This window comes from Cellulomonas sp. P4_A2 (assembly GCF_056402515.1).
In genome coordinates, this window is the sequence record NZ_JBFUHG010000007.1 from 233,734 (window position 1) to 347,419 (window position 113,686).

Here is a 113,686-nt window from a genome sequence, read left to right on the forward strand (position 1 = left end):
GCCGCGTCCGGCCCTCCGGCGTGCGGGACCGCTCACGCGCCCGCGCGCCGCAGCCGCGAGGCCACCTGGACGGCGCGCACCGCGGCGGCGGCCTTGTTCCGGGACTCCTCGTACTCCAGCGCCGGGACCGAGTCGGCCACGATCCCGCCGCCGGCCTGCACGCTCGCGCGCCCCTCGCGGATGAGGGCCGTGCGGATGGCGATGGCCATGTCCATGTCGCCCGCGAAGTCGAAGTAGCCGACCGTGCCCCCGTAGATGCCGCGGCGAGCCGGCTCGATCTGGTCGATCAGCGCGATCGCCCGCGGCTTGGGCGCACCCGAGAGCGTGCCCGCCGGGAACGTCGCGACCAGGGTCTGCAGCGCGGTGGCGCCCTCGCGCAGGCGGCCCACCACGGTCGAGCAGATGTGCATGATGTGGGAGTAGCGCTTCACCGCCATGAACTCGACGACCTCGACGCTCGTCGGCTCGCAGACCTTGACGAGGTCGTTGCGGGAGAGGTCGACGAGCATGATGTGCTCGGCGCGCTCCTTGGGGTCGGCGAGCACCTCGTCCTGCAGGCGCAGGTCCTCCTCGGGCGTCGCACCGCGCGGACGCGACCCGGCGATCGGGAACGTCACGACGCGGCCGGACGTCACCTTGACCAGCGTCTCCGGGCTCGAGCCGACGACCGCGAAGTCCCGGCCGTCCGCGTCCTGCAGCTGCAGGTAGTACATGTACGGGCTCGGGTTGATGGTGCGCAGCACGCGGTAGACGTCCAGCGGGTCGGCCGGGCAGTCGAGGTCGAGCCGCTGCGACAGGACGACCTGGAACACCTCGCCGTCGCGGATGGCCTCCTGACCCGTGCGCACGGAGCTCTCGAACTCCTCGCGGGTCGACCGGAAGGTCAGCTCGGGCTCCTCGACGTCGGTGAGTACGGCGAGACCAGGCTCCACCGGGTGCAGCAGGGCGGCCTGCATCGCGTCGAGGCGGGCCACCGCGTCCGCGTGCGCGTCGTCGACGCGCTCGTCGGTGTCGTCGAAGTTGATCGCGTTGGCCACCAGCCAGACCGAGCCGTCGTGGTGGTCGACGACCGCGAGGTCGGTGGCCAGCAGCAGGGTCAGCTCGGGGACGCCGAGCTCGTCGGGCGCGTTGGCGGGCAGCGTCGGCTCCCAGTGCCGCACGATGTCCCAGCCGAGCGCGCCGACCAGGCCGCTGGTCAACGGCGGGAGGCCGCCGATCGCGGGCGTGCGCAGAGCGTCGAGCGTCCCGGCCAGGACGTCGAGGGCGTCACCCTCGGTGGGCACCCCCACGGGCACGTCCCCGACCCAGACGGGAGCCCCGTCGCGCACGGTGAGCGTCGCGCGCGAGTGCACGCCGACGAACGAGTAGCGGTCCCACGTCCCGTCGGCCTCGGCGGACTCGAGGATGAACGTCCCCGGCCGGCCGGCGGCGAGGGTGCGGTACAGGCCGACAGGCGTCACGTCGTCGGCCAGCAGGCGGCGGACCACCGGGATCACGCGCCGCTCGGTGGCGAGCACCCGGAAGGTCTCCAGCGACGGCCACGTGCCACCCCAGGGGACCTCGGCGGCGGCGACGTGGGTCGGGAGCGTCGGCGCGCTCATGCACGGCCTCCGGTCTCGGTGGGGCGGTCGCCGACGACGGCGGGCAGCGGGCCGCCCGCGTCGAAGCACGTGCGGGCGCCGGTGTGGCAGGCGGCGCCGACCTGGTCGACCTCGACGAGGAGCGCGTCGCCGTCGCAGTCGAGGCTCACCGCCTTGACGTACTGGGCGTTCCCCGACGTGTCGCCCTTGCGCCAGTACTCCTGGCGCGACCGGCTCCAGAACACGACGCGACCCGTGGTCAGCGTGCGGTGCAGCGCCTCGTCGTCCATCCAGCCGAGCATCAGCACCTCGCGGGTGTCGTGCTGCTGCACGATCGCGGCCACGAGCCCCTGCGGGTCGTGGCGGAGGCGTTCGGCGACGGCGGGATCGAGCGTGGGGACGGGTGCGGACGACACGCCCCGAATCCTGCCACGTATGACGACGGGCGTCGGCGGGCGTCCGGCCTACCGCGTCTGCGACACCCAGGCGGCGTGCAGCGCGGCGTAGTGCCCCTCACGCGCGACGAGGTCGTCGTGGTGCCCGACCTCCACCACGCGCCCGGCGTCGACGACGACGACGGCGTCGGCGGCCTCGGCGGTGGACAGCCGGTGCGCGATCGTGACGGTGCTCCGGCCACGCGTGAGCGACTCGAGGGCGCGCGCGATGCGCACCTCGGTCGCGGGGTCGACCGCGGACGTCGCCTCGTCGAGGAGCAGCAGGTCGGCGTCGGCCAGGTACGCACGGGTGAGGGCGACGAGCTGGCGCTCCCCCGCCGACAGGGACTCGCCGCGCTGGCCGACCGGCGTGCCGAGCCCGGCGGCGAGGTCGTCGACCCAGTCCGCCAGCCCGAGCGCGTCGACGGCCGCGCGGACGCGCTCGTCGTCGGCCGAGGCCGTGCTCGCGTCGTCGTCCGAACGCAGGCCGTACGCGATGTTCTCCGCGAGCGTGCCGTCGAACAGGAACCCCTCCTGCGGCACGAGCACGATCCGGCGACGCAGGTCGTCCACTGGGATGTCGCGCAGGTCCACGCCGTCGAGCAGCACCGCGCCCGCGGTCGGGTCCATGAACCGGGCGACGAGCTTGGCGATCGTCGTCTTGCCCGAGCCCGTCGCGCCGACGACCGCCACCGAGGTCCCGGCCGGGACCGCGAGGTCGATGTCGAGGAGCACGGCGGGGCCGTCCGGGTAGTGGTAGGCCACGTCGCGCAGCTCGAGCGTCGCCGGGCCGCGAGGGCTCGGGACGCCGTCGGAGCCTGCGTCGACCACCTCGACGGGGGTCTCGAGCACGCCGAGGACCCGGCGCCAGCCCGCGACGGCGTTCTGCAGCTCGTTGAGCACCTCGGTGGCCATCTGGACCGGACCGGTGAACAGCTGGACGAGGAACAGGAAAGCGAGCAGCTTGCCGACCGACATCTGCCCCGCGATCCCGAGGTAGGTGCCCGCGACCACCACGACGGCGAGGACGAGGTTCGCCACCAGGACGCCGCTGGAGAACACGACGCCGACGAGGTTCTGCGCCCGGACCATGGCCGAACGCGTGGCACCCACCGCGGCGTCGATCCGGCGCTGCGTGCGCTCGCCGACGCCGTACGCCCGGATGGTCTCGGCACCGACGACGGCCTCGGAGATGGCACCGAGCATGGCGCCGACGCGTTCGCGCACCACCGTGTAGCGCCCGTTGACCCGCTTCTGCAGCGGTCGCAGCGCGAGGAAGAGCGGCACGAAGCCCGCCCAGACGATCAGGGTCAGCTGCCAGGAGTAGACCGCCATGAGGATCGTCGCGACGCCGATCTGCAGCACCGAGACGAGGAGCATGATCCCGCCCCACTGCACGAACAGGGAGATCGTGTCGACGTCGGACGTCACGCGGGAGACCAGCGACCCGCGGCGCTCGGTGTTCTGCGTGAGCACCGACAGGTCGTGCACGTGCCGGAACGCCTTCGTCCGCAGCGACAGCAGGCCGCTCTCGCTCGACCGGAAGAGGCGGACGTTCACGTACCCCGAGCACACCGCCCCGATCAGCAGGCCGACCGCCGCGATACTCGTCAGGACCACCACGCGGTGCACGTCCGGACCGCCGGGCGCGAGGATCCCGGTGTCCACGGTCTGCTGGACGGCGATCGGCACGAGGATCCGCCCGAGCGACGCGACGACGGCCAGCACGAGCGTGAGCTTCCAGCCGACCACGAGCTGCGGGGACACCGCCAGACCGCGCCGGAGCGTCGCGACGACGCCGAGCGAGCTCGCGGGTGCCATGGCGCTCATGCCGGGTCCTGCGCGAACGACTCGATGACCTCGTCGAGCGCCAGCTCGTCGTCCGCCTCGGCGGCGCGACGGGCGGTCTCCTGCTCGTAGGCGGTGGCGAGCTCCCGGTACCCGGTGTCGCGGGCCAGCAGCTCGTCGTGCGTCCCGCGGTCCACCACGCGACCACCTTCGACGTGCACCACCTCGTCGGCGAGGAGCACGGACGACATCCGGTAGGCGACGAGCAGCACCGTCGGACCGCCGGTCCCGCGCAGACCCCGCAGGATCGCCTGCTCGATGCGCGGATCGACCGCGGAGGTCGCGTCGTCGAGGATCAGGACGGCCGGCCGCCGGACCAGCGCGCGGGCGAGCGCGAGCCGCTGCCGCTGCCCGCCGGACAGGTTCGCGCCGCGCTCCCCCAGCTTGGAGTCCAGGCCGCCGGGCAGCGCGCGGACCACGTCGTCGACGCGCGCGACGTGCAGCGCGTCCCAGACGGCGTCGTCGTCGGGCGCCCCGGGCTCGCCCTCGTCGGCCAGCGTCACGTTGCCGCGCACGGTGTCCTCGAACACGAACGTCGACTGCGACACCAGCGCGACGTGCCGGGCGAGGTCGGCCGGGTCGAGGTCCCGCAGGTCGACGCCGTCGAGCAGGACCGTGCCGGTCGTCGGGTCACTCAGGCGGCTGACGAGCGAGACAAGCGTGGTCTTGCCGGCCCCGGTCGGCCCGACGACGGCCACGGTCCGGCCCGGTGCGACGTCCACCGACACCTCGCGCAGCAGCGCCAGGTCCCCGCCGCCCGGCAGGTCGACAGAGAGTCCGACGTCGCGCAGCTCGACCCGGGCGCCGCCCCCGGTGGGCACCCACGACCGGTCGCCCGCCGGCAGGGAGCTGCGCGCGTCGAGCACCCGGGAGATCCGGTCGTACCCGACCAGCGCCCTCGGGACCTCGCCGAGCACCCAGCCGAACGCCCGCACGGGGATCGCGAGCAGGGTCAGCAGGTAGGCAGCGGCGACGACGTCGCCGGTCTCGATGTGCCCGGCGCTGACCTGCACGGTGCCGACGACGAGGACCAGGAGCGTGCCCAGGCCGGGCAGGACGTCGATCACGGGGTCGAACAGCGCACGCACGATGCCGACGCGGACGTTGGCGTCGCGCAGCTCCTGCGCCCGCCGGGCGAACCGGGCCTCCTCGCGCGCCGCCGTGCCCAGCGACGTCACCAGCACCGCTGCCTCGAAGCTCTCGTGCGCGATGTCGGCGACGTCGGCGCGCAGCTGCTGGGCGCGGATCGCCGCCGGGGACATCCGGCGCTGGAACACCAGGTTCGCGACGACGGCCAGCGGCAGCACGACGAGCGCCGCCAGCGCCAGCCAGACGTCGGTCCGGAACAGCGCGACCGTGGCCACGACCAGCATGACCGCCACGCCCAGCGCGAACGGCAGCGGGTTGAAGATGTTGGTGGCCGCCTCGACGTCCGCGCTCGCGTTGGACAGCAGCTGGCCGGTCGGGTGCCTGCGGTGCCAGCTCATCGGCAGGTGCAGGTACTGGCGCGTGACGCTCGTGCGGTGGTCCTCCTGGATCAGGGCGAACCCGCGACCGGCGAAGATCCGGCGCAGCGCGACCGTCACCGCGAGCGAGACCGCCACGAGCGCGATCGCCGCGCCCGCCAGCCAGATCCGGTCCTGCGCCTCCTGCGAGCCCGAGATCGCCGGCACGACGACCTCGTCCGTGATCGTGCCGAGCACCCGGCTGACGCCGACCGTCAGCACGCCGAAGACGGCCGACGTGCCGACCGCGACGACGTAGGTGCCCGGGTGTGCCCGCATGCCCCGCCAGATCAGCTGCGTCGCGCGGCTCGGCACCGAACCGGTGAGCGCCGTCGATCGCAGTGGGGGCACGACAAGGACCTTCCAGGGAGCCGATGGGGGTTGCCAGCAAGTTTCTCACGGGTCGGACAGCAGGTCTCCTCGGCGGGACCGCACCCGGGGCACCGTGCGAGCATGCGGCATGCCCTGGCACACGATCGAGCGCGAGCAGCTGGCCGAAGCCCTCAGCGCCGTCGCGCCCGACGCCCCCACCCTGTGCGAGGGCTGGCAGGCACGTCACCTCGCCGCGCACGTCGTGCTGCGCGAGCACTCGCCCGTCGTCGGCCTCGCGCTCGCCGTCCCACCGCTGTCCGGGCAGGCCGAGTCGGCCATCGACCGGCTCGCCGACGAGTCCCGCGCGCCCGGCGACTACGCGCAGCTCGTCGACCGGGTCGCCGCCGGCCCGTCCCGGCTGCACCCGATCGCCTGGGCCCCGGAGCTCATGAACCTGCTCGAGCTCTTCGTGCACACCGAGGACGTGCGACGCGGCGCCGGACCCGTCGGTCCGCGGACGCTCGACCCCGAGCAGACGGAGGCGCTGTGGGTGGCCCTGGTCCGACAGGGCGGCGGACGCCTGCGCCACGTGCCCGTGGGGGTGGTCCTGGTCCGCCCCGACGGCGTCCGCCACGTCCAGCACCGGGCCCGCGACGGGTGCGGCTCGGTCGTGGTCCGCGGCGCGGTGAGCGAGCTGGCCCTGTACCTGTTCGGACGCGGCGCCGCGGCGCACGTCGACCTGCAGGGTGCCGCGGACGACCTCAGCGAGCTGGAGCGCGTCCTGCCCGCCTGATCAGCCCGCGGCCGCGGTCGGGTGCCCGGTGTCGAGGATGTCCACGACGAAGACGACCGTCTGGCCGGCAAGCTCCTCGCTCTCCGTGACGCCGAGCGCGTACGTCGGCGGGACGACGAGCATCACCTGGCTGCCGACCGGTTGGTCGATGAGACCCTCCGCCCAGGCCTGCACGTCCTGCAACGAGAACGAGACCGGCAGCCCGTCGTGCGACCACGTCGAGTCGAACGACTCGCCGGACGTCCACGCGAACCCCGTGTACTGCACCGTCACGACGTCGTCGGCCTGGACCTGCTCGCCGGAACCTCGGACCAGCGGCTGCGCGACGAGCCCGGCCGGCGGTTCGGTCCCGGTGGGCGTCAGCGACGGCGCCCCCGACGGGTCGAGCGTGACGGCGGGCAGGTCGGCACGCGGGGGGACGGCCTCGCCCGACGCCCGCGTCGGGAGGACGTCGATGACGGTCACCGTGGGGTAGTCCGAGGCGCCGTTGCCGGTGCCCGGGCTGATCTGGAGCAGACGCGCCCCGACCTTCTGGCCCTGCAACGTGTCGAACAGGTCCTTGCCCAGGTCCACCTCGGTGAGCAGCAGCGCCGTCGGCTTGGTGGAGTAGCTCTCCTTGATCAGGGACGCGTCGGCGGCGTCCTCGAGCCAGAAGTCGATGAGGACCGCGGAGCCGTTGACCAGGTCCGGACCCGTGCCCGGCCAGATCTGCTCGGTGTGCGTCGTCGTGACGTCGAGGGGCGTCAGGTACGTGATCGTCGGCGCCTCACCCGGCTCACCGGTGACCGTCACGTCCGGGACCGACGTCTCGGGCGTGCTGCACCCGGCGAGGCCGACGAAGGTGAGCGCGAGCGCGGCCGCAGCCGCCAGGGCGCGCAGTCGTCGCACGGTCGGTCCTCCTCGTCACGGGCAGATGGGACGCCGCCCGGACGACCGGCCGACGCACCGGGACACTGTACGGTCCCGACCTGGTGCTCAGGGACTCGCGGGCGAGCCTCTCACCAGGTCCTCACATCGACTCGATCAGCCGGTCCACCCGCTCGTCGACGCTGCGGAACGGGTCCTTGCACAGCACCGTGCGCTGGGCCTGGTCGTTCAGCTTGAGGTGCACCCAGTCGACCGTGTAGTCGCGTCGGGCGTCCTGGGCGGCCCGCACGAAGTCACCGCGCAGCTTCGCCCGCGTCGTCTGCGGCGGCACCGCGGTCGCCTCGAAGATCTCGAGGTCCGTGGTGACGCGCTCGACCATGCCGCGCGCCGCGAGCAGGTTGTACAGACCCTCGGTGCGCGAGATGTCGTGGTACGCCAGGTCGAGGCGCTGCACGCGCACGTCCGACAGCTCGAGGTTGTGCTTGGCCTGGTAGCGCTCGATGAGCTTGTACTTGATCACCCAGTCGAGCTCGCGCTCCACGAGCGACAGGTCGCCGGTGCGCAGGGCGCGCAGCCCGCGCTCCCACAGGTCCAGCACCTGCTTGTTCTCCGGCGTCGGCCCGCCCTCGGACGCGAGGAAGTCGGTGACGCGGGTCAGGTACTCCTCCTGGAGGTCGACCGCCGTGACGGTCCGCCCGTTCGCCATCGTGATCGGGTGCATGCCCGTCATGTCGTGGCTGATCTCGCGGATCGCCCGGATCGGGTTCTCCAGGGCCATCTCCCGCATGGGGACGCCCGCCTCGATCATGCGCAGCAGCAGGTCGGTCGTGCCGACCTTGAGCATCGTCGTCGTCTCGGACATCGACGAGTCCCCGACGATCACGTGCAGGCGCCGGTAGTGCTCCGCGTCCGCGTGCGGTTCGTCGCGCGTGTTGATGATCGGCCGGCTGCGGGTGGTCGCGCTGCTGACGGCCTCCCAGATGTGGTCGGCGCGCTGCGAGAGGCAGTAGACGGCACCGCGGGGCGTCGCCAGCACCTTGCCGGCGCCCGTGAGGATCTGGCGCGTGATGAGGAACGGCACCAGGACGTCGGACAGCCGCGAGAAGTCGCCCTGCCGACGCACCAGGTAGTTCTCGTGGCAGCCGTAGGAGTTGCCCGCCGAGTCGGTGTTGTTCTTGAACAGGTGGATCGTGCCCGGCAGGCCCTCGTGCTCGAGCCGCTGCTGGGCGTCCGCCACGAGCCCCTCGAGGATGCGCTCGCCGGCCCGGTCGTGCGTGACCAGCTGGCGGACGTCGTCGCACTCCGCCGTGGCGTACTCGGGGTGCGACCCGACGTCCAGGTAGAGCCGCGAGCCGTTGCGCAGGAACACGTTGGACGAGCGCCCCCACGCGACGACCTTGCGGAACAGGTACCGCGCGACCTCGTCGGCCGACAGCCCACGCCCGTCCTGGGCGGCGCACGTCACGCCGTACTCGGTCTCCAGGCCGAAGATCCGCCTGTCCATCGCCGTACCTCCCTCGGTCGTGCCTTGCCTCGGCCCTCGCTGCGGAGGGCGCGTGCTCTCAGTCGAGCAGGTCCTCGAGCAGTGCGCCCGCCAGGCGACGGAACGTCCGACGCGGACGCGTGCGGTCCAGCACCGCGACCTCCAGCTGCGCGGCCGGGATCACCCGCTGCTCGCCGCTCTCCTCCGCGGGTGCACCGAGCGCCTTGACCGCGAGCGCCAGCACCTCGGGCAGCGTCATCCCGGCGTGCCAGCCCTCGGCGACGATCGTGCCGAGCCGTTCCGCCTGGCCACCCATGACGACGTAGCCGTGCTCGTCGGTGACCGAGCCGTCGTACGCGAGCCGGTAGATCTGGTCGCCGGACACCTCGTGGCCGACCTCGGCGACGACGATCTCCACCTCGAGGGGCTTGGACTCCGTGGTGAACACGGTGCCGAGCGTCTGGGCGTAGGCGTTCGCGAGGCCGCGGGCCGTCACGTCGACCCGGTCGTAGGAGTAGCCCCGCAGGTCGGCGTAGCGCACGCCGGCGACCCGGAGGTTCTCGAACTCGTTGTACTTGCCGACGGCCGCGAAGCCGATGCGGTCGTAGATCTCCGAGATCTTGTGCAGCGCCCGCGACGCGTTCTCCGTGGCGAACGCGATCCCGTCGTCGTACTGCAGGACGACGACCGACCGGCCGCGGGCGATGCCCTTGCGCGCGTAGTCGGCCCGGTCCTTCATGAGCTGCTCGGGCGACACGTAGAACGGCATGCTCATCGCTGGCCACCTCCCCGCGCCCGGTGGGCCCCTCGTCGTTGCTCCTCGACCTGCTCGACGATCGCCGAGAGCTGCTCGTCGGGAGCGCGCAGGTAGCCGGCCTCGGTCACCGTCGCGACGACGGGCCAGATCCCCCGCGTCCGGTCCGGCCCGCCCGTGGCGGAGTCGTCGTCGGCCGCGTCCCACAGCGCCTCGACGGCGACGCGGACGGCGCCCTCGGCGTCGAGCCCGTGCTTCCACAGCTTCTTGAGCGAGCCGCGCGCGAACACCGACCCCGACCCGACCGCGTGGTGGTCGTGCTCCTCGTACTGACCGCCCGTGACGTCGTAGGAGAAGATGCGCCCCGTCCGCCTGTCCAGGTCGTAGCCGCCGAACAGCGGCACCACGGCCAGGCCCTGCATGGCGAGGCCGAGGTTGCCCCGGATCATCGTCGCGAGGCGGTTGGCCTTGCCGTCGAGCGAGAGCAGCGAGCCCTCGATCTTCTCGTAGTGCTCGAGCTCGAGCTGGAACAGGCGGACCAGCTCGATCGCCAGCCCGGCGGTGCCCGCGATGCCGACGGCGGAGTACTCGTCGGCCGGGAACACCTTCTCGATGTCCCGGCTCGCGATCATCGACCCCATCGTGGCGCGGCGGTCGCCGGCCATGACGATGCCGCCGTCGAACGCGAGCGCGACGATCGTGGTGCCGTGGGGCGCCTGCAGCTCACCGGCCGGGCGGCTGCCCGGCAGGAGGTGCGGTGCATGGCTGGAGAGGAACTCGACGAACGACGACGAGCCGGGCGTCGTGAACGCGTGCGGCAGCCGCCCGGAGGACGACGTGTCGTACTGGTTCACTGGCCGCCCTTCTGGACGAACCCGCGCACGAACTGCTCCGCGTTGGACTCCAGGACGTCGTCGATCTCGTCGAGCAGGGCGTCGACGTCCGCGTCCCGGGACTGCGCGCTGGGCGTCGCCGGCGTGGGGGTGTCCGGACCGCCTTCCGGCTCCTCGTCCTCGCGACGTGGGCGTACGTGTTCCTGACCAGCCATCGTGAACCCTCCCGGTGTGCCAGCTGACGTGCTCAGCTCCACCCTAGGCCCATCCTCGGACGTGCCCGGCTCAGGCGCCCGCCGTTCGGACGAACCGACGGGCGAACCTCGTCCACAGATCGACGGATGTCCCGTCACCGGGAAGCGCGCGCTGCCATCATCACCCGATGACGGACCCCGCGATCCACCTCACGTCCGAGATGGCCCGCGCCCGGGCGATCCTCCTGGACACCCGGGCGTGCCCCGTCTGCGCGGGACCGATCGGGACGACCACGTGCGGTACGTGCGGGATCGACCTGTCGGGCGACGCGGGGCTGCGGATCTGGCGCTCGTCGCTCGAGGCCGTCGCCGCGATCGAGGCGCGCGCCGTGCTGGCCGCCGAGGTGCGCGGTGAGCAGCTGGCCGCCTGGCCGCGGTACTCCTCCCCCACCGCGGGCTCGCCGGCCGTGCCTCCTCCCGTCGCCCCGGCCCCGCGCGCGATGCCGGTACCGGTGCCGCGGCCTGCGCCTGCACCGCGACCCGTCGCCGAGCCGCGTGCGCCGTGGCGTGTGCAGACGGTGCTCCAGATCCTCGGCGTCGCGCTGCTCGCGATGGCCAGCCTCGTGTTCCTCGTCTTCAGCTGGGACGTCCTGACGGTCGCCCAACGTGGCGGCGTCATCGCGCTGGGCACGGTCGTCGTGCTCGTCCTGGCCGCCTGGCTCAAGCGCCGGGACCTCGAGGGCTCGGCCCAGGCGGTCGGCGTGCTCGGCTCGGTCCTGGTCGTCCTCGACGCCTGGGCCGTGCACGCGATCGGCATCTTCCCGAAGGCCGACCCCGCCGCCTACGCGGCGGTGGCCTGCGTCGTCTGCGCAGCCGCCCTCGGTGCGTACGGCCGGCAGACGGGCGTGCGCGCCGGCACCGTGACCGCGAGCCTGCTCCTGCCTGCCGCCCCGCTCATGCTGCTCGGGCACGGCGGGAGCGCGGCCGGGGTCGCGGCGCTGCTGCTCGGCGTCTCGGTCGTCGGGACCCTCCGCTTCCTGCTGCCGTGGGGCATGCGCGGCGAGCGGGCCGTCCTGGCGGGCGCCGCGGCCGTCGGGCTGGTCGCGGCCTGGGCGACGGCCCTGGTCGGGGTCGCGGTCGAGTGGGACGACGGTGAGGTCTGGCCGCCGGTCACCGTCCTGGCCGCCGCGACCGTCGTCGCCCTGGCGCAGGGTGCGCTCGCCGCGCGAGAGGCTCGCGCCGCCGGCCGCCGGGCGGGCGCCGGACGCGTCTGGGCCTACGGCGCGGGGGTCCTCGCCATCACCACCGCGACCGCCGTCTCCGTCGTCCTCGGGCTCGCGGCTGCCGTGCTCCCGGCGGCTGTCGCCGTCGCCCTCGTCGCGACGACGTCCCGCTGGCCGGCGACCCGGCCCGGACGCGGACTCGTGCGCGCGTGCGCGGACAGCGCCGGCCTGGCGGCCCTCGCCGTCGGTGTCCCCGCGGCGGTGCTGCTGTACGGCGACGGGATCGACGCGATCACCGGTGTCGACGGTGCGCCCACGTCCGAGGTGCTCCGCCGGCTCTCCGGCGTCGTGGCCGTCGCCCTCCTGCTCGTCGCGATCGCGGTGTGGCGGGGTGCCGGTCGGGCGGCCCGTGCCGCCCGGCMCGCCGCCGCCGCGGTGACGGCCGAGATCGTGCTCGTGGGAGCCGCCGTCGCCGGCGGCGACCAGGTGACCGCCGCGCTGCTCGCCGTCGGCGTCGTGGGCGCGGTCGTCGGGCTGCTGCGCACGGGCTGGCTGCGCTGGTACCTGCGGGTCGGCACGCTCCTGTCGCTGGGCGCGGCGTTCGTGGCCGCGCAGCTCACCACCGGCGGTGGGGCATGGTGGTCCGGCAGCGTCCTGGCCGCCGGCGCCGCGGTCGCGTACACGGCACGCTGGTGGGGCGGCGCCCCGGTCGCCCGGGCCGTCTCGACCGGCACGACCGCCCTGGTCGGCTTCGCGGCGCTCGCGCAGCTCCTTGCCGCCGGGGACGTCGCCGCACCCGTGACGGTCGCCGCCTCGGTCACCGTCGCGGTCCTGACCGTGGTCACTCTGTGGGTCGCCAGGAGCACTGCGGAGCGCCACGTCTCCCTCGGCGTAGCCGCGCTCGTCGGTCTCGGGTGCTGGATGACGGGCGTCTCCCCCGTACCGGCCGTCGTCGCGCCGAGCATCGTGCTCGGCGCCGTCGTCGCGGTCTCGGTCCTCGCCGTGGCGCTCTTCGGCGGGTCCCGCCTCGTCGCGCCGCTGGTCGTCTGGGCGACGGCTGCCGTCGCCCCCGTGGCGATGCTCGAGCTCGTCACGGCCCAGGCGCTCACCGGCTGGCCGGACGCCGTGGCCGTCTGCTTCGCGGCCGTCGTCCTCGGGGGCGCCGCGGCCGTGGTCGCGGGGACGCTGCCGGCGTCGCTCGCCGACCGGCGGCTCCCGCTCGAGGGCGTGGGCTGGGTCGTGGTCGGCGCCGGCATCGCGGCGTCGTTCGGCCAGAGCGTCTCCGCGGCCGCGCTGAGCCTCGTCCTCGCGTCGCTGGTCGCCGCCGCGTGCGCGAGCCGACGCGACCGTCGCGCCGAGCTGTGGGCGGCGCTCGGCCTGCTCGTCGCAGCGTCCTGGTGCGCGCTCGCGATCCGGGACGTCGGTGTCCCGGAGGCGTACCTGGCCCCGCTCGGGGCCGTGCTCACGGCCGTCGGCGTCGTGCGGTGGCGGTCCGGCGGACGATCCGCCGCCGAGCTCCTCGGTTGCGGGCTCGCCCTCGCGACGGTCCCCACCGCAGTGATCGTGGACCCGATCACGATCGGGCGCGCGACGCTGGACCGGACGATGCTCGCGACCGTCGCGTCCGCCGTCCTCGTCCTCGCCGCGCTCCTCCTCGTCCGGCGGCGCTCGGCGCCGTACACGGCGGGCAACGACCCCGTGCTCTGCGTGGCCGCGGTCGGCGCCCTGCTCGCCGTGCTCGGTCCGGCACGTCGCGCCGTCGTCCTGGCGGGCCTGAGCTGGACCGAGCCCCAGCCGCCGACGGAGCTGTGGGCCCTGCCCGCAGCCGCCCTGCTCGCCGGCGCGGGCGCGGCCTGGCTGCTCGCCCGGCCGGGTCAGGACGCGGGGCTTCGCCGGGTGGTCCCGTGGGGCGTGCTGCTCGTCGCCACGGTCCCGGCCCTGCTCACGCACGACGACGGGCCCGCCGGGCTCGCCCGGATCGGCGTGGGTGCCGCGCTCGGCAGCTACCTCGCCGCCCGGGGAGCCGCGGGCCTCGGCGCGCTCCCCGGTGCCCGCTGGTCGCCGCCGGCGCCGGACCTGGTCGGGATGGGCGCGTCGCTCCTCGTCGCCAGCACGGTCGCCGCCCTGGCCCGGACCTGGGCGGTGCCGCAGGACGCGGTCCTCGTCGCCCTCGGCGTGCTCGTCCTGCTCGTGGGTGCGGTGCGGATGCGGACGGAGCCCACGACGCCGACGTGGAGCGCGCTGGGACCGGGACTGGCCCTGGCGCTCGGTGTCCCCACGCTCACCGCGCTGGCCACCGGCACCGGCTGGCGCATCGGCGTGGCGATCGCGGGCGGGCTGCTCGCCGTGGTCGTGGGCGCGGTGCGGCGGTGGCAGGCGCCGTTCGTCGTCGGGGCGCTGGCGCTCCTGCTGGAGCTGGTCGTCCAGCTGGCACCCGTCGCCCGTCAGGCCGTCGGCGGGCTCGGCTGGTGGCCTGTCCTCGCGCTCGGCGGCGCCGCCCTGCTGGGCCTCGGCCTGACCTACGAGCGACGGCTGCGGGACGCCCGGGAGGCCGCCCGATACGTCGCGCAGATGAGCTAGGCGCCGAGCGCCTCGAGCAGCGACGCCGCGTCGGGGCTCCGGTCGAGCAGCTCGCCGACGTGCGCCGCGGTCCCGCGCAGCGGGTCGCGCATCGGCACCCGCTGCAGCGTCGCGGCACCGGGGACGTCGAACACGACCGAGTCCCAGCTCGCGGCGGAGATCTCGGTCCCGTACCGAGCCACCGCCTCGCCCCGGAAGTACGCGCGCGTGTCCCTCGGCGGGTGCAGGACGGCCTCGGCCACCTGCTCGGCCGTGACGAGGAGCTCGACGGCTCCCGCGCTCACCAGGCGGTGGTACAGGCCGCGCTCCGGCCGCACGTCGGACCACTGCAGGTCCATCGCGGCCAGGCGGGGGTGGTCCCACGCGAGGTGGTCGCGCCGGCGCATGCCCTCGAGGAGCCGCAGCTTGGCCAGCCACTCCACCTCGCGGGCACAGCTCGCCGGGTCGGTCGCCAGGCGGTCGAGCACGGACGCCCATCGGTCCAGCACGTCTTCGCTCTGCGCGTCGAGGTCGCCGCCGGTGTGGGCGAGCGCGGTCCGCACGGCCGTCAGGTACTCGCGCTGGATCTCCAGGGCGGTCAGGTGCCGACCGTCGGCCAGCTCGACGCGGGTGGTCAGGGTCAGGTCGTGGCTGATCAGGTGGACAGCCTGCACCGGGTCGCGCAGCGTCAGCCGGTCGACGATCGCGAGCGCTCCCCCGGCGCCGCCCTCGGCGACGGCGCGCTCGATGAGCCACAGGACCAGCGACGTCGTGCCCAGGCGCAGGTACGTGGAGACCTCGAGCATCGTCGCGTCGCCGATGATGACGTGCAGGCGGCGCCACCGGTCCGGGTCGGCGTGGGGCTCGTCGCGGGTGTTGATGATCGGGCGGCGCAGGGTCGTCTCGAGGCCGATCTCGGCCTCCATGTAGTCCGCGCGCTGGGACAGCTGGAAGCCGGGCGTCTCGCCGCGCTGGCCGATGCCCACGCGGCCGGCGCCGGTGAACACCTGGCGGGTCGCGAAGAACGGGATCAGGCGGGCCGCGAGGTCGTTGAACGGCACGGCCCGGTCGACGAGGTAGTTCTCGTGCATGCCGTAGGTGGCGCCCTTGCCGTCCACGTTGTTCTTGTAGAGGGCGACGTCCGGCAGGGCCTGCGTCGAGGCCAGGGCGCGCACCGACGCGAGCATCACCCGCTCGCCCGCGCGGTCCCAGCGCACCGCGTCGAGGGGGTTGGTCACCTCCGGCGACGAGTACTCCGGGTGGGCGTGGTCGACGTACAGCCGGGCGCCGTTGGTGAGGATGACGTTCGCGGCACCCGGGTCCTCGTACTCGTCGCTGGACGCGCGCGGGAGGGCCTGCGGGCCGTCACCCGACGGTGCCGGCACGTCCGGGTCGTCGGTGAGCAGCGACGGATGGGCCGACGCGCGCTGCAGGTGGAACCCGCGGGCGTCGTGCAGCGGGTCCTCGTCGTCGTAGTCCCAGCGCGCACGGGTCCGTGCCCCCTCGCGCGCGGCGGCGTGCACGGCGACCACGTGCGAGGAGAGCAGCATCGGGTTGGCCAGCGGGCGTCCGGGCTGGAGGATCCCGTACTCGGTCTCGATCCCCATCACTCGGCGCACGGTCACGGGACCACCCTAGGGTCGTCCCGCAACCGGGCGCGCCGACTGTCCGCCGCTACAGGTACTGCCCGGTGCTCGTGACGGTCTCGATGGTGCGCGAGCCCTCCGCACCCTTCTTGCCCTGCACGATCGTCCGGATGAAGACGATGCGCTCGCCCTTCTTCCCGGAGATGCGCGCCCAGTCGTCGGGGTTGGTCGTGTTGGGCAGGTCCTCGTTCTCGCGGAACTCGTCGACGCAGGCCGTGAGCAGGTGGTCCACCCGGATGCCCCGCTGCCCGCTGGCCAGGAAGTCCTTGATGGCCGACTTCTTGGCGCGGTCGACGACGTTCTGGATCATGGCGCCCGAGTTGAAGTCCTTGAAGTACAGGACCTCCTTGTCGCCGCTCGCGTAGGTGACCTCGAGGAAACGGTTCTCGTCGCTCTCGGTGTACATCCGCTCGACGACGCGGCTGATCATCGCCTCGACGGCCTCCGTCGCGGACCCGCCGTGCTCGGACAGGTCGTCCGGGTGGATCGGCAGGCTGGGCACCAGGTACTTGGCGAAGATCTCGCGCGCGCCCTCGGCGTCCGGGCGCTCGATCTTGATCTTCACGTCCAGGCGGCCGGGCCGCAGGATCGCCGGGTCGATCATGTCCTCACGGTTCGAGGCGCCGATGACGATGACGTTCTCCAGCCGCTCCACGCCGTCGATCTCGCTGAGCAGCTGCGGCACGATCGTCGTCTCGACGTCGCTCGAGACGCCGGTGCCGCGGGTACGGAAGAGCGACTCCATCTCGTCGAAGAACACGACGACCGGGTGCCCCTGCGACGCCTTCTCGCGGGCACGGGCGAAGATCAGGCGGATGTGCCGCTCGGTCTCGCCGACGTACTTGTTCAGCAGCTCGGGGCCTTTGACGTTCAGGAAGAAGCTCTTGGTGTCGGCGGTGTCCTCGCCCCGCGCGGCGGCCGCGGTGGCCGCGAGCGAGTGCGCGACGGCCTTGGCGATGAGCGTCTTGCCGCATCCGGGCGGGCCGTACAGCAGCACACCCTTCGGCGGCTTCAGGCCGTGCTCGCGGAACAGCTCCGGGTGCAGGAACGGCAGCTCGACCGCGTCGCGGATCGCCTCGATCTGCGGGCCCAGGCCGCCGATGTCCTTGTAGTCGATGTCCGGCACCTCTTCGAGGACCAGGTCCTCGACCTCGGCGCGCGGGATGACCTCGAACACGAACCCGCTGCGCGAGTCGATCGTCAGGGCGTCGCCGATCCGCACGTGCGCGTCACGGACCTGCCCGGCGAAGCGCACGACGCGCTCCTCGTCGCCACGCCCGACCACGAGCGCACGGTCGGTGCCCAGCAGCTCCTTGACGGTGACGAGCTCGCCGACCTCCTCGTACCCGCCGGCCTCGACGACCGTGAGGGCCTCGTTGAGCATGACCTCCTGGCCGGGGCGCAGCGTGGAGACGTCGAGCGACGGGCTGGCGCCCACGTGCATCTTGCGGCCGGCGGAGATGATGTCGACGCTGCCGTCGTCGCGGGAGCCGAGGTAGGTGGCGTACGTGCCCGGCGGCTTGGCCAGGTCGTCCACCTGCCGCTTGAGGTCGATGATCTGCTCGCGAGCGGCGACGAGCGCGTCGCTGAGACGCTCGTTCTTGGCCGCCAGCACACTGAGCTCTCGGTGGATGTCCCGTCCAGGGGCGCCCGGATCAGTCATGTCGTCGGCCTCCGTCCCGCTTGCGCGAAGTGTGTCTCCGTCTCCATCGTGCACCGCGTTGTGCCTGCTGGTCCGACGACCCTAACCACAGATGTCAACAGTCGGGGGCCCGACGCACCCGACTCGACCGGTTCATCCCGATCTGTGGACGGCGGGTCGCGCGGTGGTTTCTTGTCGGATACCGCGCGCTCCCCCATGGCCTCCGGCGACCAGAGCTCGGCGTCGTCGACGGCCGGTGCTCCGTCGGCGGCCACGGGGTACGCCCCCTTGGCGGGACGCCGACGACGCTGCGGCGCGTCCACCCCGTCGGCGAGCCGTCGCGTGGTGAGCAGGAAGCCCGTGTGGCCGATCATCCGGTGCTGCGGCCGGACGGCCAGGCCCTCGAGGTGCCAGCCGCGCACCATGGACTCCCAGGCCTCGGGCTCGGTGTAGCGGCCGTCGCTGCGGATGTCCTCGGCGAGCCGCGACAGCTGGGTCGTCGTCGCGACGTAGGAGATGAACACCCCACCGGGCGCGAGCGCCTCCGCGACGGCGTCGAGGTTCTCCCACGGCGCGAGCATGTCGAGCACGACGCGGTCGACGCTGCCGGGCTCGGCGACGGTCGGCAGCACGTCGGACAGGTCGCCGACCGACAGCTCCCACGCGGGGTGCGGGCCGCCGAAGAAGCCCTCGACGTTCCCGCGGGCGATGGCCGCGAAGTCCTCTCGGCGCTCGATGGAGTGCAGCGACCCGCCGTCGCCGACGGCACGCAGGAGCGACATCGTCAGCGCCCCGGACCCGACGCCGGCCTCGATCACGCGCGCGCCCGGGTAGATGTCGGCCATCGCGACGATCTGCCCCGAGTCCTTCGGGTAGACCACCGCGGCGCCGCGCGGCATGGACAGCACGTAGTCGGCCAGCAGCGGCCGCACCGCGAGGTACTCGATCCCCGACGTATTCCGCACGACCGTGCCCTCGGGCGCCCCGAGCAGCGCGTCGTGCGTCAGGTAGCCGCGATGCGTGTGGAACGACCCGCCCTCGGCGAGCGTGATCGTGTGCAGCCGGCCGCGCGGGTCGGTCAGCTGCACGCGGTCGCCCGCTCGGAAGGGACCGCGGCGTTGCGCGGCACCGGTGGACGTCTGGTCGGGGTTCACGGTCCCCGAGTCTAGGAGCGGATGGCCGCCACGACGTCCATCGCGCGGATCAGGCCGACCACCTTGCCGTCGACGAGCGCAGCGACGACGGGCGAGTTCCGGGTGGCCTCCCCGATCGCGCCCACGAGCGCCGGGCCGCTGAGCAGGCCGTCGACGGTGGCCCCGACGGGCAGTGGGATGGAGACGGCGGTCACCGGCGTCGTGCCCGCTGCCTCGGCCGGGACCGAGGCGGCAGCGGCGCGGTCGACGTAGGCGGCGGGCCGGCCGTCCGGGGACAGGATGACGACCTCCTCGGCGCCGGCCGCGGCGGCGACGGCCCCGGCGTGCGCGAGGGAGTCGGTGTGGCCGACCCCGACCGCGCGGCGCCCGACGCTCGCCAGGGTGATCTGCTGGACGGCCTTCTGCGTCCGGCCCCCGCGGACCGCGGACGAGGCCCCGGACCACAGGAACGCCCCGATCAGGGCGGACCACACCACGCTGCTGATCTCCGGCTGCCGACCGCTCAGGAGCGGCACGACGAGGGCCCAGGCGAGCACGCCCACGGCGACGACGCGACCCGCCCAGCCGGCGACGACCGTGCCGGTGTGCCGGTTCTTGGTGATGCCCCAGACCGCGGCCTCGAGCACCCAGCCGCCGTCGAGCGGGAGGCCCGGGATGAGGTTGAACACCCCGAGGAACCCGTTGGAGACGGCGCCGGACCAGAGCAGGAGCCCCCCGATGCTGTCGGTGCCGACGCGCGCGGCCAGGAAGGCGAAGATGCCGGCACACACGAGGTTCGAGATCGGCCCGACGATCGCGACGAGGATGCTCGTCAGAGGCGTCGGGGACACCCCGCCGAAGCTCGTGTGGCCGCCCCAGAGGGTGAGCACGAACTCGCGTGGCTGCTGACCGCGTGCCCGCGCCATGAGGCCGTGGGCGAGCTCGTGGACGAGCACCGAGGCGAACAGCAGGACGACGAACCCGAGCGCGACGACGTAGATCTTCACGCCGACGTCCCCGCCGAGCCAGCGGCGCACGCTGGGCGCGATGAACAGCGTCAGCACGACGGCGGCGAGCAGCCAGCTGGGGGCCAGGATGATCGGGGCGCCGACGACGCGGCCGATCACCCAGCCCGACGTCCGGCGTTCGGTGGGTCTGTTGCTGCTCACGTCCCCAGAGTAGGTGTGCGTCGATCCGCCCCGGTGTCGGTGGTGGCGCCTAGGGTCGGAGGCGTGCACAGCTCCGACGGAAGACCCGCCGCATGACCAGCGACGCGCTCGAGCTCGAGGTGGTCGACGAGGCCGTCGAGGACGCCGTCGAGCAGCTCGTCACGGGCGACCGGCCGCCGTCGCGGCCCGGTCTGTCCCCGTCGCGGGCCAACGACTTCCTGCAGTGCCCTCAGCTGTTCCGGTTCCGGGTGATCGACCGGCTCCCCGAGCCGCCCAGCCCGGCCGCGGCACGCGGCACCCTGGTGCACGCCGTGCTGGAGCACCTGTTCGACCTGCCCGCCCCCGAGCGCACGGTCGAGGCCGCGCAGGCGCTGCTGCCGGTGCAGTGGGAGATGCTGCTGGAGCGCGACCCGTCGATCGGTGAGCTGTTCGCGGAGCCGACGGACCTCGCCGAGTGGCTGACGAGCGCCGAGGCGCTGCTGGCGACGTACTTCACGCTGGAGGACCCCACCCGCCTCGAGCCGCGCGAGCGCGAGCTCATGGTGTCCACCGAGCTGTCCGAGGGCGGTCCCCAGCTGCGCGGGATCATCGACCGGGTCGACGTCGCACCGAACGGGTGGGTGCGCGTCGTGGACTACAAGACCGGCAAGTCGCCGCGTCCGGGGTTCGAGAGCTCGGCCCTCTTCCAGATGCGGTTCTACGCCTACGTCATCTGGCGCACGCGCGGGATCCTGCCCAAGCGGCTGCAGCTCGAGTACCTCGGCGACGGGGTCGTGCTCACGCACGAGCCGTCCGAGTCGGAGATGGCGACCATCGAGGCGCGCGTGCGGTCGATCTGGGGCGGCATCGAGGACGCCGCACGATCGGGCGACTGGCGGCCGCGGCCGTCCAGGCTGTGCGACTGGTGCTCGTTCAAGGCACTGTGCCCCGCGTTCGGGGGGACGCCGCCCGAGGTGCCCGAGGGAGCGGTCGAGCGGTCGATCGGCGTGCAGCCGACGGCGCTCAGCTAGCGGCGCGCAGGTCCAGCACGTCGCCCTCGGCCACCCGCAGCAGGTCCGCCACCGACACGTCCTCGAGGGAGCCGACCCGGCTGAGGCCCGGTCGGGACGCGACCGCGTGGTGCACCTCGACCGCGATCGTGCGGGCACCCGACGCGACCGCCGAGGCGATGCCCGACCGCGAGTCCTCGACCGCGATGCACGACGCGACGTCGACCCCGAGGCGCTCGGCGGCCAGGAGGTAGGGCTCCGGGTCGGGCTTCGCGCGGCTGACCTCGTCGCCGCTGACGACGACGTCGAACAGGCCCACGGCCGCGGCGAACGGGTCGGCCAGCACCGCGAACGACGAGGTCACCAGCGCCATCGGGACCCCGGCCGCGTGCACGGCGCGGAGCAGCTCCTGGGCGCCCGGCTGCCACGGGATCCCGGCCGCGACGCCGGACGCGACGCGCTGGTTCAGGAAGTCGACGATCTCGTCGTACGGGAGGTCGACGCCGCGCTCGGCGAGGGCCTTCGCGCTCACCATCATCGGGTTGCCGACCATGGCGAGGCCGTCCTCGTGCGTCCAGACACCGCCGTGCGCCTCGACCAGCTCGGTCTCGGCCGCGATCCAGAACGGCTCGGTGTCGATGAGGGTGCCGTCCATGTCCCAGAGGACTGCAGCGAGGTGGGGGTTCACCGAGCCATCCTACGAGGGGCTGCCGACGCGCTCAGGCACGTCCCGTCCGGCGTCACCGCAGCCACGCGCCCTAGGCTGGACCGATGAGCACGCCAGCCGCGGACCTGCCCGCCAACGAGACGGTCCTGCTCGCGGCGTTCGAGGGGTGGAACGACGCGGGGTCGGCGGCCACGCAGGCCCTGGAGCACCTGCACGAGGTCTGGGACGCCGAGCACGTCGACGAGCTCGACCCCGAGGAGTACCACGACTTCCAGGTGAACCGGCCGATCGTGGGGCACGGTCCCGACGGTCGTCGCGAGATCACCTGGCCGACGACGGCGGTGGCCGTCACGAACGCGCCGGTCAGCGGTCGCCGGGTCGTGCTCGTGCACGGCATCGAGCCGTCGATGCGCTGGCGCCGGTACTGCACCGAGCTGCTGGACATCGCCGCCGGCCTCGGGGTGAACACCGTGGTGACCCTCGGCGCGCTGCTCGCGGACGTCCCGCACACCCGGCCGATCCCGGTGAACGCCACGAGCGAGGACGCCGAGGTCCGCGACATCTTCGGGCTCGAGCCCAACACCTACGAGGGCCCGACGGGCATCGTCGGCGTCCTGCAGCACGAGGCCGCGGCGCGCGGGATGCGGTCGCTGTCGCTGTGGGCCGCGGTGCCGCACTACGTCGCGCACCCGCCGTCGCCCAAGGCCACGCTCGCGCTGCTGCACCGGATCGAGCAGCTGCTGGGCGAGCCCGTCCCGCTGGGCGAGCTGCCCGACGACGCCGCGGCGTGGCAGCACGGCGTCGACGAGCTCGCCGCCGAGGACTCGGAGATCGGCGAGTACGTGCAGCAGCTCGAGGAGGCCAAGGACACCGCCGACCTCCCGGAGGCCAGCGGCGAGGCGATCGCGCAGGAGTTCGAGCGCTACCTGCGTCGCCGCGACAAGGGCACCGGCGGCTGACGCTCACCCGCGGTGGGCGTCGGCCCACCCGCGCGGACGATGCGCAGAGGTCAGAGTCGGATGCCCAGCAGGGCGTCGACCATGCGGGCGATGACGCCCGGCGCGCCCTCGACCGGGTCGGCGGTGCCGGCGAGCGAGAGGTCCGCCCAGGCGTCGACGACGGCCAGCGCGGTGGGGGTGTCGAGGTCGTCGGCGACGGCCGCGCGCACGGCGGCGAGGGTCGCGTCAGGGTCAGGGCCTCCGTTGCCCGAGACGGCCGCACGCCAGTGCTCCACCCGGGCCTGCGCCTCGACCAGGCCCGCGTCGGTCCAGTCCCAGTCGTCGCGGTAGCGGTGCGCCAGGATCGCGAGCCGGATCGCCATCGGGTCGACCCCCTGTTCGCGCAGCCGTGAGACGAGCACGAGGTTGCCGAGCGACTTGCTCATCTTGTGCCCGTCGAGACCGACCATGCCTGTGTGCACGTGCACCCGGGCACCGTGGCCGGCGTCGAGCAGGCGCGCGTGCGAGGTGCTCATCTCGTGGTGCGGGAACAACAGGTCGGAGCCGCCGCCCTCGACGTCGAACGGCAGGCCCAGGGCGTCGCGCGCGATGACCGCGCACTCGATGTGCCACCCGGGGCGGCCGTCGCCGAGGCTGCCGCCGTCCCACGCGGGTTCGCCGTCGCGCGAGCGCCGCCAGAGCAGGGGGTCGAGCGGGTCACGCTTGCCGGGACGGTCGGGGTCACCGCCGCGCTCGGCGGCCAGCGTCCGCATGAGGTCGTCCTCGAGACCGGCGACGGACCCGAACGAGACGTCCGCCGACAGGTCCGCGTAGATGTCGCCGCGCTCGTGGCCCTCGGTGGGCACCCGGTAGGCGGCGCCGGCGGCGAGCAGCTTCTCGACGGCCTCGACGACGGCGGGGATGGCCTCGACCACCCCGGAGTAGACGTCCGGCGGGATGACGGCCAGCGCGGCCATGTCCTCGGCGTACAGGGCGGTCTGCGACTGGGCGAGGTCGCGCCAGTCGACGCCCGTCGCGGTGGCGCGCTCCAGCAACGGGTCGTCGACGTCGGTGACGTTGGAGGCGTACCGCACGGTGTGCCCGGCGTCGCGCCAGGCGCGGCCCAGCACGTCGAAGGCGACGTAGGTGGCAGCGTGGCCCATGTGGGTGGCGTCGTACGGCGTGATGCCGCACACGTAGAGCGTGGCGTCTCCCCGCGAGGCGGCCAGCACGACCTGCCCGGTCGACGAGTCGAGGACCCGGACCGGGTCACCGTGCCCGGGGAGCGCAGGGACATGCGGCGGCGGCCAGGTGAGCACGGCGGAAGCCTAACCGCGTCCCGGCGGCACACGGGTCCGAGGTCCACAATGCCCACGTGACCGATGAACCGATCCGCCTGCAGGACCTCGAACCGAACGACGACGGCGAACGCGTCGTGGCCCGGACCGCCACCGGGTGGGGCGAGCCGACGCTCGGGCTCAAGCGAGGCGGCACGCTCTGGGTGATCGTCGCGGAACGCCGGGACCTGGCCGAGGCGTGTCGCCGGCACGGCATCGGCGAGACCGCGCTGAACATGCTCGAGCACCGCGGGCCGGGCTCGCACCCGTCGTCGGCGGACCACCCGCTGCGCGCGCGCCTGGACCGCTCCCCCGACGGCGAGATCGTGCTGACCGTGCCGACGCTGTCCTACGTCGAGCGGACGAGGGACGTGCACACGGGCGCGCTGGTCAGCGTCGTGGGCAACGGCGTCGTGCTCATGTGCGAGCTGGGCGACGCGGACGTGGTCGGCCGTGCGCTGGAGAAGCTCACCGGAGGCTTCCCGGTCCCCGACGAGGGCGTCCACCAGGTCCTGGCGGCGGTCCTGATGTCGCTCGTCGCGGAGGCCTCGGACGTCGAGGTCGGGCTCGGGGACGCGGTCGCCGAGGTCGAGCGCGCGGTGTTCTCGAGCAGCCGACGGAGCCCCGTCGAGGAGATCTACGACCTCAAGCGCGAGATCGCGGAGGCCCGGCGCGCGCTGAGTCCGGTCACCACGGTCCTCCCCGAGCTCGTCGCCGAGGCCGAGGAGGCCGACCACCGCAGGCACTCGCAGCCGTGGCTGCAACGGCTGACGGCATGGGTCGAGCGGCTCGACAAGCACCTGGACGGGTACGACGACCTGCTGACCGACATGCTCTCGGCACACCTGTCGCAGGTCTCGGTCCGGCAGAACGAGGACGTCCGCAAGATCTCGTCGTGGGCGGCCATCGCGGCGGCCCCGACGCTGGTGGCCAGCATCTACGGCATGAACTTCGAGCACATGCCCGAGCTCGACTGGACGTACGGCTACCCGCTGGCGCTCGGCGCGATGGCCCTCATCTGCGGCTCGCTGTACGCGCTGTTCCGACGGTCGGGCTGGCTGTAGCCGCCCAGGACGTGTCTCCCAGACCTGCGTCGCTCTGGTGCTGCGGCAGGCAGCGCTGCGCGCTCGCACGACCGGCCTGTCGATTCCGGCGAGGCTCGTCCGTCACAGTGGGGACAGGCCACAGGGGCCGCCGAACAGGAGGAGCGACATGACGCAGTACGCCATCTACTTCAACCAGCAGTGGGTCGGAGACCACCCGGCCGAGTGGTTCCAGACCCGCGTCGAGCCCAGCACGGCGGTCGTCCGTGACATGGAGGCGGCCGGGGTCCTGGTCTTCGCCGGCGGTCTCGAGGAGAACATGGCCGACGCGTTCAGCGCCGACGCGACGAGCGGGACCGTGTCGATCACCGACGGTCCCTACACCGAGACCACCGAGTACCTGGGCGGGATCACCGTCATCGACGTGCCCGACCTGGAGACGGCCAAGATGTGGGCGGGCAGGGTCGCCGAGGGATGCGGCTGGCCGCAGGAGGTCCGCGTCGTCATGTAGTCCCCACGGCGGTGCGGCACGACGACCACGGGACCTACCCGGCGACGGTCGAGTTGGGCTCCAGCACGCCCGTGAGCAGCAGCAGGACGACGAGGGCCGCCAGGCCGAGCCGGTAGTACACGAAGGGCTTGTAGCTGAAGGTCGAGACGATCTTCAGGAACACGATGATGACGAGATAGCCGACGACGAAGGCCACGAGCGTCGCGACGAGGGTCGCGAAGAACCCGGGGGCGCCGTCCTTCCCGAAGCCGTCGAGGCTCTTGGCCAGCTGGAACAGGCCCGACCCGAAGACCGCCGGGATGGCCAGCAGGAACGAGTACCGCGCCGCCGCCGACCGGGTGTAGCCCATGAGCAGACCACCGGTGATCGTGCCGCCCGACCGCGAGACGCCGGGCACCAGCGCCAGCGCCTGCCAGAACCCGAACTGCACGGCGTTCCGGCCGGACATCTGCTCCAGCGCCAGCCGTTTGGCGCCCACCTTGTCGGCCCACCCCAGCAGCAGGCCGAAGACGGCGAGCGTGAGCGCGATGAGCCACAGGTTGCGGAACGTCTGCTCGATCGCGTCCTGGAACAGCAGGCCGAGCACGACGATCGGGATCGATCCCAGCACGATGTACCAGGCCATGAGCGCGTCGTGGTCGGACGGCTCGCCGACCGGTGCGCCGACGCGTGCCCGCCAGGACGTGCCCAGCGACCCGCGCAGCGCCGACCACCAGGCGCGGAAGATCCGCGCGATGTCGCGCCGGAAGTACAGGATCACGGCGGTCTCGGTGCCCAGCTGCGTGATCGCGGTGAACGCCGCACCCGGGTCCGAGCCCAGCAGGTCGCCGACGATCCGCAGGTGCGCGCTCGACGAGATCGGCAGGAACTCGGTCAACCCCTGCACGAACCCCAGAAGGATCGCCTCGCCCAAACCCATTCCCGAAGTCACGAGCGGAACCCTAGCCGTGCCGTGTTGCCACAGGTGCGCAGCCCGCGCCGATTAGTGTTGCGCCTCATGGAACAGCGCCACCTGGGCCGGACCGGTCTGCGGGTCTCCCGGCTCGGGCTCGGCACGATGACGTGGAGCCGCGACACGGACGCGCACGACGCCTCCGAGCAGCTGCGGGACTTCGCCGACGCCGGGGGCACGCTCATCGACACGTCGGCCTCCTACGCCGACGGCGGCGCCGAGGAGCTGCTCGGCGCGCTGCTCGACGACGTCGTCCCGCGCGACGAGATGGTGCTGTGCACCAAGGCAGGCATCCGGCAGACGAGCACCGGCGGCGTGATCGACGCCTCGCGCGGTGGCCTGCTGAGCTCGCTGGACGCCTCGCTGCGCCGGCTGCGCACCGACCACGTGGACCTCTGGCTCGTCCAGACGCCCGACCCGCGCACCCCGCTCGACGAGACCGTCTCGGCGCTGCGACTCGCCGTGACGAGCGGTCGCGCACGCTACGTCGGCCTGTCCAACCACGCCGGGTGGCAGGTCGCCCGCGCGGCGACCCTGCTCGAGGACGAGATCGGGCTGACCGCGGTCGAGGCCGAGTACTCGCTGCTGCAGCGCGGGATCGAGCGCGAGGTCGTGCCCGCCGCGACCGTCCTCGGCATCGGCGTGCTCGCCTGGTCGCCGCTCGGTCGCGGGGTGCTGACCGGCAAGTACCGCCGCACCATCCCCGCCGACTCCCGTGCGGCGTCCCCGCACCTGGCCGGGTTCGTCGAGCCCTACCTGGCGCGCTCGTCGGCCGCCGTCGTCGAGGCGGTCGCCACCGCCGCCGAGGGACTCGAGCGCACGCCGCTGGACGTCGCGCTCGCGTGGGTGCTGAGCCGCGGGATCTCCGCGGCGATCGTCGGGGCCCGGACGGCCACGCAGCTGCGGGGGTCTCTGGCGGCGCTCGACCTGGAGCTTCCCGACGAGCTGCGCCGCGCGTTGAGCGAGGTCAGCGCACCGGCACTCGGGTACCCCGAGCGGTTCTAGGCGACGGGTCAGGCCTCGGCGAGGTCGTCGACGTCCGCGTCGACGTCGGGGTCGTAGTCCTCGTCGTCGTCCTCGTCGTCCTCGTCGTCGTCGTCCTCCTCGGCGAGGTAGAACGGCGTGGCCTCGCCGTGCACGGTGCCGAGCGCGTCGTCGTAGACCTCGAACGCGTCGGCCAGGATGTCGTACGCGTCGTCGACGGCCGGGTCGTCCTCGCCGTGCGGTGAGGCGACTGCGGTGTAGTGGGCCTCGAGGGCTGCGATCAGGCGGTCCAGCGCGGCACGCGGGTCGACGGTCATGCGACGACGTTAGCCTCCTGCGCGGCACAATGGGAGCGCGTAAGGTGTCCCGGCACCGGCAGGACTTCGAGTTGCGGCGTAGGTCGGACGACGGCGGCGATGGGGTGACGGATGGCAAACGGTCAGACACGGACGAAGCGCCCCGACTGGGTCGCGCAAGGCGGTCAGTACGAGTACCGCGAGCTCAGGATCCCCGCGACCGTGTCCCGGAACGACGCACGCCGCATGCTGACCGAGCAGGCCGAGCTGGGCCGCTGGGAGCTGTCACGGACGCTCCTGTTCGCGGGCGGGGAGCGCAAGGTCTGGCTGCGTCGCAAGATCATCCGCGTGCGCTCGACCCTCGCGGAGACCACGAGCCTCGACTGACCTACGCGGTCGCGGCGCGGCGGTGCAAGGTCGTGACCCGGCGACGCTCCCGGAACTGCTCGACGGTCATCGCGGGTCGGCGCTCGCGGAGCCAGCCCTGGACCTCGATGAGGTTCGCCACGTCGCCGGCCGTCGCCTCGGGCTCGTCCTCGTCCGTCTGGTCCGCCGACGGGTCGTCGTGCGAGACGGTGACGCCGAGCGCGGTGAGGAACGCGGTGGCCCGGTAGACGTTGAGGGTCCGGTCGGACAGGTCCAGGCGATCCATGGCGAGGCGCACCTCGCGCTCGTCGACCCGGTGCAGGCCAGCGTCCTCGTGCCCTGCGGTCTCGTGCGTGTGCTCGTCCATGGCCGACTCCCTCGTCGCGGCACTCCCTTGCTCTAGCCATCGACACGCAGAGGCCAGTTGAGAAGGGTTTGGTGCTCAGCAGTCGCGCAGGAGCCGGTCGAGCACGCGGGTGCCGAAGCGCAGGGCGTCGGTGGGCACGCGCTCGTCGACACCGTGGAACATGCCGGCGAAGTCCAGCTCCGGGGGCAGGCGCAGGGGTGCGAAGCCGTAGCCGCGGATGCCCAGGCGGGCCAGCGACTTGTTGTCCGTGCCGCCGGAGAGCGTGTAGGGCAGCACCACGGCGTCCGGGTCCTCGGCCACGAGCGCGTCGACCATGCGGTCGACGAGGTCGCCCGAGAACGGCACCTCGAGCGCCTGGTCGTGGTGCAGCGGCGTGACCGTCACGTGCTCGCCGGCCAGCTCGCGCACGGTCGAGAGGAACTCCTCCTCGTGGCCCGGCAGGAAGCGCCCGTCGACGGTCGCCTCCGCCGAGCCGGGGATGACGTTCGCCTTGTAGCCGGCGGTCAGCTGCGTGGGGTTCGTCGTGTTGCGCAGCGTGGCGCCGACGAACTTCGACGCGGGTCCCAGGGCCGCCACGAGGGCGTCGATCGCGGCCGGGTCCTCGGGGTCGTAGGTCAGGCCGGTGAGCTTGCCGACGCCGTCGAGCAGCGCCTGCACGGTGGGCGTCAGCTGCAGCGGCCACGGGTGCCGGCCGAGCCGAGCGACCGCCTCGGCCAGGTGCGTCACCGCGTTGTCGGCGTTGACCTGGCTGCCGTGGCCGGCACGGCCGTCGGCGACGAGCCGCAGCCACGACAGGCCCTTCTCGGCGGTCTGCAGCAGGTAGGCACGGCGGCCGTCGACGTCGACGGAGAAGCCGCCGACCTCGCTGATCGCCTCGGTCGCGCCCTCGAACAGCTCCGGGCGGTTGTCCACCGCCCAGCGCGCGCCCTTGGCGCCGCCGGCCTCCTCGTCGGCGAACATCGCGACGACGACGTCCCGTGCGGGGCGACGGCCCTCCCGGGCCATCTGTCGCACGACCGCCAGGATCATCGCGTCCATGTCCTTCATGTCCACGGCGCCGCGGCCCCAGACGAGGCCGTCGACCTCCTCGGCACCGAAAGGGTCGACCGACCAGTCGTCGGCCCGCGCCGGCACCACGTCGAGGTGCCCGTGCAGGACGAGCGCCGGGCGCGACGAGTCCGAGCCCTCCAGGCGCACGACGACGCTGGACCGGCCGGGCTCGCTCTCGAAGAGCTCCGGGTCGAGCCCGACCTCGGTCAGCAGCCCCATCACGTGCTCCGCCGCGACCCGCTCCCCCGGACCGGTGTCGTCACCGTAGTTCGAGGTGTCGATCCGGATGAGGTCGCGGCAGATGCCGACGACCTCGTCCTCGGCCGAGGGGGGAAGCGTGGTGGGCATGGCGATCAACCTACCGGGGCGGTCAGGACGAGGAGGCCGCGTCCAGACCGCGACGGACGAGCAGCGGCTCGATGATCGGGTCCCGGCCGCGCAGGTCGCGGAACAGCTCCATGGCGTCGACCGACCCGCCCCGGGAGAGCAGCTTCGCGCGGAACGCGTCCCCGTTCGCGCGCTGCAGCCCGCCGTTCTCGCGGAACCACTCGACGGTGTCGGCGTCGAGGACCTCGGACCAGATGTACGAGTAGTAGCCCGCCGAGTACCCGCCGCCGAAGATGTGGTTGAAGTACGAGGTCCGGTAGCGGGGCGGCACCGGCGCGAACGCGACCCCGGCCTTCTCCAGGGCGGCGGCCTCGAAGGCCTCGACCTCGGCGACGTCGGTCGGGACCTGGTCGGGCGAGAGCCGGTACCAGGCCTGGTCGAGCAGCGCGGCGGCCAGGTACTCGGTCGTCGCGAAGCCCTCGCCGTCCTGCCGGGCGGCCAGCAGCGTGTCCACCCAGGCGCTCGGCATGGGCTCGCCGGTCTCGTGGTGCAGGGCGAACGCGCGCACGATCGACGGCTCCCACGCCCAGATCTCGTTGACCTGCGACGGGTACTCGACGAAGTCGCGCGGCACCTCGGTGCCGGACTGGGACGGCCAGCGCACGGCCGAGAACAGCCCGTGCAGGGCGTGACCGAACTCGTGGAACAGCGTGATCACGTTGTCCCAGGTCAGGAGCGTGGGCTCCCCCTCGGGCGGCTTCGGGATGTTGAGGTTGTTGACGACCACGGCCGGCTCGCCCAGGAGCGTCGACTGGTCGACGAGGTTGTTCATCCAGGCGCCGCCGCGCTTGCTCTCCCGCGTCCAGAAGTCGCCGAGGAACAGGCCGATCCCGGTGCCGTCCTCGTCGAACACCTCGAAGACGCGCACGTCCGGGTGGTAGCCGACCAGGTCGTGCCGCTCGGCGAACGTGAGGCCGTACAGGTGGTTCGCGGCCCGGAAGACGCCGTCGGCGAGCACCCGCTCGAGCTCGAGGTACGGGCGCAGCTGGTCCTCGCTGAGCGAGCGCTTCTCCTTCTTGACCTTCTCGGCGTAGAACGCCCAGTCCCACGGCTCCAGCGTGGCGCCGGGCTCGTCGGCCTCCAGCGCGGCCGCCAGCTCGGCGGCCTCGACCTTCGCGTTGGCCACGGCGGCCGGGGCGAGCTTCTCGAGGATGTCCGCGACGGCCTCGGCGGTCTTGGCGGTCGCGTCCGCGGCGACGTACTCCGCGTGGTGGGCGTACCCGAGCAGCTGGGCGCGCTCGGCGCGCTTGCGGGCCAGGCCGAGCAGCGTCGCCCGTGTGTCGTGGTCGTCGCCCGCGGTGCCGCGCGTGATCGACGCGCGGAACACCCGCTCGCGCACGGCGCGGTCGGTCAGCGACGTGAGCGGCGCCTGCTGGGTCGGCAGCTCGAGCTCGAGGAGCCAGCCGTCCTCGATGCCGCGGTCGCGGGCTGCCTTCGCCGCGGCGACCCGCGCGTCCTCGGCGAGCCCGTCGAGCTCGCCCTCGTCGGTCACCAGGACGGCCGCGGCGTTGGTCGCCGCCAGCAGGTCGCGGCCGAACGCGGTCTCGAGCGAGTTGATCTCGCCGTTCAGGACGCGCAGGCGGTCCTGCGAGGCCTCGTCGAGACCCACGCCCGAGCGGACGAACTGGATGTGCGTGCGCTCGAGGAGCCACGCGGTGTCGGGCTCGAGGTCGGTGGCCGACTCCCGGAGGGCCTCGACGCGCGCGAACAGGCGCGGGTCCAGGTAGATCGCGTCGTGGTGCGCGGCGAGCAGCGGGGAGATCTCCTCCTCGATCGCGTCGAGGCCGGGCGAAGAGTCCGAGCTGGACTGGTTGAAGAACGACACCGCGGCGCGCTGCAGGAGGCGACCGGAGCGCTCGAGCGCCTCCAGCGTGTTCTCGACGGTGGGCGCGTCGGGGTTCGTCGCGATCGCCTCGATCTCGGCGCGCTGCTCGGTCATGCCCGCGAGCAGGGCGGGTCGGTAGTGCTCCTCACGGATGCGCGCGTGGTCGGGCAGGCCGTACGGCAGCGTCGACGTGGTGGCGAACGGGTTGTCAGCGGCGAGATCGGTCGTCATGGCGTTCATCATGGCCGACGCCGGAAAGGAATTCGTCCTCGGCGTCGTAGGCGAAGAAGTCACCCATCGCCTCCATCCGGCCGAAGCCGGGGAACGCCTCGCGCCAGTCGGTGCGCGCCGCCTCCTCGACGAGCCACGTGACGCACGCGCCGACCGTCTCCGCGTAGCCGCCCGGCGCCAGGTAGCCGAGCTCGCGCGAGGCCGCGCCCATGTCGAGCACCAGCGGCGTCGGCACCGCCCACGGGGTGAGCCCGACGTCCTTGGACGGCTCGCCCGGTACCCGGACGATGCGCGAGGTCGCGCCCATGACCGCGTCGATCGTCCGGGCGATCTCCTCGACCGTGAGCGCCTCCGGGTCGACCGCGTTGAGCACGCGGTGGCCGGGCCGGGCCGCCGCGAGCCGCACCAGCTCCGCCAGGACGGCGGTCGACGTGGTGTGGAAGCGGCTCTCGCCGTCGTAGGCCAGCACGCGCACGTCGCGCCCGTCCAGCGCACGCTTGACGAACGTCCACTCGCGCGGCTGCCGGCMGCCGGGGCCGTGGATCGCGCCCGGGCGCAGGATCGTCGTCGGGACCTCGGACGCGAGCCACGCCTGCTCGAGGGCGACCTTGCCGGTGGCGTAGGAGTCGTGGCCGGGGTCCACGGTCGGCTGGTCCTCGGTGATCGGCACCGGGAACGTGCCGAAGACCTCCGACTCGAAGCCCATCTGGTGCTCGTCGACGTAGACCGCCGCGCTCGAGACGACGATCGCGGAGCCGATCCGGTCCCGACGCCCCAGCAGCGGCTCGGCCTGGCGGTCGTCGTAGGCGACGACGTCGACGACGACGTCGACGCCCGTGCCGAGCGCGCGGTCCACGGCCTCCGGGTCGGACCGGTCGCCCAGCACCGGCTCGACACCCTCCAGCGGCGGGGCGTGCCGTGCGAGCACCCGCACGTCCCAGCCGTCCGCGAGCAGCGCCGGGACGGCCGTCCGGCCGATCTGACCGCCGCCGCCGATCACCAGAGCAGTCGCCATGAGAGCCGACGCTACGTCAGCGGGACGTCAGCGCCACCTCGTAGCCGTGGGCCTGCGCCACGGCACTGTTGCGCAGCGTTCCCGCGTGCGTGGTCAGGCCCGCCCCGMGCGMCGGCMGCGCGGCCGKCGCCCCCTCCCATCCGAGGTCCGCGAGCGCGGACAGGTACGGCAGGGTCACGTTGGTCAGCGCCCTCGTGGACGTCACCGGGACCGCGCCGGGCATGTTGGCCACGCAGTAGAAGACCGACCCGTGCACGACGAACGTCGGGTCGTCGTGCGTCGTCGCGCGCGTGTCCTCGAAGCAGCCGCCCTGGTCCACGGCGACGTCGACGAGCACCGATCCCGGCTTCATCCGCGAGACCAGCTCGTTGGTGACCAGCCTCGGCGCCCGGGCCCCGGTGACCAGGACGGCGCCGATCACGAGGTCCGCATCGAGCACCTCGCGCTCGACGGCGTACGCGCTGGACGCCACGGTGCGCACGCGTCCACCGAAGACGGTGTCGGTCTCGCGCAGCCGCGGCAGCGAGAGGTCGAGGACCGCGACGTCCGCCCGCATGCCGACCGCGATCTCGGCCGCGTGCCGCCCGACGACCCCGCCACCGAGGACGACGACCTTGGCGGCGTCGACCCCCGGGACCCCGCCCAGCAGGACCCCCGAGCCGCCCTCGTTCTTCATCAGGTGGTAGGCGCCGACCTGGGTGGACAACCGGCCCGCGACCTCGCTCATGGGCGCCAGCAGAGGCAGCGTCCCGTCGGGGAGCTGGACCGTCTCGTAGGCGATCGACGTGGTCCCGGCGGCCAGCAGCGCGTCCGTGCCGGGGCGGTCGGCCGCGAGGTGCAGGTACGTGAACAGCACGAGGTCGTCGCGCAGGAACCCGTACTCCGAGGCGACCGGTTCCTTGACCTTGCAGACGAGGTCCGCGCGCGCCCAGACCTCCGCGGCGTCGCCGACGACCGCGGCGCCGGCCGCCAGGTAGTCCTCGTCGCTGATCGCGGAGCCGACCCCCGCTCCCGCCTGGACGATGACCTCGTGCCCCGACGCGACCAGGTGGTGCACGCCGGCGGGCGTGATGGCCACGCGGTACTCGCGGTTCTTGACCTCGCTGGGGATGCCGACCTTCATCGGTGGGGCTCCGTCCGGGTGCGTCGAAACTGACTCGACCAGTCTGAACTTCCTGTGTCACAGCCAGATGACAACGGCAGAAGATTCGCTAGATTGCCGTCATGTCCGCATCCGATTCTCCAGTCCGACGTGTGGCCGATTCTGACCGAACGACGTTCGGCCCGGCGCCGGTGCTCGACGACATCGACCGCGACCTCCTGCGTGAGCTCGAGCGCGACGGGCGCATCTCGAACAAGGAGCTGGCCGCCCTCGTCGGGGTGGCGCCGTCGACGTGCCACGCCCGCGTGCGGGCCCTGCGGGACTCCGGAGTGCTGCGCGGCTTCCACGCCCAGGTGGATCCCGAGGCCGTCGGACGCGGGCTGCAGGCGATGATCGCGGTCCGGCTGCAGGCTGCCGCTCGCTCCCGGCTCTCGGAGGTCGCGCACCGCCTGGCGCAGCGTCCCGAGGTGCGCGACGTCTACCTGCTCGCGGGTGTCGACGACGTCCTGGTGCACGTCGCGGTCCGCGACTCCCCCGAGCTGCGCAGGTTCGTCCTGGAGCACCTGAGCACGCGCCCCGAGGTGGCGCACACGCAGACGAGCCTCGTGTTCGAGCACGTCCACGCACCGGGCACCGCCGCGCTCTAGAGACCCGCCACCCGCGCCCACGCCCGCGCCCGGTCGAGGCCCTCGCGGGCACCGCGCTCGTCGCCCAGCGCGTCCCACGTCCACAGCGCCGACTCCGTGGCCCGTGCCGTCCCCCAGGCCGCGATGCGCCACGGATCGGTCCCGAGATGCTCGGCGACGAGGGCCACCCGCTCGGCGAGCACCGCGTCGTCGTGCCGGAACGGGTCGTCCACCTGCTCCAGCAGCGGCCACGGGTCGTAGGCCGGGTCCCCGCGCATCGGCTTCGGGTCGATGGCGACGAAGGAGGCGGTACCGCTACCCGACTGCAGGAGGTTGCCCGGGTTGAGGTCGCCGTGCACGACGACCCCGGGAACCCCGCCCGGGAGCGTCCGCAGCAGCGCGGCGGCGGTGCCCACGTCGACACCGTGCCGGTCGGCCCGCCGCTCGAGGACGTCGGCCCAGGCCGCGCACACGTCGACCATCGAGGCCACCGCCAACGCCGACGTCCCGGGCGCCTCGTGCAGGGTCCGCGCCACGAGCGCGCCCGTCACCAGCTGGTCCGCGGGACTGGCCACGCTGTCGGCCAGCGGGGTGCCCGGCACGACCCGCTCCAGCAGGAGCGCCCAGTCGTCGGGGTCGTGGTCGATCAGCTCCGGGGCGCCGTGGCCGTGCCAGGCGCGCAGCCCCGCCGCCTCGTCGCGCGCCTCGTCGTGCGGGAACACGATCTTGAGCACCACGTCCCGCCCGTCGTGGTCCCGCCCGGGCGCCGTCCAACCGGATGCGCCCGCCTCGAACGGGCGACCCAGGACCAGTCCCCAGCGTTGCGCCGAACGGGTGACCAGGTCCGGCAGCCTCGACAGCCACGCGGCGCCGTCGGGAGTCCGTCCGACCCCGTCGCGCACGTTCGCAGGGACCTCCGGAGCACGCATTCGACGAGGCTACCGACGGCTCCGGCCCCCTTCGCGGGCGCTCGCGGCCGGTTCGGGCCGTGTGCGATCCTCTGCGGGACCGGTGCACTCGACGCGGAGCGCCTCCGGGGGCGTACGACCAGGAGGCACGGGTGAGCGGTGGAGACCCGCACGGGTTCGACCCGTGGGTCGACGCGCGCGGGAACGGGCCCCGGACGTCGCTGGTCCCCACTCCTCGGACCCCGCTCGAGGACGAGTTCGGGATCCGGTTCCTGGGTCCTCCGGTGCGGGTGCGTCGCGGCCCTCGCCGCGGGTTCGTGCTGTCGATGGTCGTCCTCGTCGCGGCTGCGGCGGTCCTCACCGGACGCCTGTGGTCGATCGGCCAGAGCTCCGTCCCGCCGGCCGGTTTCGAGGAAGCCGCGACCCCTCTCGGCACCCCGCCGCCCGAGACCATGCTGGCGACCGGCAACCACACGTTCGCAGCGATGCAGCCCGACGGCAGCGGCCCCGTCGCGTGGAGCCCGTGCCGACCGATCCACTACGTCGTGCGTCCCGACGGCGGTCCCGCCAACGGCGCGGAGCTGATCGCCACCGCGGTCGCGCGGGTGTCGGCCGCGACCGGGCTGGTGTTCGTCGACGACGGGCTGACGCAGGAGGCGCCGAACGTCGACCGCGACGCCTACGAGCCCGAGCTCTACGGGAAGCGTTGGGCGCCGGTGCTCGTGGCCTGGTCGACGCCCGAGGAGACCCCGGCGCTGGCCGGCGACACCGTGGGGATCGGCGGCTCCGCCCCCGTCACGCGAGCGGGGCTGTCCGTCTACGTCACCGGGTCGGTCACCCTCGACGGACCCGGGTTCGCGGAGCTGCTCGCCACCCCGAGCGGCACCACCAGCGCCTACGGCGTGATCACGCACGAGCTCGGGCACGTCGTCGGGCTCGACCACGTCGAGGACCCGAACCAGCTCATGTACCCCCGCGCCTCGCCCGCCGTCACCACGTTCCAGCCGGGTGATCTTGCGGGCCTCGCCGCGCTCGGGACGGGTTCCTGCGCGCCCCAGCTCTGAGTCTCTCTCACGAAACTCCCAGGAGAGCCGATTACCTTGCCAGAGGCCCCGACCGTCCGGTCGGCCTCCCGACGCAAGGAGCACGCCATCCACCGTCGCCCGATCGTCCTCGTCCACGGCACACGGACGTCGTCGGCGATCTGGCGACGACAGGTCGACGCGCTGGAGCGGTCCGGTCACCGGACGATCGCCATCGACCTGCCGGGGCACGGCACACGCACCGGGGAGCGGTTCAGCCTGGCCGGTGCGCTCGACGCGATCGACGGCGCCGTCGACAGCTGCTCCGAGCCCCCGCTGCTGGTCGGGCTCTCCCTCGGCGGCTATGCGAGCCTGGCGTACACCCGTGAGCACGAGACGAAGATCGCCGGCGTCGTCCTGGCGGGCTGCTCCACCGAGATCAAAGGCAAGCCCGTCAGCGCCTACCGACGGGTCGCCCATCTCGTGGCCCGCACCCTGCGTCCGCGCGGCGGCTCCTGGCACGTCGTCACCGACATGCTCACCTCGCTCGCCGGCTACTCCCCGCTCGCCGACCTGCGCCGCACCGCCGTCCCGGTCTGGCTGGTCAACGGCAGCCGCGACCCGCTGCGCCTCGACGAGCGCCGCTACCTCGAGGCCCGTCCCGGCACGCGCCTGACGGTCGTCCCGCGTGCCGGTCACGACGTCAACGCGCACGCGCCCGTCGCGTTCAACCGGGTGCTGCTCAACGCCCTGCACGAGCTGCGGTCGCGCGACTCGTTCGCCATCGCCTGACGCATGTCGCTGGCTCGGTCGGTGACCGGGCAGAGTAGGCCCGTGGTCGACCGCCTGCGCACCCGTGCGACCGTGCTGCACGCCGACGCCGACTCGTTCTTCGCGGCGGTCGAGCAGCGCGACAAGCCCTCGCTGCGGGGCAAGCCCGTGCTGGTCGGCGGCACCGGTCCGCGTGGGGTCGTCTCGACCGCGTCGTACGAGGCACGGCAGGCGGGCGCGCGGTCGGCGATGCCGATGAGCCGGGCGCGACGCCTCGCACCGGCGGCGGCCGTCCTGTTCCCTCGCTTCGAGGCCTACAGCGCGTACTCGCGCGCGATCATGGCCGAGCTCGCGACCCTCTCGCCGGTGGTCGAGCAGCTGAGCATCGACGAGGCGTTCGTCGACCTGGAGGACGGAACCTTCGCCGACGACCCGTCGGGTGCGGCGGCCGACGTCCGCGCACGGATCCGGGCCCTGACCGGGCTCGCGGTGTCGATCGGGATCGGCCGGACCAAGCTCGTCGCCAAGCTCGCCTCGGAGGCCGCCAAGCCCGACGGGCTCCGGCTCGTGGAGCCTGCCGACGAGGACGCGTTCCTCCTGCCCCTGCCCGTGCGCGCCGTGCCGGGCATCGGGCCGGCGACGGCGGCGGCGCTCGAACGGCTCGACGCCCGGACCGTCGCGGACCTGCGACGCCAGCCGCTCGACGTCCTGACCATGACGGTCGGCGAGTCGTCGGGGGCGAACCTCTACCGTCTGGCCCGTGGCATCGACCCCCGGCCGGTGACGGTGGGAGCAGAGCGCAAGTCGGTGGGCGCCGAGCGCACGTTCGCCGCCGACATCTTCGGCCGCGACGCCATCACCACCGCCATCGACGCGGTGACCGACGAGGCGCTGCGCCGGCTCACCGCGCATGGCGGGGGCGCGCGGACCGTCGTCGCCAAGGTGCGGTTCGCGGACTTCACGACGCTCACCCGGTCGATCACGCTCCCGCAGCCCTCCGCGGAGCCTGCCGAGCTGCGCGCGGCGGCCCACCAGGCGGCGCTCGCCGCCGGCCTCACCGACTCCGTGCGGCTGCTCGGGGTCTCGTTCCACAACCTCTCGGCGCACGCCCAGCTGACGCTCCCCTGGGACGCCGACGACCTCGACGTCGAGCCGGAACCGCTCGACCTTCCGGCCGAGGACCCGAGCCAGTCGCGACCGCTCACCGAGGAGAACGCCCGCCCCGGTCTCGACATCGAGCACCCGACCCGCGGCCGAGGCTGGGTCGTGCACGTGCGCGGCCGCGAGGCGACGGTCCGGTTCGAGTCCGTCGACACCCCTCCGGCGCGCTCCCAGGTGCTCGACCTGGACGCGGAGCCGCTGATGCTCGTCCCGCCGCTCGTCGCGCTGGAGCCGTCCTAGGCTCGGCGGCGCCCGGCGCGACGACTGCTCAGACGGTGCCTGCGGCGCAGGAGCGCCCCGCGTCCGTGACGGTCTGCGCCACACCCTCGAGCACGCGCACCGAGCTGGGATCTCGGGCGGCTTTCGGCACGCGGACGGGTGACTGCGCGCAGCCGCCGACCTAGGCTCGACGGATGCCTCCGGTGCGCAACATCCAGACCGCGCTCGACACGATCACCCAGCCCTGGCAGCCCCACCGCCTGGCCACGGTCAACGACTACGACGTCAAGGTGGTCAAGCTCGACGGCGAGTTCGTCTGGCACAGCCACCCGGACACCGACGAGCTCTTCCTGGTGGTCTCCGGGCGCCTCACCATCCAGCTGCGCGACGGCGACGTCGAGCTCGGCCCGCAGGACGTCTACGTGGTGCCGAAGGGCGTCGAGCACTGCCCGAGGGCCGACGGCGAGGTGTGCGCCCTGCTGGTCGAGCCGGCGGGCACGGTGAACACCGGCGACGCCGGCGGCGAGCGGACGTCGCCGCTGCGCGACCTCGGCGACTAGCGGCGGCCGTCCAGCCGGATCGTCCAGGGCTCGACGGCGTCGACGACCAGGTGCGACCCGCTCCACGGGTCGGCCGCGAGCACCTCGCGCACGGCGTCGGCCGAGTCCGCCTCGATCGCCTCGACGACGCGGACCTCGTCGGCCAACGGCCCTCCGAGCACCACGAAGCCCGAGGCCACGAGCCCGTCCATGAACGCGGCGTGCTGCGTCCAGCCGGACTGCTCCTCCAACGGGACACCCGGCTGCCAGAGCGGTCCGGACCGCCGCAGCCCGACCAGGAACATCACGTCGCGCGCCGGCTGCGTCGGTCGTTCTCCCTCTCGATCGCCCCGACCAGCTCGTCCTTGGTCATCGACGACCGGCCCGCGATGTCGAGCTCCTTGGCGACGTCGTACAGGTGCGCCTTCGACGCGTTCGCGTCGACACCCCCGGCCGTCGGGGCCGTCGACCCGTAGCCCTCCTCGGCACGCTCGTCGCTCGGGCCGTTGTGCTCCTTGGGGCGCCAGCTGTCGCCGACCTTCTCGTGCGTGTGCTTGAGCGCGGCGAACGCGACCCGGTGAGCGGCCTCCTCGTCACCGTCGTACTGCTCGATCGCTGCGTCGTACGCGTGGGCGTAGGTGCGCTGCGCCTTCTCGTCGGATCGCTGCAAGGTGGCCGGCAGCTCGCTCTGCCTGGCAGCACCGGACCTCGCGGTCTTGGGCATGGTCGCCTCCCGTCGTCGGACCTCGATCGTCACGCCGCGGGCGTCCGCCCGCGACTCCAGGGGACACTTTGTTCAATTGCCGAAGTAAGTCGTAGGGTGGGGTTCGTGATCACCGACGACACCTACGTGGCAGGCATGACCTGGGGCTGGACCGGCGTGCGCGGCACGTGGGCGGACGCCGAGGCCGAACGGTCGATGGACCTGATGGTCGAACGGCTCGGCGTGACGTGGACCGCGATCACGTTCGCGGCTCTGCAGGACACGGCGCAGTCCACCGAGATCCACTTCCGCGACGAGCCCACCGTCACGGACGACGAGGTCCGCTGGGCGGTCCGCGCGGCCAAGGCACGGGGCCTGAAGGTCGTCCTGAAGCCCGTGGTCAACGTGGCCGACGGCACCTGGCGCGCACACATCAACTTCTTCGACATCGAGGTGCCGCCCGAGCCCAAGTGGTCGCACTGGTTCGCCAGCTACACCGAGTTCATCGTCCACCACGCGCGCATCGCCGCGCAGGAGGGCGTGGAGATGCTCTGCATCGGGTGCGAGATGGTGCAGACGGACCGCCGCGAGGCCGAGTGGCGGTCGCTGATCGCGCAGGTGCGGGCGGTCTACGACGGGGTGCTCACCTACAACTGCGACAAGTACCAGGAGGACCACGTCACCTGGTGGGACGCGGTCGACGTCATCTCGTCGTCCGGCTACTACCCGGTCGACGACTGGGAGAACCAGCTCGACCGCATCGAACCGGTGGTCACGAAGTTCGGGAAGCCGTTCTTCTTCATGGAGGCGGGCTGCCCGAGCCGCGAGGGCTCCCCCGCCATCCCCAACGACTGGACCCTGCAGGGCGAGCCGTCGCAGCAGGCGCAGGTCGACTGGTACGAGGCCGCGTTCGGTGCGTGCGCGCGGCGGGACTGGGTGCGCGGCTTCATGCTCTGGGACTGGCCGGCACGGGTGTACGACGAGTCTGCCGCGGCCGGCGACGCCGACTACTCCGTGTTCGGCAAGGCCGCCGAGACGGTCATCCGCGACGCGTACGCGCAGCAGGTGGCCCGCCGGGGCTGAGGCCGGTCAGGCTGAGCTGGACGGGCACGAGCACGGCCGAGTGGTCGGTGGCCAGGTTCGCCGTCGACGAGCCGTACGGCGAGCGGCCGAGCGTGGAGAGCGCGGAGGACATGGATGCCTGCTTCGCTGCAGCCGCGGACCGACGTCCGGCGGCGGTACTTTCAACGTAGGCCCGCTCGCGCGGCGGGCACAAGAGTGCTTCCCACCTGCGGCTCCGCCGAGCCGCGTCCCGGCCGACGACCCACGGAGGACCTCATGGCGACGATCGTCTCCACCCTGTTCAGCTCTCTCGACGGCGTCATCGAGATCGACCCGACATGGCACTTCCCGTACTTCGACGCGAACATGGGCGCCGCGGTGACCGAGGACTACGAGGACGTCGACGTCCTCCTCCTGGGGCGCGTCACCTACGACAGCTTCGCCGGCGCCTGGCCCGACCGGGAGGCCGCCGGCGGCGAGGACGCCTCGTTCGCGGCGCGGCTCGGCGACATGCGCAAGGTCGTCGCAACCCGGGGCTCGCAGGACCTCGGCTGGCGCAACGTCGAGAAGGTCGACGGCGAGCTCGTCGCCGCCGTCGCCGAGCTGAAGAAGGCGCCCGGGAAGATCCTCGTCGCCGGCTCGGTCTCGGTGGTCCGCCAGCTGCTGGCCGCCGGTCTCCTCGACGAGCTCCGCCTGCTGGTGCACCCCGTCGCCGCGCGCAAGGGCGAGCGCCTCTTCGACGAGGGCGAGCCCATCTACCCGCTCACGCTGCTGCGCTCGGACGTCTTCCCGACCGGCGTCGTCCGCCTGATCTACGCGCCGGGCGCACTGCCGAACGACGCCGCGTACGAGGACGTCACCGACAAGGTCCCCGGCGCGGCCGACGCATAGGCGCCGGGCTCAGCGCAGCCGCATCAGGCCGGCGCTCGTCGGGGTGAAACCGCACGCGTCGAGGTAGAAGGTGCGCAGGTCGTCGTCGAAGTCGACGTGCAACCACGCGCACCCGGCAGCGGCTGCGTGCTCGCGCGCGACCTCGATCAGTCGGACCCCGATCCCTCGTCGGCGAGCGCGCAGAGCGACCGACGTGTCCTCGATGAACGCGTGCTCGAGCCCGTCCCAGATGACGTTGACGAAGCCGACCATGCCGTCGCGGTCCCGGGCGACGACCCAGCCGAGGCTGAGGCGGGCGAGCCGGTCGCTCCAGTCGTCGTCGGACGGGTGGTGCTCGAACGCCTCCGCGTGCAGGGCGTTGGCCTCGTCGTTGGTGAACGAGCCACGCCACTCGTAGGTCACGCTGTCCGGTTCGCTGGTGGTCATCGTGCGAGTCTCGCCGTCGCGGAGCCGACGTTCCTGCGATTTCTCTCGAGCGCGCGAGGACGAACGAGCAGGCACGCCGGTGAGGGCGCGAGCGCGACGCCACCTTGACCGACCCACGCGCACGTCGAGCCGCCGTTCCTCCCATCGTCCACCGACTGCGATCCGGTGTCCGTGCCCGTTAGCGTGGCTTGGTGATCAGCGTGCCCCCGTCGTTCCGAGCGATGCCGCGCTGGTGGCGTGGCGCGACGGAGTGGCTGGACGGCCTGCCGGGCCTGGTCGACGCCCAGTGCGAGGTGTGGGGCCTGCAGGTCGACGGTCTTCCCCTGCACGGGTCCAACGCGATCGTGGTGCCGGTTCGAGGAGGTCCACGTGGGGACGACGCCCTGGCACTGCGAATGACTCCACCAGGCGACGATCTCTCGGCTCTGGTGGAGGCTCTGCGGTTCTGGGACGGTCGCGGGACCGTGACGCTGGTTGATGTCGACGTGCCCGCGGGTGCGCTGCTCCTCGAACGCCTGGACGCCCGGCGTTCGCTGTCCTCTCTCCCGCTCGACGACGCGATCCCCGTTCTCGCCCGAACGATGCTGCGACTCGCGCGCCCGGCGCCCGCCCACGTGCCGTCGACCACGCAGCGACCCCTCGAGGAACGCGCGACGCTCGTCGCGGCGTGGCACTCCGCAGGGGCAGGGCGCCACGCCACGCTGGCGCAGTTCCATGCCGCCGAAGAGGCAGCCGACCTGCTCAGCGCAACCAGCTCCGACCTCGCGGCCAATGCGGACCTGCATGCGGGCCAGGTTCTGGCAGGTTCGCGGGAAACATGGCTGGTGGTCGATCCGGTCCTCTTGCGCGGCGACATCGAGTGCGACCTCGCGCGCGTGCTGTGGAGCCGAATCGACGAGATGGCCGACTCCCATGAGGTTCTGGGGCATCTGCGGACGGTCGTCGACATCGCCGGGCTCGACGAGCGACGCGCGCGGGCGTGGGTGCTCTATCGCGCGGCGTCGTACCTCCTGTGGTGCCTCGAGCACGGGCTGACCGAGGATCCCCGACGATGCGGCCGACTGCTCGACGCCGTGCTACCCCGGTAAGCGTGGAGCCGGGTCGTCAGCGAGTGAACGCTGCGAAACTCACGGTTCCCCGGGTGTGGTGCCGCGGACGCCCTGCAGACATGCCTGCACGGCTGCGGTGGTCCTCGGGCGAACACGAAAGGCTCTGACCCGGCGTTTCCGCAGGTCAGAGCCCTCATGCTCGCTGTCTCAACGAGTGTCCGGAGGGGGACTTGAACCCCCACGCCCGTTAGGGCACTAGCACCTCAAGCTAGCGCGTCTGCCATTCCGCCACCCGGACAGGTGGACCGTGAGACACCCGGAGGCGCCCTCAGGTGCGGCAGAAAAGATAGCACGGCGCGGCTGGCAGGCATGCATCGGCCACCCGGTGCAGACTGTGCGCGTGGCAGCGACAGGGGTGCCGACGACGCAGGGAGCCTGATGACGGACGCGAGCCAGACGCCGGGGCGTGCACCGGGCCCGGCCGCGCGCAAGGTGGCAGGTGCGCGACGCAACCCCGCCGTGTACGGCGTCGAGCACACGGCCCCGCGCTGGCTGCGCAACTCGGCCGGCGTCTCGTGGCGGTTGCTCGTCGTCCTGGTGATGGTGGCGCTCATCTTCTTCGTCGTCGGGAAGGTGATGCTGCTCTTCGTCGCGCTGTTCATCGCCTTCGTGTTCACCGCGGTGCTCCGACCGATCGTCGACTTCCTCAGCCGGTTCCTGCCCCGTGGCCTCTCGACTGCGCTGGCGATCTTCGGCGGGTTCTTCGTCTTCATCGGGCTGCTCGCCTACGTCGCGTACTCCGTGGCCAACCAGTGGACCGACCTCACCAAGCAGTTCGGCAACGGGCTCACCCAGATCACCGACTTCCTGGAGAGCGGGAAGCTGCCGTTCACCATCACCAACGAGCAGATCGCCGAGTGGATCAACAACGGCCAGAAGTGGGTGCAGGACCATGCGGGCGACCTGGCGGGTCAGGCCGCCGCGGGTGCCGGCTCCGTGGTCGAGGTGTTCACCGCGCTCGCCCTGGCCATCTTCTGCACGGCGTTCTTCCTGGCGCGGGGCAGGCAGATGTGGACGTGGTTCCTCAACCAGCTGCCGTCCCGGGTCCGCGAGACGTGGATCGCCGCCGCCGGGGCCGGGTGGTACACGTTCTCCGGGTACACCCGCGGCACGGTGCTCATCGCCCTCACGGACGGCATCCTGGCGTTCATCCTCCTGCTCGTCCTGCACGTGCCGCTCGCGGCACCACTCGCTGTGCTGGTCATCATCGGCGCGTTCATCCCGCTGATCGGTGCGCCCTTGGCGATGGTCATCGCTGCGATCGTGGCCCTGGCCGCCAACGGCTTCTGGTCGGCCGTGTTCGTCACCATCGGCATCGCCGCGATCGGGCAGCTGGAAGGCCACATCTTCCAGCCGTTCATCATGGGCAGACAGGTCCGGCTGCATCCCGTGGTCATCGCCCTGTCCGTGACGGCCGGGACGTTGTCCTTCGGTCTCCTCGGCGCCGTCATCGCCGTGCCGTTCGTCGCGGTCTGCTGGGCGATCTTCTCCCGGCTGAGGACGCTCGATCCTCCGATGGAGGAGGACGAGGCGGACGACGACGTCGAGCCCGTGGACGAGGTCGAGTCGATCGAGGACAAGGAGCCGGTCGCCGAAGGGTGACGGTCAGTGGAAGTCGCGTGAGGTCGTCCGGACCCGCAGCGACATGGGCACCAGGTGCTCGGCGACCAGGTTGGTCGCCCCGTCGGAACGCTCCAGCCGTCCCCGGACCACCAGGGCGCGCGACGTCCGCGCGACCTTGCGGAACCGTTGCCACAGGCCCGCCGAGCAGATGATGTTGAGCAGCCCGGTCTCGTCCTCCAGGGACAGGAACGTGATCCCGCCGGCGGTCCCCGGGCGCTGCCGGTGCGTGACCACACCCGCGACGGCCACGCGCCGCCCGAGCTCGTGCGTGTACGCCTGCTCCACCCGGAGGACCCCCGCTGCGTCCAGCCCGTCGCGCACGAACTGCGTCGGGTAGGAGTCGACGGACACCCCCGTCGCCCAGACGTCCGCGGTGGCGACCTCGACCTCGCTCAGCCCGGGCAGCGTCGGTGCGCTCACCCCGACCGAGACCCCGGGCAGCGTGTCCGGCCCCTCCTGCGCCAGCGCACCGGCCGCCCACAGCGCCTCCCTGCGGGTCACGCCCAGGCTGTCGAGCGCCCCCGACGTGGCCAGCGCCTCGAGCTGGGCGGTCGAGAGCTGGACGCGACGGACCAGCTGGCGCAGGTCGGCGTACGGGCCGCGCGCCCGGCGCTCGTCGACCACCCGCTGCGCGACGTCCTCCCCCACCGACCGCACCGAGGCCAGCCCGAGACGGACCGCGAGCGAGCGCCTGCCGTCCCCCGTCCGCACGCCCGGCGCCGTGACCGGGCCGGTGCCGCTCGGCGTCGGTACGAGCCGCGGCTCGCCGCCCACCGGGGTCGGCCCCAGCCGCTCCACGCACGCCTGCACGTCGGAGGCCTGGATGTCCGGGCGCAGGACCTCCAGCCCGTGCCGACGGGCATCGGCGGCGAGGGACTGCGGCGAGTAGAACCCCATCGGCTGCGCCGCCAGCAGCCCCGCGTAGAACGCGGCCGGGTGGTAGACCTTCAGCCACGCGCTGGCGTACACGAGGAACGCGAACGAGTACGCGTGCGACTCGGGGAACCCGAAGTCCGCGAACGCCTTGAGCTTGTCGAAGATCTGCTGGCCGGTCTCCGCGTCGATCCCGTGCCCGGCCATCCCTGCCAGCAGGCGCCCCCGCAGCGCCTCCATCCGCTCGGTCGAGCGCTTGGACCCCATCGCGCGCCGGAGCTGGTCCGCCTCCGCCGGCGTGAAGTCGGCGACGTCGATGGCCATCTGCATGAGCTGCTCCTGGAACAGCGGGACGCCCTTGGTCTTGGCCAGCGACTTCTCGAGCAGCGGGTGCAGGTAGGTGACCGGCTGCCGGCCGTGCGCGCGCTCGATGTACGGGTGCACCGAACCGCCCTGGATCGGGCCGGGGCGGATGAGGGCGACCTCGATGACGATGTCGTAGAACGTCCGGGGCTGCAGACGAGGCAGCGTGCCCATCTGCGCGCGCGACTCCACCTGGAACACCCCGACCGTGTCCGCCGCGCTGAGCAGGTCGTACACCCGCGGGTCCTCCGCGGGCAGCCCGTGCAGGTCGAGCACCTGCCCCTCGTGCTCCTTGACCGACATGAACCCGATCCGCAGCGCGGTGAGCATGCCCAGCCCGAGCAGGTCGAACTTCACCAGCCCCGCGTCGGCACAGTCCTCCTTGTCCCACTGCAGCACCGTGCGACCGGGCATCCGCGCCCACTCCACCGGGCACACCTCGATCACCGGCCGGTCGCACATGACCATGCCGCCCGAGTGGATCCCCAGGTGCCGTGGCAGGCGCAGGAACCGGTCCGCCAGGTCGATGACCTGCTCCGGGATCTCGTCCAGGTCGCTCGCCGACGGGGGCAGGATCGCCGGGACCACGTCGTGCCCGTCCGCGGTGGCCAGCCCCGGCGTGTCCACACCCTTCGGAGCTCGCAGCACCGACGGTGGCTCCCACGTGTTGCCCCACATCGAGGCACGCGTGCGCCACCGCTCCTCGCGCGCGGTGACCACGGAGGTGGGCTGCTCGGGCACCGGGCCGACGTGACCGACGTGCGGGCGTCGTCGCGTGCTCGAGGGGCGCTCGGGCTCGGCAGGCACCGGGGCGGCGGCGGGGCGCAGGCTCCCCCAGCGCTCGATCGACGACGCCCACGCGTCCTGCTGCCCGGTGTCGTACCCGAGCGCCCGGGCGGCGTCCCGGACCGCCGACCGCGGCCGGTAGGAGATGACGTTGGCCACCTGCGCCGCGTGCGTACGACCGTGCTTCTCGTAGACGTACTGGATGACCTCCTCGCGGCGCGCGGACTCGATGTCCACGTCGATGTCCGGTGGCCCGTCGCGCTCCGGGGCGAGGAACCGCTCGAAGAGCAGGCCGTGCCGCACGGCGTCGACGGCGGTGACCCGCAGCGCGTAGCAGACCGCCGAGTTGGCCGCCGACCCGCGACCCTGCGCCATGATCCCGTTGCGGCGGCAGAAGTCGACCAGGTCGTAGACGACCAGGAAGTACCCGGGGAACCCGAGGTCCTCGATCACGCGCAGCTCGTGCGCCAGCTGCGCGTACGCACCGGGCACGCGCTCCTTCTCCGGCGGTCCGTACAGCTCGAGGGCACCCAGTCGTACCAGCTCGCGCAGCCAGGTGGCCTCGGTGTGCCCGGGGGGCACCGGGTAGGGCGGCAGGTTCGGCGCGACGAGGGAGAGGTCGAACGCGCACTCGTCGGCCAGGTCCGCCGCGGTGCCGACGGCCGACGGGTGCCGGCGGTGCAGCGCGAGCATCTCGGCCGCCGACCGCATGTGCGCGCCCGGTCCCCCGGGCAGCCAGCCGTCCAGGTCCTCCAGCGACGACCGCGCCCGGACGGCGGCGAGCGCGGAGGCCAGGTCGGCGTCGCGCGGTGTGGCGTAGTGGACGTTCCCGGTGGCCACCAGGGGCAGACCCGCCTCCTTCGCCAGGTAGGCGAGGGCGTCGGCGCGCTCCGCGTCGTACGGGTCCCCCGCCGCCGTCGTCTCGACCGCCACGTTGTCCCGCCCGAACAGGGCGACGAGCCGGTCCAGCTCCCTGCGTGCGGCGGCCACCCCCGTCGCGCTGACGCCCGCGACCCCCGAGGGATCGCCGCCGGCGAGCGCCCGCCGGACCGACCCCTTGCGGCAGCCGGTGAGCACGAGCCACTGCCCGGCGGCCGTCGCGGCGAGCTCCTCGAGCCGGTAGTCGGCAGCGCCCTTCTTCCCGGTGCGCAGGTGCGCCTCCGCGATCGCGCGGGACAGGGCGCGGTACCCGTCGGGACCGCGGGCGAGCACCAGCAGGTGCGACGCGCGCGGGTCCGGGACGCCCGTCGGCAGGTCCAGCACCGGTGGTCCGGGCGTCACCCGCACCTCCCGGTGGTGCCGTCGTCCGTCCGGCGCGGGCAGGTGCAGCTCGGCGCCGAACACCGTCGGCAGCCCGACCGCCTTGGCCGCCTGGGCGAACCGCACCACGCCGTACAGGCCGTCGTGGTCGGTGACCGCGAGCGCCCGCAGCCCGAGCCGGGACGCCTCCGCGGCCAGCTCCTCGGGCTGGCTCGCCCCGTCCAGGAAGCTGAACGCCGTGTGCGCGTGGAGCTCGGCGTAGCGCAACCGGTCAGTCATACGACGCCTCGCACGTCCAGCCGCTCGCCGTGCAGGCGAGCAGCACCGCGCGCCCGTCGTCGAACGTCACCTGCAGGTGCGCGCGCAGCCCCGGGCGGTCGTCGGTCCACCACCGCTCGCTCAGCAGCCACGGCCCCGCCCACCCGACGACGGACCGCACGTCGTCCGCGGGCCGCGGGCCACCGAACAGCACGTCGTCACCCAGACGAGCCGGGCGACCGACGGAGCGGCTCGGCCCGCGCTGACGCAGGGGCACGTCCTCGTCCTCCCGCGGCATCCACCGCACCCACGCCGGCTCCCCCGTCATCCCGGCACGCACGTCGAGCACCACGGGCACCCCCGCGGCGTCGCGGACCTCGACGCGCTCGGGCGGGTCGAGGACCGTCGCCGGGGCGGGATCGGGCAGCCGCCCGGGCCACGGGCGGTCCACCGGCCGTGCGGGCTCGGTCTGCTCACCCCACGGCTGCAGGTGCACCTGGTCACGGACGTCCCGACCGCCCTGCAGCGTCGCCACGAGGATCCCCGAACCGCCGACGATCCCCTGCACCCGGTCCAGTGCCCGGTGCGCGCGCAGGTCCCCGCCGGACGGTCCGCCCCACAGTCGCCCCTGCTCGGCACCCGCCGGGGCGACGTCCAGGGCGGTGACCGCCAGGTGCACGAGCGCGACCGGGCGGGAGTCGTCGGGCCACGGGTCCACGGGCAGGTCGTCGTGCGCCCACGGGTCCTTGCCGGACGCCACGGCCGCACGTGCGCCGGCCGAGCGTGCACGTGCCGCCGGGTCGTCCAGGGAGCGGCTGCGGGCGGTCTCGACCGCGGTCGCGGCCAGCCAGCCCTCCAGCTGCCAGCGGATCCGGTCGGTGATCCGTGCGGGCGTCAGGCCGCCCCAGCCGCCGAGGTCGGTGCGCCAGGTCCGGACCAGGTCGTCACCCTCGTCGGTGCGGGCGGCGATCTGCAGGCGTCCGCAGGTCACGGAGTGCGCCACCAGCAGCTCGTGCAGCTCCTCGGCCAGCCTGCGCCCGGCGAAGGTCGCCTGGTCGACCCGGTCGAGCGGCGGGTCCAGCTCGGTGGACACCTCGAGGTCCGCCTCCGGGCGGCGGCGGGCCGGCGGGCGCTCGTCGTCCCCGCGCGCGAGCAGCTGCGCCCACGCCCCGAGGCGACCGAACCGGGCGCTCACGTCGGTGGGCGGCAGGGCGGCCAGCTGTCCGAGGGTGCGCAGCCCGAGGCGGTGCAGCAGGTCCACCAGGTCCGTCACCGCGGCCGCGGCCTCGTCGGTGACCGCCGCGTGCACCAGCTCGGTCACGCCGTGCCGAGCGAGGTAGGCGGGCGACTGACCGGGCGGCACCACGGTCCCGGACCGGGTGGCCAGGACCGCGGCCAGCAACCCGTCCGCGGTGCCGACCGCGCACTCGTGCCCCGACCGGGAGGCGACCGCGTCGACCAGCAGCTCCGCGAGCGCCTCCTCGGACCCGTGGTACCGGCTCGCGCCGCCAGCGGGCAGCAGGAGCATTCCCGCGCGCACCACCTCGATGCCCGCCACGACGGTCTCCGCGGCGGCAGCGACGGGCTCGAACAGGCGCACGTCGCGGGTGTCGTCGGCGGGCAGCAGGACCAGCTCCGGGCAGACCCCCTGCGCCTGCCGTCGTCGCATCCCGCGCCGCACCCCCTCCGCCCGGGCGAGGGCGGACACCGCGGTGAGCCGCTGCCCGTCGTGCACCGCGGCGGGCAGGTGGGCGGGCACCTCCTCGGTGGCGGCCGCGGCCACGACCGGCCAGTCGGGCACCCACAGCACCGTGGTCCGGGTGCTCATCCGACGAGCCTCAGCCCGGTCGCGGGGAGCGCAGCGGTGGCCGGCTCAGTGGCGATCGGCTCGGCACCCAGCGGCAGCGTGAGGTCGAGCGACTGCGGCACCGCGGCGCTGCCACGTCCGGTGCGCGCCACCCGGATCTCGTGGGTCCGCAACCGACCCTCGCCCGCGTCCACCCCGGTCCACCGCCCCTGCTGCACGGTGAGCACCACGCCCGCACCGGGCCAGTCGGTGGTCGACAGCAGCACGGACCCCCGGTCGCGCGCGCGGGCGGACAGGCGCCGACGGTCGGTGTCGGTGAGCGAGACCTGGGGTCCGACGACCACCACGTCCACCCCGTCGAGCAGCGCGGCGAGCACGGTGGGCGACTCGAGCCCGGGCCGAGGAACGACGGCCAGCCGCTCGAGCGACACCCCCGCCTGCGCGGCGGCGAGCAGCCCGACGGTCGGCTGCCCGACCACCGCCGCCCACGCGCCACCCGCGCACGCGTGCGCGAGCAGGGCGAGCACGAGCGAGGTGGACCCGCTGACGACGGTCGTCGCGCCGCGGCGCAGCCCCTCGGGGAGCAGTGGGACGAGGGCCGGCGGCACGGCCATCGGCGGCCGCTCGGTGGTGAGGATCCCCGCAGGAGCAGGGTCCGGCGCAGCCCCCGACACCACCGGCACGAGGGTGACGACCGGCTCCTCGGGCCGGGTGCCGAGGGGCAGCACGCTGCGTGCGCCGGTCCGCTCCTCGGCGCGTGCGAGGGCCGCGCGCGCGAGCCGGACCCGGTCCTCGCGGGTCATGGTTCCGGCGGTCATGCGCACCTCCCTCGTCGCGGTGTGGAGTTGAGTCCGTGGTGTCGGCTCGAACAACTGTTCGAAGTATCTCAGTACACGCTGACATCGTCGGCACTGTCAATCCGCCGACCACCCACCTGGGCGATGTACGTTTTCGCCGACCGGCAGCGTCGCCGGCGAGCCGGAAGGGCAGCTATGAGAATCGTCGTCGGCGTCTATCGCCTCGCGCTGGCAGCGATCACGCTGATCGCGCTGTTCTGGTCGCCGAGCGGCGGCGTCAGCCTCGACCTCGAGGACTACGTCTACTTCACCAACCAGTCGAACCTGCTGCTGGCGGTCGTCATGCTCTGGGGCGGCATCGCGGTCCTCGCCCGCCGACGGGAGCCGCAGCCCTGGCTCTGGGGCGCCGTGACCCTGTTCCTGCTGATCACCGGGCTCGTCTCGTACTTCATCCTCGACCCTGCCCCGCCCGGCGAGGAGATCATCGCCCTGGGCCTGACGCACGACCAGCTCGTGCACCGGCTGACGCCCATCGCGACGTTCGTGCACTTCCTGCTGATGGTCCCCCACCGCCGGCTGCACGTCCGGACGGCCGCCTGGTGGCTGGCCTACCCCGTGGCGTACTGCGCGTTCAGCACGATCCGCGGCGTCGTCAGCCCGGGCAGCCCCTACCCGTACGGCTTCGTCGACGTGTCCGAGATCGGCTACGGCGGGCTGATGAAGAACGTCGTCATCTACGCGATCGGCTTCTTCCTGCTCGGCCTCGCGCTCGTCGGCATCGACCGTCTGCTGCCTGCCCGTGTGCTGATCGGACCTCGCGACGAGGCGCTGGAGCCTTCCCTGGCCGGGACGGCGAGCACCCCGGCCCCGCCCGCGACATGATGGCGCCATGGCCGTGAACCTCACCCGTCCCGTCGCCCCGGACCCCTACTCGCTCCTGCCGAAGGTCCCCGACTTCACGCTGACCAGCGAGGACGTCGTCGCCGGCGAGCGCGTGCCCGACGTGCACACGAACACCGGCGCCGACCGCAACGTCTCCCCCCAGCTGTCCTGGTCGGGCTTCCCGGACGCCACGAGGTCGTTCCTGGTCAGCTGCTTCGACCCGGATGCCCCGGGACCTGCCGGCTGGTGGCACTGGACGCTGGCGGACGTCCCGGCGAGCGTCACGTCGCTCGCTCGCGGCGCCGGCAACCCGGACGGCTCCGGCCTGCCCGCGGGCGCGATCCAGCTGAAGGGCGACGACGGTGTCGCCGGCTATGTCGGCGCGGCACCACCTCCCGGCGACCAGGTGCACCGCTACTTCTTCGTCGTCCACGCCCTCGACACGGACTCGCTCGGGTTCTCCGCGGACACCATGCCCGGCGCCGCCAACACGGCGGTCCTGTTCCACACGCTCGCCCGCGCGATCCTCGTCGGGACCTACCAGCGATGAGCCTGGGCACGCTCACCTGGACCCGCGCGCTCGACCACCCCCACCTCCTGGCCACCTCCACCCTCGCGACGATCACCGCGTGGGCGGAGCAGGACGCGAGCGTGGCCGACGCCGTGCTGGTCACCGAGATCGACCCGGACCTGGCCGACACCGCGACGCTGACCGAGTCGTTCGCCCTGCCCCCCGCCGCGTCGGCCAACTGCGTGCTCGTCGCCGGCCGCCGAGAGGGCGAGGAGCGCGTCGCCGCATGCGTCGTGCGCGCAACCACCCGCGCCGACGTCAACAATGCGGTGAAGCGGCTGCTCGACGTCCGCAAGGCCTCGTTCCTGCCGATGGACCGCGCGGTCGAGGAGTCGGGCATGGAGTACGGCGGCATCACGCCGCTCGGCCTTCCCGCCCGCTACCGGGTGCTCGTGGACGCGTCCGTGGCCGTCGACGACCCGGACGCCGGACCCGTCGTCATCATCGGCAGCGGCGTGCGCCGCTCCAAGATCGCGCTGCCCGGCGCCCTGCTCGCCCGCGCACCGGGCGTCCTGGTCGTCGACGGTCTCGCCCTGGGCTGACCGCCCGGGCTAGAGCCGGAGCGAGACGAGCGTCCCGTTGCCGAAGGCGTCGGTGGTCGCGTAGAGCGTCGAGCCCTTGATCTCGACGTCGGCGGCGTTGGTCGCCGGCAGGACCACGGTCACGGCGTGGGACCTGGCCGAGATCTTGTAGACGCCCTCCCCGAAGAGCGACGCGACGTACACGTTGCCCCGTCCGTCGAGCGTGAGCCCGGTCGGTGTCATGAGGCCCTCGGCGTAGACGTCGGTGACTCCGCTCCTCGGCGCGACCCGGAAGACCGCGCCCCGGGCGCCGAGGCTGACGTCCTCCGGCCCGCCCGGCAGAGACGAGACGTACAGCCGGCCGTCCGGACCCATCTCGACGTCGGTCGGCACCGGCTCGAAGGCGTAGGTCAGACCGACGCAGTCGGTGAGCCCGAAGGCCGCACCGGCCTCCGCGGTGATCGGGGCGGGCCGCGGCGGGAGGACGGCGACGGTCCGGATCGTGCCTGAGTGCAGGTTCACGGCGAGCACGGCGTTGATCCCGGCATCGGCGACGTAGGCGGTGCTGCCGACGACGGTGAGCGCGTACGGGTGGGAGTCGATCTCCCCGGTGTAGCTGACCGGGAAGCCGAGGGCCGTGAGCTGCGCGACGCAGCCGGGGTTGGCCGCCGCGTCGGCCGCAGACAGCCCGTAGGCGTTGCCGCTGTCGGGGTTGACCGAGGTCTCGTAGGCCCCGATCTGGTCGGTGACGGTGCTGACGTTCCCGCGCGCGTCGATGGCCTTCAGCACCCCGACGAGCGGTCGGGGGTCGTCCGGGCCCGCGCCCTGGCTCTGCAGGAAGTAGACCGTGCTCCCCCGGTTGTCGACGCCGGAGACGTCCCAGTCCGGGCCACCGTCGTACAGCGTCGCCGTCGAGCCCCTGCTGACGGTCGTGAGCTGGGAGGCGAACTCCTGCGAGACGGTGACCGACTTCCCGGGCCCGACCGAGAGGTGCAGCGGACCGACCAGGCCCTGAGCGAGCGTCACCGGCCCCGGTGGCGGCGGTGTCGCGGTGGCGGCGCCGACCGGTCCGAGGACCAGGAGCGCGGCGGCGGTGACGGCAAGAGCAGGCTTCCTCATCGTCTCTCTCCTTCGCGAGCGACAAGCGACATTCCGGTCATTTCGCCCCGGTTCGACGCTACGCTCATCCGCCGGTGGCGCGCCAGGACGAAAGCCCTCAGGGCTTCCGCGGCGGGAGCAGCAGCCGGTAGAAGCGCAGCAGGTCGAGCTCGACGGGCAGGATCTCGATCCCGACGAACCCCGCCTCGCGCGCATAACGCTCCAGCGTCGACGGTCGCATGACCGTGCCGGTGGCGACGCTCGGCGTCGTCGAGCGGCCGTCGGGCAGGCAGACGGTCAGCGACCAGCCGTAGAAGAGCCGCTCGACGGCGTCGGCGGGTGCGGTGAACGTCTCCTGCGTGCGCTCGTCGGCGACGAGCACGTACCCGTCGTCGCGCACCATCGCCCGTGCCGCGGCGAGCACCGAGACCGGGTCGGACATGTCGTGCACGCACTCGAAGAACGTCACGACGTCGAAGCGTGCGTCGCGCACGGACGCTGCGTCGGCCAGCTCGAAGGCAACGTCCACGCTCACCGATGCGGCGTTACGACGAGCCTCGTCGATGGACGGCGCGTCGATGTCGATGCCGACGACGGAGGCCTCCGGGTACTCCCGGGCGATCGCGATCGACGACCAGCCCTGCCCGCACCCGAGGTCCGCGAGCCGGCCGCCCTGTCGCAGCAGCGCGTGCAGCGTGGGGATCGACGGGATCACCTCGTCGACGAGGGCGCCGAGGAAGAACGGCCGGTTGAGCGCGGCCTGCGCGGTCCGGGCGTCGTCCCCCATCCGGCCCCAGGACACCCCGCCGCCGGTGCGGAAGGCCTCGAGGAGGTCGTCGACGACGCGTCCGGAGGCCGCCTGCATCCGACCGAGCGGCGCGAGGAACGCCGTCGAGTCCGCATCGGTGAGCACCTCGCGCGCACCGTCCGTGAGCGCGAACCGGTGGTCGTCGTCGACGGTCGCGTACCCGGCGACGGCCTGGTGCTCGAGCCACTCGCGCGCGTACCGCTCGTCGGTCCCGGTCCGCTGTGCGAGCTCGTCCGACGAGGACGCGCCGTGCTCCGCCAGAGACGCGTACCAGCCGAGCCGGTCCCCGAGGTAGACGGCGAACAGCTCCTGCGCACCCAGCGTCGCGGCGAGCAGCCGGTTGGCGACGTCGTCGGTGCCCGCACCGACCGGCTCGAACAGATCAGTGGTCATGAACCGATCGTGTCAGGAAACCCGGGTCGCCCAGAAGGCCACGGCGGCAGCGGATGCGACGTTGAGCGAGTCCACGCCGCCCGCCATCGGGATGCGGACCACGAGGTCGGACCCCGCGATCGTCGAGGCCTTGAGCCCGTCGCCCTCGGCACCGAGGATGAGCGCCAGCTTCGGCGGTGGGTCCGCGGCCAGCGCGTCCAGCGAGATCGAGTCGTCCGTGAGCGCCAGCGACGCGGTGACGAAGCCGAGCGAGCGCAGCAGCGCCAGCCCGTCCGGCCAGGGGTCGATGCGGGTCCACGGCACCTGGAACACGGTGCCCATGGAGACGCGCACGGAGCGCCGGTACAGCGGGTCGGCGCAGCGCGGCGTGATGAGCACCGCGTCCAGGCCGAAGGCCGCGCACGCGCGCATCGCTGCGCCGACGTTGGTGTGGTCGACGATGTCCTCGAGCACGGCGACGCGACGGGCTCCGTGCAGGACGTCGACGACGGGCGCCAGGACGGGCCGGTGCATCGCCGCCAGCGCTCCGCGGTGCACGTGGAAGCCCGTGATGGCCTCCAGCACGGGCTCCTCGGCCACATACACGGGGACGACGACGTCGTCGGCCGGCAGCGACGCCAGCATCCGCTCCAGGTCCGGCACCCAGCGCGGCGCGAGCAGGACCGACCGCGGCCGGTGGCCGGCCGCGAGGGCCCGGCCGAGCACCGTCGAGCTCTCGGCGATGTACAGCCCCTTCGACGGCTCGAGCCTCGAGCGCAGCGCGACGTCGGTCAGCGAGACGTAGTCGGTGAGGCGGGCGTCGTCGGACGACGTGACGGTCTGCAGGTCGGGGCGGGGCACGCGGTCATCCTTCCAGGGCGACCGAGTCCACCTCGGCCACGACCGCTCGTCGTACCGCGCGACCTCCGACCACGGCGGCCGCCGCCCCGACGACGGCGACGACCGGCACGAGGATGAACGCCCGGTGCGTGCCGAACTGGTCCGCCAGGGCCCCGAGGGCGAAGGGTGCGACACCGATGGCGAGCCCCGCGGCGAGCGTGGCCCGCGCCTGCGTCGCGTCCGGCCGGTGCGGGGCCGTGGCCAGCAGCAGGGCGATCGACAGCGGGTACTGCGCGCCGTAGCCCAGGCCCGACACGACCAGCCCGACCATCGCCACGGCCGGCGTGGTCGCCGTCCACAGGATCGTCCAGCCGCCGATGGCCACGACGAACGCCACGGCCAGCAGGAACGCGGGCGCGATCCGCAGGGACAGGGGGCCGACGACGAACCGGATCACCGACATGCCGAGCACGAGGCCTGCGGTCGTAGCAGCGGCGATGCCCGCCCCGGCGTCGGTCTGGTCGATGACGAGCCCGGTGGCCCAGTACGTGGTGGCGAACTCCATCGCGACCGCCGCGACCATGGTCACGAGGAAGCACCAGGCGGGCAGGGCGGTGCGGGTCGAGCGCGCCGTCGTCGTCACGGGAGCCGGGACCGGCGCGGCGTGTGCAGGCGTCATCGGTCCGCCGACCGGGATCCGCGAGTAGACCAGCACCGAGACGAGAGCGAGGACCGCCGTCACCGCGACGGCGGGCTGCCAGCCCCAACCGACCGCGACGCACGCCCCGACGGCCAGCGGGCCGACGAGCCCGATCGACGACCCGACGCCGTTCCCCTCGGTCAGCGCGGCGGACGACGCCCGGCCGTGCCGCAGGACGAGGCCGGGCTGCATCGCCGTGATCGCCACGTTGCCGCCCACGGAGACGACGAAGATCGCGGCCAGGCTCCACGCCAGCGTGGGCGCGAGGACGAGCGCCACGACGCCGACGGCGATCAGGCTCACCGACGCCATGAGCGAGGGGCGCCGGCCGGTCCCCAGGACGAGCCGCGGGGTGACGAACGCGGCGAGGACGGCGCCGACCGCCATCGCCGTCCCGTGCAGCCCCGCCTGCGCGTCCGAGACGCCCAGGTCGTCGGCGAGCAGGGGGACGCTGGGGTTGAAGCTGTAGAGGAACCAGCCCCAGACGACGAACGTGCCGTAGAACGCGACGGTGATCCGGTCACGGGAGAAGCCCGCACGCTCGGCGCCGGGGAGCGTGGACATGCGCCGAGCGTACGGGCCGGTTGCCTCAGTCGACCGGAGCCACCGCCGCGGCGAACTGGCTCGCGTACAGGCGCGCGTACGCACCGTCGGCCGCGAGCAGCTCGTCGTGCGAGCCCTGCTCGACGATCGCGCCGTCCTCCATCACCAGGATGATGTCCGCGTCGCGGATGGTGGACAGGCGGTGCGCGATGACGAACGAGGTCCGGCCGTGCCGCAGCGCGTTCATCGCCTGCTGCACGAGCACCTCGGTGCGGGTGTCCACCGACGAGGTCGCCTCGTCGAGGATGAGGATCGCCGGGTCGGCCAGGAACGCCCGCGCGATGGTGAGCAGCTGCTTCTCCCCCGCCGAGACGTTCGCGCCCTCGTCGTCGACCACCGTGTCGTAGCCGTCGGGCAGGGTGCGCACGAACCGGTCGACGTGGGTGGCCACGGCCGCCTCGACGATCTCGTCCTGCGTGGCGTGCTCCACGCCGTACGCGATGTTCTCGGCCAGGGTCCCGCCGAACAGCCAGGTGTCCTGCAGGACCATGCCCATCTCGGAGCGGAGCGCGTCGCGCGTCATGTCGCGCACGTCGACGCCGTCGAGGGTGATGCGCCCGTCGTCGACCTCGTAGAACCGCATGAGCAGGTTGACCAGCGTCGTCTTGCCCGCACCGGTCGGGCCGACGATCGCGATCGTCTGACCCGGCTCGGCCACCAGCGACAGGTCGCGGATGAGCGGCTTGTCGGGCGAGTAGCTGAACGCCACGTTCTCGAACGCGACCCGGCCCTGGATCGGCTGGTCGGGCTGGACCGGCGTGGCCGGGTCCGGCTCCTGCTCGTCGGCGTCGAGGAGCTCGAACACGCGCTCCACGGACGCGACGCCGGACTGCAGCAGGTTCGCCATCGAGGCGAGCTGCGTGATCGGCTGCGTGAACTGGCGGCTGTACTGGATGAACGCCTGCACGGACCCGAGCGAGAGGGCACCGGAGGCCACCTGCAGGCCGCCGACGACGGCCACGATCACGTAGTTGAGGTTGGCGACGAAGCCGAGCGCGGGCTGGATGATCCCCGAGATGAACTGCGCCTTGAAGCTCGACTCGTACAGCTTCTCGTTGCGGTCCGCGAACGTCTCGGCGGCCTCCTTCTGCCGACCGAAGACGGTGACCAGCGAGTGGCCCGTGTACATCTCCTCGATGTGCGCGTTGAGCTGCCCCGTCCACGCCCACTGCTGCATGAACTGGGGGCGCGACCGCTTGGCGATCATCCCGGCGATCCAGATGGACAGCGGCACCGTGATCAGGGCGATCACCGCCAGCAGCGGCGAGATGAAGAACATCATCGCGAGCACACCGATGACCGTGAGCACGGACGTGATGACCTGCGACAGCGTCTGCTGCAGGGTCTGCGCGACGTTGTCGATGTCGTTGGTGACGCGGCTGAGCAGCTCACCGCGCGGCTGCCCGTCGTGGTACTTCAGGGGCAGCCGGGACAGCTTCGCCTCGACGCGCTGGCGCATCTGGTAGACGACACGCTGCACGACCACGGCGGTCATGCGGCCCTGCAGCCACCCGAACAGGAACGAGCCCAGGTAGATCACCAGGACGACGAGCAGGATGTTGCGCAGCTGCGTGAAGTCGATGCCGACGCCGGGAACGGCTCCCGACGACTCGACGACGTTCGCCTGGGTGGTCTGCCCCGCGGCGCGCAGGGCGTCCGCAGCCTCGGCGTTCGTCAGCCCGGCGGGCAGCTGCTTGCCGATGACCCCGTCGAAGATGACGTTCGTCGCGTTGCCGAGCAGCTTGGGACCGATGACCGCCAAGAACACGGACGCGGTGCCCATCACGAGGATCGCGACCAGCGCCCACCGCTCCCCGCGCATCTCGCCGAGGAACCGCTTGGCCGACGCACGGAAGTTCATCGACTTCTCGCCGGGCATGCCCATGTTCATCATGGGACCGCCGCCGCCGGGGCCGCGGCGCTGAGGAGGGATCCGCTGGGCGGGTGCCTGACGCTCGTCGGTGCTCACGCCGCCTCCTCCACGCTCACCTGCGAGTACACGATCTCCCGGTAGGTCTCCGAGGTCTCCAGCAGCTCGGCGTGGGTGCCCACGCCGACCACCAGGCCGTCCTCCATGACGACGATCGAGTCGGCGTGCCGGATGGTGGCCACGCGCTGGGCGACGACCAGGACGGTCGCGTCCCGGGTCTCGGGGACGAGCGCCGCACGCAGCGCCGCGTCCGTCGCGTAGTCGAGCGCGGAGAACGAGTCGTCGAAGAGGTACACCGACGGCTTCCTGACGAGCGCGCGCGCTATCGCCAGCCGTTGTCTCTGGCCGCCGGACACGTTGGTGCCGCCCTGGGCGATCGGGGCGTCGAGGCCCTCGGCCAGCGCCTCGACGAACGGGCGCGCCTGCGCGACCTCGAGCGCGTGCCACAGCTCCTCGTCGGACGCCCCCGGCTTGCCGTACTCGAGGTTGGACCGCACCGTGCCGGCGAACAGGTACGGCTTCTGCGGCACCAGCCCGATCTGCGTCCAGAGCACGTCCGGGTCGAGCTCGCGCACGTCGACGCCGTCCAGCAGCACGGAGCCGCCGGTCACGTCGAACAGTCGCGGGATGAGGTTGACCAGCGTCGTCTTGCCGGAGCCGGTCGAGCCGATGATCGCGGTGGTCTTCCCGGGCTCGGCCAGCAGGTCGACGCCGTGCAGGACGGAGCGCTCGGCACCGGGATAGCGGAACTCGACGCCGCGCAGCTGGAGCAGCCCGGTGCTGGTGCCCGGCAGGCCGACGGGGTTCGACGACGGGACCACGGAGGTCTCGGTCTCGAGCACCTCGCCGATCCGCTCGGAGGAGACGACGGCCCGCGGGACCATCACGAACATCATCGTCGACATCATGACCGCGATGAGGATGTAGGCGATGTACGACAGGAACGCGGTGAGCTGGCCGATCTGCATGTCGCCCGCGTCGACGCGGAACGCGCCGAACCACAGGACGGCCACGCTGGTCACGTTCAGCACGACCATGACCGACGGGAACATGAGGGCCATGAGCTTGCCGACGCGCAGCGACGTGTCGTAGAGCTCGCTGTTCGCGCCGTCGAACCGCTCGGACTCGCGGCGCTCGCGGACGAACGCGCGCACGACTCGGACGCCGGCGATCTGCTCGCGCAGCACGCGGTTGATCCCGTCGATGCGCTTCTGCATGGACCGGAAGTACGGCACCATCCGCGAGATGATCAGGCCGATGATCAGGCCGAGAACCGGCACGGAGACGAGCAGGATGCCGGAGAGGACCACGTCCTCGCGCATCGCCATGATCACGCCACCGACCAGCATGATCGGCGCCATGATCATCATGGTGAAGGTCATCATCGTGACCATCTGCACCTGCTGGACATCGTTCGTCGTGCGGGTGATCAGCGTCGGCGCGCCGAACTTGGCCACCTCCTGCGCCGAGAACGTCTGCACCTGACCGAACAGCCGCTTGCGCACGTCCCGCCCGAAGGCCATCGCGGTGCGCGAGCCGTAGTAGACGGCGATGATCGCGGCGATGACCTGCACGAAGCTGACCGCGAGCATGATCCCGCCCAGGCGCAGGATCTCGTCGGTGTCGCCGACGACCACGCCGTCGTCGATGATCCGGGCGTTCAGGCTCGGCAGGTACAGCGTCGCCATCGTCTGGATCAGCTGGAGCAGGACGACCGCGATCACGGCTCCCTGGTAGGGCTTGAGATGCACCTTGAGCAGCTTGATGAGCATCAGGCGCTCCTCTCGGGGGGCTCGGGGGACGACAAGGGCGGGATGAGCACGACGCCGTGCAGGACGAGGTCGACGAGCTGCTCCGCGTCTGGAGGAGGCACGCCCAGCTGACGGCGTCTCGCGTCGACGGCCTGCATCGTCGCCCCGACCAGGACCGTGGAGAAGAGCGCCACGGCCTGGTCGACGGGCATGCGGAGCGAGGCGGCGTCAGGCCCGATCACCCGCTCCACGGCAGCATTCACCGCGGCGTTGCCAGCCTCCTGCCGACGGCCCCACTCCTGCATCCGATTTTCGATGTCGCTCGGCGCGGGCTGGTTGCGACCGATCTCGTGCAGGAGGGTCATCCAGCGCATCATCGTGTCGACGCGCGCGAAGCCGAGCTGCATCAGGGTGATCAGGCGCTCGCGCAACGGCAGCGTGCGGTCGACCGCGTCGATCCCGGGCACGGCGTCCGCCGGGTCGGTCGCCGCCCAGACTGCCGCGCGGATCAGGGTCACCTTGTCGGTGAACACCCGGAAGAGGGTTCCCTCCGCGACGCCCGCGGCCTCGGCGAGCTCACGCGTGGTCACCGACGCCCCCCGCTCGAGCAGGACCGGGCGGACGGCGACGAGGATCGCGGCCCGGCGCTCCTCCGGGGGCAGCGGCGCCGCGCGACCCTTGGTCGGGGCAACAGTCTCCATGCGCCGACCGTAACTGAGTGAGCACTCACTCAGTTAGTCTGTTCGCTGTGAGCGAACGGATGCTTTCCGCTCAGCCTCCCGTCGAGAACGGCCGAGCCGCGCTGCCCGGCCCCGTCGGGGCGGCGCTCAGCCCTCGGCGGGAGGCTCGACGGGACGCGGCGGCACGGCTCCCCCGCCCGGGCGCTGCCCGAGCTCGACGGCCGGGTCGAACGGGACCCCGCTGAGCGTTCCCGAGCTCGTCGCGTCGGCGGTGGCGGCCGCCGACTCGCGCCGCGCCTCGGCCAGGGCCTCGGCCGGATCCTTCAAGGTGGTCGGCGGCAGGTCGTCGCTCAGCGGGGACGTCCCGGCGGGCCGGGTGGGGGCGTCGTCGGCGTCCTGCGTGAACGGCCCGCCGAAGCCCTTCGCGAACGTGCCCAGCGCGCTGGTCAGCTCCGACGGCAGGAACCACATCTTGTTCGACGGGTACGCGGCGATCTTCGGCAGCGTCTGCAGATACTGGTAGGCCAGCAGCTTGGGGTCGGCGTCGCCGCGGTGCACGGCGTCGAAGACCTGCAGGATGGCGCGGGCCTCGCCCTCGGCGTTCAGGATCGCGGCCTGGGCGTTGCCCTCGGCGCGCAGGATCGCCGCCTGCTTCTCGCCCTCGGCGGTAAGGATCTGCGACTGCTTGACGCCCTCCGCGGTGAGGATCGTGGCGCGACGGTCACGCTCGGCACGCATCTGCTGCTCCATCGAGCCCTTGATGCTGTCGGGCGGGTCGATCGACTTGAGCTCCACGCGGTTGACGCGCACGCCCCACTTGCCGGTCGCCTCGTCGAGCACGCCGCGCAGCTGGCCGTTGATCTGGTCGCGGCTGGTCAGCGTCTGCTCGAGGTCCATCGAGCCGACGACGTTGCGCAGGGTGGTGACGGTCAGCTGCTCGATGCCCTGGATGTAGTTGGCGATCTCGTAGACCGCCGACTTGGGCTCGGTGACCTGGAAGTAGATGACGGTGTCGATGCTCACCACGAGGTTGTCCGAGGTGATCACGGGCTGCGGCGGGAACGAGACCACCTGCTCGCGCAGGTCGACGCTCGCGCGCACCCGGTCGATGAACGGGATGAGCAGGTGCAGCCCCGCGTCCAGCGTCCGCGAGTACCGGCCGAGCCGCTCGACGACGACCGCCGTCGCCTGCGGCACGATCCGCACCGCGCGCACCAGCGCGATGATGACGAACAGCAGGATGAGGGCGCCGACGACGTACGCAGCGATCGTTCCGGGCTCCTGGTCCATCGATCCTCCACAGGCTCACGCGCGGGCACCCTGCCCGCGGGTCGTACGACGGGTGCGGTCAGCTGCCCACGACGGGCGCGACTACTGCGGTGGCCCCGTCGATGCGCGCGACGCGCACCTCGGTGCCGGGCGGGATGGCCTGCGCGGCGTCGACGCGCGCGCTCCACACCTCACCGTTGAGCTTCACGCGACCACCCTCGACGGTGACGGTCGAGACCACGACCGCCTCCTGGCCGACGAGCGCCGCGGAGTTGGTCTCCACGAGGGGCGTGCGCTCCCGCAGGTGCTTGAGCAGGAACGGCCGCAGCGTGGCCAGCAGGAGGACGGACGTGAGCGCGGCGACGAGGACCTGCACCCCGACGGGAGCGCCGAGCCCCCACGCGGCGGCGCCGGCCAGGCACCCGCCGGCAAACATGATCAGCACCAGGTCCAGCGACAGCATCTCGAGGATGCCGAACACGAGCGCGGCGCCTACCCACCACAGCCAACCCATCCGGCTTCACTCCCCTGCATCGGCGGTCTCCGACGTCGGAGGATCCGTCCTTCGATACTAGGACCGCGGGGGCCTCATCGCGGGGCGGCCGCGCGGGCCGACCACCGTCCGTCGATCTTGTCGACGACGAGGTCGAGGTCGAACGCGCCCGACAGCGTCTCCGCGGTGAGCACCTCGTCGACGGGGCCGGCGGCGAACGCCTTGCCCTGGCGCAGCAGCAGCAGGTGCGTGAACCCCGGGGGGATCTCCTCGACGTGGTGCGTGACGAGGACGAGCACGGGCGACTTCCGGTCGGCCGCCAGCTCGGCGAGCGCGGCGATCAGCTCCTCGCGGCCGCCCAGGTCGAGTCCGGCCGCGGGCTCGTCGAGCAGGAGGAGCTCGGGGTCGGTCATGAGCGAGCGGGCGATCTGGACGCGCTTGCGCTCCCCCTCGCTGAGCGTCCCGAAGTACCGGTCGGTCAGGTGTGCCACGCCGAACGCGTTCAGCAGGTCGCCAGCGCGCGCCTCGTCGAGGGACTCGTAGTCCTCACGCCAGCGTCCGGTCACGCCGTAGGCGGCGGTGAGCACGACGTCGCGCACCTTCTCGCCGGCGGGGATCCGATCCGCGAGCGCCGCGCTGGACAGCCCGATGCGCGGGCGCAGCTCGAACACGTCGACGCGGCCGAGGCGCGAGCCGAGCAGGTCGGCGGTGCCCGTCGTCGGGTGCATCCGACCGGCCGCGACCTGCACCAGCGTCGTCTTGCCGGCACCGTTGCGCCCGAGGACCACCCAGCGCTCGCCGTCACGGACCGTCCACGACACCCCGTCCAGGATCGTCGTCGTCCCGCGGCGGATGGTCACGTCCTGCAGGTCGAGCACGTCCGTCATGGGCATGACCCTAACCGGCGGGCGAGGTCGCCGGGCGTCACGACGGGCCGCGCGCCCGTGGGTTCTGTCACTGTCCTACCTTTGTCCGGTGGACGTTGCCCTGGAGCTGCCTCGCTCCGTCCTGCTGGCCCTGTGGCTCGGCGGTGACGGAGCCGGTCGCGGACCCCTGCTGAACGCCGTCCAGTCCGACGACGAACCGCACACGGTGCGCTACGAGCCGGCCGCGGACGACCCCGTCCGCGACGACGTCACGACGGAGCCGCTGACCTCGTTCCTCGACGCGCTCGAACCCGGGCCGCGCGAGACCGCCACGGTGCTGCCCGCGCCCGGCGACCTCGGCGCGACGCCGGCGGTGGTGAGCGCCGCCGCGACCGACGCCGGCGAGGCCGTGCTGGTGCGCACCGCCCGCACGTGCGTCGTCGCCGTCCCGGTGGTGGAGCGGTTCGGCTCGGACCTCGAGCCGGGCCACCTGGTCACCTGGGAGGTCACCGAGGTCTCCGACTGGCGGCACGCCGTCCACGGCACCACCGGCTCGCTCGCCGAGGCGGAGCGCGACCTGCGGCAGGGGCTCCTGCAGGCGACCGAGGCCCTGCAGCGGCTCGACGTGGCGCGCTGGCGCGAGGACGCCGCACACTCGATCGCGGCGCTGCGCGACATCGGGATCCCGTCGTGGCGCCTGCCCGACGGGATCGACGGGCGGACCGTGCGCGTGCTGACGAGCGCCGCCCGCCTGCGCGCCATCGTCTCGCTGGCCGCCCAGGACGACGGCGCCGCGGTCAACCTCTGGCAGGCAGACCAGCGCTCGACGGCCCTGCGCGACGTGGACCGGATGGCCCGCCGGGCGATGAGCGCGGCGGCGACGACGCTCTCGGTCTGACCCTGCTCCGGTCGGGTGACGTCCTCCCGCGATGCCGTGCGGACGTCTACCGTGCGGACCTGTGGCCAGGCGAGGGCCGGCCCGACACCGCAGGGGGAATGCTCATGAGCTCGTTCGTCGTCGGTACCGACCACATCGACTACCTGGTGACGGCCGTCCGTCGCTATGCACCGAACTACCCGGGGGTCGCCCAGCGGGACTCCACCGAGATCGGTCGCACGATGCTCGAGGAGAACGTCCAGACCGTGGTCGGCCGCTACCTGGGCGATCCTGAGGAGTGGGACGAGCTCGACGCGGAGGAACGGTCCGAGCTGGAGGCCGAGGCCGCGGTCTACGCCGCTCGGCTGGCCGGCTACACCTTCCGCGAGGTCTCGCCGATGGACGCCCGGCAGGCGATCATGGTCGCCCGGTGCTGGCAGTACCAGCGCACGCGCGAGAGCTCCTACGACTTCCCCGGATCGTGGAGCCTCGCGGACGCGGTGGTCGCGGGTGCGCTCGCGACGGTTCCCCCGGACGACTTCACGAACCCGACCGGTCCGCGTACCGAGGAGAACCTCGCCGGCCTGCAGGACGTCCAGTGGAGCTGGAGCCGGAGCCGCGTGACCGGGTGACGCGACCGGTGCACTCCGCGAGCCCGACGGCCCGACGGGTCGCGACGAGCGCTGCGGCGGCGGCGCTCGTAGCCTGACGTGCTGGAGGTAGTGATGCAGCAGAACGACATCGACCGAGAGCTCTCCGACGCTCAGGAGCTCGTCGACTCGACCTCGGAGGCCCACCTCGCCTACATGGCGCAGGACGGCACGCCCCGCGTGGTCCCGGTCGGCTTCTTCTGGACGGGCGAGGAGTTCGTCGTCTCCACCGCGTCGACGGCACCCAAGGTCGCCGCACTGTCGTCGCGACCCGAGGTCGCCCTGACGATCGACCGGGGCGACACGCCGTCGGGGGCGCGCGCGCTGTCCGTGCGCGGGACGGCGAGCATCCGGATCGTCGACGGGGTCGTCCCCGAGTACCTCGCCGCCAGCCGGAAGTCGATGGACCCGGAGGCCGCGGCGCAGTTCGAGAAGAGCGTCCGCGGCATGTACGACCAGATGGCACGGATCGCGATCAGGCCCACCTGGGCGCGCTACTACGACTTCGGCGTCGGACGGATGCCGGCGTTCCTGCAGGAGCTGGCCGCGCGCGGGTCCTGAGCGTCAGGCCAGCGCTGCCCGGTAGACCTCGAGCGTGCGGTCGCCGACGGCCTCCCACGAGAAGTGGTCCTCGACGCGCTTGCGCGACGCGAGGCCCCACTGCGCCGTCCGCGCGGTGTCGCTCACGGCGTCGGTGAGCGCGGCACCCAGGTCCGCGACGAACGCGGCGGGATCCACGGGCGTCCCGGTGCCGTCCTGCAGCTGCTCGATCGGTACGAGCCGTCCGGTGACCCCGTCGTCGATGACCTCGGGGATGCCGCCCGTGGCGGTGCCGACGACCGGCAGCCCGACGGCCATGGCCTCGAGGTTCACGATGCCCAGGGGTTCGTACACGGACGGGCACGCGAAGACCGTGCCGTGCGAGAGGACGGCGATCAGGTCCTCGCGCGGGAGCATCTGCTCGATCCACACCACGCCGGTGCGCTTCGTCCGCAGCACGTCGACCAGGCCGGTCACCTCGGCAAGGATCTCGGGCGTGTCCGGTGCACCGGCGCAGAGCACCACCTGCACGTCCGGGGGCAGCAGCTCGACCGCGCGCAGGAAGTACGGCAGGCCCTTCTGCCGCGTGATCCGGCCGACGAACACGACCGACGGCCGGGACGGGTCGATGCCGAGCGCACGGACGGTGGCGTCCGCGCGGGACAGGGCCTCGTCGCCCGTCGGCCGCTGCCACTGGTCGAGGTCGATCCCGTTGTGCACGACCTTGACCAGGGAGGGGTCCACCGACGGGTACGAGCGCAGGATGTCCTCGCGCATGCCGCCGCTGACGGCGATCACGGCCGCGGCGCCCTCGTACGCGGTCTTCTCGGCCCAGCTCGACAGCGCGTAGCCGCCGCCGAGCTGCTCCGCCTTCCACGGCCGCAGCGGTTCGAGGCTGTGCGCGGTGACGACGTGCGGGATCCCGTTCAGCAGCCCCGCCAGGTGGCCGCCCAGGTTCGCGTACCAGGTATGCGAGTGCACGAGGTCGGAGGCGACCCCGTCGGCACCGACGTGCCCGACGGCGTCGGCCATCTCGAGGTCGACGCCGAACGTCTGGAGGGCCGCGTTCGCCGTGGCGAGGTCGGCGGGCACCGAGTAGCCCGACACCCCCGGCTCGTCGCGCGGACCGTCGAAGCAGTGCACCCGGACGTCGATCGAGCGGGCGAGCACGCGGGTGAGGCCCACGACGTGCACGCCGGCACCCCCGTAGACGTTCGGGGGGTACTCCCGGGTCAGCAGATCGACACGCACGCGAACCATCCCCTCGCCCACCGGCACCGACGACCGGCTCTTCTCGCGACACGCTAGCGCGTGAGCGGCGCCTGGCCTCGCTGGGACCGCGACGGGGGCCTAGGGTCGAGGCATGGCAGCGCCGCGCGTCCTCGCTATCGTCCTCGCAGGTGGGGAAGGCAAACGCCTGATGCCCCTCACGGCACACAGAGCGAAGCCGGCGGTGCCCTTCGGGGGGCTGTACCGGTTGGTCGACTTCGCCCTGTCGAACGTCATCAACTCCCGGTACCTGCACGTGATCGTGCTCACCCAGTACAAGTCCCACAGCCTCGACCGCCACGTCGCGCAGACGTGGCGCATGAGTTCGCTCCTGGGCAACTACGTGGCCGCGGTCCCGGCGCAGCAGCGCGTCGGGAAGCACTGGTACCTGGGCAGCGCCGACGCCATCTACCAGTGCCTGAACATCATCGACGACGAGCGGCCGGACATCGTCGTGGTCGTCGGCGCCGACCACGTCTACCGCATGGACTTCTCCCAGATGGTCGACGCCCACATCGCGTCGGGCGCCGAGTTCACGGTGGCAGCCATCCGGCAGTCGATCGACGAGTCCGACCAGTTCGGCGTCATCGAGGTCGACCCCAACGACCCGACCCGCATCGCCCGCTTCCGCGAGAAGCCCACCGACCCGGTCGGCCTGGCCGACTCCCCCGGCGAGATCCTCGCGTCGATGGGCAACTACGTCGCCAACGCCGACGCGCTCGTCGCCGCGGTGACCGCGGACGCCGAGGACGTGAACTCGCGGCACGACATGGGCGGCGACATCGCCCCCTGGTTCGTCGAGCGCGGCACGGCCGGCGTCTACGACTTCATCCGCAACGACGTGCCCGGCTCGACGCCGCGCGACCGCAACTACTGGCGCGACGTCGGGACGATCGACGCGTTCTACGAGGCGAACATCGACCTCATCTCGATCGAGCCGGTGTTCAACCTCTACAACAACGCCTGGCCGCTCTACAACGGCTACACGTCGCTGGCCCCCGCCAAGTTCGTGCACGCGGGCGCGGGGCGACTGGGCCACGCGGCCGACTCGATCGTCTCCCCGGGCGTGCTCATCTCCGGTGCCACCATCAGCGGCTCGATCCTGTCGCCGGGGATCCGTGCCCACTCGTGGGCGCAGGTCACCGACTCGGTGCTGTTCGACGACGTCGAGGTGGGCCGGTACGCGCAGGTCCACCGCGCGATCGTCGACAAGAACGTCGTGATCCCCGAGCGGGTGCGCATCGGCCTCGACCACGAGCACGACCTGGCGCGCGGGTTCACCGTCACCGAGTCGGGCATCACCGTCGTGCCGAAGGGTGCGGTCATCGAGGCGGACTGACCGGACGGGCACGGGCCGGGACCGACTACCCTCGCGCCCGTGACCTCTCCCGACCTCACCCCCGGCCGCCGGCTGCTCGTCATGGACGTGGACTCCACGCTCATCACGGGCGAGGTGGTCGAGATGCTCGCGGCCCGCGCCGGCTCCGAGGAGATGGTCACCGAGATCACCGAGCGTGCGATGCGCGGCGAGCTCGACTTCGCGGCGTCCCTGCACGAGCGGGTCGCGACGCTCGCCGGTCTGCCCGTCTCGGTGTTCGACGACGTCCTGGACGAGGTCGAGCTGTCACCGGGTGCCGTCGAGCTGATCGCCGAGATGGCCGCGCGCGACTGGCCCGTCGGGCTGGTGTCGGGCGGCTTCATCGAGATCGTCGCCCCGCTCGCCGCGAGGCTGGGGATCACCCTGACCCACGCGAACCGCCTCGAAGTGCTCGACGGCCGCCTCACCGGGCGGGTCAGCGGTGACGTCGTCGACCGCGCGGCCAAGGCCGTGACCCTGCGCGACTACGCCGCCCGCGTCGGCCTGCCGATGACGCGCACGATCGCGATCGGCGACGGCGCGAACGACATCGACATGGTGACCGCCGCCGGCTTCGGCATCGCGTACAACGCCAAGCCGCTGCTCTGCGACGCCGCGGACGCCGTCGTGCGCGACCGGCTCGACGCGGTCCTGGAGCTCCCGGTCTTCCGGACCTGACGCTCCGGCCGTCGGTCCGGGTTCGCCCTACTCGGCGAGCGTCAGGTGCCGCAGGGTCGCGCCGCCGGTCCCGAGACCGGCCCAGCCGGTGTCCACCGTCAGCAGCGACCAGCTCGCCGTGGGCACGCCGACGCGCACGCGCGCCAGCGTCGTCGGGTCGGAGTGCGGACCCGCGAGGGCGGTCGCCAGGTGCGACATCGTCGGCTCGTGGCCGACGACCAGGAGCGTGCGCACCGCGTCGGGAACCCCCTGCACGACCTCCAGGACCTCGCTGACGCCCGCGTAGTAGATGCCCTCGTCGAACCGGACCTCCGGCGTCGCCCCCAGGGTCGACCGGGCCAGGTCCCAGGTCTGCCTCGTCCGCACGCTCGACGAGCAGAGCACGAGGTCCGGGACCATGCCGTCCGCAGCCAGCGCGGCGCCGACGCGACCGGCCTGGCGGCGCCCGACCAGCGAGAGGGGCCGCTGGATGTCCGCCATCCGCTCCGGATGCTCCGCCTTGGCATGGCGGAGCAGGACCAGGTTCCGGGTGGCGGGCTCGGGCGTCACCGGCTCAGCGTCCCATCATCGAACGCATCGGCGCACGCGTCGACGGTCACAGACCCATCGCGTGGACGCCGCCGTCGACGTGCACGATCTCGCCGGTGGTCGCCGGGAACCAGTCGGACAGCAGGGCGGCCACGGCGCGCGCGGTCGGCTCGGGGTCGCTGACGTCCCAGCCGAGCGGGGCACGGTCGGACCAGCCCTCCTCCATCGTGTTGAAGCCGGGGATCGACTTCGCGGCGGTGGTGCGGATCGGTCCGGCCGAGACGAGGTTGACGCGGATGCCCTCCGGGCCGAGGTCGCGAGCCAGGTAGCGGGCCGTCGACTCGAACGCGGCCTTGGCGACGCCCATCCAGTCGTAGACCGGCCAGGCGTAGCGCGCGTCGAACGTGAGCCCGACGACCGCGGAGCCGCGCGTCAGGAGCGGCTGCGTCGCCACGGCGAGCGACTTGAGCGAGTACGCGCTGACCTGCAGGGCCGTCGCGACGTCGTCCCACTCACCGGCCAGGAAGTTGCCGCCCATGACCGACTGCGGCGCGAAGCCGATGGAGTGCACGACACCGTCGAGGTGGTCGGCGTGCTCGCGGACGCGCGCCTCGAGCGCGGCGAGGTCCTCGGCGTTCGTCACGTCGAGCTGCAGCACCTCCGCGGGCTTGGGCAGGCGGCGGGAGATCACCTGCGTGAGGCGGAACTGGCGGCCGAACGAGGTCAGCAGCACCTCCGCTCCCTGCTCCTGCGCGAGGCGCGCCACGTGGAAGGCGATCGAGCCGTCCGTGAGGACGCCGGTGACCAGGAGTGTCTTGCCGTCGAGCAGACCCATGTGCGTTCCGTTCTCTAGTTCCGTACGAGCTCGTGAGTGGTCAGTGGCCCATGCCGAGGCCGCCGTCGACCGGGACGACCGCGCCCGAGATGTACGCGGCGGCGTCCGAGGCGAGGAACTCCACGACGCCGGCGACCTCGTCGGCCTGGGCGAACCGGCCCAGCGGGATGGAGTCGCGGTAGGCCTTCTGGCGCTCCTCGGGCAGCGCGCGCGTCATGTCCGTGTCGATGAAGCCCGGGGCGACGACGTTCGCGGTGATCGCGCGCCCGCCGAGCTCACGCGTGATGGAGCGTGCCATGCCGACCAGGGCCGACTTCGACGCCGCGTAGTTGACCTGGCCCGCCGAGCCGTAGAGGCCGACGACCGAGGAGATGAAGATGATGCGTCCGCGGCGCAGCCGGATCATGCCCTTGCTCGCACGGCGCGCGCAGCGGAACGAGCCGGTGAGGTTGACGTCGATGACCGCGTCGAACTCCTCGTCGGTCATCCGCATGAGCAGCTGGTCGCGGGTGACGCCGGCGTTCGCGACGAGCACCTCGACGGGACCGTGCGCGGCCTCGATCTCGGCGAACGCGGCATCGACGCTGGCCGTGTCCCGCACGTCGCCGACGACGCCGAGCACGCCCTCGGGCAGGTCACCGGACCGGTAGATGGTGGCGACCTTGTCGCCGTTCGCCACGAACCGCTCGGCGATGGCGCGGCCGATCCCCCGGTTCGCACCCGTCACGAGGACGCTGCGGGCGGATGTGGTCGTGTTGTCGGAAGTCTCAGGCACGGGACACGACGCTATCCGACGTCCGCCCCACGTCACGGCACCGCCCGCCCCCATGTTCGTCGGGCGGTGTTGTGGGACCTGCACAAGACGGGAGCCTGAGAAAGCCTCAGGCTGCCGCGGCGCCCGGGCGAGGCACCCCGGCAGGACCGGACTACGATCAGGTGGTGAGCAGCAACCGTCGTGGCCGCGACGCCCCCGAGGGCGAGGTGCACCGGATCACCACCGCCCCGGAGCCGTTGGCTGCGGACATGTCGCGGCGCCAGAGCCGCTATCTGATCCAGATGACCATCCGCGTGTTCGCGTTCCTGCTCGCCGTGCTCACCTGGAACCACATCCCGATGTGGGCCTCGCTCATCCTCATCGTCCTGGCGGTCGTGCTGCCCTACATCGCCGTCCTGTTCGCCAACGCGGGACGCGAGCGCGACGACGACGGCGCGGCCTACCTGGGCCCGCGCGAGATCGGCGGCGGCCCGGGCAGCGCGGGTGGGCTGGGGCCGGCGCCGACCAACGGCCGAGGTCCGGAGACGGACGCGTGAGCCTGCTGGGACCCGTCCCGGACGCGGTCGACGAGCTGATCTGCAGCGCCCGCGGCTGCCGCGCGACGGCGACGTGGGGACTGCTCTGGAACAACCCGAAGCTGCACACCCCGGAGCGCCGCAAGGTGTGGCTCGCGTGCGACGACCACCGCGAGCCGCTGTCGCAGTTCCTCGGGGTCCGTGACTTCCTGCGCGACGTCGTGCCCGCGTCGACGCTCGAACGGGTCGACGCGACATGAGCCCCGCGGCCCGCCGCGCCGCCGGGCTCGTGGTCGTCGCTCTGGTGGTCGCCGTCGCCTGCACGTTCCTCGGCCGCTGGCAGTGGAACCGGCACGTGTGGCGCGACCACGCGATCGCGGTCGTCGAGGCCAACGAGAAGGCCGACCCGGTCCCGCTCGACGAGGTCCTGCCGACCACCGACACCCCCCTGGCGCCGCAGGACGTGTGGCGCCAGGTCGAGGTGGTCGGGCACTACGAGCCGGACGCGACCGTCCTGCTGCGCAACCGTCCCGTGGGCGGCAACGCCGTCTACCACGTGCTCGTCCCGTTCGCCGTCGAGGACGCGTCCGTCGGCACCGCCTCGGAGCCCACCCAGGCCGGCTCCCTGCTCGTCGTGGACCGCGGCTGGGTGGCCACCGGCGAGACGTCCGCCGCCGAGGTGGACCCGCCCGCACCGCCGGCCGGCACCGTGACCGTGACCGTCAAGCTGCGCGAGAGCGAGCCGGCGTCGACCCGCKCGGCGCCGGCGGGCCAGGTCCAGGCGATCGCGGTGGGCCAGGTCCTCGCCGAGAGCGACCTGGCCGGTGCGCCGACGTTCGAGGCGTACGGCGGCCTCACGGCGGAGTCCCCCGCCCCCGCGACCGTCCTCGGTCCGCTGCCCGCCCCGAGCAAGGACCCGGGGTCGCACCTGTCGTACGCGTTCCAGTGGTGGCTCTTCGCCATCGGTGGCCTGGTCGCGTTCCTGTCCATGGCGCGCCGGGAGCTGCTCGAGGCACGGTACGAGGACGCCCCGCCGCTGGAGGAGGAGCCGTCGGCACCGCAGGGCGACGGTCCGGTGCTCTGGCCGACCCGCGACGACCCGCGGCCCGCACGGCGGCGCCCCGCACCGCGGCGCTCCGCGCTCGACCCCGACGTGCCGCACCGCCGAGGCGGCCGCGACGAGGACGCCGAGGACGCGTTGATCGACGCGCAGCTCGCCGCGTCCGACCAGCGCTCCACCGACTGACCCCGCTCGCCACGGTCACGCTCCCACGGCACCGTCGAACGCAAGAAGTGCCAATTTTCCGGCCTATCGCAACGAAACTTGCAGTCGATTATCGTCCTCTTGCACCGATGTGTCCGGATCGCTACGGTCTACCGAATCGGTCATACAGCCGATGACAAACAGCACGGACCAAGCGCTCTCCACGGACGCGTGGAGTCTGCGAGGCAGCGTCGCCTCCGCCCCGACCCGAGCCCTCACTCGGTGACCTCACCCCCGCGCCAACGACGGCCGAGGGTCGACCGGCGGTGTTCAGACCCGCGTTTCCCACCCTGTCGAGAGTGAGCTCCCATGTTCGCCATGCGAACCCATCGAGGACGACGCCATGTCGCGGTCCTCGCGGCCGGTGCGACAGTCGTCGCAGCCGGCCTCGTCGCCGTCACCGGGACGGCCGCGTCCGCGGCTGCCACCGGCGGCGTCGGCGCGACCCTGCCGTACGTCGAGGTGCAGGCGGAGAACGCCAGCACGAACGGGACGATCATCGGCCCGTCGGCGGAGTACAACACGCTGCCCGGCGAGGCCTCCTACCGCAAGGCCGTCACGCTGAGCGGGCAGGGCAAGTACGTCGAGTTCACGACGCCGACGGCGACCAACTCGATCGTCTTCCGCTACAGCATCCCGGACTCCTCGAACGGCGCCGCGTACACCGCGCCGATCTCGCTCTACGTCAACGGGGCCAAGCAGGCGAACTTCACGCTCACCAACGCCTACAGCCACTTCTACTCGAGCTACCCGTTCTCCAACCAGCCGAGCAACAACCACCACCACTTCTACGACGAGGTGAACCGGCTGTTCGGCCAGACGTACCCGGCCGGCACCACGTTCCGGCTGCAGGTCGACGCCGACTCCTCGGCCTCGTCGTACACGATCGACTTCGCCGACTTCGAGAACGTGGCCGCGCCCCTGACGCAGCCCGCCGGGTCGGTCTCGATCACGACCTTCGGCGCGGACCCGACCGGGGTCGCCGACTCCACGAACGCGATGAAGCAGGCCATCACGGCGGCCGGCGCGGGCGGGACGGTCTGGATCCCCGCGGGCACCTTCAAGATCATCGACCACATCATCGTGAACAACGTCACGATCAAGGGCGCCGGCATGTGGCACTCGAGGACCACGGGCGACCGGATCGGGTTCTACGGCAACTACGCGCCGAACCCGAGCACGAACGTCCACCTCGCCGACTTCTCGATCTTCGGGAACGTGCAGGAGCGCAACGACGCCGACCAGGTCAACGGCATCGGCGGCGCCATGACCAACTCGACGGTCGACCGCGTGTGGATCGAGCACACCAAGGTCGGCGCGTGGATGGACGGACCGTTCGACAACCTCGTGATGACCGGGCTGCGGCTGCGCAACTTCAACGCGGACGGCGTGAACTTCCACAACGGCGTGACGAACTCCCGGGTCACCAACAGCGACGTCCGCAACGCGGGCGACGACGGCCTGGCCACGTGGGCCGAGCAGAACGCCGACGTGAACAACTCGTTCGACCACAACACGGTCCAGTACCCGATCCTGGCCAACGGCATCGCGATCTACGGCGGCCACGACAACGTCGTCTCCGACAACCGCGTGATCGACGCGGGCCTGTCCCAGGGCGGCGGCATCCACGTCGGGCAGCGGTTCGCGTCGACGAGGCTCGGCCGCACGGACGTCCTGCGCAACACGATCATCCGCTCGGGCAACGTCGACCCGAACTGGCAGTTCGGCGTCGGCGCCCTGTGGTTCGACGCGCGCGACGGCACCATGTCGGGCCTGACCAACGTCGACAACCTGCTGATCCAGCAGAGCCCGTACGAGGCGATCCAGTTCGTCTCGGGCTCCAACATCAGCAACGTCAAGATCAACAACGCGACCATCCAGAACACCGGCACGTTCGTCGTGCAGGAGCAGGTGGCGGGCGCCGCGACGATCACCAACAGCACCGCGACCGGCACGCAGGGCCCGTCGTCGATCTACGCCTGCAGCAACCAGTTCACGCTCACCGACGGTGGCGGGAACTCCGGCATCTTCGGCACGCCCTACTGCGGCCCGTGGCCCACCCCGACGCTCCCGCCCTACCTCCCGGACAACATCTCCGGGATCAGCGTGAGCCCGGCGGCCGTGAGCTTCGGGTCGGTCGCCACCGGGGCGACGAGCGCGGCCCAGGCCGTCTCCGTCACCAACACCGGCACCTCGTCGGCGACCGTGGGCACGATCGCGGTCACCGGTGACTTCAGCCAGACGAACACCTGCGGCGCCTCCCTGGCCGCCGGTGCGTCGTGCACGGTCTCGGTGAAGTTCTCGCCGACCGTCGCGGGCGCCCGCTCGGGCAACCTGTCCGTGACCGCGGCCGGCAGCACCACGGCCGTCCCGCTGTCCGGCACCGGCGTCGCACCGGGTCCGATCCTGTCCGCCAACCCGGCCACGCTCACGTTCGGCAGCACCGTCGTCGGCGCGACGAGCGCGACCCAGGTCGTGACGGTCGCGAACTCGGGCACCACCGCGGCGAGCGTCTCGGGCGTGGCCGTCACCGGCGACTACACGCAGACGAACACCTGCGCGTCCGTGGCCGTCGGCGGCTCGTGCACGGTGACGGTGGCGTTCAAGCCGACCGCCTCGGGCACCCGCACCGGCACGCTGACCGTGACGTCCAACGCCAACAACAGCCCGACCACGGTCGCGCTGTCGGGTGCGGCGGTCGGCACGGACACCAACATCGCGCAGGGCAAGACCGCGAGCGCGAGCAGCGAGACCAACAGCACGCAGTCGGCGGCCAAGGCCGTCGACGGAGACGCGAGCACCTACTGGGAGAGCGTCAACGGCGCGTTCCCGCAGTGGCTCCAGGTCGACCTCGGCGCTGCGACAAGCATCGGCAAGGTCACGCTCAAGCTGCCGCCGGCAACGGCGTGGGCGACGCGTACGCAGACGCTCTCGGTGCAGACCAGCACCAACGGCACCTCGTTCAGCACGGTCACGTCCGGGACCTACACGTTCAACCCGGCCGACGCGACGCCGAACACGGCGGCGATCACGATCCCGGCGACGAGCGCCCGGTACGTGCGCGTGAACATCACGGCCAACTCGGGCTGGCCCGCGGGTCAGGTCTCCGAGCTGCAGGTGTTCCCGAGCGGGACGGTCACCCCGTCCGCCGTGCTCGCGACCAACCCCGGCTCGCTCTCGTTCGCCGGCCAGACGGTCGGCACGACGAGCGCGGTCCAGACCGTGACGGTCAGCAACACGGGAACCGCCGCAGCGGCGATCTCCGGCGTCACGGCGGGCGGCGACTTCTCGCAGACGAACACCTGCGGGACCTCGCTCGCCGCCGGGGCCTCGTGCGCCGTCTCGGTGCGGTTCGCACCGACCGCGACGGGCAACCGCACGGGCACGCTCACGGTCACCAGCAACGCGACCAACAGCCCGACCACGGTCGCGCTCAGCGGCACCGGCACGTCCGTCGCGACGGCGTCGCTCTCGGCGAGCCCGTCGTCGCTGACGTTCGGCTCGACCACGGTCGGCGCAGCCAGCGCCGCCCAGAACGTGACGATCACGAACACGGGCGGGGCCGCGGCTGCGGTCTCGGGCGTCTCGGCGACCGGCGACTTCTCGCAGACGAACACCTGCGGGAGCTCGATCGGCGCGGGCGCGACCTGCACGGTCGCCGTCACGTTCCAGCCGACGGCCACCGGTGCGCGCACCGGCTCGGTCACGGTGAACAGCAACGCCGCCAACAGCCCGACGACCGTGGCCCTCACCGGCACGGGCGCGGGGACAGCGACCGGCAACCTGGCGCTGAACAAGCCCACCAGCGAGTCGTCACACAACGACGTCTACCCGTCGGGCAACGTCACAGACGGCAACGCGAGCACCTACTGGGAGAGCGCCAACAACGCGTTCCCGCAATGGGTGCAGGTGGACCTCGGATCGGCGCAGTCGATCAGCAAGGTCACCCTGAAGATCCCGCCGACCTGGGGCGCCCGCAACGAGACGGTGTCCATCCAGGGCAGCACGAACGGCTCGACCTGGACGACCCTGTCGCCGTCCGCGGTCGCGCAGTTCCTGCCGGGCAGCGGCAACTCCGCCGACGTGACCTTCGCGGCCACGTCCCAGCGGTACGTGCGGGTCAACGTGACCGCCAACTCGAGCTGGCCGGCCGGCCAGCTCTCCGAGGTCGAGGTCTACGGTCCCGGCGGCACGGGGACGGCCACGCTGGCCGCCTCCCCCACCAGCCTGGCCTTCGGCAGCACGACGGTCGGCGCGACGAGCGCCGCCCAGACGGTGACGATCACCAACACGGGCGGTGCCTCGGCCAACGTCTCGGGCGTCACGCTCAACGGCGACTTCGCCCGGACGACCACCTGCGGCGCCACCCTGGCCGCCGGTGCGTCGTGCACGGCGAGCGTGTCGTTCAGCCCGACGGCGACCGGTTCACGCACCGGCACGCTGACCGTCGCCAGCAACGCGAGCAACCCGTCCGTGACGGTGGCGCTCACCGGCACGGGCACGGCGCCCACCTCGGCGACCCTGGCCGCCAACCCGACGAGCCTGACGTTCGCCGGCACCACGGTCGGGTCGTCGTCGGCCACGCAGACCGTGACCGTCGCGAACACCGGCACGGCCGCGGCCTCCCTGAGCGGGGTCTCGGTCAGCGGCGACTACACGAACACGACCACCTGCGGCGCGACGCTGGCCGCCGGTGCCTCGTGCACCGTCACCGTGACGTTCCGACCGACCGCGACGGGCACCCGCACGGGCACCCTGACGGTCGCGAGCAACGCCACCAACCCGACGCTGGCCGTCGCGCTCTCCGGGACGGGCAACCCCGCCTCGACGGCGACGATCACCGCCAACCCGACGAGCCTGGCCTACGGCGCCACCGCCGTGGGCTCGTCCAGCGCCACCCAGAGCGTGACGTTCACCAACACCGGCGGCGCCTCGGCGACGATCACCGGGGTGACCGCGAGCGGTGACTTCAGCCGGACCACCACCTGCGGCACCACGCTCGGCGCGGGCAGCACCTGCACGGCGACGGTCACCTTCACGCCGACGGCGGCGGGCACCCGGACGGGCAGCCTGACGTTCTCCAGCACCGCGACGAACAGCACGCTCACCGTGCCGCTGTCCGGCACGGGCGGCACCAGCACCGCGACGGACCAGGCGGCCGGCAAGACGATGACCTCGTCGTCCGACACGTTCACGTTCGTCGCGGCGAACGCGAACGACGGCAACCTCGCCACCTACTGGGAGGGTGCGGTCCCGTCCTGGCTGAACGTGGCCATGCGGGCGAACGTCAACGTCTCGTCGGTCGTCGTCAGGCTCAACCCCGACCCGGCCTGGGGCACGCGCACCCAGACCTTCTCCATCGAGGGCCGGGACCAGGCGGGCGGCGCCTACACGACCATCAAGGCGTCGGCGACGTACACCTTCACGCAGGGCAACAACGTCGTCACGATCCCGGTGAGCGCCACGGCGGCGGACGTCCGCCTGTCGTTCACCAACAACTCCGGCGCGTCCGGCGGCCAGGTGGCCGAGCTCCAGGTGCTGGGCGTCCCCGCCCCGAACCCGGACCTCGCGGTCAGCAACGTCGCCTCCAGCCCGGCGAGCCCGATCGAGACCGACTCGGTCACGCTCAGCGCGAAGGTCACCAACATCGGCACGGCGACGGCCGCGGCGAGCACGGTGAGCTTCTACCTCGGCACGACGAAGGTGGGCACGGCGAACGTCGCCTCGCTCGCCGCCGGCGCCTCGGCGACGGTCTCGTTCAACGCCGGCCCGCAGACGGCCGGGACCTACGCCACGTCGGCGGTGGTCGACGAGGGGAACGCGATCGTCGAGCAGAGCGAGGCGAACAACAGCGCGAGCGGCCCGGCACTGACCGTGGCGGCCGTGCAGAGCGCCGACCTCGTCGCGACGACCGCGTGGTCGCCCGGCTCGCCCTCGGGCGGGCAGACCGTCACCTTCACGACGACGGTCAAGAACCAGGGCAACCAGCCGTCGAGCGCCGCGGCGCACGGCGTGACGGTGACGATCAAGGACCAGACGGGTGCCGTCGTCAAGACGCTCACCCCGACGGCTCCCTCGGGCGTCATCGCGGCCGGGGCGAGCGTCAACGTCACGGCCGGCACCTGGACCGCGGTCAACGGCAAGTACACGGTGACCACCACGGTCGCCGCGGACTCTGCCGAACTCGCGGTCAAGCAGGCCAACAACACCGCGGTCCAGCAGCTCTCGGCCGGCCGTGGCGCATCGATGCCGTACGACTCCTACGAGGCGGAGGACGGCACGCTCGCGGGCGGGGCGACCACGGTCGGACCCAACCGCACGATCGGCGACCTCGCGGGCGAGGCGTCCGGCCGCAAGGCCGTCCGCCTGAACGGCACCGGCAAGGCGGTGTCCTGGACCACGCGAGCGGCGACCAACACGATCGACGTGCGCTTCTCGATCCCGGACGGCACCACGACGACGCTCGGGGTGTTCAACGGCTCGACCCAGGTGGGCACGGTCAACCTGGTGTCCAAGTACGCGTGGCTGTACGGGGCCGAGGCCTCGCCGCAGAACTCGGGCACCGGCCCGCGGCACATCTACGACGAGGCGAACGTGGTCCTGTCCACGACCGTCCCGGCGGGTGCCTCGCTCTCGGTGCGCAACACCACCGGCGCGGACATCACGGTCGACTTCGTCCAGCTCGAGCTGGCGACGCCGATCGCGAACCCTGACCCGACGCACCTCGTGACGGTCAGCGGCCTCGACCAGTCGGCGATCCAGGCGGCCCTCAACACGGCCAACCAGAGCGCCACGGCCACCGGCATCTACATGCCGGCGGGCGACTACCAGGTGTCGCAGAAGTTCCAGATCGGCCAGAAGCCGCTGCAGGTCGTCGGTGCCGGGCCGTGGTTCACGCGGCTCTACGCGCCGCAGGGCCAGGAGAACACCGACGTCGGCTTCACGCCCAACGGGGCCGGTGCCACGGGTTCGCAGTTCCGGAACTTCGCGGTCTTCGGCAACACCACCAGCCGGACCGACGGGTCCGGTCAGGTGTTCGGGCTGACGAACGTCACCAACATCACGATCGACAACGTGTGGGTCGCCCACACGGTCGTGATGGTCTGGGGTCAGAACGTGGACAGCTCGACGTTCACGAACAACCGGATCGACGACACGTTCGCCGACGGCATCACGCTGGCGAACGACAGCTCGGGCAACGTGCTGCGCAACATCGCGGCACACGCCACGGGTGACGACAGCTTCGCGCTGTTCAACGCCCAGGACGTGCACGCCGGGACGGTCTCGAACAACCTGTACGAGAACCTCACGGCGATCCTCACGTGGCGTGCCGCAGGCTTCGCGATCTACGGCGGCACGGCGAACACGTTCCGCAACCTGTACGCCGCGGACATGCTCACCTACCCGGGCGTGACGATCTCGTCGATCAACTTCGGCATCCCGTTCGTGGGCTTCAGCGGGACGACGACGTTCGACAACATCTCGATCGTCCGGTCGGGTGGTCACTTCTGGGGCCAGCAGGTCTTCCCGGCCCTCTGGCTCAACTCCGGTGACGGTGCGTTCACCGGCATCCGCGTCAGCAACGTCGACATCGTCGATCCCACCTACGACGGGATCATGTTCCAGACGAAGTACGTCGGGTCGAGCGCGACCAACCCGGTCGCCGACACCGTGCTGACCAACATCACCGTCGACCGGGCGAACGAGCCCCGGCCGGACGGCAGCAACGTCGACGCAACCGCGTCGTCGTTCAACCTCACGGGCCGCGCCGGGAACGCGGTCTGGTGCAACGCCCTCCCGGAGCCCGGTCAGGGGCCCGCGATCGGCGCGGTGACGTTCACCAACCTGGTGATGACGAACAACTCGCACGACATCGTCAACACCTGCCCGAACTTCACCATCACGAGGAACTAGCGCCGGACGCGAACGGCCGGTGCCCCGTCGCGGGGCGCCGGCCGTTCGTCATGTCCGGGTCAGGCCAGGGCGATGAGGTCCAGGTACGACGGGTTCCACAGGTCCTCGTCGCCGTCGGGCAGCAGCAGGACGCGCTCGGGGTCGAGCGCGGCGACGGCGCCCTCGTCGTGCGAGACCAGGACGACCGCGCCGGAGTAGCCGCGCAGGGCCGCGAGGATCTCCTCGCGGGAGGCAGGGTCCAGGTTGTTCGTGGGCTCGTCGAGGAGCAGGACGTTGGCCGACGAGACGACGAGGGCCGCGAGCGCGAGGCGGGTCTTCTCGCCACCGGACAGGACGCGGGCGGGCTTGTCGGCGTCGTCGCCCGAGAACAGGAAGGAGCCGAGGACCCCACGGACCTGGGTCTCGGTCAGGTCCGGCGCCGCGGACTTGAGGTTCTCGACGACGGTCCGCTCGAGGTCGAGGGTCTCGTGCTCCTGGGCGTAGTAGCCGAGCTTGAGGCCGTGCCCCGCCCGGACCTCACCGGTGTCCGACTGCTCGACGCCGCCGAGGATCCGCAGCAGCGTCGTCTTCCCGGCGCCGTTGAGGCCGAGGACGACGACCTTGCTCCCGCGGTCGATCGCCAGGTCGACGCCGGTGAAGACCTCCTGCGAGCCGTAGGTCTTGGACAGGTCGGCGGCCGTGAGCGGGGTCTTGCCGCAGGCGGCGGGCTCGGGGAACCGCAGGTGCGCGACCTTGTCGGACGCGCGCACGGCCTCCAGGCCCGACAGCAGCCGCTCGGCCCGGCGCGCCATGTTCTGCGCGGCGACGGTCTTGGTGGCCTTGGCGCGCATCTTGTCGGCCTGCGCCATGAGCGTCGAGGCCTTCTTCTCGGCGTTGGCGCGCTCGCGGCGGCGGCGCTTCTCGTCCGTCTCGCGCTGCTGCAGGTACGCGTCCCAGCCGAGGGCGTACTGGTCGAGCTGGGAACGGTTCGCGTCCAGGTGGAACACCTTGTTCACCACGGCGCGCAGCAGGTCGGCGTCGTGCGAGATGACGATGAGACCGCCCGAGTACCCCTTGAGGTAGTCGCGCAGCCACATGATCGAGTCGGCGTCGAGGTGGTTGGTCGGCTCGTCGAGGAGCAGGGTCTCCACGCCCGAGAACAGGATGCGCGCGAGCTCGACCCGGCGGCGCTGACCACCGGAGAGCGTCCCGATCGTCTGGCTCAGCACGCGCTCGTCCAGGCCGAGGTTCGACGCGATCCGGTGCGCCTCGCTCTCGGCGGCGTACCCTCCGGCCGCGCTGAACCGCGCGTCCAGGCGCGTGTACCTGTCCATCGCCTTCTCGCGGACCGCGTCGTCCTCGCTGGCCATCGCGGTCTCGGTGGCGCGCAGCGAGCGCACGATCTCGTCGAGACCGCGGGCGCTGAGCACGCGGTCCATGGCGAGCTGCTCGAGGTCGCCCGTGCGGGGGTCCTGCGGCAGGTAGCCGACGTCGCCGGAGCGGACGATCTGGCCGCCCGTCGGCTGCGTCTCGCCCGCGAGGGTCTTGGTGAGGGTGGTCTTGCCGGCACCGTTGCGCCCGACCAGACCGATCCGGTCGCCGGCCGCGATGCGGAACGACGACTCCTCGAGCAGCACACGTGCGCCGATGCGCAGCTCGACAGCCTGGGCGGTGATCACTTGACGGTTTCCTCCGATTTCGCCGTGCGGCTCTTGGTCGCCGGCACAAACGCCAGCAAGTCTACGTGCGGCTAGCGTTGTCGCCGGTCGCTGAGTCGCAGGACACAGCCGTCACCGCGGGCTCTCCCGCCACCCATCGACGACGATCAAGGGGTTAGCCATGGCCAACACACCTGACAACGCCGTACCCGCACTCACCGATGCCGCGCCGCTGGCCGTCCCGGTCGCCCGTTCCTCAGCCGCCACCGACGTCGCGCTCATCGCGAGCTTCGCCGCCTTCATCGCCGTCTGCGCGATCCTGCCGGGCATCCCGACGCCGTCGGGCGTGCCGATCACGCTGCAGACCTTCGGCGTCATCCTTGCCGGTCTCGTGCTCGGCTGGCGCCGCGGTGGGCTGGCCGTCCTGCTCTACCTCGCGCTCGGGCTGATCGGCCTGCCGATCTTCGCCGAGGGCACCGGCGGCGTCGCCGTGCTGAGCAAGCCGTCGGTCGGCTACCTGCTCGCGTTCCCGGTAGCCGCCGTCCTGGCCGGCCTGTTCGCCACCCTGGGCCTGCGCGCCGTCGACCGCGTCCGTCGGTACGCCGGGGTGTGGCGCTACGTCGCCCTGGTGGTCGCGGGACTCGCCGCGAGCTTCCTGAGCATCCACCCGGCCGGCATCGCCGGGCTCATGGGGGTCCTCGGGATCACGTTCCGCGAGGCGCTCGCGATCGACGTCGTCTACTGGCCCGGCGACGTCATCAAGAACCTCGCCGCGGCCGGTGTGGCGCTGGCGATCTTCCGCGCGTTCCCCGACATGCTGCGCAACCGCCGCTGACCGTGCCTGTCATCGCGCTCGACGAGGTCCAGGTCACCGCCTACAGCCCTGACCCGGCGGGCGGTGCGGACCGCATCGTGCGCCTGCTCGGACCGGTGACCCTGGAGCTCGTCGAGCGCCGCGTCGCGATCGTCGGCGCCAACGGCTCCGGCAAGTCGACCCTCGCGCGACTGCTCAACGGCCTCGTCCTGCCCTCGTCGGGCACCGTCCGGGTGGACGGCCTCGACACGGCGCGGGACGGGGCCGCCGTGCGTCGCCGGGTGGGGTTCATGTTCACCGACCCGGACGCGCAGCTGGTCATGCCGACCCCCGTCGAGGACGTCGCACTCTCGCTGCGGCGGCTCCCGCTGGACGCGGCCGCCCGCGACGTGGCCGCCCGGCAGGCGCTCGCGCGGTTCGGCCTGGCGGACCGTGCCGAGGTCCCGGTCCACTCGCTGTCGGGTGGCCAGCGCCAGCTGCTCGCCCTCGCGTCGGTGCTCGCCACCGAGCCCGAGATCCTCGTGTGCGACGAGCCGACCACGCTGCTCGACCTGCGGTGGCGCCGCGTCGTCGACGAGCTGCTCGCAGGACTCGACCAGCAGGTCGTCGTCGTCACGCACGACCTCGACGCCGCGCTGCAGGCGGACCGGGTGCTGGTGGTCGAGGAGGGCGAGGTCGCGTTCGACGGCGAGCCCGCCGCTGCGGTCCGGTTCTACCGGGAGCTCATGACGGTGGGCCACCCGTGAGCGGCCCCCTGCGCCCGCCCTGGACCGGACCCCTCGGTCTCTACCACCCGGGTACGAGCGTGCTGCACCGTGCTCCCGCCGGCCTCAAGCTGCTCCTGCTCGCCCTGTTCGCGCTCGCGGTCGTCCTCGCGCACGGCCCGGTATCGGCGCTCGTCGCGCTGGGCGTCGCGCTGCTCCTGCAGGTCGTCTCCCGCGTCCCCTGGCACCGGACCACCCGCGGTCTGGTGCCCACGCTCGTGATCGCCGCGATGATCGGCGCGTACCAGTGGTGGGCCCGGGGCTGGGCGACGGCGATCGAGGTCGCGGTCGACCTCGTCGCGCTCGTGCTCGTCGGCACACTGCTCACGGCGACCACCCGCGCCGACACGCTGCTGGACGTGCTCGCGCGGATGGCGCGGCCCCTGCGGCACGTGGGCCTGTCCCCCGAGCTGTTCGGGCTCACCGTCGGCCTGTTCCTGCGGACCATCCCCGTCCTGGTGCGCACGACGTCGGAGACACGCGACGCGGCCCGGGCCCGCGGCCTGGAGCGCAACCCCCGGGCGGTGCTGGTGCCCGCGGCCGTGCGGATGGTCGCCCACGCCCGCGCCACCGGCGACGCGCTCGCCGCACGAGGTCTGGGCGAGGACTGATCGGCCGCCCCACCTGCGATAACGTCGTCGTAGATTCCTGCCCAGAACGAGCAGACCGGAGCGAGTCGGATGAGCGAGCCCACGGAACCGTCCCCCGAGACACCCCCGCCGTACGGCACGCCGCCGCAGGGGCAGTACCCGCCGCCGCCCGCCCCGTACGGCCAGCCGGGTGCGAACCCGCCGCCGCCCTACGCGCAGGGCCAGTACCCGCCCCCGCCGTACGGGCAGCCGGGGTACCCGCCGCCGGGCCTGTACCCCTACGACCCTCAGGCGAAGTCGAAGGTCGTCGCGGGCCTGCTCGGCATCTTCCTGGGCGGGTTCGGCATCCACCGCTTCTACCTGGGGTACACCGGCATCGGGCTGACCATGCTGCTGGTCGGCGTCGTCGGCGGGATCGTCACGTTCGGGATCCTGTGGGTCGTGGTGTGGGTCTGGGGCTTCATCGAGGGGATCCTCTACCTCGTCGGCTCGCCCGGGTCGTCCTGGGCGCACGACTCGACCGGCCGCCCGCTGCGCAGCTGAGGAGCGGTCCGCCGCTCCGGCCGCTACGTTGCGAGCATGACGTTCCAGGAGGGTGGCAACTTCGACGCGGGCCGCGTCCGCAAGCGCGGTCCCGGCAAGGGCGGCATCGCCGTCGGTGGTGGGATCGGCGGGATCGCGGTGGTCGCGCTCGTCCTGATCCTGCAGGCCACGGGCAACAGCGAGCTCGCCAACGTCGTGAACCAGGTGGCCGGCGGTGCCGGTGGCGGTGGTCAGCAGGCCGAGAGCACCCTCGAGGCGTGCACCGCGGCCGAGGCGAACACCGACCGCGAGTGCCGGCTCGAGGGGACGATCGAGTCGCTCGACGTCTACTGGGCGGCCGCCGTGCCGAACCAGTTCACCCAGCCCGGGGTCACCTCGTTCTCGCAGTCCGTGAGCACCGGCTGCGGCAACGCCTCCAGCGCGAGCGGCCCGTTCTACTGCCCGCCCGACAAGACGATCTACCTCGACGTGAGCTTCTACGACGACCTCGAGTCGCAGCTGGGCGCGCAGGACGGCCCGCTGGCCGAGATGTACGTGACCGCCCACGAGTACGGCCACCACATCCAGACGATCACCGGCGTGATGGACCAGGCGGACCGGCAGGGCACCGGCGCGGACTCCGACTCGGTGCGCACCGAGCTGCAGGCCGACTGCTACGCGGGCATGTGGGTGGGCGACGCGACCGAGACGCTCGACCCCGACACCGGCAAGCCGTTCCTGAACCCGATCACGCAGGAGCAGCTGCAGAACGCGCTGAACGCCGCCGCCGCGGTCGGCGACGACCACATCCAGAAGCGGGGCGGCGGGGACGTGAACCCCGACGCGTTCACGCACGGTACGAGCGAGCAGCGCGAGCGCTGGTTCACAACCGGCTACGAGCAGGGCACCCTGGAGGCGTGCGACACGTTCGCCGCCGACACCCTGTGAGGCTCCGATGGACGACTACGACGTCCGGGCGCTGACCCCGGACACCTGGGACGCGTTCGCGCGGCTCGCCGAGAAGCACAACGGTGTCTGGGGCGGGTGCTGGTGCACGTACTTCCACCCGAGCCTCCCCGACCGGGCACCGGGTGCCGAGGGCAGTCGCCTGATGAAGCACCAGCTGGTCGTCGAGGGGCGGGCGCACGCTGCGCTCGTCTTCGACGGCGACGCGGCGGTCGCCTGGGCCGAGTACGGGACCCCCGGCGAGCTCCCGAACGTCCAGCACCGCAAGGACTACCTCGCCGGGCTCGAGCGCGMGCCCGACTTCCGGATCACCTGCTTCTTCGTCGACCGGGACTACCGGCGACGAGGGGTGTCCCGCATCGCCCTGCAGGGCGCGCTCGACCTCATCGCCGCGGCGGGCGGCGGCATCGTCGAGGCCTACCCCCACGACACCGGCGGCGCGAAGAAGTCGGCGTCCTTCCTCTACAACGGCACGCGCACGCTCTTCGAGGAGGCCGGCTTCGCGTACCAACGGCCCAAGGGCAAGGGCAACTGCGTGATGGTCACGACCGTCTGACTCACGCCTGCCCGACGATGTCGACCGAGATCTCCACCGCCGGGACGGTTCCCCGGTTCTCGAGCCAGTGGACCGTGCCCCGGTCCTCCGCCCAGCCCGGTCCCGGACCGTAGTCCGTCGACGTGCCGTCCCGATGGTCGGTGACCGTTCCCTCGAGCACGTAGACCATGCCCGGCCGGCCCACGTGGTCGTGCACGGGACCGAACACCCCTCCGGGCGCGATCGTCACCTTCCGCATCCGGAGCCGGCGTCCCTCCATGCCCGGGAGCTCGGGGCCGAGGTCGACGGAGGCCAGCTCCTCGACCTCGATCCCCCGGGTCGGCGGGGGCAGCTGGTCGTCGGGCATCGGGCTGCCTCCAGGAGTCCGGGTCGCTCGTCAGATGTTGAAGCCGAGCGCCCGCATCTGCTCGCGCCCGTCGGGCGTGATCTTCTCGGGGCCCCACGGCGGCATCCAGACCCAGTTGATGCGGAAGCCGTCGACGATGCCGTCGAGCGCGGTCGCGGACTGGTCCTCGATGACGTCGGTCAGCGGGCAGGCCGCGGACGTGAGGGTCATGTCGATGATCGCCGTGTTCGTCTGGTCGATGACGACGCCGTAGATCAGGCCGAGGTCGACGACGTTGATGCCGAGCTCGGGGTCGATGACGTCGCGCAGGGCTTCCTCGACGTCGGCCACTGTGGTGGGAGATGGCTGGATGGTCATGAGTCCTCCGTGGGACGGGCGCCGGTCTTGATGAGTGCGTCGGTCAGCGCGGACCAGCCGAGCAGCGCGCACTTGATGCGGGCGGGGTACTTGGCCACCCCGGTGAAGGCGGTCGCGTCGCCGAGGGAGTCCTCGGCGGACTCGTCGTCCAGGCCGTTGCCGCGGGCCGACATCAGCTCGCGGAAGGTGCCGCCGATCTGGTCGACCGTGGCGAGGTCGTTGCCGACGACCAGGTCGTGCAGGACCGAGACCGAAGCCTGCGAGATGCTGCAGCCCTGGCCCTCCCAGCGGACGTCGCGCACGATGCCGTCCTCGAGGTCGACCTGGAGGGTGACCTCGTCGCCGCACGTCGGGTTGACCTGGTGCGACTCACCGACATGGGCACCGGCGAGCCCGAGGCCGCGGCCGTGGGGGAACTTGGCGTGGTCGAGGATGACCTGCTGGTACAGCTGCTCCATCGAGGAACTCATGACACCTCCAGACCGAAGAACGCCCGGACCCCCGCCAGTGCTTCCCGGAAGACGTCGATCTCGTCGTCCGTCGTGTAGACGGCGGCGCTGGCCCGCGACGTCGACGCTACGCCGAACCGGCGGTGCAGGGGCTGGGCGCAGTGGTGACCCACCCGCACGGCCACGCCGGCGTCGTCGAGCACCTGGCCCACGTCGTGGGCGTGCACGCCGTCGACGACGAACGAGACGGTCGCCAGGCGGTCGCGGGTGTCGGTCGGACCGATCACGCGCACGCCCGGCACCGAGGCGACCGCATCGAGCAGCAGCCCGGCCAGGTGGTGCTCGTGCGCGGCGACCGCGTCCATGCCCAGCTCACCGAGGTAGGACGCCGCGGCGCCCATCCCGATCGCCTGCGACACCATCTGCGTGCCGGCCTCGAACCGCTGCGGCGGCGGCGCGTAGGTGGTCTTCTCCATGGTCACGACCTCGACCATCGAGCCGCCGGTGGTGACCGGGGGCATCGCCTCGAGCAGCTCGCGCCGGCCGTAGAGCGCGCCGACGCCCGTGGGTCCGAGCATCTTGTGCCCGGAGAACGCGGCGAAGTCGACGCCCAGCGCCGTGAGGTCCACGGGCAGGTGCGGAACGGACTGGCACGCGTCGAGCACCGTCAGGGCCCCGACCTCACGGGCCTTGGCGACGAACGGGGCGACCGGCGTGATCGCACCGGTCACGTTCGAGGCGTGCGTGAAGGCGATGACCTTGGTCCGCGACGTCACGACCGTGTCGAGCTCGTCGACCCGGATGCGCCCGTCGTCGTCGACCCCGATCCACTTCAGCGTCGCGCCCGTGCGGGCCGCGAGCTCCTGCCACGGGACGAGGTTCGCGTGGTGCTCGGCCTCCGTCACGACGATCTCGTCGCCGGGACCGAGGGCGAGCCGGCGGGCCGCCTCTCCCCCGCGTCCCAACGACGCGTTGGACATCGCGTACGCGACCAGATTGATCCCCGCGGTCGCGTTCGACGTCCAGACCAACGACCCCGGCGAGACGCCGACGAACGACGCGACGCGGTTCCGCGCGTCCTCGAACGCCTCGGTGGCTTCCTCCGCCAGCTGGTGCGCGCCGCGGTGCACGGCGGCGTTGCGCTGGATGTAGAAGTCCTGCTCGGCGTCGAGCACGACCTCGGGCTTCTGCGAGGTGGCGCCCGAGTCGAGGTACACCAGCGGGCGACCGCCGCGCAGCGTCCGCGCGAGCAGCGGGAAGTCCGCGCGCACGGCGGCCAGCTCGGACGCGGCGAGCGTCCGGGCCGGGACCTCGAGGGTGCTGGTCATCGTCTCGGCTTCCTCAGAGAACGGTCGCGGTCGACAGGAAGCGGTCGTAGCCCTCGTTCTCGAGGCGGTCGGCCAGCTCGGGCCCGCCCTCCTCGGCGACCTTGCCGTCGACGAAGACGTGCACGAAGTCGGGCGTGATGTAGCGCAGGATCCGCGTGTAGTGCGTGATCAGCAGGACACCGACGTCCGGGTTCTCCTTCACGCGGTTCACGCCCTCGGAGACGACGCGCAGCGCGTCGACGTCGAGGCCGGAGTCGGTCTCGTCGAGGATCGCGAACTTCGGCTTGAGAAGCTCCATCTGCAGGATCTCGTGGCGCTTCTTCTCGCCACCGGAGAACCCCTCGTTGACGGAGCGCTCGGCGAACGCCGGGTCCATGCGCAGGTCGTCCATCGCCTTGCGCACGTCCTTGACCCAGGTGCGCAGCGGCGGCGCCTGGCCGTCGATCGCGGTCTTGGCGGTGCGCAGGAAGTTGGACACGCTGACGCCGGGCACCTCGACCGGGTACTGCATGGCGAGGAAGAGGCCGGCGCGGGCGCGGGCGTCGACCGACAGCGCGAGGACGTCCTCGCCGTCGAGCGTCACGGTTCCGCTGGTGACGTGGTACTTCGGGTGGCCGGCGAGCGAGTAGGCCAGCGTCGACTTGCCGGAGCCGTTCGGGCCCATGATGGCGTGCGTCTCGCCGCTGGCGACGGTCAGGTCGACGCCGCGCAGGATGGCCTTCGGGCCCTCCTTCGTCTCGACGCTGACGTGCAGGTCGCGGATCTCCAGGGTGGACATGCGGTGTTCCTTCGATTCGGGGCTGGGGCAGGCAGTTAAAGAGGTGAATCGACGTCGACCAGCACGCGCTGGCCGTCGACGGTCACGGGGTAGACAGGGACGGCGCGCACGGCGGGCGGGCCGGTGGGCTTGCCGGTGCGCAGGTCGAAGCGGGAGCCGTGGAGCCAGCACTCGATCGTGCAGCCCTCCACCTCCCCGTCCGACAGCGAGACGGCACCGTGGGAGCAGATGTCGGAGATGGCGTGCAGCTCGCCGTCCTCGTCACGCACCAGCGCGACCTCGACGGGACCGCGCTCGCCCTCGAGCTCGACTCGGAACGTGCCCTCGACGGGCACGTCCTCGTCGTAGCAGGCCAGCTGGGCGCTCATGCACCCTCCGTCGTCAGGCCCACCTCGGAACCCTCGACGTGGGCGTCGGACGTGCCGTCCAGGACGCTCATCGACTTCTCGAGCTCGCGCTCGATCGCCCCGAGGAGGCGCTCCTCGATGGAGGCCACGCCGATCTCGTGGATGAGCTCCGCGAAGAAGCCGCGGACGACGAGGCGACGCGCGTCGGTCTCGGGGATGCCGCGGGCGCGCAGGTAGAACAGCTGCTCGTCGTCGAACCGGCCGGTCGCGCTGGCGTGGCCGGCGCCCTCGATGAGACCGGTCTCGATCTCGAGGTTCGGCACCGAGTCGGCGCGGGCGCCGTCGGACAGGACCAGGTTGCGGTTGAGCTCGTACGTGTCGGTGCCCTCGGCGGCCGCCCGGATGAGCACGTCGCCGACCCAGACCGTGTGCGCGCCCTCGCCCTGCAGCGCGCCCTTGTAGGTCACGCGCGAGACGCAGTTGGGAACCGCGTGGTCGACGAAGAGACGCTGCTCCTGGTGCTGGCCGGCGTCGGCGAAGTACAGGCCGAGCATCTTGACGTTCGCGCCCTCGCCGACGAACTCGGCGTCCGGCGTGATGCGCACGACGTCGCCGCCGAGCGTGACCGCGATGTGCTTGACCGTGGCGTCGCGGCCGATGCGCAGCCGGTGGCTCGTGGCGTGCACGGAACCGTCGGCCCAGTCGTGCACGGAGACGACGGTCAGGTGCGCACCCTCGTCGGCGACGATCTCGACCGTCTCGGTGAGCGCGGCGTGCCCGACGTGGTCGATGACGACGACGGCCTGCGACAGCGCCTCGGCGTGCACGAGCAGGTGCGTGGCGCTCGGCTCGAGCGCCTGGGAGCCACCTTCGACGCCCTCGACCCGGATGGACGTCACCTCGGAGGCGACGGCCTCCTTGGGGATCGTCACGACGGTCGCCCGCGGGTAGGAGGCCCACGCGACGGCGGCGGTCCGGTCCCCGGGCTCGCCGGCGGTGCCCAGGCGGGCGTCGCCGCGGTCCACGATCTCGACCGTCACCTCGGGCGCCTCGACGACCGTCGTCAGCACGCCGTGGCCCGTCAGGACGCCGTCGGTCGCTCCGGCGAACAGCGGCGCGAGCCGGTCGATCGGCGAGAAGCGCCACTCCTCCTCGCGCCCGTTGGGCACGGGGAAGTCGGCGACGTCGAACGACGTCGGCCGCGACGCGCGGGAGGACTCGGGGGTCCCGCCGACGCCGTGGGTGTGGCTCCCGTCGGCGACCGCCTTCGAATGATCGGTCGACAGGGAGTCTGTTGCGGTCGTCATCAGCCGACGGCCCCTTCCATCTGCAGCTCGATGAGGCGGTTCAGCTCGAGGGCGTACTCCATCGGCAGCTCGCGCGCGATGGGCTCGACGAACCCGCGCACGATCATGGCCATGGCCTCGGTCTCGGGCATGCCTCGGGACATCAGGTAGAACAGCTGGTCCTCGCTCACGCGCGACACGGTCGCCTCGTGGCCCATCGACACGTCGTCCTCGCGGACGTCGACGTACGGATAGGTGTCGGACCGGGAGATCTGGTCGACCAGCAATGCGTCGCAGAGCACGTTCGACGCGGAGTGGTGGGCGCCCTCGAGCACCTGCACCAGACCGCGGTACGACGTGCGGCCACCGCCGCGCGCGACCGACTTGGAGACGATCGAGCTCGAGGTGTACGGCGCGGCGTGCACCATCTTGGCGCCCGCGTCCTGGTGCTGGCCGGCACCGGCGAACGCGATCGACAGGGTCTCGCCGCGGGCGTGCTCGCCCATGAGGTAGATGGCCGGGTACTTCATGGTCACCTTGGAGCCGATGTTGCCGTCGACCCACTCCATGGTGGCGCCCTCGGCCGCGGTCGCCCGCTTGGTGACCAGGTTGTACACGTTGTTCGACCAGTTCTGGATGGTCGTGTACCGCACGCGGGCGTTCTTCTTGACGATGATCTCGACGACCGCGGAGTGCAGCGAGTCGCTCGAGTACACCGGCGCGGTACAACCCTCGACGTAGTGCACGTACGAGCCCTCGTCGGCGATGATCAGCGTCCGCTCGAACTGGCCCATGTTCTCCGTGTTGATGCGGAAGTAGGCCTGCAGCGGGATCTCGACGTGCACGCCCGGCGGGACGTAGACGAACGAGCCGCCCGACCAGACGGCCGTGTTGAGCGACGCGAACTTGTTGTCCCCGGGCGGGATGACCGAGCCGAAGTACTGCTCGAAGATCTCCGGGTGCTCGCGCAGCGCGGTGTCGGTGTCGAGGAAGATGACGCCCTGCTCCTCGAGCGACTCCTGGATCTGGTGGTAGACGACCTCGGACTCGTACTGCGCGGCGACGCCGGCGACGAGGCGCTGCTTCTCGGCCTCCGGGATGCCCAGGCGGTCGTAGGTGCTCTTGATGTCGTCGGGCAGGTCCTCCCAGCTGGTGGCCTGCTTCTCGGTGGAGCGCACGAAGTACTTGATGTTGTCGAAGTCGATGCCCGACAGGTCCGAGCCCCACCAGGGCATGGGCTTCTTGTCGAACAGGCGCAGCGACTTCAGGCGCGTCTTGAGCATCCACTCGGGCTCGTTCTTGAGCGCGGAGATCTCCCGCACCTTCGCCTCGGAGAGGCCACGCGTGGCCACCGAGCCGGCGGTGTCGGCGTCGTGCCAGCCGTAGTTGTAGTTCCCGATGGAGGCGATGGCCTCGTCCTGGGTCATCTGCGGCGCAGCGGCGGCAGACGAGCTGTCGGTCTGTGCACTCATGCTGGGTGTCCTTCCACGGAGAGCACGGTCTGGTGGGGGGCTGAGATCGAGACGGGTATGTGGGTGGTGCAGACGTGACCGCCGCCGGCCAGCGTCGCGAGGCGCTGCACGTGCACGCCGAGCATCCGGGAGAACGCCCGGGCCTCGGCCTCGCACAGCTGGGGGAACTCGTGGGCGACGTCCTGCACGGGGCAGTGCCCCTGGCAGAGCTGCATCGCGGTGCCACCCGGTGCCGGTCGGGCGGAGGCGGCGTACCCGTCGGCGGCAAGGCCGTCGGCGAGGGCACGGACTCGTGCGGCGACGTCGTCGCCGGCCGCCTGGACGGCGGCGCCGTGACGCTCCTCGAGCTCGCGGACGCGCAGCTCGGCGAAGCCCTGCACGGCCTGCGGCCCGGCGGTCTCGGCGAGGAAGCGCAGCGCCTGCGTCGCCAGGTCGGAGTAGCGGTGCGAGAGCGCCGCCTGACCGTGCGCCGTGACGACGTAGCGGCGGGCGGGACGACCGCGACCCTTCGGTGCCGAACCCGAGCCGGACTCGTGCACCGCGACCTGGTCACTGTCCTCGAGCACGCCCAGGTGCCGGCGGATGCCGGCCGGTGCGAGGTCGAGCTGAGCGGCGAGCTCGGCCGCCGAGACGGGGCCCGTGGACGCGATCAGCTGGAGGACCCGCTGGCGCGTCCCGGCGTCCGAGGTGTCCGTGTGCTCGACGGGCAGCATCGCGCTCATGACACCTCCTCAGGACGGTTCGGCGCACTCGTGGGAGTGCGCCTGATATTGGCAACATCCTTGTTGTCAATATCCATCCTTGCAAGCAAGGAGACCCTTCGCTCGGGTGGGTGTGACGGACCGCACGAGGTCCACGCGAGCACCCCCACCTAGACTTTCCCCTCGTGCCCGACTCCCCCGCGCTCGAGATCTCCGGGCTCGTCAAGCGCTACGGCTCACGTGCCGTGGTCGACGGGATCGACCTCGTCGCGCTGCCGGGCCAGGTGACCGCGGTCCTCGGCCCGAACGGCGCCGGCAAGACGACCACCATCGAGTGCTGCGAAGGGCTGCGCCAGCCCGACGAGGGCACGGTCCGGGTGCTGGGCCTCGACCCGATCGCCGACGCCCGTGCGCTGCGGCCTCGGGTCGGGGTGATGCTCCAGGACGGCGGCCTGCCCAGCGCGATCAAGGCGCGGGACATGCTCACCCACGTCGCGACGATGTACGCGCAGCCTCGCGACGTCGGCGAGCTGAGCGAGCGCCTCGGCCTCGACGCGTTCGCCGGGACCACCGTTCGCCGGCTGTCGGGTGGCCAGCGCCAGCGGCTCGCGCTCGCCGCGGCGGTCGTCGGCAAGCCCGATCTCGTCTTTCTCGACGAGCCCAGCGCGGGGATGGACCCGCAGTCCCGGCTCGCCGTCTGGGACCTCGTCCGCGAGCTTCGCGACGAGGGCGTCGCCGTCGTGCTGACCACGCACCTCATGGACGAGGCCGAGGACCTGGCCGACCACGTCGTGGTCATCGACCACGGGTCGGTCATCGCGGCCGGGACCGTGGCGTCGCTCGTCTCCTCCGCGGACGACCGGACGCTCCGGTTCGAGTCGACGCCCGGCCTTCCGCTGGGTGACGTGCTGGGCCTGGCCGTCACCGAGCCGACGCCGGGGTCGTACACGGTGGTCGGCAACGTCGAGCCCTCCACCGTCGCGACGCTCACCGCCTGGCTCGCGAACGAGGGTGCGCTGGTGACCCGGTTGACCGTCGGCCGGCGGACGCTCGAGGACGTGTTCCTCGACCTCACGGGACGGAGCCTGCGATGAGCGCCACCGCGGCACCGGCATCCCGCCGGGTCCTCGCCCAGACCGCGTTCGAGGCTCGCGCGATCCTGCGCAACGGCGAGCAGCTGCTCGTCACGATCATCGTGCCCGTGCTGGTCCTGGTCGGGCTGACCAAGGCGACCGGCATCTCGGTCGACACCGACGGCATGAGCCGCATCGACTTCTTCACGCCCGGCGTGCTCGCCCTGGCGATCATGACCTCGTCGTTCACGTCGCAGGCGATCGCCTCGGCGTTCGACCGCCGCAACGGCGTGCTCCGCCTCCTGTCGACGACGCCGCTGGGCCGTGGCGGCCTGCTCACGGGCAAGATCCTCGGGGTCCTGGCGGTCGAGGTCGTGCAGGTCGTCGTGATCGCGACGACCGCCCTGCTGCTCGGCTGGCACCCGAACGCGGCTGGCCTGCTGCTCGCGGTCGTCGCCCTGGTCCTGGGCACCGCGGCGTTCACGTCGCTCGCCCTCCTCGTCGCGGGCACCCTGCGTGCCGAGGCCGTGCTCGCCGTGGCCAACCTGCTGCTCCTCCTGCTCGCCGTCGCGGGCGGCGTCATCGTGCCGGCCGACCGGCTGCCCGGTCCGATGGCCCACGTCGCCCTGCTGCTGCCGTCCGGAGCCCTCGGCGACGCGATGCGCGAGACGCTCTGGCACGGCTCCCTGCCCGCGTGGTCGGTCGTCGTGCTCGTCGGCTGGACCGCGGCGCTGGGCTGGGGCGCGTCGCGCCTGTTCCGCTGGCACTGATGTGACGCGTCTCGCCGGCCCGCCGGCGGGGCGCCGACCCGCCGGACCTTAGGCTGGTCGCGTGAGCCTGTCCCCCGTCCTCGACGTCCTCGACCGCCTGCGCGTGCGGGTCGGCTGGCCGGTCGTCGTCGCCAACCTCGTCGCCCAGATCGGCATCGTCGTGACCGGCGGGGCGGTGCGTCTCACCGGGTCCGGACTGGGCTGCTCGACGTGGCCGCAGTGCGAGCCCGGGCACTTCACGCCGCAGGTCCACGCGGCCATGTCGATCAATCCGCTCATCGAGTTCGGCAACCGCACGCTCACGGGCGTCCTGCTCGTCATCGCGGTCCTGGTCGTGCTGCTCGTCGCGTCGGACCGCCGCCGTCCCACCTCCTACCGCTGGCTCGCCACGGCACCGTTCTTCCTGGTCATGGCCCAGGCGGTGCTGGGCGGGATCATCGTCATCTTCGACCTGAACCCGGCCTTCGTCGGGATCCACCTGCTGATCTCGATGACGCTCGTCGCGCTGTCGACGTGGCTGATGCTCCGGTTCCGGGAGGGCGACGGGCCCTCGGTGTCGCTGGTCGGGGGGACGGACCGCGTGCTCGTGCGGGTGCTGGTCGCCCTGCTCGCCGCGGTCCTGACGCTCGGGGTCGTGGTGACCGGCGCCGGGCCGCACTCGGGAGACGAGAACGTCGGGTACCGGTTCGCCGTCGACCCCTGGCTGATGGCCAAGCTCCACGCAGCCGCCGTGTGGGCCTTCCTGGCGGTGCTGGTCGTGATCGTCGTCCGCCTCCGGCGGGCGGGCGCCTCCGGCCGCCTCTGGCGGACCGCGCTGCTGCTGCTCGCGCTGACGCTGGCGCAAGGCCTGATCGGGTACGTGCAGCTGTTCACCGGCCTGCCGATCGGCCTGGTCAACCTGCACATGCTCGGCGCGGCGCTCCTCACCGCCGGCGTCGCGTCCTTCGTCTGGTCGACGCGGACCCGGGGAACGCTCGAGGTGCCCGTCGGCGCGGTGGAGCAGACGGCGACCGCTCCGTAGCTGGGTTGCCCGCCGGAATTGTCGGGTGTGTGTCGGAGGTCACCCCTAGCCTCGTTGTCATGGACCAAGCCAGCACCGCACCGGCAATCACCGCACGTGGTCTCGTCAAGACGTACGGCACCGTCCGAGCGCTGGACGGAGTCGATCTCACCGTCCCCCAGGGCACCGTCCTGGGCCTGCTCGGTCCCAACGGCGCAGGCAAGACCACGATCGTCCGGGTGCTCAGCACCCTTCTGAAGCCCGACTCCGGCTCGGCCGAGGTCGCGGGCGTCGACGTGATCGCGAACCCCCGCGCGGTGCGCAAGCGCATCGGCCTGTCGGGCCAGTACGCCGCCGTCGACGAGTACCTGACCGGCTACGAGAACCTCGACATGATCGGCCGGCTCTACCACCTGAGCCCCAAGAAGTCCCGAGAGCGGGCGCGCGAGCTCCTGGCCGCGTTCCGCCTCGAGGACGCCGGCGACCGGCCGAGCAAGACCTACTCCGGGGGCATGCGCCGGCGACTCGACCTCGCCGGAGCGCTCGTCGCCGACCCGCCCGTCCTGTTCCTCGACGAACCGACCACCGGGCTCGACCCGCGCGGCCGCACGGACATGTGGGAGGTCATCCAAGGCCTCGTCGCCGGGGGCACCACGCTCCTGCTCACCACGCAGTACCTCGAGGAGGCCGACCTGCTGGCCGACGAGATCGTCGTCATCGACCACGGCAGGATCATCGCCCAGGGCACCTCCGACCAGCTCAAGACGCAGGTCGGCGGCGAACGGCTCGAGCTCACCGTGAAGGACGTCTCCCGGCTGGGCGATGCGGGCAGGCTGCTCGAGCCGCACGGCGTCGGCACGCCCGTGCTGGACGAGCGCAGCCGGCAGCTCGTCATGCCCATCACGGGTGGCGCGAGCGTGCTCACCGAGGCGCTGCGGCTGCTCGACGGCGCTGACATCGGTCTCGACGACGTCGGCCTGCGCCGCCCGACCCTCGACGACGTGTTCCTCTCGCTCACCGGCCACGCCACGGTCGACGAGGAAGACCCGGAAGCCCAGGCGTCCGCCAAGAAGAAGGAAGGTGCCCGCGCATGAGCCTCCCCTACGTGTTCGCGGACGCGGCCGTCGTCGCCAAGCGGAACCTCATCAAGATCAAGCGCGTCCCCGACCTGCTCGTCTTCACCACGATCCAGCCGATCATGTTCGTCCTGCTGTTCTCGTTCGTCTTCGGCGGCGCGATCGACCAGAGCGGCGACGGCAAGGCCTACCGCGAGTTCCTGATGGCCGGGATCTTCGCGCAGACCGTCATCTTCGGTGCGACGATCACGGGCGCGGGCCTGGCCGACGACGTCAAGAAGGGGATCATCGACCGCTTCCGGTCGCTCCCGATGGCGCCGTCCGCGGTCCTCACCGGGCGCACGGTCTCCGACGTGCTCAACAACGTGCTGGTGCTGATCGTGATGTCGCTGACCGGTCTGCTCGTGGGCTGGCGCATCCACACCAACCCGGCCGAGGCCCTCGGCGGGTTCGCCCTGCTGCTCGCCTTCGCCTACTCGATCTCCTGGATCATGGCGTGGATCGGCATGCTCGTGCCGAGCCCCGAGGTGCTCAACAACGCCGCGTTCGTCGTGATCTTCCCGCTCACCTTCATCGCGAACACTTTCGTCCCGCTGGACACCCTGCCGCCCGTCCTGCAGACGATCGCGGCCTGGAACCCCGTCTCGACAGTGACGCAGGCGGCCCGCGAGCTCTTCGGCAACATCCCGCCCGAGGTGCCCGAGCCCACCCAGTGGTCCCTGCAGAACCCGGTCACCTACACGCTGATCTGGATCGGGATCTTCCTGGTCGTCTTCGTGCCGCTGGCGAACCTGCAGTACCGGCGGTCCACGAGCCGCTGACGCCGCCCGCAACGACGACGCCGCCCGCCTCTCGACCGAGGGCGGGCGGCGTCGTGCGATGCGGACCGGAGGTTCCGCCGCGACTCAGTCGAGGACGTGCGTCCCGTCTGCGGGCCAGGAGACGCGCTCGAGCGTGGACCAGCCACGCGCTCGGGCGGCGGCCGCGGCCAGGACGCCGACGACCGTCGTCGGGCTGTGCAGGCGGCCACCGAAGGCGCCGTCCACGGCCTCGTCGAGCGGGATCCACGCCGGCACCATGCTCGCCTCCTCGTCGGTGCGCACGTAGCGCTCCGACTCCGGGACGGGCGACAGGTCCCGGGCCAGGAACACGAGGATCCGCTCGTTCGAGCCGCCCGGCGTCGTGTAGAAGTCCACCAGCCGCCACCAGGACGCAGCCCGCAGGTCCGCCTTCTCCGCGAGCTCCCGCGCGGCGGCGACCACCAGGAGCTCGTCGGGCACGTCCCGAAGACCCGCGGGCGGCTCCCAGAGCACCGACCGCACGGGGTGCCGGTACTGCGAGAGCAGCAGCACGCGGTCGTCGTCGTCGAGCGCGATGACCGCGACCGCACCCGGGTGCGCGATGTACTCGCGCAGGACCTGGGTCTCCCCCAGGTCCACCACGTCACGGTCGAGGTCGAAGACCTTGCCGGTGTGGATCCGCCGGTGCTCGATCACCGGCCGCGGCGCGACGACGTCGTGCAGCGGCCGGTCCTCCAGGGGCATCAGGACTCGTCGCCGCGCAGCGCCAGGGCGGCACCGATCAGTCCGGCGAACAGCGGGTGCGCTCGCGTCGGACGCGACTTGAACTCCGGGTGCGCCTGCGTGGCCACGTAGTACGGGTGCACCTCGCGCGGCAGCTCGACGAACTCCACCAGCGAGGTGTCGGGCGAGACGCCCGAGATCACCAGGCCGGCCTCCTCGAGCTTGTCGCGGTAGGAGTTGTTCACCTCGTAGCGGTGGCGGTGCCGCTCGGACACCTTGTGCGCGCCGTAGGTGTCGGCGACCACCGAGCCGGGCGTCAGGAGGGCGTCGTAGGCACCCAGACGCATGGTGCCGCCCAGGTCGCCGCCGCCGCTGACGAACGCGTGCTGCTCGGCCATGGTCGCGATGACCGGGTGGGCGGGGTCGTCGTCGAACTCCGAGGACGAGGCGCCGTCGAGCCCGAGGACCGTGCGCGAGTACTCGATGACCATGCACTGCAGGCCGAGGCAGATGCCGAGCGTCGGGACGAGGTTCTCGCGCGACCAGCGCAGGGCGCCGAGCTTGCCCTCGATCCCCCGCACGCCGAACCCGCCGGGGACGAGGACCGCGTCCACACCCTCGAGCGCCAGCCGGGCACCCTCGGGCGTCTGGCAGTCGTCCGACCGGACCCAGCGAATGACCACCTTGGTGTCGTGGTGGAACCCGCCCGCACGCAGCGCCTCCGTCACGGACAGGTAGGCGTCGGGCAGGTCGATGTACTTGCCGACGAGCGCGACCTCGACCCGGTGCGCGGGCTCGTGGACGCGCCGCAGCAGCTCGTCCCAGCCCTTCCACTCGACGTCGCGGAACGGCAGGGCGAGGCGCTGCACGACGTACGCGTCCAGGCCCTCGGAGTGCAGCACGCGCGGGATGTCGTAGATGCTCGGGGCGTCCTTGGCAGTGACGACGCCCTCGACGTCGACGTCGCACATGAGCGCGATCTTGCGCTTGGTGGCCTCGGGCACGTCGCGGTCGGCGCGCAGGACGATCGCGTCGGGCTGGATGCCGATGCTGCGCAGAGCGGCCACCGAGTGCTGCGTCGGCTTCGTCTTGAGCTCGCCCGACGGGCCGATGTAGGGGACCAGCGAGACGTGCAGGAAGAAGACGTTGGCGCGGCCGAGGTCGTGGCGCACCTGACGGGCGGCCTCGAGGAACGGGAGCGACTCGATGTCGCCGACCGTGCCACCGATCTCGGTGATGATCACGTCGACGTCGTCGTCCGCCTGCGACCGCATGCGTGACTTGATCTCGTCGGTGATGTGCGGGATCACCTGCACCGTGTCGCCGAGGTACTCGCCGCGGCGCTCCTTGGCGATGACCTGCGAGTACACCCCACCGGTGGTCACGTTCGCGGAGCCGACCAGGTTCACGTCGAGGAAGCGCTCGTAGTGGCCGACATCCAGGTCGGTCTCGGCGCCGTCCTCGGTGACGAAGACCTCGCCGTGCTGGAACGGGTTCATGGTGCCGGGATCGACGTTCAGGTACGGATCCAGCTTTTGCATCGTGACCCTCAGGCCACGGGAGCGGAGGAGTCGACCGAGGCTGCTGGCCGTCAGACCCTTACCGAGGGAGGAGGCAACACCCCCGGTGACGAAGATGTGCCGGGTCGTGGATTCCGACCGCCCGGAGAGTCGATGCGCGCGCTCTGTCACGGGATTCCAGCCTACCCGACCCTCACCGGATCTTGACCCGCCACGCTGGGTGAGTCAGGACACGTCGGGCAGGTCCGGCACCTCGGGACGGTTCGCGACCGCCGGGATGGGCTCCCGCTCGACCTGCAGCACGTACCGCACGACGCCCCGATCGAGCCCCAGCAGGCCGACGCCGACGACCACGGTGGCGACGATCGCCCCGCCGGCGGCCGCGCCGAGCGCCGTCAGGCTGCCGTCCCCGCCGACCGCCTGGACGGCGTTCGCCACCCACCGGCCCACGAGCGCGCCGACGACGCCGGAGCCCACAAGGACGACCGTCGACCGCGGGACCCCTCGCAGCGCCGCCCAGCCCGCGGCCCGGCCCAGCGCGACGAGGGCGACGGTGCCGCCGACGAACATCCCGAGGCTGCTCCCCGCCCCGATGCCCGCGAGCGTGCCGGCAGGACCGTCGGAGGGGATGTCCTGCCCGACGAGCACGACGACCGCCACCGCCATGACGCCCCAGCCGACCGAGTTGGCGATGACGGCCGCCCGGCCGCGTTCGAGCGCGTACAGGGAGCGTGAGGCGTGGAAGAGGGCCGCGAAGCCCAGCAGGCCCGGCGCCATCCAGGTGAGGGCCGAGGTCATCTTCGGCACCAGCGTCAGGTCGTCGTCGCCGATCGTGGAGAAGATCGTGGCCACGGCAGGCGCCGCAGCGATTACGGCGGCCGCGCCGATCGCCCCGGCGGCGAGCACCGCCCGGACCGTGCCCGACGCGAGCCTCGCGAAGCCGCCCCGGTCGCCGGAGCTCGCCCGGGCGGCGAGCCGCGGGAACGTGGACGTCGCGAGCGGCACCACGAGCACCGCGTAGGGCAGGAGGTAGACCTGCTGGGAGTAGAGGAACGCCGTGAACGTCCCCTCGGCGCCCCAGGTCGTCGACACGACGAGCACGACGACGAGCGCGATCTGCTGCGCCGCGACGGCGCCGACTCCGGCCAGCGCGAGCGAGCGGACGCGCGGCGCGACCCCCGGCGGGAAGCGCAGGGTCGGCCGCAGCCGGACGCCGAGGCCGCGGACGGGGAAGAACATCGGGAAGCACATCGCGGCGACGCCGAGCGTCGTCCCCCACGCCAGCGCCTCGAGCGCGCCCGGGTCGAGGGCACCGGGGTCGGACTTCGTACCGTTCGACATGGTCCGGTAGACGAGGTACGTCGCCGTCACGACCAGCGTCGACATGATCGGCGCGAACGCGGGCCAGAAGAACCGCTTGTGCGCCTGGAGCACGGCGTAGAGCAGCACCGCGACGCCGTACATCGGCACCTGGATCGCGAACACCCGCAGGAAGAGCACGACCATGTCGGTCTGCTCCGGATGGGCCGACGTCAGAAGCTGCGCGATCGGGCTGCTCAGCAGCGCCAGCAGCAGGGCGAGCGGGACGAGGACGAGCAGCGTCCACCCGAGCGTCCCCGAGACGGTCTTGTCGATCTCCTTGCGCGCCCCGCGCGCCACCGGTGCGGCCAGGACGGGCACCAGGGCACCGGCGAGCGCCCCGCCGGCCGCCACCTCGAACAGGACGTTCGGCAGTGTGTTGGCGGTGTTGTAGGCGTCGCCGATCGACCCGGCGCCCACCGCGTACGCCTGCGCGAGCCAACGGCCGAAGCCGAGCACACGACTGACGACGGTGATGACCGCGATCATCGCGGCCGCACCGGCCAGGCCGGCGGCCGCGCGCCGGGCCGCGGGGCTCACGCCCGGGTGTCCACGGGGCGGCGTCCCCAGGCGTCGATGTCGCGCAGCACGGGCGTGCGCTCGATGACCTTGGTGAAGCTGACCTTCTCGCTCGCGAGCGTCAGCCCGACGACGGCCGCGAGCACCGCGAGCCGCACCGGTCGGGGTGCCGACAGGACCAGGGCCGTGCCCAGGGTCGCGCCGACCGCGTTCGCGCCGCCGTCGCCCAGCATGTCGGCCTCGGCGAGGTCCTGGTCGATCGCGGCACCCGTCGCCCCGAGGACCGCGGCCGCGGCGCCTGCGCCCGCACCGGGTCCGAACGCCAGCGGGGCCGCCGCCACGCCGGCCGCCTTGAGCGCCCGACCGGGACGCAGGTCGAGGAGGTTGACCAGGTTTGCGCTCGACGCGATCAGCGCACCGGAGGTCCCGACGTCGGCCAGCCAGCCGATCGCGGACCGCCGGCCGCCGTCCCGTCCGTGGAGCGGGGTGGCGAGCGTGGCGGCGACGAGCGCGCCCGCACCGATGCCGAGCACCTTGAGGCCGCCGGTGGTCACCTTCCCGTGCGCGAGTGCGCCCAGGTGTCCGCGCAGACCCTTGCGGCGGTCCTCGGTGTCCTCCCCGAGGTCGTCGGCGAGCCCGAAGGCAGCACCGGCCGCCGTCGCGACCGTCAGCGCGGCGGCGCTGCGGGCGGACGTCGCGCCGACGAGCCCGCCGGCGAGGAGACCCGCCGCGACCGAGGGACCTTCGAGCAGGCTGACCGGCTCCCCGCGATGGTTCGTGCGGGTCCACTGCGCCTGACCGCCGGGCGCCTGCCCGTCGAAGACGCCACGGACCACGGAGGTGACGATGCCGGCCACCGTGCCCGCGGCAGCACGACGCAGGAGGTGGTGCGTCACGGCGCGGACCCGACGGTCGTGTCCTCCGGCACCGACGCCGTCCGGCTGACCGGGGGCAGCTCCACGGCGGGCGGCAGCGGGGTCTCACCGTCGCCGAACCCGTAGTGGCCGTTGACGCCCGCGATCCGGTTGGCGAGCGCGAGCGGAACGTTGATCTGCCCGGTCACGACGTCGGTGCCGGAGACGGTCGTCAGCGCGGCGGCGAGGTCACCGTCGGCCAGGATCGCGTCCGTGAGCGAGCCCTTGCCGCGGGCACCGTCCGCCAGCACGGCCCCCGTGGACATCTTCTGGGCGGCGCTGAGCACCGCGAGCTGCGCCGCCAGCACGGAGTCGGAGGGCGCCGGCGAGGGGGTGGCGCCGTCGGCGACCGGCTCGACCGGGACCGCCAGGACGACGATCGCGTCGGCGGGCATCGTGACCTCGTCGGCAACCGTGACCAGCGGGTTGTCGCCGTTCTCGGACGAGGAGAGCGCGTCGAGCAGCGTGCCGGCGTCGTTCGAGAGCGCGTCCGGGTTGGCCGGGTCCGCCGTCACGAGCGCCTGGACGAGCGCGGCGGCGAGGTCGGCCTCGACGCCGGCATCGGCCGGGGGCGCCGGGTCGAGGTAGGGAGTGAGGTAGCCGACGAGCGCCTGCCGGAACGTGCGCAGGTCGGGATCGGTCCACATGTCCGTGAGCGTGACGTGCGCCGTGACCGTCGCGCCGGACTGGTCGAGCCGCTGGTCGAGGGCGGTGCGCGTGTTCTCCGGCACCTCACCCAGGGCGACGACGGCGACACGACGGCCGGTCAGCGCGCCGTCGAGCAGCTGCGGACCCGAGGCGTCGATGTAGCTCTCGGAGTCCTTCAGGGCGTTCGTCGTGCCGTCCAGCTCGGTGCGGAGCGCGTCCTTCTCGGCGCGCAGCTGCTCGACCTGGCCGGTCAGGGTGTCGCCGATGGTCTCCTTCAGCGGGCCGGCGCCGAGCGCGATGCCCACGGCCAGGGCCAGGAACACCGAGATCAGGGAGACGACGTGGTAGCGGAAGTCGATCATCGTGCGCAGTCTCCGTCGGGTACGGGCCCGGCGGTGGGGGCCGGAAGCAGGTGCAGGTGGTCGGTCGCGTGCATGGTCACAGCCCGTCGAACAGGCCGCGGACCCACGACGTCATGTCGTCGATGCGGGCGCCGATCAGGCCGATCATCGTCTGCCCGGCGGCGGTGGACGCCAGCGCGACCCCGAGCGCGAGGAGGCCCGCGAGGACGAGCAGCGTGAGCTGGACGTTGGAGATGCGGTTCCGGTAGAGCCGCGAGACACCCTTGGCGTCGACGAGCTTGCTGCCCACGCGCAGTCGCGTCAGGAACGTGCTCGCCATGCCCGACCGGCCCTTGTCGAGGAACTCGACGAGCGTGGCGTGCGTGCCGACGGCGACGATGAGCTCGGCGCCCTTGTCGTCGGCCAGCAGCATCGCGACGTCCTCGCTGGTGCCGGTCGCGGGGAAGACCACGTGCGGGACGTCGAGCTGCTCGACCCGCGCCAGGCCGGGAGCCCGGCCGTCGCGGTAGGCGTGCACGATCACCTCGGCGCCGCACGTGAGCGCGCGGTCGGAGACCGAGTCCATGTCGCCGACGATCATGTCCGGCCGCCAGCCGGCGTCCAGGATCGCGTCCGCTCCCCCGTCGACACCGATGAGCACCGGTCGGTACTCGCGGATGTAGGGGCGCAGCGTGACGAGGTCTTCCTTGTAGTGGTACCCGCGGACGACGATCAGCACCTGCCGGCCGTCGATGTGCGTGCTGATCTCCGGGACGCCGACGCCGTCGAGCAGCAGGTCCCGCTCGCGACGCAGGTAGTCCATCGTGTTCGCCGCGAACGACTCGAGCTGCACGGAGAGCCCGGCGCGGGCCTCCTCCATCGCCGCGGCGACGGTCTCGGCGGTCTGCGTGACGCCCTCGGCGACGAGGGTCTCGCCGTCGAACACGGAGCCGTCGACCACGCGGAGGCGGTGTCCCTCGGTGAGCGACATGACGTCCGCGCCGAGGTCGTCGACCAGCGGGATGCCGGCGCCGATGAGGATCTCCGGCCCGAGGTTCGGGTAGCGGCCCGAGGTGGAGCGTGCGGCGTTCAGGACCGCGGCGGGCTGGCACGCGACCAGCGCCTCGGCCGACACGCGGTCGAGGTCGAGGTGGTCGATGACCGCGATGTCACCGGGCTTGAGCCGCTTGGTGAGGCCCTTGGTGCGTGGGTCGACCCGGGCCGGACCGGCGACGACGCCGGATTCGGGCACAGCGGTGCGTTTGCGCAGGGATGCTCTCATCGTCGCTCATCGTCCCACGGACGAGAGCTCCAGAAGCTCCGCGGCGTGCGTCCGCGCGGCGTTCGAGTCCTCCTGGCCCGACAGCATGCGGGCGAGCTCGCGTACACGGTCGTCGTTCGTGACGAAACGCACGTCCGACTCGGTGACCACATCGACCCCGTCGGCGATCGACTTGGTCACCACGAGGTGCCGGTCCGCGAAGGCCGCCACCTGCGCGAGGTGCGTCACGACGAGCACCTGCGTGCCCTGCGCCAGCTCCGCCAGCCGTCGCCCGACCTCGATCGCTGCGCGCCCGCCGACGCCCGCGTCGACCTCGTCGAACACGAACGTGCCCGGCCGCGTGGCGCCCGAGTCCGGTGCCGTGGCGAGCGCGACCTCGATCGCCAGCATCACACGGGACAGCTCGCCGCCGGACGCGCCCTTGCCGAGCGGGCGCGCGGGCGCACCGGCGTGCGGGACGAGCAGCATCTCCACCCGGTCGGCGCCGTGCGGACCCGGCTCCTCCAGCTCCTCGACGAGGATCTGCAGCTCCGCGCCCCCCATCGCCAGCCCAGACAACTCCTCCGAGACGACGGCCGCCAGCTTGGTCGCCCCGTCCCGACGGCCCGCCGAGATGCGTCGCGCCTGCGTCGTCAGCTCGCTGTCCAGGGCCGCGCGCTCGGCCTCGAGCGCCGCGATCCGTTGGTCGCCGCCGTCGAGGTCGAGGAGCCGCCTCCCGGCCGAGTCCGCCCAGGCGAGCACCTCGTCGACCGTCGAGCCGTAGCTCCTGGTCAGGGACGCCAGGTCCGCGCGGCGGCGCTGGGCGGCGTCCAGCCGCAGCGGGTCTGCCTGCAGGTCCTCCAGGTAGCCGGCGAGGTCGGTCGCGGCGTCGGCCAGCAGGTAGCCGGCCTCGGCGATCCTCGTCGCGAGCGCGGCGAGCGCGGGATCGTGAGCGCCCTCGTGCTCGAGCAGCCGGCGCGCCTGGTCGATCGTCGCGACGGCGGCCGTGGCGTCCTCGACCTCGCCGCCGACGAGCGCCGAGTGCGCTCCGTTCGCGGCCGCGCGCAGGTCCTCCGCGTGGGCGAGCCGCTCGACCTCCTCGGCCAGGGCGACGTCCTCTCCGGCCTGCGGGTCCACCCGCTCGACCTCGGCGAGCCCCAGGCGCAGCAGCTCGGCCTCGCGCAACCGGTCGCGCGCACGGTCGACGAGCTCGGTCAGCTCGGCGTCCACCCGCGCACGCTCGGTCCACGCCGCGCGGTAGAGCCCGAGGGCGTCCCGGTGCTCGGTGCCGACGAAGGCGTCGAGCGCGTCGCGCTGGTGGGAGGGCGAGCGCAGACGCGCCTGGTCCGCCTGGCCGTGCACGGTCACGAGCGCGTCGGCCAGCTCCGACAGCACTGTCTGCGGCACGGACCGTCCGCCCAGGAACGCGCGCGACCGGCCGGCGGTCCCCGCACCGACCGTCCGCACGAGCACCAGACTGCCGTCGTCGTCGAGGTCGGCGCCCGCCTCGGCCGCCCGGGCGAGCGCGGCCGAGCCGGGCTCGAGGGTCACGCGTCCCTCGACCGCGGCCGACGTCGCACCGGTCCGCACGGTCGCTGGGTCGGCCTTGCCGCCGAGCAGCAGGCCGAGCGCCGTGAGCACCATCGTCTTGCCTGCGCCGGTCTCGCCCGTGATGACCGTCAGCCCGGCCCCGAGCTCCAGGTGGGCCCGGCCGATGACGCCGAGGTTGTCGATCCGGATCTCCTCGATCATCCGGCCCCTCCTTCACCGTTGCGCGGCAGGCGGGCCGCGCCGCTCGGACGCCCCCGCCATCCGTCGACCGGCAGCGCGAACTTGTTCACCAGTCGGGTGGTGAACGGCGCCGGGGTCAGCCTGGCCAGCCGCACCGGTATGTCGCTGCGCCGGACCTCCACGCGCGAACCGAGCGGGACCTCGAGCCGCCGACGACCGTCCAGCGTGACCAGCCCGGCGGCGGGCGAGCGCTCCAGGACCTCGACCGCGAGCATGCTCCGCGGACCCACCACGAGCGGCCGGGCGAACAGCGCGTGCGCGGCGATAGGCACCAGGATCATCCCGTCGACGTCCGGCCAGACGACCGGCCCACCCGCCGAGAACGCGTGCGCGGTCGACCCGGTGGCCGTCGCGGCGACGATCCCGTCGCACCCGAAGGACGACAGCGGGTGCCCGTCGACCTCGACGAGCACCTCGAGCATGCGCGAGCGGTCGACCTTCTCCAGCGCCGCCTCGTTCAGGGCCCAGCCCGTGCCGAGCGAACCGTCGCTGCCCAGCACCCGCACGTCGAGCGTGCCGCGCTCCTCGACGTCGAACTCGCCCGCGGTCAGCCGCCGCACGGCCTCGCCGATGTCGTCGCGCTCGCTCTCGGCCAGGAACCCGACGTGCCCCAGGTTCACGCCGAGCAGTGGCACGGACGTGCCGCGCGTGAGCTCGGCCGCGCGCAGGATCGTCCCGTCGCCGCCCAGCACGATCGCCAGCTCGAACGTCGGCAGGTCCGCGGCGACCGCGTCCTCCGCCGCGAGCACGGGCTCGACGCCGGCCCGCTCGAGCGCCGCGACCGCGTCCCTCGTGGCCGAGACGGCCTCCTCGCGGCCGCCGTGCGTCACCACCAGTGCCCGACGGCTCATCGCTCCCCCTCGGCAAGGACCGCCGCGCGGATGCGCTCGGTGTCGACGGACGGTGTCCCGTCCTGTCGGTGCAGCCACACGAAGAACTCGACGTTGCCGCTCGGGCCGGGCAGCGGGCTGCGCACGACGTCGCGGACCCCCAGTCCCAGCCGTGCGGCCGCGTCGGCCACGGCGAGGACGGCGTCGACCCACAGCGACGGCAGCCGGACCACTCCGCCGGACCCCAGACGCTCGCGGCCGACCTCGAACTGCGGCTTGACCATGAGGACGAGGTCGGCGTCGGGCGTCGCGACGTCGGCGAGGGCCGGCAGCACGAGCGTCAACGAGATGAACGAGAGGTCGGCGACGACGAGCGTCGGAGCCGGGTCGACGTCGCCGGCCGCCAGCGACCGGACGTTGACGCCCTCGCGGACGTCCACGCGCGGGTCGGACCGCAGCGCGTCGACCATCTGGTCGTGACCCACGTCGACCGCGACCACGTGCTCGGCGCCGCGACGCAGCAGCACGTCGGTGAAGCCACCCGTGCTCGCCCCGGCGTCCAGGCAGCGCCGTCCCTGGACCGTGATCGCCTCGAACGCGTCCAGCGCGCCGGCCAGCTTGTGCCCCGCGCGGGAGGCGTACTCGGGGTCGTCGTCGTCCGGCTGCACCGTGACCGTGCGGTCGTCGGTCACCTGGACCGCGCTGCGCGCCGCCGGCAGGCCGTCCACGGCGACGCGTCCCGACGCGATCAGGTCGCCCGCGTGCTTGCGCGAGCGGGCCAGGCCGCGGCGCACGAGCTCGGTGTCGAGGCGAGTGGTCACGTGCCGGTCAGCCCTCGGCGTCGGCGAGCCGGTCCTGCAGCGCGCCGTGGACCGCATCGAACACTGCGACGTGGGCACGCACCGGCTGGTCCTCGAGCCCGGCCAGCCGCGACAGCGCCTCGTCGACCGCGGCGTCCGCCGTCGTGGCGTCACCGTCGTCTGCACCCTCGGCCGCGTCGACCCTCTCGCTCACTGCACTGCCTCCACGTGGTTGGTCCGCCGCCGACGAGCAGCCCGTCGATCGAGCCGTGCCCGGACGCGCCCACGCTACCTGGGATGTCCCACGCCGCTCGTCCGGCACACACGGCGACCGTCAGGCCGTCGCCAGCTCCGGGACTGTGGTCGCGTCGATCTCCACACCCTCGTCGGCCGCCGCCCACGCCGCCGCACAGGCGGCACGCGCCACGTCGACCCGGTCCTCCATGCTCGACGGCTCGTAACGGCCGAGCTCCAGAGCGCCGTCGACGATGCGCGCGGACGCCTCGCGGCACGTCCACCAACCGTCGGCGGCACGGACGGGCTCGGGGTGCGCGACGAGCAGCGAGAGCAGGTCGGCGCCGATCAGGTGCGGACGCTCCCCGGGGCCGGCCAGCACGTCGTCGCGCGCCGAGCTCACGCCCGTGAGCACGTGGAGCCCGACGAAGCCGCCCGCACGCGCACCCGCGAGGTCGGTGTCGAGACGATCGCCCACGACGAGCGTCTCCCGCGCGCCGACCCGCTCGACCGCCATGTGGTACATCGTCGGAGACGGCTTGCCCGCGCTGTCCGGGGTGACACCGGTGGCCGCCCGCACGGCCCCGACGAGCGACCCGTTGCCGGGCGCGAAGCCGCGCGCGGTCGGCAGGCTCAGGTCCAGGTTCGACGCCACGTGCCAGGCGCCCCGCTCGATCGCGTACGCGGCCTCGGCGAGCTGCGCCCAGCCGACCTCGGGCGCGAAGCCCTGGGCGACGGCGACCGGCTCGTCGTCGGCGGAGAACACGACCTCGTACCCGGCCGACCGGACCGCGGTGACGAGGCCGGCGCCGCCGACGACGAGCACCTTCTCGCCGGCCGGCAGCCGGGACGCGAGCAGCTGGGCCGCTGCCTGCGCCGCCGTCATGACCTCGGCCGCCTGCGTGGCGATGCCGAGCCCGGTCAGCTGGTCCGCGACCGACTCCGGCTCACGGGACGCGTTGTTGGTGACGAACACCAGACGCATGCCGCGCTCGCGCGCCGAGGTGAGTCCCTCCGCGGCGCCGTCGATCGGGTCGTGACCCTTGTACGCGACCCCGTCCAGGTCGACGAGCGCCAGGTCGAACCGGTCCGCGAGCGGCGTGGCCGACCCGATCAGAGTTACCGGCTCCGTCACCGATCGCCCTCGCCCTCGTCCGTGCTGTCGCTCGCGTCGGCGGCGCTGTCGCCGGCGTCGTTCTTTCCGACGTCGACCTTCGAGCCGTCGTCGTCGGACTCGTCGTCGCCGTCGTCGTCGGACTCGTCGTCGCCGTCGTCGTCGTCGGACTCGTTGTCCTCGGACTCGTTGTCCTCGGACTCGTCGTCGGCCAGGAGCGCCTCCGCCTCGGCCAGCGCTTCGTCGTCGTCCTCGTCGGCCGCGTCGTCGTCCAGCTCGGCTTCCGCCAGCTCGGACGTGCCCGCGTCGCCGGAGGCCTCGACCGGGTAGTCCTCGTACTCCCCCTCGGCGTCGAACTCGCTGAGGTCGAACGAGACGAACTCCTCGTCCGGCTCCACGTCGCCCGCGGCCTCGTCGAGCTGGTCCTGCGTGTAGGGCGCCAGCTCGGCCGCCGCCTCGTCCACCAGCCCGGCCGCCTCGAGGGCCGCCGACCGCGCCTGGGCGACGCGGATCGCGACGATCCCGGTGCCGGCCCGCACGACGTCGGTCGCCAGCGCGGCCACGGCCGCCTCGGGCTGCCCGAGGTCGAGGCGGGCCCCGCTCACGACCATCGCCAGCTCGATCTGCGCCTCGGCGTCGAGCGTCTCCGCCTCGGGCTCCTGCGCGAGCGCCAGAGCACGCTCCGGACGCCCGAGACCGCGTTCGCAGTCGGCCATGATCGCGAGGTGCTCCGACGAGCCGTTGAGGCGTCGGACCGTGCGCAGCTCGCGCAGGGCCTCCGCGTAGCGGGCCGTGCGGTACGCAGCCAGACCGGCCGCCTCGCGCACGACGTCCACGCGACCAGCACGGCGCACGGCCGCCTGAGCGTGCTCGTAGGCCAGCTCGGGGTCGGTGTCGAGCAGCCTGCCCACCATCACCAGGTGGCGGCCGACACCGTCGGCGTTGTCCTTGCTGAGCGTCCGCAGGCGTCCGCGCACGGAACGGTCGAGGTCAGCGAAGACGACGTCCTCGGGGATCTCGGGCGCCTGGACGCGCTCCTCCTGGGGCGGCCTGGTCAGCCGCTTGTCGTCGTCGCGCCGGTCACCCGCGCCCTGTGCGCCACGCGCGCCGGCGACGGCAGCTGCGCCGTACGCCGGGCGACCGCGGTCGCTGGACGGGGGCCGCCGGTCGTTCGTCGCCGGGCGGTCGCTGCGCCCGGTGGCCGGACGGTCCGTACGCGGGCGGTCGCTCGGCGGCCGTCCCGTGGACGGGCGGTCGGTACGCGGACGCTCGCTGCCGGACCGGTCGTTCCGGTCGCCGTAGGCGGGCCGGTCCGTACGGGGACGGTCGACGCGGTCGCCGTAGGCCGGACGGTCTGCACGCGGACGATCGCTCGACGAACGGTCGTTCCGGTCGCCGTAGGCGGGACGGTCGGTACGCGGACGCTCGTTCCGGTCGCTGTAGGGCGGGCGGTCCGTGCGCGGACGGTCACCGGCGGGACGACGAGGCGCCGAGCCCTGACGGTCCGAGCCGGAACGGTCGCCGTAGGTCCCGCGATCGCTGGCGCCGGCCGGACCGAACGACGAACGCTCGCCCCGGCGGTCGTCGCGCGAACGGTCACCGTAGGAGGGACGACCACCCGACGCGGGGCGGTCGCTCCGGGCGCCGTAGGACGGGCGCCCACCGGACGCCGGACGGTCGCCGTACGAGGGGCGGCCGGAGCTCGACGAGCGATCGCCCTGCGAACGGTCGCCGTACGAGGCGCGACCCCCCTGAGCACGGTCGCCGTACGACGGGCGATCGCTGCGCGACCTGTCGCCGCCGGAGGGACGGTCACCGTAGGCGGGACGATCGCTGCGCGAGCGGTCACCGGACGAGGGACGCTCGCCGTAGGAGGGCCGATCGGTCCGCGGACGGTCACCGTACGACGGGCGACCACCCTGCGAACGGTCGCTGGAGGCCGGGCGCTCGTCCCGACCTCGGCCGTAGGAAGACGGACGATCCCCCGACGAGGGCGCTCCCGAGCGGGGCCGGTCGCCGTAGGGCCGGTCGCCCGAACGCTCCCCGCGGGGACGGTCGCTGAACGGCGGACGGTCGGTGCGCCCGGAGTAGGTGGGGTGCTCGCCGCGCGACGCACCGTTGTAGGGCGGACGTCCGTCACGGCCACCGGAAGGCGGGCGACCCGAACGGTCGTCA

General features: G+C 72.6%; 106 protein-coding genes and 1 tRNA gene. 40 read left to right on the forward strand and 67 right to left on the reverse strand.

The window, feature by feature from the left end:
* Window positions 1–32: 32 nt before the first annotated feature.
* Genes AC1DUE_RS09570 through AC1DUE_RS09585 form a run of 4 tightly spaced genes read right to left on the reverse strand, consistent with a single transcriptional unit; the run spans window position 33 to window position 5,646 of the window.
* On the reverse strand, window positions 33–1,601 hold the full coding sequence (locus AC1DUE_RS09570; RefSeq protein ID WP_477039170.1) for an anthranilate synthase component I: 1,569 nt from the start codon (window positions 1,599–1,601) through the stop codon (window positions 33–35).
* A complete protein-coding gene (hisI, locus tag AC1DUE_RS09575) occupies window positions 1,598–1,996 on the reverse strand; it encodes a phosphoribosyl-AMP cyclohydrolase (RefSeq protein WP_477039171.1) in 399 nt (132 codons plus the stop codon). Before hisI ends, AC1DUE_RS09570 begins: the two co-directional genes overlap by 4 nt.
* A 48-nt stretch (window positions 1,997–2,044) precedes the next feature.
* The gene (locus AC1DUE_RS09580) at window positions 2,045–3,844 is read right to left on the reverse strand and encodes an ABC transporter ATP-binding protein (RefSeq protein WP_477039172.1); all 1,800 of its coding nucleotides are present in this window, start codon (window positions 3,842–3,844) and stop codon (window positions 2,045–2,047) included.
* Window positions 3,841–5,646 carry an ABC transporter ATP-binding protein gene (locus tag AC1DUE_RS09585; protein WP_477039279.1) on the reverse strand — a complete coding sequence of 602 codons (1,806 nt, stop codon included), beginning with the start codon at window positions 5,644–5,646 and terminating at the stop codon, window positions 3,841–3,843. Before AC1DUE_RS09585 ends, AC1DUE_RS09580 begins: the two co-directional genes overlap by 4 nt.
* Before the next feature lie 181 nt (window positions 5,647–5,827).
* Between AC1DUE_RS09585 and AC1DUE_RS09590 the strand changes: the two genes are divergently transcribed.
* On the forward strand, window positions 5,828–6,472 hold the full coding sequence (locus AC1DUE_RS09590; RefSeq protein WP_477039173.1) for a TIGR03085 family metal-binding protein: 645 nt from the start codon (window positions 5,828–5,830) through the stop codon (window positions 6,470–6,472).
* Here the strand turns inward: AC1DUE_RS09590 and AC1DUE_RS09595 are convergent, their stop codons facing one another.
* From AC1DUE_RS09595 to AC1DUE_RS09615, 5 genes are all read right to left on the reverse strand, one after another.
* Entirely contained in the window at window positions 6,473–7,360 is an 888-nt protein-coding gene (locus tag AC1DUE_RS09595) for an FKBP-type peptidyl-prolyl cis-trans isomerase (protein ID WP_477039174.1), read from the reverse strand. It abuts the gene before it with no gap.
* A 121-nt stretch (window positions 7,361–7,481) separates the two neighbouring features.
* A complete protein-coding gene (pafA, locus tag AC1DUE_RS09600; RefSeq protein WP_477039175.1) occupies window positions 7,482–8,843 on the reverse strand; it encodes a Pup--protein ligase in 1,362 nt (453 codons plus the stop codon).
* A 58-nt stretch (window positions 8,844–8,901) separates the two neighbouring features.
* Entirely contained in the window at window positions 8,902–9,597 is a 696-nt protein-coding gene (gene prcA / locus AC1DUE_RS09605; RefSeq protein ID WP_477039176.1) for a proteasome subunit alpha, read from the reverse strand.
* Window positions 9,594–10,430 (reverse strand): proteasome subunit beta, encoded by an 837-nt coding sequence (prcB, locus tag AC1DUE_RS09610; protein WP_477039177.1) that lies wholly within the window; start codon window positions 10,428–10,430, stop codon window positions 9,594–9,596. The genes prcA and prcB overlap by 4 nt, the downstream gene beginning before the upstream one ends.
* A complete protein-coding gene (locus AC1DUE_RS09615) occupies window positions 10,427–10,624 on the reverse strand; it encodes a ubiquitin-like protein Pup (RefSeq protein WP_477039178.1) in 198 nt (65 codons plus the stop codon). Before AC1DUE_RS09615 ends, prcB begins: the two co-directional genes overlap by 4 nt.
* A gap of 167 nt (window positions 10,625–10,791) precedes the next feature.
* On the opposite strand from AC1DUE_RS09615, the gene AC1DUE_RS09620 reads away from it, so the two are divergent.
* Window positions 10,792–14,406, forward strand: coding sequence for an SCO7613 C-terminal domain-containing membrane protein (locus AC1DUE_RS09620; RefSeq protein WP_477039179.1), 3,615 nt, complete (start codon window positions 10,792–10,794; stop codon window positions 14,404–14,406).
* Here the strand turns inward: AC1DUE_RS09620 and dop are convergent.
* The 4 genes from dop to AC1DUE_RS09640 are packed head-to-tail and all read right to left on the reverse strand — an operon-like array spanning window position 14,403 to window position 19,975.
* A complete protein-coding gene (dop, locus tag AC1DUE_RS09625) occupies window positions 14,403–16,010 on the reverse strand; it encodes a depupylase/deamidase Dop (RefSeq protein ID WP_477039180.1) in 1,608 nt (535 codons plus the stop codon). The genes AC1DUE_RS09620 and dop overlap by 4 nt on opposite strands.
* Window positions 16,011–16,059: 49 nt before the next feature.
* Window positions 16,060–17,694, reverse strand: a complete 1,635-nt coding sequence (gene arc / locus AC1DUE_RS09630; protein ID WP_477039181.1) for a proteasome ATPase — start codon at window positions 17,692–17,694, stop codon at window positions 16,060–16,062.
* Window positions 17,691–18,827: a tRNA (adenine-N1)-methyltransferase gene (locus AC1DUE_RS09635; protein WP_477039182.1), complete on the reverse strand. Its 1,137-nt coding sequence runs from the start codon at window positions 18,825–18,827 to the stop codon at window positions 17,691–17,693. Before AC1DUE_RS09635 ends, arc begins: the two co-directional genes overlap by 4 nt.
* Before the next feature lie 11 nt (window positions 18,828–18,838).
* Complete coding sequence (locus AC1DUE_RS09640; RefSeq protein WP_477039183.1) at window positions 18,839–19,975, reverse strand: site-2 protease family protein; 1,137 nt, start codon at window positions 19,973–19,975, stop codon at window positions 18,839–18,841.
* A 92-nt stretch (window positions 19,976–20,067) separates the two neighbouring features.
* Between AC1DUE_RS09640 and AC1DUE_RS09645 the strand changes: the two genes are divergently transcribed.
* Window positions 20,068–20,985 carry a RecB family exonuclease gene (locus tag AC1DUE_RS09645; protein WP_477039184.1) on the forward strand — a complete coding sequence of 306 codons (918 nt, stop codon included), beginning with the start codon at window positions 20,068–20,070 and terminating at the stop codon, window positions 20,983–20,985.
* Here the strand turns inward: AC1DUE_RS09645 and AC1DUE_RS09650 are convergent.
* A complete protein-coding gene (locus AC1DUE_RS09650; RefSeq protein ID WP_477039185.1) occupies window positions 20,978–21,652 on the reverse strand; it encodes an HAD family hydrolase in 675 nt (224 codons plus the stop codon). The genes AC1DUE_RS09645 and AC1DUE_RS09650 overlap by 8 nt on opposite strands.
* 83 nt (window positions 21,653–21,735) lie before the next feature.
* Here AC1DUE_RS09650 and AC1DUE_RS09655 point away from each other — a divergent pair, with 83 nt between their 5' ends.
* The gene (locus AC1DUE_RS09655) at window positions 21,736–22,590 is read left to right on the forward strand and encodes a PAC2 family protein (protein ID WP_477039186.1); all 855 of its coding nucleotides are present in this window, start codon (window positions 21,736–21,738) and stop codon (window positions 22,588–22,590) included.
* 50 nt (window positions 22,591–22,640) lie between these two features.
* On the opposite strand, the gene mshC is transcribed toward AC1DUE_RS09655, so the two are convergent.
* Complete coding sequence (gene mshC, locus AC1DUE_RS09660) at window positions 22,641–23,888, reverse strand: cysteine--1-D-myo-inosityl 2-amino-2-deoxy-alpha-D-glucopyranoside ligase (protein ID WP_477039187.1); 1,248 nt, start codon at window positions 23,886–23,888, stop codon at window positions 22,641–22,643.
* Window positions 23,889–23,944: 56 nt separating this feature from the next.
* Between mshC and AC1DUE_RS09665 the strand changes: the two genes are divergently transcribed.
* Both AC1DUE_RS09665 and AC1DUE_RS09670 read left to right on the forward strand, forming a co-directional pair.
* Window positions 23,945–24,970, forward strand: a complete 1,026-nt coding sequence (locus tag AC1DUE_RS09665) for a magnesium and cobalt transport protein CorA (RefSeq protein ID WP_477039188.1) — start codon at window positions 23,945–23,947, stop codon at window positions 24,968–24,970.
* Between the two features lie 148 nt (window positions 24,971–25,118).
* Window positions 25,119–25,460 (forward strand): YciI family protein, encoded by a 342-nt coding sequence (locus AC1DUE_RS09670; protein WP_477039189.1) that lies wholly within the window; start codon window positions 25,119–25,121, stop codon window positions 25,458–25,460.
* 34 nt (window positions 25,461–25,494) lie between these two features.
* Here AC1DUE_RS09670 and uppP read toward each other — a convergent pair whose 3' ends face one another.
* Complete coding sequence (gene uppP, locus AC1DUE_RS09675) at window positions 25,495–26,379, reverse strand: undecaprenyl-diphosphatase UppP (RefSeq protein ID WP_477039280.1); 885 nt, start codon at window positions 26,377–26,379, stop codon at window positions 25,495–25,497.
* 78 nt (window positions 26,380–26,457) lie between these two features.
* Between uppP and AC1DUE_RS09680 the strand changes: the two genes are divergently transcribed.
* Window positions 26,458–27,417, forward strand: coding sequence for an aldo/keto reductase (locus AC1DUE_RS09680; RefSeq protein ID WP_477039190.1), 960 nt, complete (start codon window positions 26,458–26,460; stop codon window positions 27,415–27,417).
* Window positions 27,418–27,425: 8 nt separating this feature from the next.
* Here the strand turns inward: AC1DUE_RS09680 and AC1DUE_RS09685 are convergent, their stop codons facing one another.
* Window positions 27,426–27,713 (reverse strand): primosomal protein, encoded by a 288-nt coding sequence (locus AC1DUE_RS09685; RefSeq protein ID WP_477039191.1) that lies wholly within the window; start codon window positions 27,711–27,713, stop codon window positions 27,426–27,428.
* 111 nt (window positions 27,714–27,824) lie between these two features.
* Between AC1DUE_RS09685 and AC1DUE_RS09690 the strand changes: the two genes are divergently transcribed.
* Entirely contained in the window at window positions 27,825–28,079 is a 255-nt protein-coding gene (locus AC1DUE_RS09690) for a DUF5703 family protein (RefSeq protein WP_477039192.1), read from the forward strand.
* 1 nt (window position 28,080) lies between these two features.
* Here the strand turns inward: AC1DUE_RS09690 and AC1DUE_RS09695 are convergent, their stop codons facing one another.
* The 5 genes from AC1DUE_RS09695 to ald form a co-directional block, all read right to left on the reverse strand.
* The gene (locus tag AC1DUE_RS09695) at window positions 28,081–28,425 is read right to left on the reverse strand and encodes a hypothetical protein (RefSeq protein ID WP_477039193.1); all 345 of its coding nucleotides are present in this window, start codon (window positions 28,423–28,425) and stop codon (window positions 28,081–28,083) included.
* Window positions 28,426–28,500: 75 nt separating this feature from the next.
* A complete protein-coding gene (locus tag AC1DUE_RS09700; RefSeq protein WP_477039194.1) occupies window positions 28,501–29,823 on the reverse strand; it encodes a M20/M25/M40 family metallo-hydrolase in 1,323 nt (440 codons plus the stop codon).
* 22 nt (window positions 29,824–29,845) lie between these two features.
* Window positions 29,846–31,927 (reverse strand): M3 family metallopeptidase, encoded by a 2,082-nt coding sequence (locus AC1DUE_RS09705; RefSeq protein WP_477039281.1) that lies wholly within the window; start codon window positions 31,925–31,927, stop codon window positions 29,846–29,848.
* Window positions 31,896–32,933: an NAD-dependent epimerase/dehydratase family protein gene (locus AC1DUE_RS09710; protein ID WP_477039195.1), complete on the reverse strand. Its 1,038-nt coding sequence runs from the start codon at window positions 32,931–32,933 to the stop codon at window positions 31,896–31,898. Before AC1DUE_RS09710 ends, AC1DUE_RS09705 begins: the two co-directional genes overlap by 32 nt.
* 16 nt (window positions 32,934–32,949) lie before the next feature.
* A complete protein-coding gene (gene ald / locus AC1DUE_RS09715; RefSeq protein ID WP_477039196.1) occupies window positions 32,950–34,056 on the reverse strand; it encodes an alanine dehydrogenase in 1,107 nt (368 codons plus the stop codon).
* Window positions 34,057–34,187: 131 nt separating this feature from the next.
* Between ald and AC1DUE_RS09720 the strand changes: the two genes are divergently transcribed.
* Window positions 34,188–34,682: an Lrp/AsnC family transcriptional regulator gene (locus tag AC1DUE_RS09720; RefSeq protein WP_477039197.1), complete on the forward strand. Its 495-nt coding sequence runs from the start codon at window positions 34,188–34,190 to the stop codon at window positions 34,680–34,682.
* Here AC1DUE_RS09720 and AC1DUE_RS09725 read toward each other — a convergent pair.
* Window positions 34,679–35,590 carry an aminoglycoside phosphotransferase family protein gene (locus AC1DUE_RS09725; protein ID WP_477039198.1) on the reverse strand — a complete coding sequence of 304 codons (912 nt, stop codon included), beginning with the start codon at window positions 35,588–35,590 and terminating at the stop codon, window positions 34,679–34,681. The two genes, AC1DUE_RS09720 and AC1DUE_RS09725, sit on opposite strands and share 4 nt — an antisense overlap.
* A gap of 131 nt (window positions 35,591–35,721) precedes the next feature.
* Between AC1DUE_RS09725 and AC1DUE_RS09730 the strand changes: the two genes are divergently transcribed.
* The 4 genes from AC1DUE_RS09730 to AC1DUE_RS09745 all read left to right on the forward strand — a co-directional run bounded on the left by AC1DUE_RS09730 (window position 35,722) and on the right by AC1DUE_RS09745 (window position 39,302).
* Window positions 35,722–36,633 (forward strand): matrixin family metalloprotease, encoded by a 912-nt coding sequence (locus tag AC1DUE_RS09730; protein WP_477039199.1) that lies wholly within the window; start codon window positions 35,722–35,724, stop codon window positions 36,631–36,633.
* A gap of 36 nt (window positions 36,634–36,669) precedes the next feature.
* Entirely contained in the window at window positions 36,670–37,383 is a 714-nt protein-coding gene (locus AC1DUE_RS09735) for an alpha/beta fold hydrolase (protein WP_477039200.1), read from the forward strand.
* Window positions 37,384–37,425: 42 nt separating this feature from the next.
* Window positions 37,426–38,763: a DNA polymerase IV gene (locus tag AC1DUE_RS09740; protein WP_477039201.1), complete on the forward strand. Its 1,338-nt coding sequence runs from the start codon at window positions 37,426–37,428 to the stop codon at window positions 38,761–38,763.
* 173 nt (window positions 38,764–38,936) lie between these two features.
* On the forward strand, window positions 38,937–39,302 hold the full coding sequence (locus AC1DUE_RS09745; protein WP_477039202.1) for a cupin domain-containing protein: 366 nt from the start codon (window positions 38,937–38,939) through the stop codon (window positions 39,300–39,302).
* Here the strand turns inward: AC1DUE_RS09745 and AC1DUE_RS09750 are convergent.
* Window positions 39,299–39,589: a YciI family protein gene (locus tag AC1DUE_RS09750; protein WP_477039203.1), complete on the reverse strand. Its 291-nt coding sequence runs from the start codon at window positions 39,587–39,589 to the stop codon at window positions 39,299–39,301. The genes AC1DUE_RS09745 and AC1DUE_RS09750 overlap by 4 nt on opposite strands.
* Complete coding sequence (locus AC1DUE_RS09755) at window positions 39,586–40,005, reverse strand: ChaB family protein (protein ID WP_477039282.1); 420 nt, start codon at window positions 40,003–40,005, stop codon at window positions 39,586–39,588. The genes AC1DUE_RS09750 and AC1DUE_RS09755 overlap by 4 nt, the downstream gene beginning before the upstream one ends.
* A 105-nt stretch (window positions 40,006–40,110) precedes the next feature.
* On the opposite strand from AC1DUE_RS09755, the gene AC1DUE_RS09760 reads away from it, so the two are divergent.
* Complete coding sequence (locus AC1DUE_RS09760; protein WP_477039204.1) at window positions 40,111–41,067, forward strand: glycoside hydrolase family 113; 957 nt, start codon at window positions 40,111–40,113, stop codon at window positions 41,065–41,067.
* Here AC1DUE_RS09760 and AC1DUE_RS09765 read toward each other — a convergent pair.
* The gene (locus AC1DUE_RS09765) at window positions 41,024–41,179 is read right to left on the reverse strand and encodes a hypothetical protein (RefSeq protein ID WP_477039205.1); all 156 of its coding nucleotides are present in this window, start codon (window positions 41,177–41,179) and stop codon (window positions 41,024–41,026) included. The two genes, AC1DUE_RS09760 and AC1DUE_RS09765, sit on opposite strands and share 44 nt — an antisense overlap.
* 143 nt (window positions 41,180–41,322) lie before the next feature.
* Here AC1DUE_RS09765 and AC1DUE_RS09770 point away from each other — a divergent pair, with 143 nt between their 5' ends.
* Window positions 41,323–41,937: a dihydrofolate reductase family protein gene (locus AC1DUE_RS09770; RefSeq protein ID WP_477039206.1), complete on the forward strand. Its 615-nt coding sequence runs from the start codon at window positions 41,323–41,325 to the stop codon at window positions 41,935–41,937.
* A gap of 9 nt (window positions 41,938–41,946) precedes the next feature.
* On the opposite strand, the gene AC1DUE_RS09775 is transcribed toward AC1DUE_RS09770, so the two are convergent.
* Window positions 41,947–42,363, reverse strand: coding sequence for a GNAT family N-acetyltransferase (locus AC1DUE_RS09775; protein ID WP_477039207.1), 417 nt, complete (start codon window positions 42,361–42,363; stop codon window positions 41,947–41,949).
* A gap of 221 nt (window positions 42,364–42,584) precedes the next feature.
* On the opposite strand from AC1DUE_RS09775, the gene AC1DUE_RS09780 reads away from it, so the two are divergent.
* Window positions 42,585–43,451: an aminoglycoside phosphotransferase family protein gene (locus tag AC1DUE_RS09780; protein WP_477039283.1), complete on the forward strand. Its 867-nt coding sequence runs from the start codon at window positions 42,585–42,587 to the stop codon at window positions 43,449–43,451.
* 176 nt (window positions 43,452–43,627) lie between these two features.
* Here AC1DUE_RS09780 and AC1DUE_RS09785 read toward each other — a convergent pair.
* Window positions 43,628–43,710 (reverse strand) — tRNA-Leu (locus AC1DUE_RS09785).
* Window positions 43,711–43,850: 140 nt separating this feature from the next.
* Between AC1DUE_RS09785 and AC1DUE_RS09790 the strand changes: the two genes are divergently transcribed.
* Window positions 43,851–45,074 (forward strand): AI-2E family transporter, encoded by a 1,224-nt coding sequence (locus AC1DUE_RS09790; protein WP_477039208.1) that lies wholly within the window; start codon window positions 43,851–43,853, stop codon window positions 45,072–45,074.
* 3 nt (window positions 45,075–45,077) lie between these two features.
* Here AC1DUE_RS09790 and AC1DUE_RS09795 read toward each other — a convergent pair whose 3' ends face one another.
* From AC1DUE_RS09795 to AC1DUE_RS09805, 3 genes are read right to left on the reverse strand one after another with little or no spacing between them, the layout of a single operon-like run.
* Window positions 45,078–48,656, reverse strand: coding sequence for an error-prone DNA polymerase (locus tag AC1DUE_RS09795; RefSeq protein ID WP_477039209.1), 3,579 nt, complete (start codon window positions 48,654–48,656; stop codon window positions 45,078–45,080).
* Entirely contained in the window at window positions 48,649–50,463 is a 1,815-nt protein-coding gene (locus tag AC1DUE_RS09800) for a DNA polymerase Y family protein (protein ID WP_477039210.1), read from the reverse strand. The genes AC1DUE_RS09795 and AC1DUE_RS09800 overlap by 8 nt, the downstream gene beginning before the upstream one ends.
* Window positions 50,460–51,260, reverse strand: a complete 801-nt coding sequence (locus AC1DUE_RS09805) for a hypothetical protein (protein WP_477039211.1) — start codon at window positions 51,258–51,260, stop codon at window positions 50,460–50,462. Before AC1DUE_RS09805 ends, AC1DUE_RS09800 begins: the two co-directional genes overlap by 4 nt.
* Window positions 51,261–51,434: 174 nt before the next feature.
* On the opposite strand from AC1DUE_RS09805, the gene AC1DUE_RS09810 reads away from it, so the two are divergent.
* From AC1DUE_RS09810 to AC1DUE_RS09820, 3 genes are read left to right on the forward strand one after another with little or no spacing between them, the layout of a single operon-like run.
* Window positions 51,435–52,121 (forward strand): Pr6Pr family membrane protein, encoded by a 687-nt coding sequence (locus AC1DUE_RS09810; protein WP_477039212.1) that lies wholly within the window; start codon window positions 51,435–51,437, stop codon window positions 52,119–52,121.
* Window positions 52,122–52,128: 7 nt separating this feature from the next.
* Window positions 52,129–52,671 carry a YbhB/YbcL family Raf kinase inhibitor-like protein gene (locus tag AC1DUE_RS09815; RefSeq protein WP_477039213.1) on the forward strand — a complete coding sequence of 181 codons (543 nt, stop codon included), beginning with the start codon at window positions 52,129–52,131 and terminating at the stop codon, window positions 52,669–52,671.
* Window positions 52,668–53,234: a YbaK/EbsC family protein gene (locus tag AC1DUE_RS09820; protein ID WP_477039214.1), complete on the forward strand. Its 567-nt coding sequence runs from the start codon at window positions 52,668–52,670 to the stop codon at window positions 53,232–53,234. Before AC1DUE_RS09815 ends, AC1DUE_RS09820 begins: the two co-directional genes overlap by 4 nt.
* A gap of 9 nt (window positions 53,235–53,243) precedes the next feature.
* Here the strand turns inward: AC1DUE_RS09820 and AC1DUE_RS09825 are convergent, their stop codons facing one another.
* From AC1DUE_RS09825 to AC1DUE_RS09870, 10 genes are all read right to left on the reverse strand, one after another.
* Window positions 53,244–54,332: a ScyD/ScyE family protein gene (locus AC1DUE_RS09825; protein WP_477039215.1), complete on the reverse strand. Its 1,089-nt coding sequence runs from the start codon at window positions 54,330–54,332 to the stop codon at window positions 53,244–53,246.
* 97 nt (window positions 54,333–54,429) lie between these two features.
* Complete coding sequence (locus AC1DUE_RS09830; protein ID WP_477039216.1) at window positions 54,430–55,512, reverse strand: class I SAM-dependent methyltransferase; 1,083 nt, start codon at window positions 55,510–55,512, stop codon at window positions 54,430–54,432.
* Window positions 55,513–55,524: 12 nt separating this feature from the next.
* Entirely contained in the window at window positions 55,525–56,352 is an 828-nt protein-coding gene (locus AC1DUE_RS09835) for a TrmH family RNA methyltransferase (protein WP_477039217.1), read from the reverse strand.
* A 4-nt stretch (window positions 56,353–56,356) separates the two neighbouring features.
* Window positions 56,357–57,595, reverse strand: coding sequence for an MFS transporter (locus tag AC1DUE_RS09840; RefSeq protein ID WP_477039218.1), 1,239 nt, complete (start codon window positions 57,593–57,595; stop codon window positions 56,357–56,359).
* Window positions 57,596–57,620: 25 nt separating this feature from the next.
* Window positions 57,621–59,528: an ABC transporter ATP-binding protein gene (locus AC1DUE_RS09845; RefSeq protein ID WP_477039284.1), complete on the reverse strand. Its 1,908-nt coding sequence runs from the start codon at window positions 59,526–59,528 to the stop codon at window positions 57,621–57,623.
* Window positions 59,529–59,599: 71 nt separating this feature from the next.
* Complete coding sequence (locus AC1DUE_RS09850; RefSeq protein WP_477039219.1) at window positions 59,600–61,336, reverse strand: ABC transporter ATP-binding protein; 1,737 nt, start codon at window positions 61,334–61,336, stop codon at window positions 59,600–59,602.
* Entirely contained in the window at window positions 61,336–62,016 is a 681-nt protein-coding gene (locus AC1DUE_RS09855) for a TetR/AcrR family transcriptional regulator (RefSeq protein ID WP_477039220.1), read from the reverse strand. The genes AC1DUE_RS09850 and AC1DUE_RS09855 overlap by 1 nt, the downstream gene beginning before the upstream one ends.
* 126 nt (window positions 62,017–62,142) lie before the next feature.
* Window positions 62,143–63,285 (reverse strand): SPFH domain-containing protein, encoded by a 1,143-nt coding sequence (locus AC1DUE_RS09860; protein ID WP_477039221.1) that lies wholly within the window; start codon window positions 63,283–63,285, stop codon window positions 62,143–62,145.
* Window positions 63,286–63,343: 58 nt separating this feature from the next.
* A complete protein-coding gene (locus AC1DUE_RS09865) occupies window positions 63,344–63,778 on the reverse strand; it encodes an NfeD family protein (RefSeq protein WP_477039222.1) in 435 nt (144 codons plus the stop codon).
* A gap of 74 nt (window positions 63,779–63,852) precedes the next feature.
* The gene (locus tag AC1DUE_RS09870; protein ID WP_477039223.1) at window positions 63,853–64,644 is read right to left on the reverse strand and encodes an ABC transporter ATP-binding protein; all 792 of its coding nucleotides are present in this window, start codon (window positions 64,642–64,644) and stop codon (window positions 63,853–63,855) included.
* Window positions 64,645–64,732: 88 nt separating this feature from the next.
* On the opposite strand from AC1DUE_RS09870, the gene AC1DUE_RS09875 reads away from it, so the two are divergent.
* The 3 genes from AC1DUE_RS09875 (at window position 64,733) to AC1DUE_RS09885 (ending at window position 66,711) form a co-directional block, all read left to right on the forward strand.
* Window positions 64,733–65,521, forward strand: coding sequence for a hypothetical protein (locus AC1DUE_RS09875; RefSeq protein WP_477039224.1), 789 nt, complete (start codon window positions 64,733–64,735; stop codon window positions 65,519–65,521).
* Window positions 65,522–65,625: 104 nt separating this feature from the next.
* A complete protein-coding gene (locus tag AC1DUE_RS09880; RefSeq protein WP_477039225.1) occupies window positions 65,626–66,132 on the forward strand; it encodes a hypothetical protein in 507 nt (168 codons plus the stop codon).
* Window positions 66,133–66,225: 93 nt separating this feature from the next.
* Window positions 66,226–66,711 (forward strand): pyridoxamine 5'-phosphate oxidase family protein, encoded by a 486-nt coding sequence (locus AC1DUE_RS09885; protein WP_477039226.1) that lies wholly within the window; start codon window positions 66,226–66,228, stop codon window positions 66,709–66,711.
* Window positions 66,712–66,714: 3 nt separating this feature from the next.
* On the opposite strand, the gene glgA is transcribed toward AC1DUE_RS09885, so the two are convergent.
* Window positions 66,715–67,941: a glycogen synthase gene (gene glgA / locus AC1DUE_RS09890; RefSeq protein WP_477039227.1), complete on the reverse strand. Its 1,227-nt coding sequence runs from the start codon at window positions 67,939–67,941 to the stop codon at window positions 66,715–66,717.
* Window positions 67,942–68,053: 112 nt separating this feature from the next.
* On the opposite strand from glgA, the gene glgC reads away from it, so the two are divergent.
* Window positions 68,054–69,298 carry a glucose-1-phosphate adenylyltransferase gene (glgC, locus tag AC1DUE_RS09895; RefSeq protein WP_477039228.1) on the forward strand — a complete coding sequence of 415 codons (1,245 nt, stop codon included), beginning with the start codon at window positions 68,054–68,056 and terminating at the stop codon, window positions 69,296–69,298.
* A 39-nt stretch (window positions 69,299–69,337) separates the two neighbouring features.
* Window positions 69,338–69,994: a phosphoserine phosphatase SerB gene (serB, locus tag AC1DUE_RS09900; RefSeq protein ID WP_477039229.1), complete on the forward strand. Its 657-nt coding sequence runs from the start codon at window positions 69,338–69,340 to the stop codon at window positions 69,992–69,994.
* 27 nt (window positions 69,995–70,021) lie between these two features.
* On the opposite strand, the gene AC1DUE_RS09905 is transcribed toward serB, so the two are convergent.
* Genes AC1DUE_RS09905 through fabG form a run of 3 tightly spaced genes read right to left on the reverse strand, consistent with a single transcriptional unit; the run spans window position 70,022 to window position 72,132 of the window.
* Window positions 70,022–70,543, reverse strand: coding sequence for a SixA phosphatase family protein (locus tag AC1DUE_RS09905; RefSeq protein ID WP_477039230.1), 522 nt, complete (start codon window positions 70,541–70,543; stop codon window positions 70,022–70,024).
* A 46-nt stretch (window positions 70,544–70,589) separates the two neighbouring features.
* Window positions 70,590–71,357 carry an enoyl-ACP reductase FabI gene (gene fabI / locus AC1DUE_RS09910; protein ID WP_477039231.1) on the reverse strand — a complete coding sequence of 256 codons (768 nt, stop codon included), beginning with the start codon at window positions 71,355–71,357 and terminating at the stop codon, window positions 70,590–70,592.
* Between the two features lie 40 nt (window positions 71,358–71,397).
* Window positions 71,398–72,132 (reverse strand): 3-oxoacyl-ACP reductase FabG, encoded by a 735-nt coding sequence (gene fabG, locus AC1DUE_RS09915; RefSeq protein WP_477039232.1) that lies wholly within the window; start codon window positions 72,130–72,132, stop codon window positions 71,398–71,400.
* A 164-nt stretch (window positions 72,133–72,296) separates the two neighbouring features.
* Here fabG and AC1DUE_RS09920 point away from each other — a divergent pair, with 164 nt between their 5' ends.
* From AC1DUE_RS09920 to AC1DUE_RS09935, 4 genes are all read left to right on the forward strand, one after another.
* Window positions 72,297–72,668: a DUF3099 domain-containing protein gene (locus tag AC1DUE_RS09920; RefSeq protein WP_477039233.1), complete on the forward strand. Its 372-nt coding sequence runs from the start codon at window positions 72,297–72,299 to the stop codon at window positions 72,666–72,668.
* Window positions 72,665–72,907, forward strand: a complete 243-nt coding sequence (locus AC1DUE_RS09925) for a hypothetical protein (RefSeq protein WP_477039234.1) — start codon at window positions 72,665–72,667, stop codon at window positions 72,905–72,907. Before AC1DUE_RS09920 ends, AC1DUE_RS09925 begins: the two co-directional genes overlap by 4 nt.
* Window positions 72,904–73,893: an SURF1 family cytochrome oxidase biogenesis protein gene (locus AC1DUE_RS09930; protein ID WP_477039235.1), complete on the forward strand. Its 990-nt coding sequence runs from the start codon at window positions 72,904–72,906 to the stop codon at window positions 73,891–73,893. The genes AC1DUE_RS09925 and AC1DUE_RS09930 overlap by 4 nt, the downstream gene beginning before the upstream one ends.
* Window positions 73,894–74,220: 327 nt before the next feature.
* Window positions 74,221–81,825, forward strand: a complete 7,605-nt coding sequence (locus AC1DUE_RS09935; RefSeq protein WP_477039236.1) for a choice-of-anchor D domain-containing protein — start codon at window positions 74,221–74,223, stop codon at window positions 81,823–81,825.
* 59 nt (window positions 81,826–81,884) lie between these two features.
* On the opposite strand, the gene abc-f is transcribed toward AC1DUE_RS09935, so the two are convergent.
* Window positions 81,885–83,483, reverse strand: coding sequence for a ribosomal protection-like ABC-F family protein (gene abc-f / locus AC1DUE_RS09940; RefSeq protein ID WP_477039237.1), 1,599 nt, complete (start codon window positions 83,481–83,483; stop codon window positions 81,885–81,887).
* A gap of 160 nt (window positions 83,484–83,643) precedes the next feature.
* Here abc-f and AC1DUE_RS09945 point away from each other — a divergent pair, with 160 nt between their 5' ends.
* The 6 genes from AC1DUE_RS09945 to AC1DUE_RS09970 all read left to right on the forward strand — a co-directional run bounded on the left by AC1DUE_RS09945 (window position 83,644) and on the right by AC1DUE_RS09970 (window position 87,674).
* Window positions 83,644–84,297, forward strand: a complete 654-nt coding sequence (locus AC1DUE_RS09945; RefSeq protein ID WP_477039238.1) for a biotin transporter BioY — start codon at window positions 83,644–83,646, stop codon at window positions 84,295–84,297.
* A gap of 2 nt (window positions 84,298–84,299) precedes the next feature.
* Entirely contained in the window at window positions 84,300–85,022 is a 723-nt protein-coding gene (locus tag AC1DUE_RS09950) for an energy-coupling factor ABC transporter ATP-binding protein (protein WP_477039239.1), read from the forward strand.
* Window positions 85,019–85,651 (forward strand): CbiQ family ECF transporter T component, encoded by a 633-nt coding sequence (locus tag AC1DUE_RS09955; RefSeq protein ID WP_477039240.1) that lies wholly within the window; start codon window positions 85,019–85,021, stop codon window positions 85,649–85,651. The genes AC1DUE_RS09950 and AC1DUE_RS09955 overlap by 4 nt, the downstream gene beginning before the upstream one ends.
* A gap of 69 nt (window positions 85,652–85,720) precedes the next feature.
* Window positions 85,721–86,173 (forward strand): TM2 domain-containing protein, encoded by a 453-nt coding sequence (locus AC1DUE_RS09960; protein WP_477039241.1) that lies wholly within the window; start codon window positions 85,721–85,723, stop codon window positions 86,171–86,173.
* 36 nt (window positions 86,174–86,209) lie between these two features.
* Entirely contained in the window at window positions 86,210–87,100 is an 891-nt protein-coding gene (gene ypfJ / locus AC1DUE_RS09965) for a KPN_02809 family neutral zinc metallopeptidase (protein ID WP_477039242.1), read from the forward strand.
* A 7-nt stretch (window positions 87,101–87,107) separates the two neighbouring features.
* Window positions 87,108–87,674: a GNAT family N-acetyltransferase gene (locus AC1DUE_RS09970; protein ID WP_477039243.1), complete on the forward strand. Its 567-nt coding sequence runs from the start codon at window positions 87,108–87,110 to the stop codon at window positions 87,672–87,674.
* Between the two features lies 1 nt (window position 87,675).
* On the opposite strand, the gene AC1DUE_RS09975 is transcribed toward AC1DUE_RS09970, so the two are convergent.
* The 9 genes from AC1DUE_RS09975 to AC1DUE_RS10015 are packed head-to-tail and all read right to left on the reverse strand — an operon-like array spanning window position 87,676 to window position 94,759.
* On the reverse strand, window positions 87,676–88,020 hold the full coding sequence (locus tag AC1DUE_RS09975; protein ID WP_477039244.1) for a cupin domain-containing protein: 345 nt from the start codon (window positions 88,018–88,020) through the stop codon (window positions 87,676–87,678).
* A gap of 30 nt (window positions 88,021–88,050) precedes the next feature.
* The gene (locus AC1DUE_RS09980) at window positions 88,051–88,377 is read right to left on the reverse strand and encodes a metal-sulfur cluster assembly factor (protein WP_477039245.1); all 327 of its coding nucleotides are present in this window, start codon (window positions 88,375–88,377) and stop codon (window positions 88,051–88,053) included.
* Window positions 88,374–88,847, reverse strand: a complete 474-nt coding sequence (gene sufU / locus AC1DUE_RS09985) for a Fe-S cluster assembly sulfur transfer protein SufU (RefSeq protein WP_477039246.1) — start codon at window positions 88,845–88,847, stop codon at window positions 88,374–88,376. Before sufU ends, AC1DUE_RS09980 begins: the two co-directional genes overlap by 4 nt.
* On the reverse strand, window positions 88,844–90,154 hold the full coding sequence (locus tag AC1DUE_RS09990; protein ID WP_477039247.1) for a cysteine desulfurase: 1,311 nt from the start codon (window positions 90,152–90,154) through the stop codon (window positions 88,844–88,846). The genes sufU and AC1DUE_RS09990 overlap by 4 nt, the downstream gene beginning before the upstream one ends.
* Window positions 90,155–90,167: 13 nt before the next feature.
* Complete coding sequence (sufC, locus tag AC1DUE_RS09995; RefSeq protein WP_477039248.1) at window positions 90,168–90,932, reverse strand: Fe-S cluster assembly ATPase SufC; 765 nt, start codon at window positions 90,930–90,932, stop codon at window positions 90,168–90,170.
* 35 nt (window positions 90,933–90,967) lie between these two features.
* Window positions 90,968–91,300, reverse strand: a complete 333-nt coding sequence (locus AC1DUE_RS10000) for a non-heme iron oxygenase ferredoxin subunit (protein ID WP_477039249.1) — start codon at window positions 91,298–91,300, stop codon at window positions 90,968–90,970.
* A complete protein-coding gene (sufD, locus tag AC1DUE_RS10005; protein WP_477039250.1) occupies window positions 91,297–92,586 on the reverse strand; it encodes a Fe-S cluster assembly protein SufD in 1,290 nt (429 codons plus the stop codon). Before sufD ends, AC1DUE_RS10000 begins: the two co-directional genes overlap by 4 nt.
* Window positions 92,586–94,037: a Fe-S cluster assembly protein SufB gene (gene sufB / locus AC1DUE_RS10010; protein ID WP_477039251.1), complete on the reverse strand. Its 1,452-nt coding sequence runs from the start codon at window positions 94,035–94,037 to the stop codon at window positions 92,586–92,588. Before sufB ends, sufD begins: the two co-directional genes overlap by 1 nt.
* On the reverse strand, window positions 94,034–94,759 hold the full coding sequence (locus AC1DUE_RS10015; protein ID WP_477039252.1) for a helix-turn-helix transcriptional regulator: 726 nt from the start codon (window positions 94,757–94,759) through the stop codon (window positions 94,034–94,036). Before AC1DUE_RS10015 ends, sufB begins: the two co-directional genes overlap by 4 nt.
* 164 nt (window positions 94,760–94,923) lie before the next feature.
* Between AC1DUE_RS10015 and AC1DUE_RS10020 the strand changes: the two genes are divergently transcribed.
* The 5 genes from AC1DUE_RS10020 to AC1DUE_RS10040 all read left to right on the forward strand — a co-directional run bounded on the left by AC1DUE_RS10020 (window position 94,924) and on the right by AC1DUE_RS10040 (window position 99,478).
* On the forward strand, window positions 94,924–95,832 hold the full coding sequence (locus AC1DUE_RS10020; protein WP_477039253.1) for an ABC transporter ATP-binding protein: 909 nt from the start codon (window positions 94,924–94,926) through the stop codon (window positions 95,830–95,832).
* Window positions 95,829–96,581: an ABC transporter permease gene (locus tag AC1DUE_RS10025; RefSeq protein ID WP_477039254.1), complete on the forward strand. Its 753-nt coding sequence runs from the start codon at window positions 95,829–95,831 to the stop codon at window positions 96,579–96,581. Before AC1DUE_RS10020 ends, AC1DUE_RS10025 begins: the two co-directional genes overlap by 4 nt.
* Before the next feature lie 61 nt (window positions 96,582–96,642).
* Window positions 96,643–97,602, forward strand: a complete 960-nt coding sequence (locus AC1DUE_RS10030) for a COX15/CtaA family protein (RefSeq protein WP_477039255.1) — start codon at window positions 96,643–96,645, stop codon at window positions 97,600–97,602.
* Window positions 97,603–97,661: 59 nt separating this feature from the next.
* Window positions 97,662–98,675 (forward strand): ATP-binding cassette domain-containing protein, encoded by a 1,014-nt coding sequence (locus AC1DUE_RS10035; RefSeq protein ID WP_477039256.1) that lies wholly within the window; start codon window positions 97,662–97,664, stop codon window positions 98,673–98,675.
* A complete protein-coding gene (locus AC1DUE_RS10040) occupies window positions 98,672–99,478 on the forward strand; it encodes an ABC transporter permease (RefSeq protein ID WP_477039257.1) in 807 nt (268 codons plus the stop codon). The genes AC1DUE_RS10035 and AC1DUE_RS10040 overlap by 4 nt, the downstream gene beginning before the upstream one ends.
* Window positions 99,479–99,562: 84 nt before the next feature.
* Here the strand turns inward: AC1DUE_RS10040 and AC1DUE_RS10045 are convergent, their stop codons facing one another.
* The 12 genes from AC1DUE_RS10045 to AC1DUE_RS10100 form a co-directional block, all read right to left on the reverse strand.
* Window positions 99,563–100,201 carry an NUDIX domain-containing protein gene (locus AC1DUE_RS10045; RefSeq protein WP_477039258.1) on the reverse strand — a complete coding sequence of 213 codons (639 nt, stop codon included), beginning with the start codon at window positions 100,199–100,201 and terminating at the stop codon, window positions 99,563–99,565.
* Complete coding sequence (locus AC1DUE_RS10050) at window positions 100,201–101,871, reverse strand: CTP synthase (RefSeq protein WP_477039259.1); 1,671 nt, start codon at window positions 101,869–101,871, stop codon at window positions 100,201–100,203. Before AC1DUE_RS10050 ends, AC1DUE_RS10045 begins: the two co-directional genes overlap by 1 nt.
* 54 nt (window positions 101,872–101,925) lie before the next feature.
* Window positions 101,926–103,599 carry a murein biosynthesis integral membrane protein MurJ gene (murJ, locus tag AC1DUE_RS10055; protein ID WP_477039260.1) on the reverse strand — a complete coding sequence of 558 codons (1,674 nt, stop codon included), beginning with the start codon at window positions 103,597–103,599 and terminating at the stop codon, window positions 101,926–101,928.
* Window positions 103,596–104,474, reverse strand: a complete 879-nt coding sequence (locus tag AC1DUE_RS10060) for a hypothetical protein (RefSeq protein ID WP_477039261.1) — start codon at window positions 104,472–104,474, stop codon at window positions 103,596–103,598. Before AC1DUE_RS10060 ends, murJ begins: the two co-directional genes overlap by 4 nt.
* Window positions 104,471–105,502 carry a copper transporter gene (locus AC1DUE_RS10065; RefSeq protein WP_477039262.1) on the reverse strand — a complete coding sequence of 344 codons (1,032 nt, stop codon included), beginning with the start codon at window positions 105,500–105,502 and terminating at the stop codon, window positions 104,471–104,473. The genes AC1DUE_RS10060 and AC1DUE_RS10065 overlap by 4 nt, the downstream gene beginning before the upstream one ends.
* Window positions 105,503–105,578: 76 nt before the next feature.
* Window positions 105,579–106,763 carry a putative cytokinetic ring protein SteA gene (gene steA, locus AC1DUE_RS10070; protein ID WP_477039263.1) on the reverse strand — a complete coding sequence of 395 codons (1,185 nt, stop codon included), beginning with the start codon at window positions 106,761–106,763 and terminating at the stop codon, window positions 105,579–105,581.
* A gap of 6 nt (window positions 106,764–106,769) precedes the next feature.
* Complete coding sequence (gene recN, locus AC1DUE_RS10075; RefSeq protein ID WP_477039264.1) at window positions 106,770–108,494, reverse strand: DNA repair protein RecN; 1,725 nt, start codon at window positions 108,492–108,494, stop codon at window positions 106,770–106,772.
* Entirely contained in the window at window positions 108,491–109,384 is an 894-nt protein-coding gene (locus tag AC1DUE_RS10080) for an NAD kinase (protein ID WP_477039265.1), read from the reverse strand. The genes recN and AC1DUE_RS10080 overlap by 4 nt, the downstream gene beginning before the upstream one ends.
* Window positions 109,381–110,184: a TlyA family RNA methyltransferase gene (locus tag AC1DUE_RS10085; RefSeq protein WP_477039266.1), complete on the reverse strand. Its 804-nt coding sequence runs from the start codon at window positions 110,182–110,184 to the stop codon at window positions 109,381–109,383. The genes AC1DUE_RS10080 and AC1DUE_RS10085 overlap by 4 nt, the downstream gene beginning before the upstream one ends.
* 7 nt (window positions 110,185–110,191) lie before the next feature.
* A complete protein-coding gene (locus AC1DUE_RS10090; protein ID WP_477039267.1) occupies window positions 110,192–110,377 on the reverse strand; it encodes a hypothetical protein in 186 nt (61 codons plus the stop codon).
* Between the two features lie 120 nt (window positions 110,378–110,497).
* Window positions 110,498–111,532, reverse strand: a complete 1,035-nt coding sequence (locus AC1DUE_RS10095) for an HAD-IIA family hydrolase (RefSeq protein WP_477039268.1) — start codon at window positions 111,530–111,532, stop codon at window positions 110,498–110,500.
* Window positions 111,529–112,488, reverse strand: coding sequence for a hypothetical protein (locus tag AC1DUE_RS10100; RefSeq protein ID WP_477039269.1), 960 nt, complete (start codon window positions 112,486–112,488; stop codon window positions 111,529–111,531). The genes AC1DUE_RS10095 and AC1DUE_RS10100 overlap by 4 nt, the downstream gene beginning before the upstream one ends.
* Between the last annotated feature and the right edge of the window lie 1,198 nt (window positions 112,489–113,686).

Coding starts and splice junctions, on each gene's coding strand:
- AC1DUE_RS09570 (WP_477039170.1), bottom strand. CDS start 1,601: ATGAGCGCGCCGACGCTCCCGACCCACGTCGCCGCCGCCGAGGTCCCC.
- AC1DUE_RS09580 (WP_477039172.1), bottom strand. CDS start 3,844: ATGAGCGCCATGGCACCCGCGAGCTCGCTCGGCGTCGTCGCGACGCTC.
- AC1DUE_RS09585 (WP_477039279.1), bottom strand. CDS start 5,646: ATGCGGGCACACCCGGGCACCTACGTCGTCGCGGTCGGCACGTCGGCC.
- AC1DUE_RS09590 (WP_477039173.1), top strand. CDS start 5,828: ATGCCCTGGCACACGATCGAGCGCGAGCAGCTGGCCGAAGCCCTCAGC.
- pafA (WP_477039175.1), bottom strand. CDS start 8,843: ATGGACAGGCGGATCTTCGGCCTGGAGACCGAGTACGGCGTGACGTGC.
- prcA (WP_477039176.1), bottom strand. CDS start 9,597: ATGAGCATGCCGTTCTACGTGTCGCCCGAGCAGCTCATGAAGGACCGG.
- AC1DUE_RS09615 (WP_477039178.1), bottom strand. CDS start 10,624: ATGGCTGGTCAGGAACACGTACGCCCACGTCGCGAGGACGAGGAGCCG.
- arc (WP_477039181.1), bottom strand. CDS start 17,694: ATGACTGATCCGGGCGCCCCTGGACGGGACATCCACCGAGAGCTCAGT.
- AC1DUE_RS09645 (WP_477039184.1), top strand. CDS start 20,068: ATGACCAGCGACGCGCTCGAGCTCGAGGTGGTCGACGAGGCCGTCGAG.
- AC1DUE_RS09655 (WP_477039186.1), top strand. CDS start 21,736: ATGAGCACGCCAGCCGCGGACCTGCCCGCCAACGAGACGGTCCTGCTC.
- AC1DUE_RS09670 (WP_477039189.1), top strand. CDS start 25,119: ATGACGCAGTACGCCATCTACTTCAACCAGCAGTGGGTCGGAGACCAC.
- uppP (WP_477039280.1), bottom strand. CDS start 26,379: ATGGGTTTGGGCGAGGCGATCCTTCTGGGGTTCGTGCAGGGGTTGACC.
- AC1DUE_RS09680 (WP_477039190.1), top strand. CDS start 26,458: ATGGAACAGCGCCACCTGGGCCGGACCGGTCTGCGGGTCTCCCGGCTC.
- AC1DUE_RS09685 (WP_477039191.1), bottom strand. CDS start 27,713: ATGACCGTCGACCCGCGTGCCGCGCTGGACCGCCTGATCGCAGCCCTC.
- AC1DUE_RS09690 (WP_477039192.1), top strand. CDS start 27,825: ATGGCAAACGGTCAGACACGGACGAAGCGCCCCGACTGGGTCGCGCAA.
- AC1DUE_RS09695 (WP_477039193.1), bottom strand. CDS start 28,425: ATGGACGAGCACACGCACGAGACCGCAGGGCACGAGGACGCTGGCCTG.
- AC1DUE_RS09700 (WP_477039194.1), bottom strand. CDS start 29,823: ATGCCCACCACGCTTCCCCCCTCGGCCGAGGACGAGGTCGTCGGCATC.
- AC1DUE_RS09705 (WP_477039281.1), bottom strand. CDS start 31,927: ATGAACGCCATGACGACCGATCTCGCCGCTGACAACCCGTTCGCCACC.
- AC1DUE_RS09725 (WP_477039198.1), bottom strand. CDS start 35,590: ATGCGTGCTCCGGAGGTCCCTGCGAACGTGCGCGACGGGGTCGGACGG.
- AC1DUE_RS09745 (WP_477039202.1), top strand. CDS start 38,937: ATGCCTCCGGTGCGCAACATCCAGACCGCGCTCGACACGATCACCCAG.
- AC1DUE_RS09755 (WP_477039282.1), bottom strand. CDS start 40,005: ATGCCCAAGACCGCGAGGTCCGGTGCTGCCAGGCAGAGCGAGCTGCCG.
- AC1DUE_RS09765 (WP_477039205.1), bottom strand. CDS start 41,179: ATGTCCTCCGCGCTCTCCACGCTCGGCCGCTCGCCGTACGGCTCGTCG.
- AC1DUE_RS09770 (WP_477039206.1), top strand. CDS start 41,323: ATGGCGACGATCGTCTCCACCCTGTTCAGCTCTCTCGACGGCGTCATC.
- AC1DUE_RS09775 (WP_477039207.1), bottom strand. CDS start 42,363: ATGACCACCAGCGAACCGGACAGCGTGACCTACGAGTGGCGTGGCTCG.
- AC1DUE_RS09780 (WP_477039283.1), top strand. CDS start 42,585: ATGCCGCGCTGGTGGCGTGGCGCGACGGAGTGGCTGGACGGCCTGCCG.
- AC1DUE_RS09790 (WP_477039208.1), top strand. CDS start 43,851: ATGACGGACGCGAGCCAGACGCCGGGGCGTGCACCGGGCCCGGCCGCG.
- AC1DUE_RS09795 (WP_477039209.1), bottom strand. CDS start 48,656: ATGACTGACCGGTTGCGCTACGCCGAGCTCCACGCGCACACGGCGTTC.
- AC1DUE_RS09800 (WP_477039210.1), bottom strand. CDS start 50,463: ATGAGCACCCGGACCACGGTGCTGTGGGTGCCCGACTGGCCGGTCGTG.
- AC1DUE_RS09805 (WP_477039211.1), bottom strand. CDS start 51,260: ATGACCGCCGGAACCATGACCCGCGAGGACCGGGTCCGGCTCGCGCGC.
- AC1DUE_RS09810 (WP_477039212.1), top strand. CDS start 51,435: ATGAGAATCGTCGTCGGCGTCTATCGCCTCGCGCTGGCAGCGATCACG.
- AC1DUE_RS09815 (WP_477039213.1), top strand. CDS start 52,129: ATGGCCGTGAACCTCACCCGTCCCGTCGCCCCGGACCCCTACTCGCTC.
- AC1DUE_RS09820 (WP_477039214.1), top strand. CDS start 52,668: ATGAGCCTGGGCACGCTCACCTGGACCCGCGCGCTCGACCACCCCCAC.
- AC1DUE_RS09825 (WP_477039215.1), bottom strand. CDS start 54,332: ATGAGGAAGCCTGCTCTTGCCGTCACCGCCGCCGCGCTCCTGGTCCTC.
- AC1DUE_RS09830 (WP_477039216.1), bottom strand. CDS start 55,512: ATGACCACTGATCTGTTCGAGCCGGTCGGTGCGGGCACCGACGACGTC.
- AC1DUE_RS09840 (WP_477039218.1), bottom strand. CDS start 57,595: ATGTCCACGCTCCCCGGCGCCGAGCGTGCGGGCTTCTCCCGTGACCGG.
- AC1DUE_RS09845 (WP_477039284.1), bottom strand. CDS start 59,528: ATGATGAACATGGGCATGCCCGGCGAGAAGTCGATGAACTTCCGTGCG.
- AC1DUE_RS09850 (WP_477039219.1), bottom strand. CDS start 61,336: ATGCTCATCAAGCTGCTCAAGGTGCATCTCAAGCCCTACCAGGGAGCC.
- AC1DUE_RS09855 (WP_477039220.1), bottom strand. CDS start 62,016: ATGGAGACTGTTGCCCCGACCAAGGGTCGCGCGGCGCCGCTGCCCCCG.
- AC1DUE_RS09860 (WP_477039221.1), bottom strand. CDS start 63,285: ATGGACCAGGAGCCCGGAACGATCGCTGCGTACGTCGTCGGCGCCCTC.
- AC1DUE_RS09865 (WP_477039222.1), bottom strand. CDS start 63,778: ATGGGTTGGCTGTGGTGGGTAGGCGCCGCGCTCGTGTTCGGCATCCTC.
- AC1DUE_RS09870 (WP_477039223.1), bottom strand. CDS start 64,644: ATGACGGACGTGCTCGACCTGCAGGACGTGACCATCCGCCGCGGGACG.
- AC1DUE_RS09880 (WP_477039225.1), top strand. CDS start 65,626: ATGAGCTCGTTCGTCGTCGGTACCGACCACATCGACTACCTGGTGACG.
- AC1DUE_RS09885 (WP_477039226.1), top strand. CDS start 66,226: ATGCAGCAGAACGACATCGACCGAGAGCTCTCCGACGCTCAGGAGCTC.
- glgC (WP_477039228.1), top strand. CDS start 68,054: ATGGCAGCGCCGCGCGTCCTCGCTATCGTCCTCGCAGGTGGGGAAGGC.
- fabI (WP_477039231.1), bottom strand. CDS start 71,357: ATGGGTCTGCTCGACGGCAAGACACTCCTGGTCACCGGCGTCCTCACG.
- AC1DUE_RS09935 (WP_477039236.1), top strand. CDS start 74,221: ATGTTCGCCATGCGAACCCATCGAGGACGACGCCATGTCGCGGTCCTC.
- AC1DUE_RS09945 (WP_477039238.1), top strand. CDS start 83,644: ATGGCCAACACACCTGACAACGCCGTACCCGCACTCACCGATGCCGCG.
- AC1DUE_RS09960 (WP_477039241.1), top strand. CDS start 85,721: ATGAGCGAGCCCACGGAACCGTCCCCCGAGACACCCCCGCCGTACGGC.
- ypfJ (WP_477039242.1), top strand. CDS start 86,210: ATGACGTTCCAGGAGGGTGGCAACTTCGACGCGGGCCGCGTCCGCAAG.
- AC1DUE_RS09975 (WP_477039244.1), bottom strand. CDS start 88,020: ATGCCCGACGACCAGCTGCCCCCGCCGACCCGGGGGATCGAGGTCGAG.
- AC1DUE_RS09980 (WP_477039245.1), bottom strand. CDS start 88,377: ATGACCATCCAGCCATCTCCCACCACAGTGGCCGACGTCGAGGAAGCC.
- sufU (WP_477039246.1), bottom strand. CDS start 88,847: ATGAGTTCCTCGATGGAGCAGCTGTACCAGCAGGTCATCCTCGACCAC.
- AC1DUE_RS09990 (WP_477039247.1), bottom strand. CDS start 90,154: ATGACCAGCACCCTCGAGGTCCCGGCCCGGACGCTCGCCGCGTCCGAG.
- sufC (WP_477039248.1), bottom strand. CDS start 90,932: ATGTCCACCCTGGAGATCCGCGACCTGCACGTCAGCGTCGAGACGAAG.
- AC1DUE_RS10000 (WP_477039249.1), bottom strand. CDS start 91,300: ATGAGCGCCCAGCTGGCCTGCTACGACGAGGACGTGCCCGTCGAGGGC.
- sufD (WP_477039250.1), bottom strand. CDS start 92,586: ATGACGACCGCAACAGACTCCCTGTCGACCGATCATTCGAAGGCGGTC.
- sufB (WP_477039251.1), bottom strand. CDS start 94,037: ATGAGTGCACAGACCGACAGCTCGTCTGCCGCCGCTGCGCCGCAGATG.
- AC1DUE_RS10015 (WP_477039252.1), bottom strand. CDS start 94,759: ATGAGCGCGATGCTGCCCGTCGAGCACACGGACACCTCGGACGCCGGG.
- AC1DUE_RS10025 (WP_477039254.1), top strand. CDS start 95,829: ATGAGCGCCACCGCGGCACCGGCATCCCGCCGGGTCCTCGCCCAGACC.
- AC1DUE_RS10035 (WP_477039256.1), top strand. CDS start 97,662: ATGGACCAAGCCAGCACCGCACCGGCAATCACCGCACGTGGTCTCGTC.
- AC1DUE_RS10040 (WP_477039257.1), top strand. CDS start 98,672: ATGAGCCTCCCCTACGTGTTCGCGGACGCGGCCGTCGTCGCCAAGCGG.
- AC1DUE_RS10045 (WP_477039258.1), bottom strand. CDS start 100,201: ATGCCCCTGGAGGACCGGCCGCTGCACGACGTCGTCGCGCCGCGGCCG.
- AC1DUE_RS10065 (WP_477039262.1), bottom strand. CDS start 105,502: ATGATCGACTTCCGCTACCACGTCGTCTCCCTGATCTCGGTGTTCCTG.
- steA (WP_477039263.1), bottom strand. CDS start 106,763: ATGAGAGCATCCCTGCGCAAACGCACCGCTGTGCCCGAATCCGGCGTC.
- recN (WP_477039264.1), bottom strand. CDS start 108,494: ATGATCGAGGAGATCCGGATCGACAACCTCGGCGTCATCGGCCGGGCC.
- AC1DUE_RS10080 (WP_477039265.1), bottom strand. CDS start 109,384: ATGAGCCGTCGGGCACTGGTGGTGACGCACGGCGGCCGCGAGGAGGCC.